The sequence below is a fragment of the Streptomyces wuyuanensis genome (genome assembly GCF_900103455.1).
Lineage (GTDB): Bacteria > Actinomycetota > Actinomycetes > Streptomycetales > Streptomycetaceae > Streptomyces > Streptomyces wuyuanensis.
Genome location: NZ_FNHI01000001.1, coordinates 403,700 through 519,042 on the forward strand (window position 1 = coordinate 403,700; position 115,343 = coordinate 519,042).

Here is a 115,343-nt window from a genome sequence, read left to right on the forward strand (position 1 = left end):
GTGAGGCCCAGCCGGTCGGTCCAGCGGATGTCCCCGCCGACCGCCGTGTAGAGGAAGCGGCTGAACTCCGGCGAGGGGACCTCGGCGCGCACGATCCGTACGTCTCCCGCGGGCTCGGCGGCGGGGCGCAGATCGGCGGGCGAGGTCTGCTCCAGGGACCACGTGGTCACAGTGATGCTCATGGCCGCCAGGGAACCACGGGTGGCCCGTCCGGGACAAAGCGGACCCGGTCCCGGTCCGGTGCGGGGCGCGCGGCCGGGGCCCAGACCCGGCGCGCGGCGCCCTCCTGGCGGGCGGCGCCGGCTGCCGGACGGCCCTCAGGCGGGCGGGATGTTCTGGTTGGCGTGGAGGAAGTTGTCCGGGTCGTAGCGGTGCTTGATCTCCCGGAGCCGGTCGTAGTGGTCCCGGTACGTGGCCCGGATCCGCTCCGGGCCCTCGTCGGCCCCCACGAAGTTCACATAGGCGCCGCCCATCGAGAAGGGGTGCAGCGCGTTCCAGTAGTCGACCGCCCAGTCCCTGATGAGCCCGGCGTTCGCCGGGTCCGGGTCGATGCCGGCGATGACACCCGACCAGACAGCGTCGCGGTAGGCCCACGCGGTGTCGCCGGGGGCCACGTCGTGGGCCGCGCCGTCGACGGGGTACAGGTGCATCGTCGACAGGGGGGTCGGCAGGTTCTCCCCGTACTTCAGGTGCACGTCGATCGCACCGTCCGCGATCCGGTCGAAGAAGTCACCCCGCCAGTACCACTGGAGCCCCGTCGGGATCAGCCCGTCGAACATGGTCTGCAGTGCGGGATAGGGCATCGGCGTCGTGAAGTGGAACAGCGGCGGGGCCGGGTCGCGTACCGCGGAAAGGGTCTCGTCCAGACCCTGCCGCGCCGGATCGCCGGTCACGCACCAGACCACTCCGCACACCTTCCGCCCGTGGATCTCCTCGGGGAACGGCGGCCCCGGCGGCACGCACAGCAGGGCGAAGAAGCCGTAGACGTCCCGCGGAGCCGCCGGCAGGAAGGCGCGGTACCACTCCAGCACCTCGCGGGTGCTCTCCACCGGCCAGACGGTGATCGCCACCCCGACCGTGTTCACCGGGTGGAGCCGGTACGTGAAGGACGTGACGACGCCGAAGTTCCCGCCCCCTCCGCGCAGGGCCCAGAACAGGTCGGGCCGCTCGTCCTCGGAGACCGTCACGAAGGTGCCGTCGGCGAGCACGACGTCCGCGCCGATCAGGTTGTCGGCCGTCAGCCCGTACCGGCGGGTCAGATAGCCGTGGCCGCCGCCGAGCGTCAGGCCGCCGGCGCCCGTCGTCGACATGATGCCCGCGGGGGTCGCCAGCCCGAAGCCGTGACCGGCGTGGTCCAGGTCGCCGAGGACGGAGCCGCCCCCGACCTGCGCGGTCCGGGTCACGGGATCGACGCGCACCCAGCGCATCAGGGACAGGTCGAGGGTGAGGCCGCCGTCCACCAGGCAGAGCCCGGGACCGCTGTGGCCTCCACCGCGTACGGCCAGCTCCAGGTCCTTCTCACGGGCGAACGTGACGGTCCGCATCACGTCGGCCGCGTCCACGCACCGTGCGAAGGCGGCCGGACGCCGGTCGATCATCGCGTTGTAGATCGCCCGGGTCTCGTCGTACCCGGGGTCGCGCGGACCCACCACCGGCCCGCGCAGGGCCTCACGCAGCGCATCGAGAGTGGCGCTGTCCATGTGAACTCCTTGAGGGGCGCGCGCCCGGCTCCCACCCCTGCCCTCCGTCCCCACCGGTCGCACTCTGGATCGGGTGGGCGCACCCCGCACCAGTGGGGCGGGGGCGTCGGCAGAGCCCGTCGGCGACCGGCACGGCGCCTCAGGGCCGACAACTTCAGCCTTGCATCGGGCCCCTGCACCCGCAACAGCCGGACCCGCCCGCGGTCGCAGGGCGTCAGCCGGCTCCGGCCCGCGCCTGAGCCACGGCCGGGGCCGAGGAGTGCGGCAGCAGGTCCGCTGGGTGCGCAGGGCGCACGACCTCCACGTCGACCTCGTCGCTGAAGCGGTACGGGCGGTGCGCGAGCACACCGGACAGGTAGCGCCTGACACGTGACATTTCAGCGCGCACCGTCACCGTGCGCGTCGGGTCGCCGAACACATCGCCCGCGAGCTCCGCCGCCGTACGCCCCTGCCGGCGCACCGCCAGCACGTACAGCAGCTCGGCGTGCCGGGGGCTCAGTTCCTGGGTCCAGCCGCCGGCGGGCCCGCAGACCGCGACGGTCCAGCGGCGGGCGCGGCTCAGGTCCAGCACGACCCGGCTCGCGGATTCGGCCGGCCGTGACTCGTCCGGGCGCACGAGCCAGCCCCCGGGCAGCGGTTCCACGGTGCACATCCCCAGCGAGGGCAGCCACACCCGGCCCGCCCGGAACGACTTGGGCAGCCGCAGCCGGTCCACCGGCGCCATACCGGTGACGGCCGCCGTCCAGCCGTGCACGTCCACGGCGAGCGCCCGGCCGCCGACGCGGCACAGGATCGGCGCCGCGACCGAGCGGAGCCGTTCGATCTGCCGCAGATGACGCTCGCGCAGCTCCGCCCCGGCGAGCTGCGCCACCGACCTGACCAGCGCGAGCGTCGCCGGATGGAAACCGGACGCCGGTCCGCTGACGTCGACGATGCCCAGGAGCCGTCCGTCGCGCGGGTCCTGCACCGGCGCGGCCGCGCAGGTCCAGTTGTGCAGGGTGCGGACGAAGTGCTCCGCCGAGTGCACCTGGACCGGCCGCCTGGCCGCGAGGGCGGTGCCGATGGCGTTGGTGCCGGTGCTGTCCTCGCTCCAGGCCGCGCCCTCCTCCAGGCAGATGGTGTCGGCCTGCCGGAGCACGCCGGCGTTGCCCTCCCGCCACAGCACCCGGCCCTGACAGTCCGTCACCACCATGATCTGGACGGAGGCGTCGGCGATCGCGGTGAGCCCACCGCTCAGCGTGTGCATCACCTCGGCGAGCGCGGTCGACCGGCGCCGGTGCTCCAGTTCGTCCCGCTGGAGCAGCACACTGCTCGTGGAACGGTCGGGGTCCAGCCCGAGCCGCAGCATCCGCTGCCACGACGCGTCGATGACCGGCCGGGGCGGGATCGGCGGGCGTCGCCCCGCCAGCGTCGCCGCGCGCACCTGGTGCAGCACATGGGCCGCGTGCGCGGCGTCCACGGTGCTCAGCCGTGACATGTCCAGAGCCGTGTTCCTCATCGGAAGTCCCCCGCCGTGGTCGGCGCCGATTGGTGCAGGTGGTCGTGCGCATGGTGCGGGCCGGCCGTCCGCACGGTGCTGCGGGCCGGTCGTGCCGTATCGGTTCTGCTCGGTGCGCGAGCCACCGCGGACCGTCCGGAACCATCGTGCCGCCCGTGTCCGGACCCCGAAGCGGAGTTCGGCCATCTTCTGCAACGGTCTGCAACTCTGGCCAACGACCGACGGGTGGGTGAAGGTGACAAGAGCGGAGGGTGGTGCCGTGTCGGCGCAGCACCACCCCCCGCTTTTGCGCAGGTCAGCCCGTTCGGCAACGCCGAAGGCGCATAGGTGCGGCCACCGGCGCACGGCACTGCCGTTCACGCCTCCATATGCGCCCGTTCACGCCTCCACCCGTGCCATTTCACACTTCGACCCGCGCCCGTTCCACCACCGCTGCCTGGTTCAGCCCGTACGGCAGTGTTCCGAACGCCGACCCCCAGTCACCGCCCAGCCGCGAGGCGCAGAACGCGTCCGCGACCTCCGGCGGCGCCCAGCGCACCAGCAGCGACCCCTGCAGCACCAGCGCCATCCGCTCGGCCAGCCGCCGCGCCCGCACTTCCGCGGACTCCAGATCCGCCAGCTCCGTCAGCATCCCCTTGATCGCGCCGTCCAGCCGGTGGTCGGCGCCCCTGGCCAGGCCCACCTCCCGGAGGAAGGCGTCCATGGGAAGCGTCTCCCGCCCCCCGCGGCCGGCAGCCCGGGGCGCACCCCGCAGCGCCCGCAGCACGTCCAGCGCCTGGATGTTGCCCGAACCCTCCCAGACGGAGTTGAGCGGCGACTCCCGCAGCAGCCGCGGCATCCCCGACTCCTCCACATAGCCGTTCCCGCCCAGGCACTCCAGCGCCTCCGCCGCGACCGGCGTACACCGCTTGGTGACCCAGTACTTGGCCGCCGGCACCGCGAGCCGCAGCAGGGCGCGCTCCGACTCCGAGCCCTGCTCCGCGGCGTCGTACGCCGCGGCCAGCCGCATCGCCAGCACCGTCGCCGCCTCCGACTCCAGCGCCAGATCGGCCAGAACGTTGCGCATCAGGGGCTTGTCGACGAGCGGGCCGCCGAACGCGCTCCGGGACGCGGCGTGGTGGACGGCCTGCGCCACCGCCTGCCGCATCAGGGCCGCCGAACCGAGCACGCAGTCGAGCCTGGTGGCAGCCACCATCCCGATGATGGTGCGCACCCCGCGCCCCTCCTCGCCGACCCGGCGCGCCCAGGTGCCGGCGAACTCCACCTCGGCCGACGCGTTCGAGCGGTTGCCCAGCTTGTCCTTCAGCCGCTGGATCGCGAACGCGTTCCGCGTCCCGTCGTCCAGCACCCGGGGCACCAGGAAGCACGCCAGCCCGCCGGGCGCCTGGGCCAGCACCAGGAACCCGTCGCTCATCGGCGCCGAGCAGAACCACTTGTGCCCGGTCAGCACGTACTCCCCGGCGGCGGCCAGCGGCACGGCCCGGGTCGTGATCGCGCGGACGTCGCTGCCGCCCTGCTTCTCCGTCATGCCCATCCCGAACAGCACGCCCGGCTTCCGCGCGGCGGGCCGCAGCCCCTGCGCGTACACCGCCGACGTCAGCCGCGGCTCCCACTCGGCCGCGAGTTCCGGATCGGCGCGCAGCGCGGGCACCGCCGCGTGCGTCATCGAGACCGGGCAGCCGTGCCCGGCGTCCGTCTGCGACCAGACGAGGAACCCGGCAGCGCGCCGCACATGCCCGCCGGGCCGTCCCCAGGCGTTCGTCAGACCCGAGGTGACCGCCTTGCCCAGCAGCCGGTGCCACGCCGGATGGAAGTCGACCTCGTCGATCCGGTTGCCGTACCGGTCGTGCGTGCGCAGCACCGGCGGGTTGGTGTCGGCCTGGACGGCCCACCGCTGCGCCTGGGCCGATCCCGCGGCCCGGCCGAGCTCCGCGAGCTCCCGCCGCGCCGTGCCGTGGACCCCGGGGTCGAGGTGCCGCTCGACCGCCTCGGCGAGCGCACGGTCCGCGGAGAACACGTCGTACGCCACCAGGGGCGGAGGCTGGTTGGTCACGGTGTGGGTGCTGGTCGCCATGCCGATACGGTAAGGAGGTGCAGGCAGCAAACGAAACACCCGACCGGCCCGCCGGCCGGCTCCACCGGGCCCGAGCCCTCTACCGCAACGTCTCCAAGCGGAAGCTCGCCTGGCTGCTGCTGAAGGACACGGTCAACTCGTGCATCGAGTACCGGATCCTGGGGCTCGCGGCCGAGGCCGCGTTCTTCACCCTGCTGTCCCTGCCGCCGCTGATGCTCGGGCTGCTCGGGCTGCTCGGCTACGTCGACGACTGGACCAGCACCACCACCGTCGCGTCCATCCAGGAGAACATCCTCCGCGCCGCCGGCACCGTCATGTCCGACCGCGGCGTCAACGACATCGCCAAACCCCTGCTGGAGGACGTCACCCGCGGCGGCCGCCCCGACGTCATCTCCCTCGGATTCGCCATCGCGCTGTGGTCAGGCTCCCGCGCGGTGAACGTCTTCATCGACACCATCACCGTGATGTACGGGCTCGACGGCCAGCGCGGCATCGTCGCCACCCGGCTGCTGGCCTTCCTGCTCTATCTGATCGCGCTGCTGATCGGCGCCGTCGTGCTGCCGCTCGCCGTGGTCGGCCCGGACCGGGTCGTCGAGTTCGTGCCGTTCGGCGCGGACCTCGTCACCCTCCTGTACTGGCCGGTGGTGATCCTGCTGTCCGTCGCCTTCCTCACCACGCTCTACCACGTGTCCGTGCCGGTCCGCTCGCCGTGGGTGGAGGACGTCCCGGGCGCGCTCGTGGCCCTCGGCATGTGGTTCCTCGGCAGCTTCCTGCTGCGCATCTATCTGACCAGCACCGTCGAGGGCCCCACCATCTACGGCTCCCTCGCCGCGCCCATCGCCGTGCTGCTGTGGATCGGCATCTCGGCGTTCGCGGTCCTCGTCGGCGCCGCCGTCAACGCCGCCATCGACCGGGTCTGGCCGTCGGTCACCACGGCCGCCGCGCGCGCCGCGAACCAGCGTGCCCGGGCCGCTCACGCCGCCGAGCTGGTCGCCCGCGCGCGGGCGGCGGAGGGGGACAGCGAGGACTGGGAGGAGGGCGGCGGGGACATGCCCTCGGAGTTCCCCGAGCGCTGGTCGAAGTTCCTGCCCCCGGACGATGTGCGGTCCCGGCTCCAGGGCAGCCGGGAGCACCGCGACCGGGACACCCGGGACGCTCGCGACCGGAAGGAGCCCCGTGGCCGGGACCCCCGTGACGAGGACACCCGTGGCCGGGACCCCCGTGACGAGGACACCCGTGGCCGGGACCCTCGTGACGAGGACACCCGTGGCCGGGACACCCGTGGCAAGGACGGAGACGGCGACCGGGACAGGGACGGCGACAAGGGCGAGCAGAAGCTCTGACGGGGGAGCCTGCGGGCCGTGGCGCAGCTCTGAACGGGAACCGGCGCTCCGGCGAGGGCAGTGGAGATCCGGAGATCGGAGACCGGAGCCGCCGGAGACCGGAGAGGCGCAGAACCTCCGGGCCATGTCCTAGCCTCGACAGCATGTACGCGGAACGGGCTTCCCTGCTGGACGGCGCCGTCGTCTGGCACAACGAGCCCGGCCCCGGCCCTGCGGTGCCCGTTCTGCCCGACGGCTGCATGGACCTGCTGTGGACCGAGGGCCGGCTGCTGGTCGCCGGGCCCGACACCCACGCGCAGCCGCCCGACGGCGCCCGAGCCGCCTGGGCCGGCGTGCGTTTCCCGCCCGGAGCGGCGCCCGCCTTCTTCGGAGTCCCCGCCCACGAACTGCGTGATCTGCGCGTGGACCTCTCCGACGTCTGGCCCGCCCGACGGGTGCGGTCGCTGGCGGACCGGATCACCGACTCGCCGGACCGGGTCGCCGCGCTGGAGGCCGTGGCATTGCGGCACGCGGCGGACGCACCCCCGCCCGACCCGTTGCTGCGGGCCGTCGTGGAGGGACTGGACGCGGGCGGGACGGTGGCTTCGACCGCCGCCGCCGTCGGGCTGGGCGCCCGTCAGCTGCACCGCCGCTCCCTGGACGCCTTCGGCTACGGGCCGAAGACACTCGCCCGAGTGCTGCGGCTGCAACGCGCCCTGGCCCTCCTACGGGACGGCGTGCCGTATGCCGGGGCCGCCCTGGCCGCGGGCTGCTCCGACCAGGCGCACCTCGCGCGCGAGATGCGGGACCTGACCGGGCTCACCCTCGGCCGCTACGCGGAGCTGACCTCCGGGTCCTGGCCTGCGAACAGTGACACCCCGGCGCCGTCCGGGTCGAGGACGACCGCGTAGCGCTGTCCCCAGACCGCGTCCCAGGGCGCGAGGTGGCCGCGATGGCCCGCTCCGACGAGCTCTTCGTACAACTTGTCCACCTCGGCGGGGCTGTCGCAGAGGAAGGCGAGACCCACCCGGTCCCCGCCCTCGGGGCGCTTCCAGCCGGGGTCGAAGGAGCGGATGGTGTCCTCGGTGTCGAACAGCACGCGCGGCCCACCGGGCAGTACGGCCTCGACGTGCGGCGCGGACTCGGCCCCCTCGGGGATGTCCAGGCCGAGCCGGCGGTAGAAGGCGAGCGAGGCGGCCATGTCGGAGACGACCAGGCCGACGGCATCGAGTCGTGGAGTCATGCGGCCACCGTAGAGGCGGTGACCGGGCGTGGTCTTGAAGGAATCGGACGTGGCTGCCGAAGGCGGCGGGGAGGGATGCGGGCATCGGTGCCGCCTGCCGCGCCCAGGCCGGCGGCGAGACCGCACCGATGCCGACGGGCGCGGGCGGCTCTTCCCCTCCTGGCGCCGGAACGGGAGGTGGTGTCACCGATTCGTAAGGGGGTGCGGCGCGCGCCCGGGGGGGCCGGGCGGAGAAGAATGGGTCCATGCACAACATCCTGGTCGTCGACGACGATCCGACCGTCGCCGAAGTGGTCACCGGCTATCTGGAACGGGCCGGGTTCACGGTGGCCCGCGCCTCGGACGGGCCCGGAGCCCTGGAGGCCGCGGGCGGGCAATGGCCGGATCTGGTGGTCCTCGATCTGATGCTGCCGGGCATGGACGGCCTCGAGGTCTGCCGAAGGCTCCGCGGCCGGGGGCCCGTTCCGGTGATCATGCTGACCGCGCGCGGGGACGAGGACGACCGGATCCTGGGACTCGAGACCGGCGCCGACGACTACGTCACCAAGCCGTTCAGCCCGCGCGAACTGGTCCTGCGGGTCGAGTCCGTGCTGCGCCGCGGCCGGGCGGCCGCCGAAGCCGCCCCCGGCGGGCCCGTGCTCGGCTGCGCCGGAATCACCGTGGACCCGGCTGCCCGCAGGGTCACCAAGAACGGTACGGAAATCGGCCTCACCCTGCGGGAGTTCGACCTGCTCCTGCACCTCATGCGTCACCGCGGGCAGGCCATCGGGCGCGAGACCCTGATGCAGGACGTGTGGGGCTGGGACTTCGGTGACCTGTCGACGGTCACCGTCCACGTGCGGCGGCTGCGCGGCAAGATCGAGGACGATCCGGCCCGGCCGCGCCTGATCCACACGGTCTGGGGCGTCGGCTACCGCTTCGACGCACCCGCGGAGCCGGAACGGCCGTCGGCATCGGCGGGGCCGGCCGGCCCCGCCTGGACCCCGAGGCCGGAGGGGGCGGCCCACCACGACGGCGGAGCCAGGACCTCGCCGCAGGGTTCCGGCCGGATGGCGGGCGACCGGACGCCCGGCGGGGGCGCGCCTGACGGCCGGACGCGGGATGGACGACCGGACGACCGGACGCCGGAGGGGCAACCGGACGGCCGGACCGCCGGCGAGGGCGCTGCCGGCGAGGGCGCCGCCGGTGCGGACGGGGCGTGAGTGGCGTGCGCGACGTCCTCCTCATCGCCCTCTTCGCCTTCCTCGGTGCTGCCGCGGCCGGCCTGGCCGGCGCCGTGGTGCTGCGGATGCTGCGCCGGCGGTCCGTCACCGTGTCGCTGACCGTGGTCGCCGGCGTGGCCGTCGTGGCGATGCTCGCCGGAACCCTGGCGGTCGCCCGTGCGATGTTCCTGTCCCCGCACGATCTGACCGTCGTCACCACGGTCGTCGCGATGGCCGCGGTCGTGTCCCTCGCAACGGCCCTGCTGCTCGGCCGGTGGGTCGTCGCCCGCAGCCGTGAACTCGCCCGCGCCGCCCGCACCTTCGGGGAGGACGGCAGCTTCGCCGCGCCCGGCGGCGATGCCACGGCCGAGCTCGCCGAGCTGGGCAGGGAACTCGCCGCCACCAGCGCCAGGCTCGCCGAGTCCCGCGAGCGGGAACGTGCGCTGGAGACCTCCCGGAGGGAACTCGTCGCCTGGATCTCGCACGATCTGCGCACCCCGCTCGCCGGGCTGCGGGCCATGTCGGAGGCGCTGGAGGACGGGGTCGCCCCCGACCCGCAGCGGTACTTCCGGCAGATCCGCGCCGAGGTCGAGCGGATGAACCGGATGGTCGGCGATCTGTTCGAACTGTCCCGCATCCACGCCGGCGCGCTCGCGCTCACCCCCACCCGGATCTCCGCGCACGACCTGGTCGGCGACGCGCTGGCGGGCGCCGGCCCGCTGGCCCGGGAGCACGGCGTACGGCTCGTGGGGGACCGGGTGGAACCGGTGCCGATCGAGGTGGACGCCGAGGAGATGACGAGGGTTCTGGCCAACCTGCTGGTCAACGCGATCCGGCGGACACCGGCAGACGGGACGGTCGCGGTGGCCGCCGAACGCCGGGAGGACTCCGTCGTGCTGTCCGTGACCGACGGCTGCGGCGGTATCCCGGAGGAGGAACTGCCGAGGGTCTTCGACACGGGCTGGCGCGGTACCGAGGCCCGGACCCCTCCGGCGGGAGCCGGCCTCGGTCTCGCGATCGTGCGGGGCATCGTCGAGGCGCACGACGGCCGCGCCGGTGTGCACAACGTGTCGGGCGGCTGCCGCTTCGAGGTGACTCTGCCGGCAGCTCCGTGACGGTGGCGCCGATGCGCGGGCGCGGCGTCACAGCGACCGGTACACCGCCTCGACGAGCGCCATCTTGCGCGGGTCGTCGGCGATCCGTGAGCCCATGCGGTTCATGACGTACCCCATCGACAGCTCCGCCTCCGGGTCCGCGAGCCCGCAGGAGCCGCCGAAGCCGTCGTGGCCGACGGCCCGCGGGTTGGGGCCGTACGATCCGTGGGGGCCGCTCAGCCACAACCCGAGCGCGACCTCGGTGTCATGGGCCAAGCCCGCGCCGAGGACGAGGTCCCGGCAGGGGCCCTGGCCCTCGCGGACCCGCTCAGCGGCGGCGGCCGACAGCACCCGGCGGCCCCCGAGCAGACCGCCCGAGGCGACTGTCCCGTACAGCTCGGCGACGGCGCGGGCGGTGCCGTGGCCGTTGGCGGCCGGGATCTCGGCGGCCCGCCACTCCGGGCTGTTGGCCTCCCGGGCGCCCACGGCGGGGTTGGCCAGGGCGGCCAGTGCCACGGGCTCCAACTGGGCGAAGACCGCGGCCTGTTCGCCGGCCGACGCGGCGGGTGCGTGAACCAGCTCGGCGGTGCGGTGGTACTCCTTCCGCGGCAGTCCGACGGAGAAGTCGACGCCGCACGGCCCCGTCACCTCCTCGTGCAGGAACGCGCCGGGCAGCAGACCCGTGACGCGCCGCACCACCTCGCCGACCAGGAAGCCGTAGGTCATGGCGTGGTAGCCGGACCGGGTCCCCGGCTCCCACCACGGCTCGGTCGCGGCCAGCCGCGCCACCGTGAGCTCCCAGTCGCAGAGTTCGGCGAACGTGTGGGGCGCACGCAGGCCGGCGAGGCCCGAGCGGTGCGACAGCAGGTGGCGGACGAGGACGGTCTCCTTGCCGGCGGCGGCGAACTCCGGCCAGTACGAGGCCACCGGTGCGTCCAGGTCGAGCAGCCCCCGGTCGGCGAGGACGTGCGCGCACAGTGCGGTGGGTCCTTTCGTCGTCGACCAGACGTTGACGACGGTGTCCCGCTCCCAGGGCCGGGTGCGCGCCGCGTCCGCCCAGCCGCCCCACAGGTCGACCACCGTCCGCCCGCCGGCCCGGACCGCCACGGCGGCGCCCAGTTCCCCGCGTTCGCCGAAGTTCTCCTCGAAGGCGGTGCGGACCGCGGCGAACCGCGTGTCGCACCGGCCCTCGATCCGTGCCCCGATGTCGCCCATGGCCCCTCCCTGGTCCGTCGTGCGCCGTCGTGCACCGGCCGGTGGCAGGAACATACCGACTGGTCGGACAGTCGGGAAGGCCACACGAGCGGCCACCCCAACGGGAGCGGGCCGGGGAGGCGTTGTCAGTGCCGTAGGGCAGGGTGGCGGGTGCACCGTCACATATGACGCGAGACGACCCGAGAGGAACGGCCGACCGATGAGTGGCACCGCTGTGATGACGTCCCGTGAACGAGCCGCCGCCCAGGCGTACTTGCGCCTCCTCGGCGCCGTGCGCGCCGCGCTCGCCGAACCTCCCGGCGCCGACGCGCCGCCCCCTCCCGTGCTGCTCAGCGCTCCCATGGCGGAGGCCGACGAGGCCCTCGCCGCGGCGGGGCTCCTGGGCAACGAGGAGACGCTGTTCGGTCTGGTGACGGGGCTGCACCGCACGAACCCTCCGGGCCCGGCGGCGTGCCGCGTCCCGCGTCCCGCCCGCGTCACGCCTCGTGGCGCAGGGGCGTGAGCTGCTCGATGTCGTAACGGGCGCGGAGCCGGGCGATCGCGTCGTGGTCCGGCGGGCCGCCCGAATCGAGGATGCCGATCAGCTCCTCGAAGTACCGCTCGTGGTCGGGTGGCGGGGAGGCCTGGAAGAACATCCGCGCGGGTTTCCCCGTCCGGTTCGCGAACGCGTGCGGACAGCCGGGCGGCACGACGACGACCGTGCCCGGGCCGGCGCGCACCGGACGCCTCCCCGACGGGGACTCCCAGTCACGCCAGTCGCCGTCCGTCCGCACCCGCGGCTCGAAGGCGAGCATGTCCAGCTCGCCCTCGAGCACGTAGAAGAGCTCCTCGCTCCGGGCGTGCACATGCGCCCCGACGTCGAACCCCGGAGGGACGACCACCTCGAAACTGGACGACACACGGGAGTGCTCACCGGTGACCTTGAACGTCACCTCCTGGGCGGCCGCGCGCAGTGTGCGGCCGTGGCCCCCGGGCACCAGCAGCCCCTCCGCCGACGTGGTGTCCGCGCCCCGGGGCGCCTGGATGTGGGAGGTCACCAGACCACCGGCAATCCCTCGGGCCCCCGGATCAACGCCCCGGGCCGCCAGCGCAGTTCCTCCGCCGGCACGGCGAGGCGCATCCCCGGGAAGCGGTCCACCATGGCGGAGAACAGCAGTTCGGTCTCCAGCCGGGCGAGCAGGGCGCCGACGCAGTAGTGCGGGCCGTACCCGAACGCCACGTGCGGATTGGGGCTGCGGTCCAGCACGATCCCGTCCGGGTCGGCGAAGACGTCCGGATCCCGGTTGGCGGCGAGGTACGACACGTAGACGGCCTCGCCCCGGCGGATCTCCCGGCCGCCGACGGTCACGTCCTCCGTGGCGATGCGGCACAGCCCCACGCCGTTGCGGTGCGGTATCCACCGCAGCAGTTCGTCGACGGCCGTGGCGCGCACCCCGGGGTCCCGGCACAGCCGGTCCATCAGATCGGGCCGGGTCAGCAGGATGTACGCCATGTTCCCGGTGTTGTTGGTGACCGCCTCACCGCCGATCTGGATCAGCAGCGCCAGTCCTACAGCCTCCGCCTCGGTGATCTCCCCGCCCGCGACGGCCGCCGACAGCAGTGCGACGACGTCCTCGCCGCCGGTGCCGCGGCGCTCGGCCAGCTGCCCGGCGAAGTAGTCGCACATCGCGTTCCTGGCCCGCTCGCTGCGCTCGGCGCCCTCGGCGGAGGACAGGATGAGCGAGGTCCACTCGTGCATGGCCGGGCGGTCCGCGGCGGGCACACCCATCAGTTCGCAGACGACGGCCAGCGGGAACGGCGCGAGGACGCGTGCGACCAGATCGGCGGGCGGCCCGTCGCGCAGCACCCCGTCGACGAGTTCGTCGAGCATGGCCTGCGCCCGCCAGCGCAGCCGCTCCACGCCGCGGGTGGTGAACGCGGGGGCGACGGCTCGGCGCAGCCGGGTGTGGTCGGGCGGATCCTCGAAGCCGACGGCCCCGTCCACCGGGATGAAGTGCGGTGCGAGACGGGTGACGTCGCTGCCGACCACCGCCCTGCGGCTGAAGCGCGGATCGTTCGTCACCGTCCGTACGTCCTCGTGGCGCGACACCAGCCAGGCCCAGCCCTCGCCGTTGGGGAGCCGGATGCGCGTCACGGGTCCCTCCCGCATCAGTGCCGCGAGGTCCGGGTCGAACTCCACCCCGGTCAGGTCCCGCACCGGCCAGAAGCGGACCGGGGGAAGGGGGGCGGACGCGGCCGCCGCAGTGGTGGCTCCCGTCGCCGCCGTGGTCGTCGAGGCCTTGGCCGTCGTCGGGGTCGTGGTCGCGGGGGTGGTCGTGGTCGTGGTCGTGGAAGCTTCGTCCCGCACGTCAGTTCCTTCCCGCGGGGGCCGGCACCTCGGCCTCGGTCCAGCGCCCCAGGCTCATCTCGGCGGTGATGCCCGGGCCGAAGCCGGCGAGGATGCCGCGCGCCGCGTGCCGGGTCGAGCCCTCGTCGAACAGCCTGCGCAGGGCGTCGAGGACGACGGCGCTGGCTATGTTCCCGTACTGGGTGAGCGTGGCCCGGCTGAACCGGAACGCGTCGGGCGGCACCCCGAGATACTTCCCCAGGTCGTCGAGGATGCGCGGACCGCCCGCGTGGACGATGTAGAAGTCCAGCGAGGCGGCGTCCCAGCCGTGTTCGGCCGCAAGCGCCCTCAGTGCCGGTGCCAGCGGTTCCATGGTGCCCGGAACCCGCCGGTCCAGTTTGAAGTGGAAGCCCGTGGAACGGACGTCGTAGGCGATCCAGTCCTCGGTGTCGCGCACCAGGTAGGAGCCGTTGCGCTCCAGCGCGACGCCGTGACCGCCGCGGCCGCGCACCACAGCGGCGGCGAGGCCGTCGCCGAAGAGCCCGTTGGACAGCAGGTTCCCCACGTCCAGATCGGTGGGCTGGTAGCAGAGCGAACAGAACTCGCAGGCCACGATGAGGGCGTTGGCCTCCGGGTAGGCCGTGCAGAAGTCGTGGGCACGGTTGACCGCCGCGCCCCCGGCCGCACAGCCGAGCTGGGCGATCGGCACCTGACGGGCGTCCGTGCGGAAGCCCATGGAGTTGATCAGCCAGGCGGTGAGCGACGGCATCATGAAGCCGGTGCACGACACGTAGATGATCACGTCTATGTCGACGGGCCGGAGCTCCGCGTCGGCGAGCGCCCGCTCGATCACCGCGGGCACCCGGGCCTTCGCCTCGGACTCGTAGACGGCGTTGCGGTGTTCGAAGCCGGGATGCTTCAGCGTCTCCTCGATCGGCTGCAGCAGGTGCCGCTTCTCCACCCCCGTGTTCCGGATCAGGCGAAGTGCCAGGTCCAGTTGCGGGTGGTCCGCGTGAACGGTCCGCGCCAGGTCCAGGGTCTGCTCCATGGTGATCACGTGTTCGGGTACGGACACCGCCGGTCGGCACAGAGTGGCCATGATGGTGCGCCCTTCTCTCGTGTTCCCCTCCAAAAGGATCCGGGAGGTCACCCGTTCGTGCCCGCCGAGGAAAGCCCCTGTGGCTGGTCCGTCCGGGTGATGGCGTCCCGGCGGCGGGCCGGCCGGGAAACGCTGGCCCGTCCGGGTGATGGCGGGGCGGCGGCCGTCCCGATCGCGCGTCGGCCGGGAAGGGATGTCGGAACCGTTGAACGCCGCCCGCTCCGCTCACCCGGCGAGACCGGGGGGCCGCGGCGGCATCGGGCGTCGGACGTTGGGAGTTGAACGTGGAGACGTCAGAACCCGGGACGCCGGCCGTCTCCGGACCCGGTCCACGGGGGGACGAGGACGTTCGCCACTGGAGCCTCGAGGACCTGAGGGCCCTGGACTTCGACCCGTTCCTGACCACAGTCCTCCGCGACGAGCCGGTGGTACGCATCCGGCTGCCGTACGGCGAGGGCACCGCCTGGCTCGTGACGCGCCACGACGACGTCAAGTCGGTCACGTCGGACCCCCGGTTCAGCCGCCGGGCCCTCGCGGACCGGGACGTCACCAGCGGTTCTCCGCATGCCATCGCCTCGCGGCACGCCGCCCTCAACTACACGGACCCGCCGCACCTCACGACCATGCGCCGGGTCGTCGCCCGCGCCTTCACCGGCGGCAGCATGGAGCGGCTGAGACCCCTGGCCCAGCGGACCGCCGACGCCCTGCTGGACGAGATGGAGCGGCACGGCTCCCCGGCCGATCTGGTGCGGCATCTGCACGGGCCGTTCCCGCTGTCCGTCGTCGGCGACCTGCTGGGTCTGCCGGAGGAGGACCGTGCCGGGATGATCTCCTGGACGGATGTGATCATGACGCCGGGCCCGGCACCGGCCCGAAGCCAGGAGGGCAGGAAGTCGGTCCGCGAGGTCGTCGAAGCACTCCTCGCCCGCAGGCGCGCGGAGCCGGCTGACGACCTGGCCGGGGTGCTCGCCGCCGCCGCCGCCGACGGGGAGATCAGCGAGGACGAGGCGCTGTCGATGGCGACGGCGATCCTGGTGAGCGGAGCGCACGCGGTCCGCAACAACAGCGCAAACATGGTGTACGCGCTTCTCACCCGTCCGGAGCAACTGGCGCGGCTGCGTGCCGAGCCCGGACTGCTGCCGCGGGCGGTCGAGGAACTGCTGCGGTACATCCCGCACCGCAACGGCGTGGGCCTGCCGAGGATCGCCACCGAGGACGTGGAGGTCGGCGGCGTACGCATCGCGGCCGGCGAGGCGGTCTACTGCTCCTACCTGGCCGCGAACCGGGACCCCGAGGTCTTCCCCGACCCGCACGCCCTCGACTTCGACCGCCCGGCCGCCGCCCATCTGTCGTTCGGGTTCGGCCCGCACCACTGCGTGGGCCCGATGCTGGCGCGGATGGAGTCCGAGGTGATGCTCGCGACGCTGCTGCGCCGCTACCCGCGGCTGGCCCTCGCGGTGCCTCCGGAGGAGATCGCCTGGCAGGAGGGCGCGCTGATCCGCGGGCCCAAGTCGCTCCCGGTGAGCTGGTGAGGCCGCAATGGACGTGGACCTGCGCATCGTGCACGGCGCTCCGGACGCCGAGGAACTGGCCGCCGTCATGGCCGTGCTGACCGTTGTCGCCCACCGCCGCTCCACCCCCCGCGCCACCGCCGGCGGCGGCGCACCGGACGGCGGATCGCGGCGCGCCCACTGGGACCGGGCCTGGGGAGGCGGCTTCCAGCCCAGCGGCTCTTGGCGGGAACGGGACCGGACGGTGACGGCGTTCGACCCGGGCAGCCGCTGACCCCGGCCGGGCGGCGCCCCTCGGGCGGCCGTCCCCGCGCGCGACCGATGGGAAGCACCGCGCATGAACCCGCACGCCCCGGGTATCCGGAGTCAGCGATTGCCCCCACGAAGGGGGCGGCACCCCCCCATGCCGCCCCGCGAACGGCCCCGCCCGCCGCCCCCTCCGGCCGGCGGGGCCGACGCATCCCCGCCGGAGTCCGCCCCGGGACGGCGACGTCGGGACGGCGGGCCCGTGGCGGTGCCGTCGTGGCAGCGCCCTCGAAGGCGACCGGACGCGTCCCCCGGAAGCGGTCAGACGAGGAGCCGCAGCGATGTGTCCGACACCCCCACGCGGACCGACTGGCCCCAGGTCAGCTCCAGCGCGTCGGACTCCATGCCGTCGCCGAAGGCCACCAGCCGGTCGGACTCGACGGTCAGCCGCAGTCGGCGCCCGGCCGTGAGGTCCCCTTCCACCAGCGACGTCCCGGTGGCGGGGGAGGGCCACGCCTCGCGGACGAACCACAGCAGCCGGGCCTCGGCGGGTGCCGGCAGCGGCCGGCTGCCGCCGCGTTCCCGCCACAGCGACCGCAGCCAGCCGGTCGCGCCCGTCCCGGTGCCGACGAGGACCCCGGAGGACGCCTGGACCTCACCTCCCCCGCCCACGACGCTTCCGCCACCTCCGTCGCTGCCGCCTCGCGCCGCGACCCCCGCAGGGCCGGTGTTCCCAGCCGTCTCGGGGTGCCCCGCCGGGGGACCCGGGCCGTCGAGGTCCAGCCGGTAGCGGGACGTCTGGTGGTCCGGCCGCCCCAGGTAGATCTCGTTGAGCGCCACGAGCCGCTGGGTGTCGTCGGCCACGGCCTCCACCATGGTGAGCTCGTCCACCGCGGCACCGCGCGACACGGCGGCCCGCAGCAGCGGGCCCGCTTCGTCGGGCCGGTGCCGCACCAGTACGCCGGCGTTGCGCCCGGGGTCGGTGTCGATGCCCACTACCGGCTGACCGGCCAGGTACTTCGCCGTGTTGGCGACGAGCCCGTCCTGTCCGGCCACGACCACCACGTCCTCGGGGGCGAACAGGAAGCGGTCGAGGTCCGCCCGCTCCACCCGGGCCCGGCGCCACTGGGGCGGCACCGCCGCCGAGACGGTGGCCAGCGCCCGACCGGTGCGCCGGTGCCGATCGGCGACCTCACGGATGCCGCGGCCGCGTGAGGACAGGAAGAACTCGGCCTGCCCGTGTGTGCCGTGACGGGCGAGCAGTTCCTCGTACTCGGTCGTGCGGTGCACGATCACCGCGCGCGGGGCGAGGCTCACGCGCCCTCCGTTCCCGTTCCCGTGCCGGTTCCCGTGCCGCCCAGCCGTGCGAGCAGTCCGGTGAGGACGTCGGGGGAGAGGGTGATGCTGTCGACGCGAGGCAGGTTCTCCGCGAGCCGGGTGACGGCGAGGGCGTGCAGGGTGGCCGGGTCGGCCTCGGAGTGCACCCGCAGCCAGGCGGCCTGGGCCCCGGCGCGGGCCTCGCCCACCTCCCTCGCCGCCGTCGCCTCGGCCTTGGCGAGCCGCACCCTCCGGGCGGCCTCCGCCTCGGCGCGCACGGCGTCCGCCGCGGCGCCCTCCTCGGCCTCGCGCCGGGCGTTGGTGCCCTTCTGGTCGACCAACCGCTCCTCCCGCCGGGCGAGTTCGATCCTGCTGGCCAGCTCGTTCTCCGCGATGGCCCGCTCCCGCTCCACGGCCACCGCCCGCCGCTCGTACGTCGCGCGGTCGGCCTCCTGCTGGATCTGCTCGCGCGCCGGTGTGCGCAAGGCCCGTTCGACCTCGGGTTCCGGCCGCAGGGCGATGACGCGGACCGCCACCACCTCGATGCCCGTGTCGGAGAGCCGCGGCTCCGCGCCCAGCCCGCCGCCGATCCGCTCGCGCACGGCCGCGACGCCGTCGACCAGCGCGGCCGACAGAGGGGTGCGGGCCAGCACGTCCAGCGCGTGCTGCTGGGCGGTCTCGGTCAGCAGCGTCGAGATCTGCTCCAGCGGTGCGCCCCGCCAGGCGCCGGTGTCCGGGTCGACGGAGAAGTCCAGCCGGGCGGCCGCCGTGGCCGGGTCGCTGATCCGGTACGTCACCGTCGCCTGCACCGACACGTCCTGGAAGTCGGACGTCCTGGCGTGGAAGGTCATGGCCAGTTCCCGGTCGTCGACGGGGACTTCGGACAGTGCGGCGGTGAGCGCGCGGAACCAGAAGCTGAGGCCGGGACCGTCGTGGACCAGCCTGCCGCGGCGGTGGTGGCGGACGTGGACGGTGGGCGCGGAACGCAGATGGCGCCAGCCGAGGCGCCTGGTGATGTCGGACATGCGACAACCCCCTCTTCTCGTCATTGCGACGATATCGAGTAGAGCGTTTATCGTCAATCCGACGAAATTTGCCTCGCTGCGCTTGCGCGGCGCGGTGCCGCACAGCAGGCTGGCGGGATGGCGACCATCAACGTCCGCAGGGTCTACGACGACCCCGAACCGGACGACGGCACCCGCGTACTCGTCGACAGACTCTGGCCGCGCGGCGTCTCCAAGGAACGGGCCGCCGTCGACGCCTGGCTCAAGGACGTCGCCCCGTCGGGCGAGTTGCGCGGCTGGTACCACCACGACCGCTCCCGGTACCACGAGTTCGAGGCCCGCTACCGCAGCGAACTGGAGGACGGCCCGGCCGCGCAGGCCCTGGAGCAGTTGCGCGAACTCGTCCGCGGCGGACCGGTAACCCTCGTCACCTCGGTGAAGAGCGTCGGGGACAGCCATGTCCCCACGCTCGTCGACGTGCTGGAGAAGTCCGCTCCGCCGCCCGCGAGCCGGTAGGAACGGATCCGCCGCCCGGCGGGCAGCCCGCCCGCCCGCTCGTCCGCGGCCGGGCCGTGCCACCCGCCCCGGCCGGGAGGAGGCGCGGGGGTCAGCGGGCGGGAGCGAAGGCGTCGACTCCCGTGAGTTCCGCCGACAGCGCCCACAGCCGCGCCGCGTCTCCGGGGTCGGTCGCATAGGGCCGTACCCCGCTGGTCAGTTCGTCCGTCGCGTCCTCGCCGAGCGCCTCGGCCACGTCGCAGTCCTCGAGGTAGAGACCGCCCATGTCCGCCAGGCGGGGCGACGTGGCCGCCCACACCTGCGTCGCCGCGCCCTGCTCCGGCGTCTTGAAGCTCGGGTCGAGCGGTGTGCCCTGCTCGTCGATCCATCCCCGCCCTACCATCTCCTCCTCGGGCAGATGGCGCACGAGTTCGGTGATGATCTCGCCGGGATGGACGGCGAACGCCCGGACCCCGGCCTTCCGGCCGAGCGCGTCGAGCTGTACGGCGAACAGCACGTTGGCCGTCTTCGCCTGCCCGTACGCCTGTCACTTGTCGTAGCCGTCCGCGAAGTCGGGGTCGTCCCAGCGGATGCCGGAGAGCTGGTGCCCGCGGGAGGAGACCGAGACGACCCGCGCCCCGCCGCCGCTCGCGATCGCGGGCCAGAGCCTGTTGACGAGGGCGTAGTGACCCAGGTGGTTCGTGGCGAACTGGGCCTCCCAGCCCGGCCCCACCCGTGTCTCCGGGCTGGCCATGATCCCGGCGTTGCCGATCAGGATGTCGATGTCGCGGCCCGAGTCGAGGAACCGAGCGGCAAAGCCGCGGACGCTCTCGAGGTCGGCGAGGTCGAGCTCGTCGACCTCCACGCCGCCGACGCCGGCGAGGGCCTCCTCGGCGGCGGCCGGACGGCGGGCCGGTACGACGACCGAGGCGCCGGCACCGGCCAGGGCCCGGGTGGTCGCCAGTCCGAGGCCCGAGTAGCCGCCCGTGACGACGGCCAGCCTTCCGGTGAGGTCGATGCCCTGCAGAACGTCCGGCGTGGTGCTCCGGGCCCCGAAACCCGAACCGATCTTGTGCTGTCGAGTGCTCATGCTTCGATGCTGGGCCTTGGAGCGCACTCGAACGCAAACGCAAACGCAAACGCACAGCCAGACGCAGACGCACACGCGCGCACCGCGGGTGTCCGGAAGGTCCAAGTCGCAGGCCGGAGCGTGCGTCAGGAAGGGTCGTCCTCGATGGACGACAGGTGGAAGAGCCCGCCCTCGGGGTCGCGGATCGTCGCCGTCCGGCCGAGCGGTGTGTTCTGCGGGGGCGCCACGACCGTGCCGTGCGCGGCGCCCGCGCGGGCCGCCGCCTCGTCCACGTCGTCCCGGCAGAAGTGGACGTGCCACTGGGGGCGGATCGCCGCCTCCGCCGACTCCGGTACGCCGCCGTACAACCCCGCCACCGTCCGGCCGCCGGCCCGCAGCATCACCCGGTCGTGCTCGTAGCGCACGTCGATGACGTCCGGATGGGCGTCCCATTCGAACACCCCGCCGTAGAACAGCGCGGACGCGAACGGGTCCCTCGTGTGCAGCTCCAGCCATGCCACGGCACCCGTGCCCCGTCCTGCCAGCCACCCAGGGGCGGCCGGTCCCTCCCAGATGCAGAACGCCGCGTCCAGCGGATCGGCGGCCCAGGCCATCCGCCCCCGGCCGAAGGCGAGCGGCCCCACGGCGACGGTCCCGCCACGCTCCCGCACGCGCCCCGCCGCCGCGTCGGCGCTGTCGGCCCCGAAGTACGCCGTCCAGGCGACCGGGAGCCGAACCCCCATGGTCTGCGTGGACTCCACGAGACCGGCCACCGGTTCGCCGTCCGCGTGCGCGACGACGTACCCCTCGGCCTGGACATCGGGCTCGAACTCCCAGCCGAACACGGCACCGTAGAAGTCCTGGGCGGCCCGCATGTCCTGCGTCGTCAGGCTCACCCAGCACGGCGTGCCCGGCACCCCGGGTGAAGTGCTCGCCAAGACCGCTCACCTCATTCGTGTTCGTCCCGGGGCAGGGGCGTGGGCAGGGACAGATGGACACTCCCTGACACCCTTCAACAGAATCGGGGCGGTCGCCACCGCAGCGGGAGCCCGGGGAGACCTGCCGGCGGCATCCCGAAAATGCGTTGGCACGGTCCGGGGGACGGGCTTAGTGTGGCGTCGCCGCCGTGTGCGAGACACGGCCGTGAGCATCGAGAAGGACGCGGAGGTGAGGACGTTGACGACGGTCACCGTGCCGGGCGCTGCCCGAAACCCGAAGTTCATCACTCCCATTTCCGTGGTCACCGGCTGACCTCCTCCTTCTTCCTTGTCGCACGCCCTCGCGTGTGCGTCGCCGGGGCCACCCGTGTGAAGGGTCTCCCTTGTCCTCCTCCTCTGCTCACTCTTCTTCTTCCTCCGCTCGCACCTCCTCGCTCGGTCTTCCGGGCGCCTCCGCCGCCGACGGCGCGGCGCCGCACCCGCTCGCCCCGTACGGCTGGGACGAGGACCTCGCGGCCGCGTTCGCCCCGTACGCGGGGAGCGGTCTGGTGCCCGGGCGGGTCGTACGGGTCGACCGGGGACAGTGCGACGTCGTCACCGCGACCGGGACCGTCCGCGCCGACACGGCGTTCGTCACCCCGCACGACCCGCTTCGCGTGATCTGCACCGGCGACTGGGCGGCCGTCGACCCGGAGGGCGGCAACCCCCGGTACGTACGGGACTGTCTGCCGCGCCGCACCGCGTTCGTGCGCTCCACGTCGTCCCAGCGGTCCGAGGGGCAGATCCTCGCCGCCAACGTCGACCACGCGATCATTGCCGTCTCCCTCGCCGTCGAGCTCGATCTGGGACGGATCGAACGGTTCCTGGCACTGGCCTGGGAGAGCGGGGCGCAGCCGCTCGTCGTCCTCACCAAGGCCGACCTGGTGCCGGACGCCACCGCCCTGTCGTACCTGGTGCAGGACGTGGAGACCACGGCACCCGGCGTCCAGGTGCTGCCGGTCAGCTCGCTGACCGGGGAGGGCACGGACGTCCTCGCGGCGGTGGTGTCCGGCGGTACGAGCGTGCTGCTCGGCGTCTCCGGCGCGGGGAAGTCCACGCTGGCGAACACACTGCTCGGCGAGGACGCGATGGCGGTGCGGGCCACGCGTGACGTGGACGGGAAGGGCCGGCACACGACGACGACCCGGAACCTCCTCGTCCTCCCCGGCGGCGGCGTGCTCATCGACACCCCGGGCCTGCGGGGCGTCGGGCTCTTCGACGCCGGTGCGGGCGTGGGCCAGGTCTTCTCGGAGATCGAGGCCCTGGCTGCGGACTGCCGCTTCCACGACTGCGCCCACGAGTCGGAGCCGGGCTGTGCCGTGCTCGCCGCGCTCGCCGACGGCTCATTGCCGGAACGCAGGCTGGACAGCTACCGCAAGCTCGTCCGCGAGAACCAGCGCATCGTCGCGAAGACCGACGCCAGGCTGCGCGCCGAGATCCGCCGCGACTGGAAGCGCAAGCACGCGGAGGGACGCGCCGCGAGCGAGGCGAAGCGGGGCGGTCGCGTGCGCTGACCCTTCGCCGGGGTGTTGGCCCGGGCCGTCCGGGGCGGCCCCGGGGTCTTCCCCGGGGCCACCCCAGGACCCCAGGACCCCAGGACCCCAGGACCCCAGGACCCCGGTCACGTGGAGTCCGCGGTCCGGAGGCCGCGGGGTCCGGTCAGGGCCATGCGTCGCGGGTCACCGGGCGTTGGGGTTCCGGGGGCTGCTCCGCACCGGGGCCGCTTCTCGCCACCGGCACCGGGGGTCCGCCCCCGGCCCGAAGGCCGCGGGCTGCCGGGACTCCGCGGCCTGCCGCGGACCGCGGCGGGAGCATCCGCAGGGCCCCCGCCGCGGTCCGCGCACGGGCAGGGCAGGCTGCTGCCCCCGCGCTCGCGGGCCCGGCTCGCTCCCGTCCGCCATGTCCGAAATCCGCCGGACCGGTGGTGCCCGGAGACGGACACTGGACGGTGTGATGGACGACGACAGCAGATACGAGGCCGTCAGCAGCCGGGACGCTCGGTTCGACGGGGAATTCTTCTTCGCCGTGGAGACGACCGGAATCTACTGCCGGCCCAGCTGCCCGGCGGTGACGCCCAAGCGCGCCAACGTCCGCTTCTTCCCGACCGCCGCTGCCGCGCAGGGCCATGGCTACCGGGCGTGCCGGCGGTGCCGGCCCGACGCGGTTCCGGGGTCGGCCGAGTGGAACGTGAGGGCCGATGTCGTCGGGCGGGCGGTGCGGATGATCGGGGACGGTGTCGTCGACCGGGAAGGCGTGCCGGGCCTGGCCCGGCGGCTCGGCTACAGCGCGCGGCAGGTGCAGCGGCAGCTGAACGCGGAGCTGGGCGCCGGGCCCGTCGCACTCGCCCGGGCGCAGCGGTCGCACACCGCGCGGGTGCTGCTCCAGACGACCGGGCTGCCGGTCACGGAGATCGCGTTCGCGTCGGGATTCGCGAGCGTGCGCCAGTTCAACGACACCATCCGCCGGATCTACGCCCGCACACCCACCGAACTCCGTGCCGAGACGGGCACGAGGCGGGCCGCCGGCCGGGCCGGGATCCCGCTGCGGCTGGCCCATCGCGGTCCGTACGCGACGAGCGAGGTGTTCGACCTGCTCGCCCGGGAGGCGATGGACCGGATCGAGGAGGTCGTCGGGGCGGTGGGTGCACGGACGTACCGCCGCACCCTGCGGCTGCCTTACGGTTCCGGGGTCGTCGCCGTGGACGAGCGCTCCGCCGGCCCGTGGCTCGACGCCCGGCTCCATCTGACCGATCTGCGCGATCTGACCACGGCCGTGCAACGGCTGCGCCGCCTCTTCGACCTGGACGCCGACCCGTACGCCGTGGCGGAGAGGCTCTCCGCGGACCCGGTGCTCGCGCCGCTCGTCGCCGCCCGCCCGGGGCTCCGCTCACCGGGCACGGCGGACCCCGAGGAGTTCGCTCTCCGGGCGTTCGCCGGGCCGGAGGAGTCCGCCCGGCTGGTCGAGGCGCACGGAAAGCTCCTCGACCAGCCCTGCGGCGGGCTCACCCACCTCTTCCCGGAAGCGGCGGCGCTCGCCGACCACCCGGTCGTGGGCCCTCTGGCGGCCGCGCTGGCCGACGGCGACGTACGGCTGGACCCGGGCGCCGACCGCGATGACGCCGAACGCGTCCTGCGTTCCGTGCCGGGCCTGGCGCCCCGGACCGCCGCGCTGATCCGCATGCGCGCGCTGGGCGACCCCGACGTGGCCCCGGAGCCGGACCTCGGGAAGGAGACGGCCCCGGGCCTCGACGGCGATGCGTGGCGGCCCTGGCGTTCCTACGCCGTTCGCCATCTCGAGGCGGCCCGTGACGCACGCCGACCATGACCGGCCGCCGGGTGATCGCGGGGCCGCCGGCTTGCGGCGCCGGGTTCGGCAGCCGGGTTGGGGGTGCCGGTTCGGGCCCGCCGGAACCTGTTGCTGCCCCGGCCTCCGCCGCAGTTCCCGCCTCGACGGCCGTTGCTTTCAGGACGCACTCCGCCGGGGCCTGTTGCTGCCCCGGCCCTCAGCCCGCATCCGCCGCCGGGCCGGGCACCGGCGGTCCGTCGGCCGATGCCGTCGCCGCCGTCGCGAACCCCGCACCGCCGCCTTCCGGGGCGGGCCCGGCAGCCGGTCCGGTGCGTTCCGGAGCAGGCCCGGCAACCGGTGCCGTCCCGGGGGCAGTGGCGGGGGCCGTCGCCGGGCCGCCCGCGCGGCGCTCGTCGGCGGACCGTGCCACCCACCCCTTCTCGTAAGCGTGCCAGCCGAGTTGGAGCCTGGTCGTCACACCCGCCAGTTCCATGAGGCCCTTCACTCGGCGCTGGACCGTGCGGAGGCCGAGGTCGAGCTGTTTGGCGACGCTCGCGTCCGTCATGCCGGCGAGCAGCAGGGACAGGATCTCCAGGTCGGCGGCGTCCGGGCCCGCCGGACCGTCCTCGGCCACCTCGCCGCGCCCGCCGAGGCGCAGCGGCAGCGCCTCCCGCCACACGGCCTCGAACAGCCCGGTCAGCGACTCCAGCAGTCCGCTCGCGTGAACCACCAGCGCCGCAGGCTCCGAGCCGCGTCCGGTCAGCGGGACCATCGCCAGCGTCCGGTCGGCCACGACGAGTTTGGTCGGCACCCGGTCCACGACCCGGACCTGTTCGTCGCGGCCGAGCGAGGCCGACACCTCGACGAGCCCGGTCGGCAGCGTGAGCACCTCGCGTTCGATGACCACGCGGTACGCCACGCCGCGCTGCGCCGCCCGCTCCTCGGCGTCGTTCTCGATTCCCGAGACGACCATCGGCTTCCCGGTGACGAGCGCGCACACCTCCTCGGACGCGCCCAGCTGGAGCTGGAGGAAACGATGCGCCACCGCGCTGGCGCCGGTGACCACCTCGACCAGGTCGTGCACGGGCAGTTCCGTGGCCTCCGCCCGGTATTCCCGGGCCAGCAGGGCCGCCGCGAGTTCGGCCTGCTCCAGATCGTGCCTGTGCTGGGTGAGCAGGGCGCCCAGCGCGACTCCGGGCGGCGCCGCCACCCAGCGGTCGGCTCGCGCGGACGACTGGGCGGCCAGCCCCTGGTGTTCCAGCAGCCGCAGGGCCCGTTCGGTGTCCGCCTCCGGGAGCGCGAGGCGGTGCGCCAGATCGGTCACCTCCGCGGCGCCAAGCGCCACCAGCGCGCGGTACGCCGACTCCTGCCTCGCGTCGAGACCTATTGCTCCCAGCACCCCTGAGCCCTCCCCGGACTTCACCATTCCGCTTACTGCGGACACGATCGTGGCGGAAACCGGCCACGGCGTGAACCCGCCGCCCTCATCATCCCCGCAGGGCTTCCGCCTCTGCCAATGTGGCGCCACCCGAGCACACGGGCACCACGGCAGCACACGCACCACCGTCTGCGCGGACCACGAGCAGTGCACACACCACAAGTGCCGCACGCACCGCACGTGACACCGGCCGCCGGGCCAACCGCCCCTGGCTCTGCGGCCTTTGGGCCGTACCGCCCCGACGCGGAACCACGGTTCGCGATCGAGCCGGGGCGATGCGTACGGGCCCGAGCCGCGTGCGGATGCGGGCGTCCGACGCGAGCGGATTCCGTCCCCGTCGGCGGAGTGCGCGCAGGGCGTGCGCCGCCCACCTGAACGTCCGCCGGGCGTCCTTCCCGTGGGGGGTTGGGACGCCCGGCGGACCCGCCCTGGGGCCAGGTTTTGATGAATACGCCGTTTTCGTACGGCCCTTGCGGTGGACAATAGGGGCATGAGTCAGCAGGGGGAGAGGCCCACCGCAGGCGACGACTGGTGGAACCGGCTGTACGACGAGTCCGCCCCGGACACCGGCCCCGCCGCTGGGGCGGGCGACACGCTCGACGACCGCTTCGACTCCGCGGTGGACACGGTGGGCCCCGAAGGGCCCCCGGGCACCTGGTGGAAACCGTCCCGCCGCGGCAGCGCCCCATGGGAGTCTCCCGCCACCCCGCAGGCCGCGGCCGGTTCCGGCGAGCGCCTGCCCGAGCCCCGTGCCGAGTCCGGGTGGTCTCCACCCGCCGCACCCGCCGGGCCTCCCGCACCCGCCGGGCCTCCCGTACCCGCCGGGCCTCCGCCCCCCGGACCGGGCGCCGGGCCCGTTGGGCCCGTTGGGCCCGGACCTTCCGTACCGTCACAGCCCGTGCCGGAACCGCCGCCGCTGCCCGCCGTGCCCCTGGCCGAAACGGCCGTCACGCCCCCCGATCGCGGGACCCGGAGCGCGGGCCGGCGCGGGGCAGTGCCGTGGGGACGGCGCAAGGAGGGTACGGGCCGCGGCGGGGACGGCCACGTGGGGGACCGGCCGCCCACGTATGACGCCGAGCCCACCGCACTGCCCGCGGCGGATCCGCAGGAACTCGACGGGCTCGCCGCGGACACCGTGCTCGACGGTGCGCGCTACGGCACGTTCACCCTGCGGGCCGCCTCCGCGCGGGGGGACTCCGCCCGGTACCGCGGTGAGCACCGCCGCGACGCACTGCTCACGGCACGCTTCGGCGCCGGCGAGGGGGCCCTCGTGCTCGTCGCCGTGGCCACCGGCGCGCGTGCCGCGGACGGCGCGCACCTCGCCGCCGCCGACGCCTGCCGCTGGATCGGCGGCGCCGTCGGCCGCAGCCACGCCCGGCTCGCCGAGGACATAAGAGCCGGCCGGCGCGGCGAGCTGAAATCGGGGCTCCACCGGCTCACCGACCGCTCCTTCGGCAAGCTCCGCGCCCGCGCCACCGAACTGGGCGTACCACCGGAGGAGTACACGGCGAGCCTGCGGTGCCTGCTGCTGCCCGCCGATCCCGCCTGCCGCACCCGGGTGTTCTTCGGGGTCGGCGAGGGCGGGCTGTTCCGTCTCCGCGACGGCGGCTGGCAGGACCTCGAGCCGTCCCTGCCGGACGCCCCGGCCGGCGAACCCGTCGTCGGCTACGGCTCCCCGCCCGCCGAGACCCGTGACGGCGATCGGCTCACCATGGACCTCGGCGTCACGACACCCCCGTCGCCGCACATCGACGCGCCCGTCCCGCCGCCCGCCGAGCCGTTCCGGTTCCGGGCGTCCGTGGCCCGCCCGGGGGACACGCTGCTGCTCTGCAGCAACGGCCTCGCCGACCCCCTGCGCGGCGAGGCCGCACTCGCCGAGGAACTGGCGGAACGCTGGGCCGGGACGGAACCGCCCGGTCTCGCCGCCTACCTGGCCGACACCCAGCTGAGGGTGAAGGGATACGCCGACGACCGTACGGCGTGCGCCGTCTGGGAGGCGTAACCGCCGGGGCCGTGGATAGATGGACCCATGGCCAAGCAGAACGTCGCAGAACAGTTCGTCGACATCCTCGTCCGCGCCGGCGTGCAGAGGTTGTACGGAGTCGTCGGTGACAGCCTCAACCCCGTCGTCGACGCCATCCGCCGCAACTCCGCCATCGACTGGGTCCAGGTCCGCCACGAGGAGACCGCCGCGTTCGCGGCCGGCGCCGAGGCGCAGATCTCGGGCCGGCTCGCCGCCTGCGCCGGCTCCTGCGGCCCCGGCAATCTGCATCTGATCAACGGCCTCTACGACGCCCACCGCTCCATGGCTCCGGTCCTCGCCCTGGCCTCGCACATCCCGTCGTCCGAGATCGGTCTGGGCTTCTTCCAGGAGACCCATCCGGACCAGTTGTTCAAGGAGTGCAGCCACTACTGCGAGCTGATCTCCAACCCGCAGCAGATGCCGCGCCTGCTGCAGACCGCGGTCCAGCAGGCCATCGGCCGCAGCGGCGTGAGCGTCGTCGCCCTCCCGGGCGACATCGCCTCCCGTCCCGCCCCGGACAAGTCGATCGAGCACGCCCTCGTCACCTCGCGCCCCACCGTCCGGCCCGGCGACTCGGAGATCGACGCGCTGGCGAGGATGATCGACGAGGCGGACCGTGTGACGCTCTTCTGCGGCAGCGGGACCGCCGGCGCGCACCACGAGGTCATGCAGTTCGCCGAGCGCGTGAAGTCGCCCGTCGGCCACGCGCTCCGCGGCAAGGAGTGGATCCAGTACGACAACCCGTACGACGTCGGCATGAGCGGGCTGCTCGGCTACGGCGCCGCCTACGAGGCCACGCACGAGTGCGACCTGCTGATCCTGCTCGGGACGGACTTCCCGTACAACGCCTTCCTCCCGGACGACGTGAAGATCGCCCAGGTCGACATCCGCCCCGAGAACCTGGGACGCCGCTCCAAGCTGGACCTCGCCGTCTGGGGCGACGTGCGCGAGACGCTCCGCTGTCTCACCCCGCGGGTGCGGCTGAAGAACGACCGGCGTTTCCTCGACAAGATGCTCAAGAAGCACGCGGAGGCGCTGGAGGGCGTGATCAAGGCGTACACCCGCAAGGTCGACAGGCACGTCCCGATCCACCCCGAGTACGTGGCGTCGGTCCTCGACGAACTGGCCGACGAAGACGCCGTGTTCACCGTCGACACCGGCATGTGCAACGTCTGGGCGGCCCGTTACATCACTCCGAACGGCCGGCGCCGCATCATCGGCTCCTTCAGCCACGGCTCGATGGCGAACGCCCTGCCGCAGGCCATCGGAGCCCAGTTCACCGACCGTGGCCGCCAGGTCGTCTCGATGTCCGGCGACGGCGGGTTCACCATGCTGATGGGCGACTTCCTCACCCTGCGGCAGCACGACTTGCCGGTCAAGATCGTGCTCTTCAACAACTCCTCGCTCGGCATGGTCGAACTGGAGATGCTGGTTGCGGGCCTGCCCTCGTACGGAACCGGCAACCTCAACCCGGACTTCGCCGAGATGGCCCGGGCCGTGGGGGTCCACGGAGTCCGGGTGGAGAAGCCGAAGCAGCTCGCGGGCGCCCTCAAGGACGCCTTCGCGCACGACGGTCCGGCCCTCGTCGACGTCGTCACCGACCCGAACGCCCTGTCCATCCCGCCGAAGATCAGCGCCGAGATGGTGACCGGTTTCGCGCTCTCCGCCAGCAAGATCGTGCTGGATGGCGGCGTGGGCCGGATGGTCCAGATGGCCCGCTCGAACCTGCGGAACGTGCCGCGTCCGTGACTGCGGGTGAAATCGGCATGCGTGGCGGCACGGCGGCGGGGCATGCATTCCGGGAGTGCCTGTTCGAGCCGGACGGGACGAGCGAAGGGGAAGGGACCGTACCGACGTGCGGTGGGGGAAAATGGCGGGGCGTCAGGAAGGGCCGGGCGCGGCGCAGTTGCGGCGCAGCGTGAGGCGCGCGGACCTCAGGGCGGTACCCGAGGTGAGGAGGGCCCTGCGGGCCCTGCTGGGCCACTGGGGCGAGCCCGGCTCGGCCGATGTGGCGGAGTTGCTGACCAGCGAGCTCGTGACCAACGCGCTGGTGCACACGGAGGAAGGAGCCGTCGTCACGGCGACGGTGGCACCGGCACGACTCCGGGTCGAGGTGCGGGACTTCACGACCGGGCTGGTGGAGCCGCCGGCCGAGCCCGTGCCCGACGAGAGCACGCACGGCCGGGGGCTGCTCCTGGTGCAGAGCCTCGCCGACGCGTGGGGCGTACGGGCCCACGGCCTGGGCAAGGCGGTGTGGTTCGAACTGCACGGCGGGCGGGCGTGACGGTCGCGTCGGACGAGGTCGCGCTGAATTCCTGAGGCCGCGCGGGCTCGCGGCCCTGAGGGCCCGCGCGGACATGGGTGTGACGGGAGGGGCACCGGAACGCGGACGGGCGGGAACCCGGTGGGTCCCGCCCGTGCCGGCACCGTGCGATGTCAGCCGAACTGCTGCTCGAGATGCTTGAGTTTCTGCTCCAGCGAGTCGAGACGCGGCAGGGCCTGGGTGTCGTCCTCGGCCGTGAGGTCGACCGTGACGGGGTCACTGCCCTTGACGGCCTGCAGGGAGGGCCGTGATTGCGACGGCAGTTGCCCGGACTCGGCCATGGCGGGCTCCGCGACGGATCCCACGGCGGCCGGGACGGAGCCCGCGAGCGTGCCGCTCACGGTGGTGGTGACCTCCACCTGCCGCCCGCCCCGCCGCCCCCACGCCCGGTGCTGCCGGCTGAGCGCCCGCAGCCGTGCCCGCTCCAGCTTCTCGTGATCGCGCCGGCGCACGCGCTCCTGCTCCTTCTGCCGTCGGTCCTCGCGCACCTCGTCGACCGCTTCGTCCAGGGTGCGCACACCTTCGAGCAGCATCAGCGACCAGGCGCCGAACGTCTCACGGGGGGCGCGCAGCCACCGTACGACCCGGATCTGCGGCAGCGGCCGGGGCACCAGGCCCTGCTCCCGCAGCGCCGCCCGGCGGGTCTGCTTCAGCGCCCGGTCGAAGAGCACGGCCGCGGACAGCGACATGCCCGCGAAGAAGTGCGGGGCGCCGTCGTGGCCGAGCCCGCGCGGCGCGTGGACCCAGTTGAACCAGGCCGCCGCACCGGCGAACAGCCAGACCAGGATGCGCGAGCCCAGTGCGGCGTCGCCGTGGCTGGCCTCGCGCACCGCGAGCACCGAGCAGAACATCGCGGCACCGTCGAGGCCGAACGGGACCAGGTACTCCCAGCCGCCGGACAGGTTCAGGTTCTGCCGGCCGAAGCCGACCAGGCCGTGGAAAGAGAGTGCCGCGGCGACCGCGGCGCAGCAGAAGAGCAGGAGGTAGGAGGCGGTGCCGTAGACGGCCTCCTTGCGCCTGCGGCGCTCCTCACTGCGTTCCCAGGAGTCCTCGGCCGCGGCCCCGCCTCCGTCGCGTCTGCCGCGCGCGAGCACCGCCACCGCCGCGACGACCCCTGCGAGCATCACGCCGCCCGGAAGCAGCCAGTCGAGCGATATGTCGGTCAGTCTCATGCGGTGTCCCTTGCATCTGCATCGCGTTGGGCGTTTCGCGCGCCATACTGGCCGAATTGCCGTCGCGGACAGGGGGTTTCCCGGCAAGAGTGCGCCAAGAGGGTCCGGGGGCCCGCGAATAGGCGCCATTCGCTCGAACACCTCTGCAGGCAAAGGGAATTGAGTTCGATTACGGCAGCTCGGATGCCGCCGGGACGCCGGGCACCCGAGCCACGGGAGCGCCGGGCGCCGAACCAGCCGGATACCGCCGGGTCAGCCCTGAGCGGCGAGGCGCCGCACACGGTCGTCGTCGCAGGTGCGAGGGCAGGTGACGCAGGTGTCCTCGGGGCGCAGCGTGTAGAACAGGCAGCAGCTCGCCCGGTCCCTGGTGGGCAGCGGCTCCCCGGACGGCCCGGTGAGCTCGCGGAACCCGGCCGTGCCGACGTACGGCTTGGCCGTGCCCGGCAGCAGCGCCTCGAGCTCCGCCATCGCGCGCCGCTCCTCGCCGAGGAGGTGCGCCACGTACCAGAGCCCCTCGACGACCTCGTCCGTCGCCATGCCCCACAGAGCGCGCCGCCCGCGCCGCATCCGCGGCCCGAAACCGTCGAGGATCGACCCCATGTGCTCGGCGACGGCGTCCCGCACCTCCGCGCGCAGCGCGTCCTCGTCGGGCACCACCCGTGCGCCCGGGAGCGCTGCCGCCGGGTCGCCTGGCAGACAGGAGAAGGCCCGGACGCGGACCGCCATCCGGCCCCGGGCCCGCTGGTAGGAGACGTCCGCCACGGGGAGCCGCGGCACGCGCCGCTCCACGAACCACGGCACGGTGATCAGCAGGCAGGCCGGCCAGGCGTAGCGGTGGAGCCCGAAGCTTGCGACGACGTCGGGGCGGGCCCGCTGTCCGTAGTCCTGCAGCACCTGCGCGTTGTCCCACGCCAGGAACGCGTCGAGGGCGGCGCCGCCGGCCGCGAGTTCCGCCGCCGCGACCCAGCCGGCTCCGCTCGGTGCCGGCTCGTCGTCCGCGAGCTGCCGCACCCGCAAACCGGGGAACACCGCGGACATCCGTGCGTACGCGCCGGTCACGGGCGCCGTGGCGGCGGACGGGGCGGAAGGCCGCGAGCCGTGAAGAACAGCGGGGACCGTCATGCGGGGACCACCGAATCGCGATCGTTAGCAGGTTAGCCTTACCTTACCCGGCCCGATCCGTGTTTGAACTGTGACCCCGTCCGCTTATCGTGCACGCAGGACCCGTGCCGTGCGAGCCGGGCCCGGAAGGCCCCGGAGGAGGACCCGAGTGGAGCAGGGCAGAGCGCGCGGCCATGCCGCGGCACCGCCGTCGGCGTCCGTCCGCGTTCCCGGGCAGAACCGGGCGGAGCACGCTCCCGGCCCCGGCCCGGACCCCGGACACATCCCGGACCCGTCGCGCGGGCCCGCTGCTTCGCACGGGGGGCCTGTCGCCTCCCAGGGTCCGGTCGCGTCCCAGGGCCCGGTTCCGCCCCCGTGGGGATACGTGCCGTCGCAGGGCCCGGTTCCTTCTCCGGACCGGGCGGAGGCGTCCGCCCAGGAGCACCGTCCCGCACAAGGACCCGGTCCGGTACCGGGGCCCCGCCCCGCGCCCGGTTCCGTGGAGTGGCCGGCCCCGCCTTCCGGGCAGACCGCCGAGGAGCGCGCCATCGGCGCCCGCCCGTCCGCCGGCGAGCGGGGAGACGGCGCACGCGGGGGATCGGGCCGCGAGCCGTCCGGCACCGGTGCTCCCGCCCCGCGCCGGCACGACGAGGGGGCCGAACGGCCGTCCGGCACGCACGTCCGCGGCGAGCACACCCACAGCGAACCCCCGGCGCCCGGCACGGTCGTCCGTCGCCACTCCGTGCGCGGCCAGATCCTGGACGCACTCCGAGCGGCCCTCGTCAGCGGCGAACTGCGCCCCGGCGAGGTCTACTCGGCTCCCGCGCTCGGCGAACGCTTCGGCGTCTCCGCCACCCCCGTACGCGAGGCGATGCAGCAGCTCGGCCTCGAAGGCGCCGTGGAGACGGTCCCGAACCGCGGCTTCCGCGTCGTCGTGCGCACGGCCCGGGAACTGGCCGAGCTCGCCGAGGTCCGCGCCCTCATCGAAGTACCGGTGATGCTGCGGCTCGCCCGGACCGTCCCGGCCGCCCGCTGGGCCGAACTCGTCCCGCTCGCCGAGGCGTCGGCGGTCGCCGCCGCGACCGGCGACCGGGCCGGATACGCGGAGTCCGACCGGGCCTTCCACCGTGCCGTCCTCTCGCTCGCCGGCAACGACCAGCTCGTCGCCGTCGCGGACGACCTCCACCGGCGCTCGCAGTGGCCCCTCGTGAGCGCCCCCGCCCCCCGCCGGGCCGACCTCGTGGCCGACGCGGCCGAGCACGCGGCCCTGCTGGAGGCGCTGATCGCGCAGGATCTGGCCGTGGTGACCTCCCTCGTACGGGAGCACTTCAACGGCGCGGACCGCTAGGCGGTGCCCGTGCCCGACCCGGTCGTTCCCCTCGCGGCCCAGAGCGTGCACGGCACGGTGTGGACCCTCGCCAACCGGTTCGGCGTCGTGGCGAGGAGCCCCGGCGAGCTGGTCGGCGCGCTGACGGGCCTCGGACTCACGGGCGCCGCCGTCGTCGCCTCCCCGCCCGCCGCCGGGGAGCCGGCCGAGGTCGCCGAACTCGTCCGTGCCCTCAGGGACCTGGGCCACATCCGGCTCGTCCCCCCGCCCGGGCGGGAACCGGGGAACGGCGACCACGGAGCCCCGGTACCGGAGCCGGAAGCCGCTCCCCGTCCGCCCGGTACGGCCCCCGGCGCGGTCGTGGACGGCCTCGGACGGGAGGCCTCTGCCGGGCCGTCGGACCTCGGCGACCCCGCCGTGGTCTGTGCCGCCGACCCCGTGGGCGTGACCGCCGCGTACGAGCACGGCGCCGATGCCCCGGGCGGACGGCCGGGTGGAGGCGGCCCGGGTGAGCACGGTGGGTCGCACGGGCGCCCGGACGCACCCGGTGGCCGGGACGAGCACGGCGGACTGCGTGCCGCCTGGTTCCGGGCCGGCCAGTCGCTGATCCGCGAGCAGCCGCCTGCCGAGCGGGCACTCGTCCTGCTCACCGTGCTCGGCGACGATGCCGATCCGCGTCTTCGCCCCGCCCTGAACGCCCTCGCAGCCACCGCCCCGTGGCGCTCCGACTGGACCCGGGTACGCGGCGATGTCGCGCCGCCCTGGCCCGGTCCGGTGGCCGCGCTCGCCCAGGGCACGGGCCGCTGGGCGGAGCATCTGCTCGTCGCCGATCAGCGCGGGGCGATACGTTCGGTGCGCCCCGCCGACGCCACACCCGCGCCGGGGACGGCCACCATGCCCGTACGGATCACGGCTCTCGCCCCGCTGCCCGACGGGACTCTGCTGATGCTGGACGAGCGGGGCCGCCTCCGCGCCCATGGCGACACCCCGCTGACGGATGCGGTGGCCGCCACGCTGGACGCGCATCCGGGCACGGCGCTGGCCGCGACGGGCAGGCTCGTCCTGGTCGGCGACCGTCACGGATCGCTGCACGCGTTCGGCTACGACGGCATGCACCAGACCGCGGCGCACCGCGGCCGCGTCACCGCCGTGGCCGTGGCAGACGGTCCTGCGCCGCTGGTCTGCAGCGGGGGCGCAGACGGCACGGTCCGAACCTGGACGCCCGGCCGCAGCCCGGAGAACACCCCGTTCGCGGAACGGGACTTCCCGGTGACCGCCCTCGCGGCCCACGGCCGTACGCTGGCCGTCGCCTGGGCGGACGGACTCGTCGAACTCCGCCGTCTGGGCACGGCCGAGGCACTGCCGCTGCGGCCCGGCCCGCCGGTCCGGGCGGTTGCGGTGGCGGGGGAGGGGTCGGTCGTCATCGGAACGGACGACACGCTGTTCCGGGTCACGGCACGCGCTCCGTCCTGACCGCCGCCGGGGCATAACCAGGCCCGTTCCGCCTCCCGGGCCACGGTGGCGAGGCCGGCTGCCGAACGCCTCGGGCCGCCGGGCCCGACGGGCAGTGCCCCACCGCAGGGCCGGGGCACGTGACATGTGACCGGGCCGGGACCAGGGCACGTGACATGTCACAGGGCCAGGATCGGGGCCGACCGGTCTGGGCGCGTGCGGTGTCGGCCCCGGTGGTCACCCCACCGGGGTAGGTGACCCGTGCGTCCCGTCGCCGGGGGAGCCAGGGATGTGAACCCGCCGGGGCAGAACCCGAGGTGTCACGGCGTCACGCCGCGGGGGCCGGTGGGGCGAGTTGGTCCGCGAGCCAGGTCGGGACGCCGCCGAGCAGACGGAACAGGCGGGCCGCCTCGGTGCGCAGGCGGGTCGCCTCCGGTTCAGGCTCGGTGTCGGCGAGCGCCGCCAGCGCCGGGGCCGTACCGATCAGATAGCCCAACTCCTCGCGAATGCGCAGGGATTCGGTGAATCCCTGTCGGGCCTCCGCGAGTTCGCCGTCGCGCAGGGCGAGCGCCGCGAGGTGGCGCCAGGTGAAGGACGTCAGCAGCGTGTCGCCGTGGGCGAGGGCGCCGGCGTGGGCGCGGTGGTAGGCCGCACGGGCGGCCTGCGCCGAGTCGGCGAGGTGCTCGGCGACCAGGCCCCGGCGGAAGTCGAGGAGCGGCCGTCCCGCTGCGTCCGGGGCGAGCAGCGCCGCCGCCCGGCCGAGGGCGGCGCGGGCCTCGTCGGCCCGGTCGCGCACACCCAGCACTGTGGAGGCGTAGGCGAGTTGACCGCGCTCGCAGGCGGCCGCACCGCGCTCGTCGTCGTCGCGCGCCGAGGCCTCCGCCGCGCGCAGGGCGTCCTCAGCGTCCGCCCAGCCGACGCCCGTGAACAGGCAGCGCTCCACGAGGAGGGAGGCACGTTGCAGGGCCGGCGCGGCGGACGCCGCGTGGGGAGCGAGGAGGGCTGCCGCGTCCGTCCAACAGCCGCGCGAGCGCAGCCGCCATACCGCGATCTGGAGTGGATCATCACTTGCCGTGGTTCCGGAACCAGACATGGCGGTATACGCCACATTGCCCTCCCCAAGCGCGCCATTGTGCTGTTGAGTCAGACGGAATCAGAGCACGGATCGGGCTACGTGGCCAAGGGGTCTGGTGAATCAATTCACAATCGCCGGGTGTGTGATCCGCGAAGGCCGTGCAATTCCGGTGCGATCCGGGCCCGGCGGAGCCTTCGTGGACATTCGGGTGAACGTACGTACGCCGCTTGACGGGTCCGCACCTGGTGCAGGCGCGTAGCGGTTCCGGTCGCGATTCCGCGGTCGTCTGCTGCGTCGCAGGTCGGCGGAGTGCCCGTGGGTGTCCGTCGGCGCGCCCGCCGCCCGCCGGCGTCGGGCCGCGCCCGTCGCGCGCTCGCCTCCGGCCGCCGCATCCGCCTCGGCGGCGGCTGAGGCGGCCGGTGCCGGCCGTGCCGAACCGGTTCGCGGGTCAGCTCATCCGCAGGGCCAGGAAGAAGTCGAGCTTGTCCTCCAGCCGCGACAGGTCCCGGCCCGTCAGCTGCTCGATCCGGCCCACCCGGTACCGCAGCGTGTTCACGTGCAGATGGAGCCGGGCGGCGCAGCGCGTCCACGAGCCGTCGCAGTCCAGGAACGCCTCGAGCGTCGGGATCAGTTCGGCGCGGTGGCGGCGGTCGTATTCGCGCAGCGGGTCGAGGAGCCGGGCCGTGAACGCCCTGCGGACGTCGTCGGGGACGAAAGGCAGCAGCAGGACGTGCGACGCCAGTTCGTGGTGGCCGGCCGCGCACACCCGGCCCGGGCGGGCGGCGGCGACCCGGCGCGCGTGCCGGGCCTCCTCCAGGGCGCCGCGGAGTCCTTCCGCGGAGTGGACGGCGGCGCTGACACCGAGGGTGAGCCGGCCGTCGTCGGCGAGCCCGGAGGAGAGCGGTTCGCGGACCGCCGCGAGCAGGGCTTCCGCGTGCAGCCCGGTGTCCTCCCGGGCGTGATCCGGCTCGTCGGCGTGCCCCTCGCCGGCCTGTTCCTCGTCGGGCTCGGCCGCCGAGGCCGGCACCGCGGGCAGCGGGACGAGTGCGACGGCCTCCTCGCCGGTGTGGGCGACGGCGATCCGGTCCGCGGTCTCGGCGCCCGGGGCCGCCGGGTCCACGAGAATCTCCTCCAGCAGCGACTGGGCGGCCGGCCCGGCCTCGACGGGGGAGCCGCCCTCCTCCTCCCAGTCGACCCGGGCCACGACGACCTGCCAGTGGGGCGCCGTGCCGAGGCCCGGCAGGAGGACGGGGGCGGCGACCCTCAGCCGGGCGGCGATCTCGGCGGGCGGGGCACCCGTCTGGACGAGCTCCAGGACCTCCTGGGCCAGCCGGCGCCGAACGGTGCGGGCCGCGTCCCGCCGGTCCCGTTCGACGGCGATCAGCTGGGTGACGCCCTGCAGCAGGTCGAGCCGGGCGGCCGGCCAGTCGGACGCGTCCGCCTCCACGGCCAGCAGCCAGTCCGACAGCACGGTCTCGCGCACGTCCCGGGACGCCGGTACCGCACCCCGACCGGTGTTCCGGATCGGGAACAGCGAATACGTGGTTCCGCCGACGGTGGCGCGATGGGGGCCGCGGCGCCCCGTGCGGGTCGCGGCCAGGTGCTCGGCGGCCAGTTCGGCACCGGCCCCGGGCGTCAGCGGCTCACCCGCCCCCGCGATCCGGCGTCCGGTAGGGGAGAGGACCCATGCGCGAAGGTCCAGGTCGGAGCCGAGGAGGTCCAGGACCACCTCGGGGCCGCCGCCCGCCGGACCCGAGGTCATCAGCCGGCGGTGACGGTCGACGACGGCGGCCAGGTCGCCGGCCCGCTCCCCTGACACCTGGCGCACCACATGCTCGGTGATCGTTGCGAATGCGACGTCCTCGTTGACGGCGAAGAGGGGCAGCCGGTGGCGTTCGCAGGCCAGGACGAGATCGTCCGGCACGTCGCCGAGTTCCGCCTCGCCCGCGGCCAGCCCGACGACCCCCGCGCTTGCGAGAATGCGTACAAAAGGCTCGGAGTCATCGGCGCTGCGCCGCCAGGCGAGCCCGGTGAGTACGAGTTCACCGCCCGAGAGGTAGCGGCTCGGGTCGCGAAGGTCGGTCGTCATCACGCCGCGGACGGTGCGGTCCAGCTCGTCGTCGCCGCCGAGCAGCCGCAGTCCCAGCGCGTCGGTCTCCAGCAGTGCGCGCAGCCGCATCTCGTCGCCGCCGATCTGTCGTGTCGTGCCGTTGGACTGTGCTGAGGGATGTGCCGATGGTGTCGGGAGGAAAACGGAGAGGTTACCGGCCTCCGCCTTTCGTTCGAATCTACAAGACGAGGGTGGCGACCAGCCAACTCCTTCATGGTTTCGGTGACTGCACCCGGCGGGGCGGTCCTTGTGTACTGGGCCACACCGCGTTAACAGGACATGAACATCCCGCCAGGGCCGGCCGTCCCCGGGCCCCAGTGAACGACCGAATCACGTAGAAGAGAGCCACTCATGGACTTCCTTCGCCCCGCCGGCTGGGAGGAGGCGCTCGCCGCGAAGGCCGAGCACCCCACCGCTGTGCCCATCGCGGGTGGCACCGACATCATGGTCGAGATCAACTTCGACCACCGTCGGCCCGAGTACCTCCTGGACCTGAACCGCATCACCGAGCTGAGCGAATGGGAAGTCGGCGAGGAGAGCGTCCGGCTGGGCGCCTCCGTTCCGTACACGCGGATCATGGAGAACCTCCGGACCGAGCTGCCCGGGCTGGCGCTCGCCTCCCACACCGTCGCCTCGCCGCAGATCCGCAACCGCGGCGGCGTCGGCGGCAACCTCGGCACCGCGTCCCCCGCCGGTGACGCCCACCCGGCCCTGCTGGCCGCCGGCGCCGAGGTCGAGGTGGAGTCGGTGCGGGGCACCCGCCTCATCCCGATCGACGAGTTCTACACCGGCGTGAAGCGCAACGCGCTCGCCCCGGACGAGCTCATCCGGGCCGTGCACATCAGGAAGGCCGACGGGCCCCAGCAGTACTCGAAGGTCGGCACCCGCAACGCGATGGTCATCGCCGTGTGCGCCTTCGGCATCGCGCTGCACCCCGAGACCCGCACCGTGCGGACGGGTATCGGCTCGGCCGCGCCGACCCCGGTGCGGGCCGAGGCCGCCGAGGAGTTCCTGAACGCCGCACTCGCGGAGGGCGGCTTCTGGGACAGCGGCAAGATCATCACTCCCTCGATCGCCAAGCAGTTCGCGGAGCTCGCCTCCGGCGCCTGCAACCCGATCGACGACGTCCGCGGCACCGCCAGGTACCGCCGGCACGCGGTCGGCATCATGGCCCGCCGCACGCTGGGCTGGACCTGGGAGCAGTACCGCGGAAGCGGCCGCACGCTTGAAGGAGCTGCATAACCATGCGCGTGAATTTCACGGTCAACGGCCGTAGGCAGGAAGCCGACGACGTGTGGGAGGGCGAGAGCCTCCTCTACGTGCTGCGTGAGCGCCTCGGGCTGCCCGGCTCCAAGAACGCCTGCGAGCAGGGCGAGTGCGGTTCCTGCACGGTCCGCCTCGACGGTGTGCCCGTCTGTTCGTGCCTGGTCGCGGCCGGGCAGGTCGAGGGCCGGGAGGTCGTCACCGTCGAGGGCCTGGCGGACTTCGCGAAGCAGCGCGCCGAGCACTCCGGGCACGGCGGCGCCTGCGCGACCGGCGCCTGCGGCGGCACCTCGCTGCAGGACGCCCGTTCGTGGACGGCCAAGGGGACCGACTCGCAGACCGGCGAGGGCACCGAACTGTCCCCGATCCAGCAGGCGTTCATCGACGCCGGAGCCGTGCAGTGCGGCTTCTGCACCCCGGGCCTGCTGGTCGCCGCCGACGAGCTGCTGGAGCACAACGCCTCCCCGACCGACGCGGACATCCGCGAGGCGCTGTCCGGCAACCTGTGCCGCTGCACCGGTTACGAGAAGATCCTCGACGCGGTCCGCCTCGCGGCCGCGCGCCAGGGAGAGGCGGTCTGAGCACCATGGCGCTGAATCCACGAGTCGCCGCCGTCCCGGCCGGCACCCCCACCAAGGTCACGCAGGGTTCGCAGACCAAGGGCGGCATCGGCGAGTCCACCCTCCGCCCCGACGGCACCCTCAAGGTCACCGGCGAGTTCGCGTACTCCTCGGACATGTGGCACGAGGACATGCTGTGGGGCCAGACGCTGCGCTCCACCGTCGCGCACGCCGAGATCCGGTCGATCGACGTCTCCGAGGCCGTCGCGATGCCCGGCGTGTACGCGGTGCTCACCTACGACGACCTGCCCGCCGAGATGAAGAACTACGGGCTGGAAATCCAGGACACGCCGGTTCTCGCCCACGGGAAGGTCCGCCACCACGGCGAGCCGGTGGCCCTCGTCGCCGCCGACCACCCGGAGACGGCCCGCCGCGCCGCGGCCAGGATCAGGATCGACTACGCCGAGCTGCCGCTGATCACCGACGAGGCGTCGGCGACGGCACCCGACGCGGTCCTCGTCCACGAGAACCGCGACGACCACCACATCGGCCACGTCCCGCACCCGAACATCGTGCACCGCCAGCCCATCGTCCGCGGCGACGTGGCGGAGGCCCGCAAGCGCGCCGACGTCATCGTCGAGGGCGAGTACGTCTTCGGCATGCAGGACCAGGCGTTCCTCGGCCCGGAGTCCGGCCTGGCCGTGCCCGCCGAGGACGGCGGCGTCGACCTGTACGTCGCCACCCAGTGGCTGCACTCCGACCTGCGCCAGATCGCCCCGGTCCTCGGCCTGCCCGCGGAGAAGGTGCGGATGACGCTCTCCGGCGTCGGCGGTGCCTTCGGCGGCCGCGAGGACCTGTCGATGCAGATCCACGCCTGCCTGCTGGCGCTGCGCACCGGCAAGCCGGTCAAGATCGTCTACAACCGTTTCGAGTCCTTCTTCGGCCATGTGCACCGCCATCCGGCGAAGCTGCACTACGAGCACGGCGCCACCCGGGACGGCAAGCTCACGCACCTGAAGTGCCGGATCGTCCTGGACGGCGGCGCGTACGCCTCGGCCTCCCCGGCGGTCGTCGGCAACGCCGCCTCGCTGTCGGTCGGCCCGTACGTCGTCGACGACGTCGACATCGAGGCCATCGCGCTCTACAGCAACAACCCGCCCTGCGGCGCGATGCGCGGCTTCGGCGCGGTCCAGGCGTGCTTCGCCTACGAGGCCCAGATGGACAAGCTGGCGGCCGCCCTCGGCATGGACCCGGTCGAGCTCCGGCAGCTGAACGCCATGGAGCAGGGCACGATCATGCCGACGGGCCAGCCGGTCGACTCCCCGGCCCCCGTCGCCGAGCTGCTGCGCCGCGTCAAGTCCCGCCCGCTCCCGCCGGAGCGCCAGTGGGAGGTCGCGGGCGGCGAGGCCGATGTGCGCGCCCTGCCCGGCGGACTGTCCAACACCACCCACGGCGAGGGCGTCGTCCGCGGTGTCGGCTACGCGGTCGGCATCAAGAACGTCGGCTTCTCCGAGGGCTTCGACGACTACTCGACGGCCAGGGTGCGCATGGAGGTCGTGGGCGGCGAGCCGGTCGCGACCGTGCACACCGCGATGGCGGAGGTCGGCCAGGGCGGTGTCACCGTCCACGCCCAGATCGCCCGTACGGAGCTGGGCGTCACCCAGGTGACCATCCACCCGGCCGACACGCAGGTCGGCTCCGCAGGCTCCACCTCCGCGTCCCGCCAGACGTACGTCACGGGCGGGGCGGTGAAGAACTCCTGCGAGCTGGTCCGCGAGAAGGTCCTGGAGATCGGCCGCCGCAAGTTCGGCTCCTACCACCCGGCCTGGGCCACCGCCGAGCTGCTGCTCGAAGGCGGCAAGGTCGTCACCGACGGCGGCGAGGTCCTCTCCGACCTGGTGGACGTGCTGGAGGACGAGGCCGTCGAGGTGGAGGCCGAGTGGCGGCACCGCCCGACCGAGGCCTTCGACCTGCGCACCGGCCAGGGCAACGGCCATGTCCAGTACTCGTTCGCGGCGCACCGCGCGGTTGTCGAGGTCGACACGGAGCTGGGCCTGGTGAAGGTGGTCGAGCTGGCCTGTGCGCAGGACGTCGGCAAGGCGCTGAACCCGCTGTCCGTGGTCGGTCAGATCCAGGGCGGCACGACCCAGGGTCTGGGAGTGGCCGTCATGGAGGAGATCATCGTCGACCCGAAGACCGCGAAGGTGCGCAACCCCTCCTTCACGGACTATCTGATCCCCACCATCCTCGACACCCCGACGATCCCGGTCGACGTGCTCGAACTCGCCGACGAGCACGCCCCGTACGGGCTCCGCGGCATCGGCGAGGCCCCGACCCTGTCCTCCACGCCGGCCGTCCTCGCGGCGATCCGCGACGCGACGGGTCTGGAGCTCAACAGGACGCCGGTACGCCCGGAGCACCTGACCGGCACCTGACCGGCACCTGAGCCGAGGCGGCACCTGAGCCGCGGGGGTTCCGGGGGACCACCGTCCCCCGGGACCCCGGGCCACCCCGCCCGGGACGCTCCCGGGCCACCCCCCTCCGGGGGGACCGGACTTCCGGGGATCCGTCCCCGGGACGCCGGACACCGCTCGCGGTGCCCCGGCACCAGCAACACCCGAAGAACTGCGGAGCGGGCCCCCCGCCGGGTCCCCTCCCCGCAGACCGTTCGTCTCGGGCCGTCCCCCGGGTCGTGCAGCCAACGCAAGATCCCAAATCCCGCAGCTTGACCAGGTTTCAAGTGCGATGCGGGTGCCCCTGTGAACCTTGGGAGTAGGCAACCATGACCCAGTCGTCAGTGGAGCCGAGGACCACCGCGGAGGACGCCGGCCCCGGCTCGCGCGTCCCCGCCGGGCGGTCCTGGCTCGACCGGTACTTTCACATCTCCGAACGAGGATCGACGGTCGCGCGCGAGGTGCGCGGCGGCATCACCACCTTCATGGCGATGGCGTACATCCTCCTGCTCAACCCCCTGATCCTCAACGGCAAGGACGTCGCCGGCAACGTCCTCAGCCAACCGGGACTCATCACTGCGACTGCCTTCGCGGCCGCGGCGACCACCCTGCTGATGGGCTTCGTCGGCAAGGTCCCGCTCGCCCTCGCGGCCGGTCTGAGCGTCTCCGGCGTCCTCGCCTCGCAGGTCGTTCCCCAGATGACCTGGCCGCAGGCGATGGCCATGTGCGTGATGTACGGCGTGGTGATCTGCCTTCTGGTGGTGACCGGCCTGCGCGAGTTGATCATGAACTCGATCCCGCTCGCGCTCAAGCACGGCATCACGATGGGCATCGGCCTGTTCATCGCGCTGATCGGCCTGGTCAAGGCCGGGTTCGTCGGCAAGGGCTCGGAGTTCGGCCCGCCCGTCACGCTCGGCGCCGGCGGTGAACTCGCCGGCTGGCCGGTGCTGATCTTCTGCCTCACCCTGCTGCTGATCTTCATGCTGCAGGCACGTGCGATACCCGGCGCGATCCTCATCGGCATCGTCGTCGGCACCGTCGTCGCCGTCGCCGTCCACAGCATCGCCGGTCTCGACGCCAAGGCCTGGAACATGTCCCCGCCGGAGCTCTCCCGCGGCGCCGTCTCCATGCCCGACTTCTCGCTCTTCGGGCACGTCGAGTTCGGCGGCTGGGGCGAAGTCGGCGCGATCACCGTGGGATTCATCGTCTTCACACTGGTGCTCGCCGGCTTCTTCGACGCCATGGCCACCATCATCGGCGTCGGTACGGAGGCCAAGCTGGCCGACGAACGCGGCCGGATGCCGGGACTGTCGAAGGCGCTGTTCATCGACGGCGCCGGCGGTGCGATCGGCGGTGTCTCGGGCGGCTCCGGCCAGACCGTGTTCGTCGAGTCCGCCACCGGTGTCGGCGAGGGCGCCCGGACCGGTCTCGCCTCCGTCGTCACCGGACTGTTCTTCGCCGCCTGCCTCTTCTTCACCCCGCTCACCGCGATCGTGCCGCCCCAGGTCGCCTCCGCGGCCCTGGTCGTCATCGGAGCGATGATGATGCAGAACGCCAAGCACGTGGACTGGGGCGACCGCTCCGTCGCCATCCCGGTCTTCCTCACCGTCGTGCTGATGCCGTTCACGTACAGCATCACCCCGGGCGTGGCCGCGGGCGTCATCTCGTACGTCGCCATCAAGGCCGCCCAGGGCAAGGCCCGCGAGGTGGGCGGCTTCATGTGGGCCCTGACCGCGATCTTCATCGTGTTCTTCGCCCTGAACCCGATCGAAGGCTGGCTGGGCGTCCACTGACCCCCGTGCCCTCCACGCATCCACGATTCCGAGGAGACCGACATGCTGGACATCGCCGACGAGCTGAACCGGTGGGTCGGGCAGGGACGTGACTTCGCCGTCGCCACCGTCGTGGCCGTCGGCGGCAGCGCGCCCCGCCGGCCCGGCGCCGCGCTCGCCGTCGACAGCGACGGCACGGCCATCGGGTCGGTCTCCGGAGGATGCGTGGAGGGCGCCGTCTACGAGCTGTGCCGGCAGGCGCTCGAGGACGGCCGGACCGTCCTCGAGCGCTTCGGCTACAGCGACGACGACGCCTTCGCCGTGGGGCTGACCTGCGGCGGGATCATCGACATCCTCGTCACCCCCGTCCGCGCCGACTCTCCCGCCAGGGACGTCCTCGCGGCAGCGCTGGCCGCCGCCGCACAAGGGCGGCCGGCGGCGGTCGCGCGGATCACCGACGGGCCCGGCGAACTGATGGGCCGTGCACTCCTCGTCCGGGCCGACGGCTCGTACGAAGGCACTCTCGGCGGTCACCCCGAACTCGACCGCACCGCCGCGGGCGAGGCCCGAGCCCTGCTGGACGCCGGGCGCACCGGCACCGCCGCCATCGGCGAGGACGGCTCGTGCTGCGGCCGCCCGCTCACCCTGCTCGTCGAGTCCAGCGTCCCCGCCCCGCGCATGATCGTCTTCGGGGCCATCGACTTCGCCTCCGCCCTCGTCAGGGCCGGCAAGTTCCTCGGCTACCACGTGACCGTGTGCGACGCCCGCCCCGTCTTCGCCACGAAGCAGCGCTTCCCCGACGCGGACGAGATCGTCGTCGAATGGCCGCACCGCTACCTGGAGTCCACCGACGTGGACGGCCGCACGGTGCTGTGCGTCCTCACCCACGACGCCAAGTTCGACGTACCGCTGCTGGAGCGGGCCCTGCGGCTGCCCGTCGCCTACGTCGGCGCGATGGGTTCGCGCCGCACCCACGAGGACCGCAACGCCCGGCTGCGCGAGGCGGGTGTCGGCGAACTCGAACTGGCGCGTCTGCGCTCGCCGATCGGCCTCGACCTCGGGGCGCGTACGCCCGAGGAGACGGCGTTGTCCATCGCGGCGGAGATCGTCGCCGTTCGCCGCGGGGGGAGCGGCGTCCCGCTGGCGGGCTCCCGCGCGCCGATCCACCACGACGGCCCGCGCATTCCCGTCCAGGCCGTCCAGGCCGTCGGGTCCGTCGCCTGAGGCGGAGGCCGCCGGGCCGCCAGGTGATCCCTGCCGCGCCGCGTCCGTGCTCCTCCTGCCGGGCTGGTGCCTCTCCCGGTTGCGGCGCCCCTCCGCGGGCCTGTGCTTGCCGCGCCCGGGTCCTTGCCGGGCGCTGCCGCGTCCGGTACCTGCGGCGCTCTCCCGGGCAGTCGGGTCGCAAGTGCCCCCTGACGTGATGGGGCCGCGCTGCCTCTACGCCGGCCACCGGTCCCCGCTCGGGCTCGCGGCGCGTGGCGCCACGGCCGCAGTGCGTCCCGGTGTCAGCCCGGCCTCCCGACCGTGACCGGGCGGACATAGGGGGCGAAAGTTAAAATCGTCGCATGGCTGAGCGGCCCGCAGCGCCGACCGCGCCCGAGCTGGTCATCGAAACCGACGGGGGCTCGACGCTCATGAGCCCGGGCCGGGACTACCACGTCGGGCGGGATCCACTGAGCGACATCGTCCTCGAGGACGCCCGGGTGTCCTGGCACCACGCCGTCCTCAGGACCGTCGCGGACCACTGGACGGTCGAGGACGAGAACAGCACCAACGGCACGTACGCCGACGGCCGCCGCGTCCATGAGTGGGGCGTGGGACCGGGCAGTGTCATTCGCTTCGGCAATCCGCAGGACGGGCCGCGTGCCGTGCTGGTGGGCACGGCGGCAGAGCCCGAGGCGCCGCCGGCGCGGCCCTCGGCGGCTCCGCCCCCGGAGCGCTCCGCCCCCGCGGCGCCCGGCCCCGGAACCCCGGTGCGCAGAACCCCTTCGCCCGGCGCCCGCGAGCCCGGAGCCCCCGCGCGTCACGAGCCGGGAGCCCCCTCGCCCGAATCCCGGGCGCCCGGAACCCCCTCACCCGCCGCCCGCGCCGCGGCCGGGCGCGAACCCCGGCGCGAACCGGGTGCCCCGCCCGCGCCGCAACCGAGCCCGCCGAACGGCGCACCGCCCCCCGCCGCCACGGGGGCCGCTCCCACGAGCACGTTCCGGCAGCCCACGACCGTACGCCCGCTGCCCACCCGCACGGTCCGCATCGGCCGCGCCGCCGACAACGACATCGTCATCGACGACCTCATCGTCTCGCGCAGGCACGCCGAGCTCCGCGCCCACCTGGACGGCCGCTACGAGATCGTCGACCTCGGCAGCCACAACGGCACGTACCTCAACGGCCAGCCGGTGACCCAGGCGGGGATCTCGGCAGGTGACACCGTCGGCATCGGCCACTCCACGTTCCGCCTCGTCGGCGACGAACTGCAGGAGTTCGTGGACTCCGGGGAGATCTCGCTCGACGTGCAGGACCTGGCCGTCACGGTGGACGAGGGCCGCAAGGTCCTCCTCGACCACGTGTCGTTCCCGGTGGGGGAGAAGTGCCTGCTCGCCGTGGTCGGACCCAGCGGTGCCGGCAAGTCGACGCTCCTCAACGCGCTCACCGGGCTCCGCCCCGCCGAGCACGGCACCGTCGTCTACGACGGGCGCGACCTGTACCGCGACTACGCCGAACTGCGCCGGCGCATCGGGCTCGTACCGCAGGACGACATCCTGCACGTCCAGCTCACGGTGCGCCGCGCCCTCGGCTACGCCGCCGAACTGCGCTTCCCCGAGGACACGGCGCCCGCGGAGCGCGACGCGCGGGTCGAGGAGGTCATTCGCGAACTGGGCCTGGAGCAGCGCGCCGACCAGCCCATCCACTCGCTCTCCGGCGGCCAGCGCAAGCGCGTCAGCGTCGCGCTCGAACTGCTGACGAAGCCGTCCCTGCTGTTCCTCGACGAGCCCACCTCGGGGCTCGACCCGGGCATGGACCGCTCGGTGATGCACATGCTGCGCGGACTCGCCGACGACGGCCGCACGGTCATCGTGGTCACCCACAGCGTGCTCAACCTCGACGTGTGCGACCGGCTGCTGGTCCTGGCGCCGGGCGGCCGGATCGCCTACTTCGGCGCACCCGAGGACGCCCTGGAATACTTCGGCTTCGACCAGTGGCCGGAGGCGTTCGAGGCGTTCGAGAACGACCACGACCGCGACTGGGCGGGGGACTACCGGGCGTCGCCGCAGCACCGCCAGTACATCGCGCTCAGCCCCCAGCCGCGCGCCGGGCCGGACCGGACGCCGGTGGCGGCGGCGCCACCGCCCAAGTCGCAGAGCTGGCTGGGACAGCTGGGGACCCTGGTCCGCCGCTACGTGTCGGTGCTGAGCGCCGACCGCACCTTCATCGTGATCATGATCGCGCTGCCCTTCGGCATGGGCGTCATGGCCCGGGCCCTGGCCGGCAGCAAGTTCACCCTGGACACCACCATGGACGCCCTGCTCGTGCTCTGCGTCGGCGGGGTGCTGACGGGGGCGGCGAACGCGGTGCGCGAGCTGGTCAAGGAACGAGTGATCTACCGGCGGGAACGCGCGGTCGGCCTCTCCAGATCCGCCTATCTGACCTCCAAGGTGGTCGTGCTCGGCTCGATCACGGTCGTCCAGGCGATCGTCCTCACCCTCGTGGGCCTCGCCGGCGTGGACCTGAACGCGCCCGGCGGCATGGGCGTGCTCCTGCCTCCGCTGCTGGAGATCACCCTGGCAGTGGCGCTGCTGTCCTTCACCTCGATGATGCTCGGTCTCGTGATCTCCGCGCTGGTGCCCAAGGAGGAGGTCACCATGCCGCTCCTGGTGCTCCTCACCATGGTCCAGATCGTCTTCTGCGGTGCGCTGCTGAAGCTCGACGGCGTGGTGGGCATGGAGCAGCTGGGCTGGCTGGTGCCCGCGCGATGGGCCTTCGCCGCGATGGCGGGCACGGTCGACCTCGCCCGGATCGTGCCCGGAAAGGACACCGCCGATCCGCTCTTCGACCACTCCGCCGCGGTGTGGCTGACGAACATGGGCGTGATGGTGCTGCTCAGCGTGGCGCTCTGGTTCGTCGTCGCGATGCTGCTGCGGCGGCACGAGCCCGCGGTCATGCGGAAGTGACGGGGTGCCGATGACCGAACCCGCAGCCGTCCCCGGCTTCAGCCCGACGCACGTCGTACCGGGTGACGGCCTGCCCACCTGGCAGGCCCCGGACGTCAGCAGCCCCAGCGCGCCCCTCGACCCGTTCCTGCCGGTCGAACTCGTCGACCGGCGCGGCGACTGGGGGCGGGTCATGTGCGCCAACGGATGGTCGGCCTGGGTCGACGGGCGGCTGCTCGTCGCCGTGCCGCAGGCCCCGCCGTCGGCCGGGCAGCCGCTGGACCGCACGTCCGACCCGCAGCCGCTGCTGGCCAGGGCGGAGGAGGTGCTGTCCCAGTACCGCCGGGCCGCCGACGAACTCGCCACGGGCCGGGCCGACCGCGAGACGTTCCGCCGGCGCACGCGGGGGATGCGGCTGGGGATGGTCGTCGACGGGGAGACGCTCTGGCTGTACGACGCCGAGCACGAGCGGTGGGTGTACTGCGACGGCGCCCAGCTGGCCCCGTTCGCCGTCACCGCGCCCCCGCAGGCACCGCGCGAGTCCTCGTCGCAGCAGCCCCGGCGCACCACCGCACCCGGCCGGCCCGCGACTCCGGCGCCACCGACGCAGATCACCGAGACGGGCCGCGGCCGGGGCACCTCCGCCTGACGCCCGGCGCCCGGCGCCTGACCCCCTGGCCCCGGGCACTCCGTGCGCCCGGCCCTCTGCCCTGTCCACGGCGTGCGCCAATCGACGCCCGTACGGCAGCCTCCCCGCCAACCCGTACGCCCCGGTCGCGCGCACGCCCGCGGGCGCGCCCCGACCTGCCCCCCGCGAACCGGACGGCGGCTCAGTCCTCCACCTCGCCCCGGCGCCGCAGCGGTGCCGCCGGCAGGGAGCCGAGCAGGCCGGCGACGAGGCCCCAGGCGAGGCCGATGCCCACCGCCGCCCACAACCGGGGCTGGAGGGACACCTCCCCGCCGAGGTCCCCGAGGTCGCCGACACCGAGCAGTGAGAGGCCGAAGCGCGCGGCGATCCGGCCGGTGAGACACACCACGAGCACCGTGAGGGCCAGTGCCAACCCCATGCGCAGGGCGTGCTGCCAGGGCTTCGTCCGGGCCGGGGAGCGCACCGCCATGAGGAAGGCAGCCGCGGGCACCAGCACCGCGGCGACGACCACCAGCCACCACGCGCGCCCGTCCTGCTCGGCCAGCGTGGCCACGTTCAGCGTCGAGCGGTCCTCCCCGCGCAGTACGGCGTCCAGCACCTGCGGCATCGGCAGCCCGAAGGGCCCCTCGACCTTGCCCTCCCAGGTCGCGCCGAGACCGAGGGTGAGGGCCGGCCAGACGAGGTTGGGCAGTCCGAGCAGGATCACCGCGAAGGTACGGCCCGGGTGCCCCTGGGTCACCGCGACCACGACGCCGACGCACAGTCCCAGCACCACGTACGCGAGCAGCAGCCACACCACGGCGTGGGCGGCGGGACGCACCGCCTCCTGGAAGCCCACCAGCCGCGGGGGCAGCGGAGCCCTGCGCGACACGATGAGGGCCAGGGCGGTCACCCCGATCAGCCACAGCAGTCCGTACAGCAGCGTGGGCCCCGTCTCCGCACGGAAGCCGACCTGCGGGGCGGCGTCCAGGAACTCGCCGATGTCGGACAGCGGCGAGTCCTCCCCGAGCGAGATCCGGAACGTCTTCCGTGCCACGGCGGTGAGCCCGGCGAGGGCCGCCAGCCACAGGACCGCCAGCCGCGCGAACCGGCCCAGCAGTTCGCGGGTCCCCGCCACGGCGCGGTACCGCAACGGCCGCAGGAACGCCGCCGCCGTCACCAGGGCCCCCACGAGGCTCACCGACAGCGGCATCACCGTGAGCTCGGCCTGGGACTGCGCCACGAACCCCGCGTCCCCGGCGAGCGCCACCTCGCCGCCGGCCGCCAGGACCACGACCGCGGCCACGACCTGCGGGAACGCGCCGTCGGGAAGGTCCGCCGCACCCGCGGCCCACAGACCGGCCGCAGCCACGACGAGCATCGCGGCGAAGCCCGCCACGACCGCCACCAGCGCGTCGCGCCAGGCGCGCAGGCCGTGCGCGGCGCCGGTCCGGGGAGTGCGTGGCTGCTGGCTCACGGTGCCACCGTAAACAGCGGCAACCCCCGCCGCGCGCCCTGCTGGTCCGACCGGTTCGGCTTGCGTGCCCCGCCGCGGCCGGGCACACAATTGGGGGAAGAGCACCCTCGATCTCCGGCGCAGCCGGGTGAATCCGGGACCTCCGGGAACGGACGCCCCGGTCTGGGAAGTAGGGCCCGTGAGCGTGCCACCGCCGTCGGGGCGACCCGCAGGACCTCCCTCCGGCCCGCTCTCGGGCGGGGAGGAGACACCTCCGCCGCCTCCGCCCGCGCCGCCGGGCGCCGGGCGCGGTGGTCCCGGCGGCCCCACGGGCGGCGGTCCCGGCGGCACGGGCCCCTGGTGGCGTTCGGTTCCGAGGATCGCCGTGCTCACCGCGGTCGTCGTCGTGGCCGCCGCGCTCGTCGTCGTCCTCACCCGGCCCGGCGGCACGGGCGGAACCGGCACCGAGATCCAGCTCCAGGCCGCCTCCGCGACCGGCCCCGACCCCTTCACCCGGTCCACGGCGAAGGTCCCCGAGACTCCGCAGCCGCGCGCCAAACTCCCCGCCTCCCCGGCGAGCCCGACTCCGGCCGGCACCAACGTCACCCGGGGCGTCGACGGCGCGACACCCGGCCTCTACGGCGGCACGGAGAAGACCGCCAGCTGCGACACCGAGCAGCAGATCCGGTACCTCGCCGACGAGCCGGACCGGAACCGGGCCTTCGCCTCGGCCCTCGGGCTCGCCCCGGCCTCCGTCCCCGCGTACCTGCGCTCCCTGACGCCCGTCACCCTGCGCATGGACACCCGGGTCACCAACCACGGCTTCACGGACGGCGCCGCGCGCCCGTACCAGGCCGTCCTGCAGACCGGCACCGCCGTCCTCGTGGACGACCGCGGCGTGCCGCGCGTGCGCTGCGCCTGCGGCAACCCGCTGCTGCCGCCGGTCTTCGCCCGGGGCCCCGCCGAGCGCAAGGGCGACGCCTGGCCGGGCTACAACCCGGCCGAGACCGTCGCCGTCACCCCGGCGCCGCGGCCCGTCGAGGTCTTCGTCGTGTACGACCCGCGGGAGCAGGACTACTTCGCCCGCGAGAAGGGCGACGACGGGGAGAAGGACCGGCCGGCGCCGCCGCCGCGGGACCCGTCCACCCCGGTCCTCGTCCCGCCCGAGGAGGCGACAGCCCGCCCGTCCGACGAGGACACGTCCGGGAGCCCGGAGCGCGAGAGCCCCGGGTCCGGCACCACGACGCCGCCCGGCCCGGCCACCGACGGCACCGCCACGCCCGGGCAGCGGAGCCCGGGGGAGGAGACCTCGCCGGGCCGTCCCGCGGAGGACACCACCGGGAGCGTGCCCCCGGCCCAGCCGCCGACCGGCCCCGCGTCCGAGGAGCCGCCCGCCCCGCCACCGGCGACGGGTGGGACGGTCCCCGGCAACCCGCCCCCGACCTCGGAGGCGCCGCCCGGGCAGGAGGACCTCGTCCCGCCGTCGCTGCCGGACGTCGTCGTCCCGCCCGCCGGGACACCGTCGTCCCCGGCCCAGGCGCCCTGACGACGGGACGCGGAGGAGGTGAGCCGGCGGTGACGGACGTTCCCCCGGCCCCGCCCGCGCCCGGGCCGGGTCCCGCGGGCAGGGGCGCGCAGCCGGTGCTCTCCCTGGCGCTCGCCGGAATGATGGACGAGGTCGAGGCCCACGCCGGTGCGGTGTATCTGCTCTCGCCCGACGGCAGGGCCCTGGAGATGGCCGTCATGGCCGGGCTGCCGAGGGCCTTCGCCGCCCCCTGGGAGCGGGTCGGGATCTCCGCGCCGATCCCCGTGGCCGATGCCGCCCGCGACCGGCGGCTGGTCTGGGTCGGCGGCGAGGAGGAGATGGCCGCCCGCTACCCCCGGATCGCCGTGGTGCTGCCGTACCCCTTCTCGCTGGCGGCACTGCCCGTCGCCACCGACGACACCGTGTACGGGTCGGTGTTCGTGACCTGGCCCGGCGCGCACGCGCCCGACCTGTCCGACCGGGAGCGCGAACACCTCACCTCCGCCTGCGAACGTCTCGCCCTGCGGCTGCGGAGGATCGTTGAGACCGGCGGTTCGCTCCGCACCGAGCCCGACGTCCTCGGCGACCGCCAACGCCCCTCCGGCACCGCCGCGACCGAGGCGGTGCACCTGCTGGAGCGCATCCCCGAAGGGCTGTGCTCGCTCGACCTCGACGGCCGGATCACCTTCCTCAACCCCGCCGCCGCGGACCTGCTCGGCCTGGCTCCACGGCAGTTGCAGGGCCGTCAGCTGTGGGGGGCGCTGCCCTGGCTGAACGACCCCGTCTACGAGGACCGCTACCGCGCCGCCCTCATCAGCCAGCAGCCCACGTCGTTCGTGGCCCTGCGGCCGCCGCGGGACTGGCTGTCGTTCCGGCTGCACCCCAGCACCACGGGCATCAGCGTCCGTATCGCGCCCGCGCGTACGGACCGCCGCACGGAGCGGAGCGCGGCGAAGCCTTCGCCGCCCCGGCTGGTCGCCATCTCCCACGTCCTCAGTCTGGCCGGCGGGCTGACCGAGGCGGTCGGGGTCGACGACGTCATCCGGATGGTCGGCGCCGAGTTCATGCCCGCCGTCGGCTGCCAGTCCCTGGTGGTCCTCACCGCCGAGGCGGGCCGGCTCAGCGTCGTCGGGCACCGCGGGTACGACGACCCGCACATCGTGGAGCGCTTCCACGGGACGCCGCTGACCGCCCACACCCCGGGTACGCAGGCGCTGGTCACCGGAGTGCCGTCGTTCTTCGAGAGCCGCCGGGAGCTGGAGCAGGTCTATCCCGCGAGGGTCGGCACCCGCGACGGCATGGCCGCCTGGGCGTATCTGCCCCTCATCGCCTCCGGCCGCACGGTGGGGGCCTGCGTCCTCGGCTACGCCGAGCCCCACCACTTCTCGCCCGACGACCGCGCCGTACTCACGAGCCTCGTCAGCCTCATCGCCCAGGCCCTGGAGCGGGCCCGGCTCTACGACGCCAAGCACCGCCTCGCCCACGGCCTCCAGGCGGCACTCATGCAGCACTCCCTGCCGCGGGTGCCCGGACTCGAACACTGCGCCCGCTATCTGCCCGCCACCCGCGGACTGGAGATCGGCGGCGACTTCTACGACCTGATACGGGTGCCCGGGGCCGGGCCGGCCGCCGTGGTCGGGGACGTCCAGGGCCACAACGTGGCCGCGGCCGGGCTGATGGGGCAGGTCCGTACCGCCATCCGCGCCTTCACCGCGGTGGGCAGACCGCCCGGTGAGGTCATGGCCGGCACCAACCGGCTCCTGATGGACCTCGACGCCGATCTGTTCGTCAGCTGCGTGTACGTGCAACTCGACCCGGCGAACCGGCGCGCCCTCATCGCCCGGGCCGGCCACCCGCACCCGCTGCTGCGCGCACCGGACGGTTCCGTGAGCGTGCTCGACGTGCCCGGCGGCACGCTGCTCGGCGTCGACGCCCGCGCCTCGTACCCGGCCACCGAGGTGCCCCTGCCCGACGGCTCCGTCCTCGCCCTCTACACCGACGGCCTGATCGAACTCCCGGACGCCGACTTCGACGAGGAACTCGCCGGTCTCGGGGCCCATTTCGCGCACGTGGGCGGCGGAGTCCTGGAGGAGGTCGCCGACAGCCTCGTGGCGCACACCGCCCAGACGCACGAGCGCGCCGACGACGTGGCACTGCTGCTGCTGAGGCTCACGGCCACGATGCCGCCCGGCGTGGCCGGGGGTGACCGGGGCCGCGTACGGCGGCGGGGCGGGGCGGGGTGACCGGGCCGCGTACGGCGGTGGGGGCGGCGGGCCGGCATCGGGAGCGGCGTGCGTTCGCGTTCGGGTGGGGCGGTGCACGTCTCACGCCCACGGTGTGCGCCGTGCGCGCGCCCCGGGCCGGAACGACGCTGTCCGCACGCGGCGCGCCCGAGGGCCGCCGGGCCACCGCTCGGGATCAGCGGCGTCCGCCCGGGAAGGGCTGCTCCTTCGCCGTGTGCGGACGGCGCCGCCGGATACGGGCCGCGAGCAGCGCCACGTCGTCCTCCGCTTCCTCGGCGTCCAGCTCCCGGACCACCGCGTCCGCCATCTCGTCCACGGTGGCCGTGCACGGCAGCCGCACCCGGACCAGCCTCCGCAGCGAGTCGTCGATGTCCTCCCCGCGCCGCTCGACCAGGCCGTCGGTGTACAGCAGCAGCGTGTCCTGAGGCGTCAGGGACCGGGTGACGAGCTCGTAGCCGCCCACGCCGGTGCCGAGCGGGGGCCCGGCCGGTACGTCCACGAGTTCGGCGTGCCCGTCGGCGGTGAACACCACCGGCGGCAGGTGCCCGGCACTCGCGAACGAGCCGAGCCCGCGCGCCGGGTCGACCCGGACGAGCAGACACGTCGCCGGCCGGGCCATCGTCTCGGAGACGGCGATGTCCAGCTGCCGCAGCACCCGGTGCGGCGGCAGATCGGCGGCGGCGACATCGCGCAGCATCGACCGGTACGTGTTCATCTCGACGGCCGCCTCCGCGCCGTGCCCCATCACGTCGCCCATGACGAGCAGCGTGCGGCCGTAGTGGAGCCGCACCGTCTCGAACCAGTCGCCGCCGACGATGTCGCTGCTGCCGGCCGGCAGATAACGGGTCGCGAGGCGCAGGTTGGGGTGCGGCTTGCCGGGCTCGGTCAGCAGTGCGCGCTGGAGCTCCACCGACCTGCCCCGCTCGGCGGCGAACTCCCTGGCGTGCGCGACGCCGACGCCCGCGCGCCGCGCCGCGTGCCGGGCGACGGTGATGTCGTGCCCGGTGAACGCCGCTCCGGCACGGGCCAGCAGCGCCAACCCCGTGATCGGCCCGCCCGGTCCGCCGCCGTCCGGCGGCGCGGTCAGCGGGACGGCGAGCAGGGCGGTCCGCGCGCGGGCGTCGTACTCGGCCGCCGGCAGACCGGACCCGACGGCCCGCTCGGCGGCGGACCGGGCCCGCGGCCGGAGCCGTTCACCGTCGGCGAGCAGTTCCACGGCCCCGGTCCCGGCGGCGCGGCGCAGCATCGCCGCAGAGGGCCGTCGCGGCGGCGGCGCTCCGCTCTTCGCCGGCGGCGGGAGCAGCTCGACCACGGCGGCGTCCGCGATCCACGAGCCCAGGAACTCCGCCAGTTCGCCGCAGGTGCCGGCCTCGTCGAGGGAGGTGCCGATCCGCTCGACGGCCTCGTCCGCCGCGGCGAGCCGTGCGTCGGCCACGGCGAGTTCCTCCTCGGGCCGGGCCGCCGGGTTCTCGACCACGACGCACATCACTCCGGTGACGGCGCCCTCGTGCTCCAGCCGGATGCAGGTCGTGTGGAAGCGCCCGCCGGGACCGGACACCCGGGTGCGGGGTACGCCGTCGGCGAGCACCTCGGCAGGCAGACCGGTGAGGGCGCCGAAGTACTGCTCCGCGGTGGGACAGGGGCGCCGGCCGGCCAGACCGGCCTCGGACTCGCCGGTGATCCGGCAGAAGGCGGGGTTGGCGAAGCGGTAGCGCAGGTCCGTGTCCAGCACCCCGACCCCGGCCGCGCTGCCCCACAGCTCGTCACCCGCGGGCCGGCCGCCCGGTTCGCCGGCGCCGGCCGTGGGGAGTCCGTGACGGCCCTGGAGCCAGTCCCGAGGGCCGGTAGCCACACGCTCACCTCCTGCGGGGCGGTGACCCCAGCTTCCTCCACCGCCTCCGCGCTCGCATCAGCTGGCGGGGACCCCGGCGCGGGCCCGTGGGCGCCGGACCGTGCGGCGGGCCTACCCGCCCGGCCCCGGGCGGGCGGAGGCGCCGTCCGCGCCCCGGCACGACGGCTCCCCGCCGTCCAGGGACAGCGCGAGGACGGCCCGGTCGTCGTTGTCGGACCGGGCCGACCAGCGCTCGGCGTCGGTCCGCACGAACGACACCACCGCCTCGGGGTCCGGCGCACGCACACCGGCGAAGTGCTCGGTGAGCCGCTCCAGGACCGGGTAGAACACGCCGCTCGCGTCCCGTGCCTCGCTCACCCCGTCCGTGATCACGACGAGCACCTCTCCGCGGCCCAGCTGATGCACCGTCGTGTCGTCACCGTCCGCCGTCAGCCCGCCCAGACCCAGCGGCAGCCCGGGGGCGGTGACCAGACGCCGTGCCCCCTGCGGCCCCACGACCAGCGGTGACGGATGCCCCCGGTCGACGATCCGCACCTCGCCGCCGCCCGGCGGGAACTCCAGCACCAGCGCCGTCACGAACAGTTCCGGGTCGCCCTCGTCGCCGGCCGGGCTGTTGCGGGCGATGCTGAGCTCCAGCCGCTCCGCCAGGCTGCTCAGGCTCTGCCACTCGTGGGCCGACACCCGGAAACTGCCCAGCACGGCCGCGACCGTCTGGACCGCGTCCAGTCCCTTGCCCCGGACGTCGCCGATGATCGCCCGCACGCCGAAGGGCGTCTCGCACACGTCGTACAGGTCCCCGCCGACGAGCGTGCCGCCCTCCCCGGCCTCGTAGAACCCGGCGGCGTGCACCGGGCCGAGCCGGGGCGGAACGGGCCTCAGCAGCGTCCGCTGCATGGCCTCCGCGACCGAATGGGCCCGGATCAGGTGCTGCCGGGTCCGCTCCCGCTGCCAGGCCAGCGCGACGCTGGCGATGCCGATGAGCAGCGTGGCGGCGTAGACGGCCACATGGTGCTGCTCGTCGAAGTGGCCGGGCCGGCGGGCGGCCATCCACATCTGCAGGCCGAGGCAGACCACGGCCGACAGCGCCGTGCCCCGCGGTCCGCGCGTCGCCGCTGCCAGCGGAGGTACGGCGATGAGCATGAAGCTCACCGGTTCCCGGCCCCTGACGATCACCTCGGCGAGCACGTCGACGGCCACCGCGGCCAGCGGCAGCCACCACACCCACGCGCGGCGTGGGGACGGGGGCCGCAGCGCGGCGCGGAGGTCCCGGCGGGACACGGGCACGCGCCCTACCTTCCGCGCTCGCCGGGACCGGCCGCGGCGCCCGCCGCACCGGCCGCCGCCGTGCCGCGCGCCGCCCGGCGGACCTCACCGGGCAGCTCGGCCTCGATCCGGGCGAGCTGGGCGCCGAGGCTGCGCAACCACACGTCGAGGTCGACCAGCGCGGGCAGCGGCGGCCCGGGCGGCCCGGGGGGTGCGGCCGGCGCGCCGTCGGGCGGGGGCCGCTCGCCGGTGCAGAGCGCCGCAAGCCGGTCGGTGGTCCGCGCCAGCGCCCGGGCGCCGGCCTGTGCCCGGTCGGCGGCGTCCGGTGGCAGGGGGTTCGCGGGCAGGTCGAAACGGGGCAGCCACTGTGCGCCGAGCAGGATCTGGTTCGCCGCGATCAGCACACCGTGCCAGTCGGCGTGGACGGGCGCGCTGCCCGCCGGTTCGCTGCGGAACTGGTCGTACGCGGACTCGGCGAGCCGCAGCCGGTGCAGAGCGGGGAGTGTCGGCGGGGGAGGGGCCGAGCCCGGCGGCGCGGCCGTCAGGACCGCGACGGTACCCCTGATCAGCGGCCCGCACTCCTGCAGCAGCCCCGCCATGGTCCTGCGCACCTCCCTGCGCGCGCCGGCGGGCCAGGCGAGCATCGCGCACAGCAGACCGATCGCGCTCCCGGTCACCACGTCCACGATCCGCGCCTCCGCCAGCCGCCAGGACACCGGTGCGATCTGGGCGAACGCGGTGGCCACCACCAGCGTGAACAGCCCCTGCGCCCAGGCGATGCCGAGCAGCGGCCCCAGCGCGAAGGCGATCAGCATGCCCGGCGCGAGGATCGCGGCGTACGCCTCGGTGTGCTGACCGAGTCCGATGAGGAGGGCGCCCGCCGCGACGGCGCCGACGAGGTTGCCGGCGACCGCCTTGCGGATGGCCTCCCAGGTCTGTCCGAAGGTGGTCCGGCTCAGCGTCAGGACGGCCAGCAGCACCCAGAAGCCGTGGGTCAGGTCCAGCGAACCCGCGACGAACCGGGCTGCCGCGAGGGCCAGCGCGATACGCACGGCGTTCTGGAACTGCACCGAGCGGAGCGTCATGTTGCCGGTGACCCGGCGCAGCCACAGCTGCGGGGTGGAGGCCTCGGTGTACCAGAACAGCTCGCGCGGCTCGATCGGCGGGGTGCGCCGCCCGTCGAGGCCGACCCGTACGGAGATCTCCAGGATCCGCACCGACTCGGCGACGGCCAGCAGCGCGGCCTGCCGGCGCAGCACCGGTACCGGGGGCACCTCGGCCGCGGGCCCGGTCACCTGCCGCACGCGCATCTGCTGGAAGGCGTCGATGGCCTCGTCCATCCGCTGCGGGGCGGGGGCGGGGCGGCCCGCCCGCAGGGCGGCGGCGGTCTCGTCGCACAGGGAGGCCACCTGCGGCAGCAGCGAACCGGACGCCGTGTCGGCAGGGTTTCCGCCGAGCGGACCGGCTCCCGTGCCGACACCGCCGACACGGTCGCCGGGGGGTGCGCAGGCCCCGGCGCCGTCCCGGACGAGCCGGCGCAGTTCGCCCGTCTCGGTCTGGTGGGCGAGCTGTTCCAGCAGCCGGCGGGCGGCGGACCCCGCCTGGGAGAGTCCGCGCGCCGCACGGCCCGGGCCCGCCGGACGCTCCGCGGGCGGGATCCTGGACAGCCGCAGTCGCGAGCCGGCGGCCCGCAGGGCCTCGGGGGAGAGGCTGGTGCGCCCGGCGATGGTGTCGCCGGCCGTGGCCACGGCCTCCGCGAGGGTCGCCCGGTAGGTGGGGCCGGGCGGCTGCGGCAGCAGGAACAGCTCGCACAGCGCCAGCACCACCACCCCGAAGGTGAGCCCGGCCAGCCGCAGCCACAGGGTCTCGGGCTCGTACGGAGGGAAACAGGCCAGGATGTAGAAGAGCTGGAGTCCCGGTGCCGCCCCGGCCGGCCGCGGCCCGCCGATCGCCCCGAAGGCGAGCAGGAAGCCCACGACGAGCATGCCGAGCACGGCCGTCCAGGTCTCCACCGCCAGCACGGTCCCCAGCGCCACCAGCACCAGACCCACCGGCAGGGCCTTCATCATCACCTCGGCCCGCTGCCGCCCGGACCCGGGGATCGAGGACAGCAGCCCGAGGGCGATCGGCGCGAACAGCGCGTACAGCGCCAGCACCGGGTCGTGGAGCCCGTAGAGGAAGGGGTAGAAGCCGGCGGACGCGGCGAGGGACACCCGCAGCGACCGGCGCAGGATCTCCGTCCGCTCCGCCCCGCTCTTCACGGCGTCCCTCCGCCGCGCTTCGCGCCCGAGGCGGGCGGGGGAACCGTCCCGGGGGCCCCGGGCCGGTGGTGTACGGCGATGACGGCCACGGACGCCGCCGGGACCGCAGCAGCCGCGTTCGGCGCGGAGAAGCCGGGCCGGACGCGGAACCGGGCGACCGCGACCGAGACGAAGGCCCCCGTCCGCGCGGCCGGCGAAGACTCAGCGCGCATGAGCACGTTCCTCTCGGGCCGACGCCGCCGCGGCGTCGTGGGCGGGCCGGACTGCGACCCGCTGCCCATTGTCGGCCGACCCCCAACGGACCGCAGCCCGGCCGAGCTGTTCGGACCGCAGCCCGACAGCCCCGTTCGGACCGCCGTCCGGCCGTCCCCGATCGCGGCGGGCCCCGCGCCGGGGTCAGGATGGCAGGAACCACACGGGGGCGGAGGCGGGAGGATCGTACGGTGCAGTCACTGCTGCTGCCGGTGGGCTTCGCCCTCGCCTCGGCGCTCAGCAACGCCATCGCCACCGTGCTGCAGCGCCAGGAGGCCCTCAAGGTGCCGAGCTCCAGCGGCTTCCGCCCGGGGCTGATGCTCGATCTGCTGCGCCGCCCCCTCTGGCTGGCCGGAATCGCCGCCGTCCTCGTGGCGGGGGTGTGCCAGGCGCTGGCGCTGAACACCGGACCCCTGGCGATCGTCCAGCCGCTGTTCGTCCTCGAACTGCCGCTCGCCCTGATCGTCGCCTCGATCGTGATGCACCGGCACCTGCCCCCGGCCGGCTGGGGAGCCGTGGCCCTCGTCGTGGTGGGCCTCGGCATCGCGCTGGCGGCGGCGTCCCCCACCGGCAACCGCACCCAGGTGCCCCTCGACCGCTGGCTGCCCGCGCTCGCCCTCTGCGGAGGAGCGGTGGCCGCCCTCGCGGTCGTGGCCCTGCGGCGGCCCACGGGGCGGACCCGCGCAGCCCTGCTGGGCACGGCGACCGCCATCAGCTACGCCCTCACCGCGGCGCTCATGAAGTCGGCGACCCACATCCTCGAGGACGAGGGAGCCGCGGCCTTCTTCACCTCCTGGGAGGTGTACGCCTTCGCGGTCACCGGCGGAACCGCGCTGTTCCTGCTGGAGAACGCCCTCCAGGCGGGCCCGCTGGTCGCCTCCCAGCCCGCACTGACCCTGGGCGACGCGACCCTGAGCCTGCTCCTCGGCGTCACCCTCTACGAGGAGCACGTGCGCACCGGCTGGTGGCTGATTCCGGAGCTGCTGGGGCTCGGGCTGATCACCGCCGGCGTCTTCGCCCTCGCCCGGATCCCCCTCGCGGAGACGCTCGTGGCCGCGGAGGAGACCTCCGGGGCGGCCCCGCCCCAGGCCGGACAGACCCTGCCCTGAACCGGCCGCCGGGGGAGCACCGGCCGGTCGGCCGAGGAAACGCGAGCCGACCCGCCCGGGAATCGCCGCCCGGCCGCCGGGCAATCGCGAATGGGTCCGCCAGGGGATTGAGGGAATCGGCCAAAAAGCGTTTCATTGCAGGTGAAAGGGGCCGAATTGACGCTTCCGAAGGAGGCGGCCCGCATGACCACACACCAACCGAGCATCGAGCAGCACCCCGACCTCGCCGAGATGCGCGCGCGGTTCGAACGCGCCACCGCATCGCCTCGGGGCCAGGTGACAGAAACGCTGGCCCTCCTCACGGGCCTCTATCTCGCGGCTTCGCCGTGGATCGTCGGCTTCAACGGTCTCACCACCCTGGCCGTGACCAACCTGATCTGCGGCGTCGCCTTCGCCCTGTGCCTGGGCGGTTTCGGCTCGGCCTACGAGCGGACCCACGCCATGGCCTGGTGCGCCATCGTGATCGGCGCATTCACGATCTTCTCCCCGTGGATCGTCGCCGGGAACGTCGCCGTCACCGGCAGTGTCGTCAGCAACGTCATCGTCGGCATCGTGGCGCTCTGCCTCGGTGTCGCCATGGCCGCCATGAGCGACCGCCCCACCGCGCTGCGCTCCGCAGGGGCGTCCGGAGGCCGGAGCCGCGACCTCGGTCCCCTGAGCTGACGCACCCGTCACCCCGCAGGCCCCGGCCGCCCGGAACAGGGCGCCGGGGCCTTCCGGTCGTCCGAGCCGGGGGCCTTCCGGTTGTACGAAGAGTCTCGCGGGCGACCACGCATCGTGAGCTATGTTGAGCGGGAGCGGGACGAGAGGGAGGCACACGGTGCCATCAGGGCAGCGGGCGCGCGCACAGGCGTCTGCGATCACGCCGGGAAGACAGACTCCGGACGCGGAGCCGGCTCCTGTGGAGAGGGTCCGTGCGCTGTTCGGCGGACACCGGCTCTCGCCCGGGCAGCGGCGTATCGCGCAGTACATCACGGACAACCTCACCGAGGCGGCTTTTCTGTCGATCACCGATCTCGCGGACCGCGTGGGCGTCAGCCAGCCGTCGGTGACGCGTTTCGCGTCCTCGGTGGGCTTCAGCGGCTACCCGGCGCTGCGTGAGGCGCTGCAGCCCATCGCGCTCAGCGCGGTCGCCGGTTCCCCGGAGACGGGCGAGAGCGGGCGCAACGAGCTGCAGACCGCGGTCGACGCGGAGATCGCGAATCTGGAGAGCCTGCGCCGCAGGTTCGCCGACACCGGCCAGGTGCTCGAGGTCGGTCGTGAGCTGGCCCGGTCGGTGCCGCTGACGATCCTCGGGCTGCGCATCTCCACCTCGCTCGCCGAGTACTTCGCCTACGCCGCCCGGCGGATCCACCCGGACGTCCGGCTGGTATCGCGCGGCGGAAGCGTGGCGTACGACGCGCTGCTGCAGTCGCGCGAGGCCGGCGGGACCTGGGTGCTGGCCTTCGCGATGCCCCGGCACGCCAAGGAGACCCTGGCGGCGGTGCGCGCCGCCCGCCGCACGGGCCTGCGGACCGCGCTGATCACGGATCTCACCCTGGGCCCGCTCGTGGACGAGGTCGACGTCGCCCTCACCGCGGGAACCGGCTCGCGACTGGTCTTCGACTCCTACTCCGCGCCCGGTGTGCTGTCGGCGGCGATCCTCCAGGCGATGGCGGACGCGGACCCCGAACGCACACAGCGGCGGCTGGAGCAGTACGAGCACGCCGCCGAACAGCACGACTTCTTCCTCGAGGACTGACCGCGACGCCCCCCACCCCTCCCCCCGGCGGGAGAAAAGGGGGACTTTCATGCCCAGAAGCGCATGAATTTTTTCATGCTCTTGCTTACTTGGCGGTAAATATATTTACTTCGTGTGGCACTGCGGACGACACTCCTCCTCGTCGGCCCCACGGTGTTCTGTTCGGGCAATCCGCTCCCCTCGGATGCCCCCGGCGGCTCCGGTCAACCCCTGGGCCGGAGCCGCCGGTCAACAGCCTCACGAAACCGGCGGTCGCACGGTCCGGCGGTACTCCGGCGGACGGCCCCGCCGCACGCGGGCGGTGCGTCCGCCGTACATCGGCAGGCGGCCCCGCCGTACACGCGAAGGGCCCGCGCACACCGGACGGCTCGCAACGGTCTCGCCGTCGCCGGCCGGCTCCGGGAGCCGAGCGTCAACGGCCCCACGGGACAGACTGATCCGGCAGCCGGTTCGCCCTGACCTCCGGGCGGGCACGGGTGCGGCACCAACTGCCGTTACGCCGTCACGGAGCCGGGTCCGTGCGAAGGGCCCGTGCGGACACCTCTCCGGTGTCCGCACGGCCCCGCCCTCCCCTGATCGCGCCCGGCGGCTCAGCCGTTCCTGACCGAGTCGAGATGGGCGAACACCACGACGTTGTCCTTGTAGTCCTTGGTCTTCTTGTCGTACAGGCCGCCGCATGTGATCAGGCGGAGCTGTGCGGTCGGAGCGTCGTTGTAGACCCGGGCACTGGGGAAGGCGGCCTTGCTGAAGGTCTCCACGGAGTCGACCTTGAACGTGGCCACCTTGCGGTCCTGGCGGGTGACGTCGATCTTGTTGCCGGGCTTGAGCGCATTGAGGGACTCGAACACCGCGGGTCCCGTCATGGTGTCCAGATGGCCCGCGAGGATGGACGTGCCCTTCTCACCCGGGGTGGCACCCTTGCCGTACCAGCCCACCAGGTTCTTGTCGTTGGGCGGCGGCGCGTTCAGCTGCCCGGCCTTGTTGAGCGTCAGCACCGTGAAGGGGGCGTTGACCGAGATGGCCGGGATGGCGATCCGCGTCGGGACGGAACGCGGCAGCGGCGGATGGACGGGAACGGCCTTCGGCGGGCTCACCGGAGCGGGGGCGGGCGACACGGGGCGGGCCTGCGGGGTGTTGGCCGCCTGGCCGCCGAGAGAGTTGTAGCAGAGCAGTCCGCCCAGCGCGGCCGCCACGACCGGCCACAAAAGGGTCTGGCCGAGGGAGCGGGACGGCGCGGGCTCAGGGGGCGTCGGTGAGCCGAGCGGTTGCCTGGCGTTCATGCGAGAGGCCTTTCGTGTACCGGGAGGCGGCGAGGGAAGATCGGGTCGGGGCTGTGAAACGCCTCGTCGCGACCGCCGTCCGGAGAGGACGGCGGCCGCGACAGCGCAGCGAACTGCGGGTGATGGGACCTCGATCAGGCCGAGGTACCGGTCACGCCCCGACGGCGCAGCTTCCAGGCACCGGCGCCGATGCCACCGAGCATGAGCAGCGAACCGGCGGCCAGGCTGCCGTTGTTCATGGCGAGACCGCCGCCGCCGGCGTCGACGCCACCATTCGGGTCGTCGTCGTCGTCATCGTCATCGTCGTCGTCATCGTCGTCGTCATCGTCGTCGTGGTCGTAGTCGTCCTTGTCGTGGTCCTTGTGCTTCCACTTCTTGTCGTGGTCGCCCTTGTCGTGGTCGTCCTTCTTCTCGTCGTCCTTCTTCTCGTAGCCCTTCTCTTCGTCCTTCTTGCTGTAGTCGTCCTTCTTCGAGTCCTCTTCCTGCTTGGACCCGTTCTCCTCCTGCTTGGACCCGTTCTCGTCCTTCTTCGAGCCCTCTTCCTGCTTCTTCGAGCCCTCTTCCTGCTTGGACCCGTTCTCTTCCCTGCCGGAGCCCTCCTCCTGCTTCGAGCCCTGGCCCCACTCGTCGTTCATGACCGACGCGAGGAAGCCGCCGCCGGCGTCGACGCCGCCCTTGGGCTCGTCGTCGTCATCGTCGTCATCGTCATCGTCGTCGTGGTCGTCATCGTCGTCGTCGTGGTCGTCCTTGTCCCACTTCTTGTGGTGGTCCTTCTTGTCCCACTTCTTGTCGTCGTCGCCCTTGTCGTGGTCGCCCTTGTCGTGGTCGTCCTTCTTCTCGTCGTCCTCGGCAACGGCACGGCTCAGGAAGCCGCCGCCGGCGTCGACGCCGCCCTTGGGCTCGTCGTCGTCGTCATCGTCGTCGTCATCGTCGTCGTCGTGGTCGTCGTCGTCGTGGTCGTCATCGTCGTCGTCGTGGTCGTCCTTGTCCCACTTCTTGTGGTGGTCCTTCTTGTCCCACTTCTTGTCGTCGTCGTCCTTGCCGTGGTCGTCCTTCTTCTCGTCGTCCTTCTTGCCCTCGTGGCTGCTGGACGAAGAGCCGTTGTCGTGGCCCCAGTCCTCGGCCAGGGTCATCGCGTAAGCGGTAGGTGCGGCAATCGTCAGAACCGCGGTAATGGCGGCTGAGGCGCACAGGGTGCGGGCAGAGCGCATGAGATCCCATTCCTTTCGCCGTCACTGCGAGGGCTGACACATCGTCGGCTCATCGGATCGCAGCAGCGACGAATTCACCGTCAGACGGATCGCGGCTTCGCACCAGCCGAGAACGTCGCATTCGAGGGACACCGTCCGCTCTTCGGGTGGCGACACGCCGACTATTCACTCTTTGGACGGCAGCCAGTCGATACGCGCCTTCGCGGCGCTCTCCGAACCCTTCGCGGCCGGCTTCCCGGCAGAACGGCCGGACCGGTCGCCCGTGGCCGCGATTTCCGCGTTCCTCGCGTCGCGCGCCTATCCGGAGAGGGGTCGGCTTCGAACTACTCGTGTCACATGCGCACGGCAGCGACGCCGTGCCGGTGCCGTGTCCGGCGGTCCGGAAGGTCCCCGGCGAGGAGATCCGGAAGGCCCCGGGAGAAAGGTGGGTCAGATGGCCGTTTCCCTCCGGGTGCGCCGTCTCGTGGCCGGCGCGGCCGCCGTCGGTGTACTCCTCGGCGGGGTCTCCTTCGCGTCCTCGGGCAGTGCGGCGGCCTCGTCCGTGCCGGCGCCCCCGGCGAGGGCCGCCCAGTCCGTGGGCGACTCCGGCGGCCCGGACTGGGACCGCTGCGAGTGGCGCAAGGGCCACTGGAAGCAGAAGTGGGTCAAGGACCGCTGGGAGGACGAGTGGGTCCGCGGCCGCTGGGACTGCCGTGACGGCGACGAGCGCGACTGAACGGCCTCGACCCCGGGCCGCAGGGAGCGGCGACGCGTGATTGCCGAAGGAGGACCTGTGACTGCTGGACAGAGAACTGGGCAGGTGACGGGATGAGAGGCGGCCGGCGGACGTGACATGTCAACGGACACCCCTGTTCCCTCTCGCGGCTCCAGGCGTGCGGCCCCTTCCGATCGGTGGTGGCATGGTGACGAACGAGCCTGCACGGCACCCCTGGTGCCCACGAGGAGCGAGGGGGCGCGAGTGTCGCCACCTGATGCGGATCCCGACGCCGCCGAGCAACTGGCCAAGCTCGGACTGGACGAGCTCATGGTCCTGGTGGGGCGCGGCGACCAGGACGCGTTCGTACCCGTCTACGAAGCGGTCAGCGGCCCGGTGCTGGGCCTCGTCCGCAGGGTCCTGCGGGATCCGGCGCAGTCCGAGGAGGTGACCCAGGACGTGCTCGTGGAGGTGTGGCGGACGGCCGGCCGGTTCCGGCCCGAGCAGGGCAGCGCCCTGACCTGGGTCCTGACGCTCGCCCACCGGCGCGCGGTGGACCGGGTCCGGTCGTCACAGGCCAGGACCGAACGGGAGCGCAGGGTGGCGCTGCTGGAGTCGGCGCCGCCGTTCGACGACGTGGTCGAGCAGGTCGAGACCGGCCTGGAGCAGCAGCAGGTCCGGCGCTGTCTCCAGTCGCTGACCGAGCTCCAGCGGGAGTCGGTGGTACTGGCGTACTACCACGGCCTCACCTACCGGGAGGTGGCCGAGTTCCTGTCGCAGCCCCTGGGCACGGTGAAGGCCCGGATGCGTGACGGACTGATGCGATTGCGTGACTGTCTGTACGAAGGCGAGGTGCGGCCATGAGCGAGGTCCGGGACTGGAACGGCGACGAGCTGCACGCCGACGCCGGAGCCTATGTCCTCCACGCGCTTCCCGAGGACGAACGCAGGGCCTTCGAGGAGCACCTCGCGTCCTGTGCGTCCTGTGCGCGTGAGGTCGCGGCTCTGTCGGACTCGGCGGCACGCCTCGCCCAGCCGGTCACGGCCGAACCTCCGGATCACCTGCGGCGCCGAGTGCTGGAGCGGATCGCCGTCACTCCCCAGGCCCCGTACGCGCCGCGCGTCCCGCGCGAACGCCCCGGGGCGGAGGTGCCGCACGCCCGGCCTGCGGCGGGGGAGCCCGTCCCCGTCCCGACCCGGCGCACTCCGGTCCCCCGGATCCTTCAGCTGGCGCTCGCCGCCTGCACCGCTCTGGCGGTGGCCTTCGGCGGCGTCGCCGTATGGCAGTACCAGGCCGCCGAACAGGCGCGCTCCCAGCTCCACTGGGCCGAGGACCGGTACGCGGGTGTGGCCGACGTGCTCGCCGCGCCGGACGTCGAACTCCACACCCAGCAGCTCGCGGACGGCGGCACGGGCACCATCGCCGTCTCCCGGAGCCAGGACGCCGCGGTGTTCTTCGCGACGGGAGTGCCGCCGCTGCCGGTCGGCCAGACCTACGCCCTGTGGTTCACCGAGGACGGCTCCTACCGGCCCGCAGGGCTGGTCAGCGGGGCCGAGGCGCAGGACATGCAGATGCTCAACGGCCCGGTCTCGGGAGCGACCGCCGTCGGTATCACGATCGAACCCGTGGGCGGCTCGTCCCAGCCCACCGGGCAGCCGCTGGGCCTGATCGACATCCCGGCCTGATCGACCTCCCGACCCGTGACGTCCCCTCCCGGCGCGTCTCCGGCGCGCCGGTAAGGCGGGCCATGGGGCTCCATCCTGCCCTGGGCCGGGCCGGGCGCGTTCGCCACGAGCGTGTCGATGCCGCCCGGCCCGGCCCGCGGGTGCCGTGGGCTCGTCAGCCCGTGCCGAACGGTGCGACCTCGCCGGGTGCGGATCCGGTGACGTCCCGCGCCGGGGTGAATCCGGGGCGGTGCCCGTCCGCGGCCGTGAACGTCACCGGCAGCCGCGCCGGACCGCGCAGCCCGCCCGGCCGCCAGTCCAGTTCCTCCGGCCGCACGGCCAGCGCGAGGTCCGGCAGGCGCCGCAGCACGGTGCCGATGGCGATCTGGCCCTCCAGCCTGGCCAGCGGTGCCCCCAGGCAGTAGTGGATCCCGTGGCCGAAGGCCAGGTGGGCGTTGTCGCGGCGGGTGACGTCCAGCCGGTCCGGGTCGGCGAACCGCGACGGGTCGCGGTCGGCGATGGCGGAGGCGATCAGTACGGTCGCGCCCCGCGGAACGGTCACCCCGGCGATCTCGACGTCCTCGCGCGCGAACCGCGCGATTCCTGGGTTGACGGGTCCGTCGTAGCGCAGGAACTCCTCGATCGCCCCGGGCAGCAGCTCCGGGTCGTCCCGCAGCAGCGCCAGCTGGTCGGGGTGGGCGAGCAGGGCCGCGACCCCGCTGCCGATCAGATTGACCGTGGTGATGTACCCGGCGACGAGCAGCAGGAACGCCATGGCGATCAGCTCGTCCTCGTTCAGCCGGCGTTCCTCGTCCCGGGCGGTGATCAGCGCGCTGAGCAGGTCGTCCCCCGGCCGGGCGCGCTTCTCCGCGATCAGCCCGGTCAGATACGCGCGCATGTGCTGCCACGCCGCGTCCACCACGGCCGGGTCCGGCATCTCCGCCCGTCGCAGCAGCATGTCGTCGGTCCAGCGCTGGAATTCGTGCCGGTCGTCCAGGGGGACGCCCAGAAGTTCGCTGATGACGGTGACCGGGAGCGGCAGCGCGAAGTCCGCGACGAGTTCCGCCCGCCCGGTGGGCAGCAGTTCGTCGATCAGCCGGTCGGTGATCTCCTGGATCCTGGGCCGCATCTCCGCCACCCGCCGCGCGGTGAACGCCTTCGAGACGAGCCGGCGCAGGCGGGTGTGGTCGGGCGGGTCGGAGCGCAGCATGTTGCTCACCATCGACTCGCGCTCCGTCGACGGAAGCTGCTGCATCAGCCGCGGGTCCGACGCGTCGCGTACGTCGCTGCTCAGCCGGGCGTCCGACAGGGCCGCCAGGCCGTCCTCGTAACGGGTGACCAGCCAGGCCTCCAGGCCGCCTGCGATCACGGCCCGGCGGACCGGGCCCTCCTCGCGTAGCCGGCGGTAGAGCGGGAAAGGATCCGCGACGAAGGCCGGGTCCGTGTAGGGCAGAAGGACCGGCTGCTCGCTCATGTTGCCTCCCGGGAAGCGGCACGGCCGTCCATGCCGCGAGTGTCCAGCTTGAGGGTATATGTCCAATTGTTGCTGATTCTGGGATTCACCGAAGGGAGCGGTTCCCGTGGAGCGGACCACCTGCTGCGTGGTGGGCGGCGGACCCGCCGGGATGGTCCTCGGCCTGCTGCTGGCCCGGGCCGGGGTCGACGTCACCGTCCTGGAGAAGCACGGCGACTTCCTGCGCGACTTCCGTGGCGACACCGTCCACCCCTCCACCCTGGCGCTGCTGGACGATCTGGGCCTGGCCGAGCGGTTCGCCCGGCTGCCGCAGCGCCGGGTGACGACGGTGCAGCTGCCCATCGGACCGGACCGTTCCCTGATCACCGTCGGGAACATCGGTGCTCTCCGGGGCAAGTACAACTACATCGCGATGGTGCCCCAGTGGGACCTGCTCGACCTCCTCGCGGACGAAGGCGCCCGGGAACCGTCCTTCAACGTCCGGATGAACACCGAGGCGACCTCCTTCCTCATGGAGGGCGGACGGGTCAACGGCGTCGCCTACCGCACCTCCGACGGCCGCACCGGCGAACTGCGGGCCGCCCTCACCGTCGCGTGCGACGGCCGGGGCTCGATCGCGAGAGCACTGCCCGAACTCGGCCTGGAGAGCTTCAACTGCCCCATGGACGCCTGGTGGTTCAGGCTGCCCCGGCACGAGGACGACCCGAGCGGGCTGGTGGGCGGGGTCGGCGACAGATTCTTCAGCGCACTCATCGACCGCGGCGACTACTGGCAGATCGCCGCGCTGATCCCCAAGGGCACCGACGTGCAGCGGCGCGCCGAGGGCCTGGACCGGTTCATGGCGCGGTTCACCTCCGCCGTCCCCTGGCTCGCGGACCGGGCACACGCCGTCACCTCGTGGGACGAGGTGAAGCTGCTGGACGTACGGCTCGACCGGCTGCGGCGCTGGCACCGCCCGGGGCTGCTGTGCATCGGCGACGCCGCCCACGCCATGTCACCGGTCTTCGGCATCGGCATCAACCTCGCCGTCGAGGACGCGGTTGCCGCCGCCCGGTACCTCGTCGGTCCCCTGGGCGAGGGCCGGGTGGGCCTGAGGGACGTACGCCGCGTACAGCGCCGCCGATGGCCCACCACCGCGGGCACCCAGGCCCTCCAGCGCATCGCCCACGCCAGGGTCATCGAGCCGCTGCTGACCGGGCAACCCGCCTTCGGCAACCCCCGGCTGGCCAAGCGCCTGACCGAGGCCGTCACCACCTCCCGCCGGCTCAACCGGCTCCCGGCCTACTTCCTCGCCTACGGCGCCCTGCGCGAGCGTCCGCCGAAGGAGTCGGTGCGGTGACGCCGAGGCGGGGGCAGGCCGGGCGCGATCCGCACCTCAGCGCGCCCCGCCCGGGACCCGGGTGAGGATCGCGGACAGATCGGCGCCCGGGGGAAGGGTGCCGAAGGCGAAGCCCGAGTCGCCGGCCAGGCGGGAGGCGCAGAAGGCGTCGGCGACGGCGGGCGGAGCGTGGCGCACGAGGAGCGAGGCCTGCAGCACCAGGGCCAGGCGTTCGACCAGACGCCGGGCGCGGAGTTCGGCGTCGGCGGTGAGCACCAGCTCGCCGCGGAGCGTGCGCCACGCCTCGTCCAGTCGCGCGTCCGCGCCCGCGGCCTCCTCGACCTCCGCCCGGAACGCCTCCAGCGATTGCGGCTCGCGGGCGAGCGCACGGAGCACGTCGAGGGCGTTGACGTTGCCCGAACCCTCCCAGATGCCGTTGAGCGGAGCCTCACGGTAGAGCCGCGGCATGCCGGACGCCTCGTCATAGCCGTTGCCGCCCAGGCACTCCAGCGCCTCCGCGACCGCGGCGGGCTGCCGCTTGCAGACCCAGTACTTCCCGGCGGCCGTGGCCAGCCGCAGGAAGGCCCGCTCCTGCGCGTCACCCCGCTGCGCTCGATCGGCGGCGCCCGCGACCCGGAGCGCGAGCGTCGTCGCCGCCTCCGACTCCAGCCCCAGATCGGCGATCACGTTCCGCATCAGCGGCTGGTCGATCAGCTTGGTGCCGAACACGGCGCGGTGGCGCACGTGGTGCGCGGCCTGCGCAAGCGCCGCGCGGGTGCCCGACGCCGAGCCGAGGATGCAGTCGAGCCGGGTCATGGTCACCATGTCGATGATCGTCCGGACTCCCTGCCCCTCCCTGCCGACCAGCCAGGCGACGGTGTCGTCGAACTCGGGCTCGCTGCTGGCGTTGCTGCGATTGCCGAGCTTGTCCTTCAGCCGCTGGATACGGAAGGTGTTGCGCGCGCCGTCCGGCAGCACCCGGGGCACCAGGAAGCAGGACAGCCCGCCCGGCGCCTGCGCCAGCACCAGGAAGAGGTCGTTCATCGGGGCGCTCGTGAACCACTTGTGCCCGCGCAGCCGCCAGCTGCCGTCCGGCTGCGCGGTGGCCACGGTGGTGTTGGCGCGTACGTCGGTGCCGCCCTGCTTCTCGGTCATGCCCATACCGGCGAGCAGTCCCCGCTTGCTCCCGGGCGCCCGCAGCCCCGGGTCGTACACCCTGCTGGTGAGCAGGGGCTCGTAGACGGCCGAGAGTTCGGGCGCCGACCGGAGGGCGGGCACGACGGCGTAGGTCATGGACACGGGGCAGCCGTGCCCCTGTTCGGCCGAGCTCCACACCATGAAGCCCGCCGCACGGGCGACGTGCGCGCCCGGCCGGTCGTCGGCCCACGGCGCCCCGCCCAGGCCCTCGCCGATGGCCACGTCCATCAGCGAGTGGTAGGAGGGGTGGAAGTCGACCTCGTCGATCCGGTTCCCGTAGCGGTCGTGCGTGCGCAGCTCCGGCTCGTGGCGGTTGGCCTCCTCGGCCCAGCGCAGTACCTGCTCCGAGCCCGCGAGCCGGCCCAGGCGGTGCAGGTCGTCCTCGTACCAGCCGGCACCCTCGCGTCGCAGTCCCTCGATCAGCACGGGGTCGTCGGCGACGTCGTGACCGACGAGCGGCGGCGGCTGGTTGGTCACCTCGTGCGTACGGGCGGTGGGGTGGCTGTGCAGGGACGCGTCCGCTGTCGCGGTCATGGCAGTCCTCCGGATCGTTGGGTCATGCCGCGGGACGGGCGCCCGCGCAGCGCAGGGACATCGCCACCAGCTCGTCCACCAGCCGGCCGGCCTCGGGGCCCTCCGCCGGGGCGGCGAGCGGGTCCACCAGCACCTCGCCGATCGCGCCGGTCAGCGCGGCCGCGGTGATCTCCGGGTCCTGGCGGGGGAGCAGCCCGGCGTCGACGCCCTCACGGATGACCTCGGCGAACACGGCACGGTAGCGGCGCCGGAACTCCAGGCGCTCCTGGCCGACGGCCGGTTCGGCCGGGGCGGCGAGCAGGGCATGGGCGAGCCCGCGCCGCTCCATCGCGCGGCGTGCGAAGACGCCGACGCCGAGGGCCAGTCGCTCCACCGGGTCGCGGCTGCCCCGGCGGAGCACCTCGCCGAGCACGTCGACCTCGTGGCCCGAGGCCCGCCGGAACACCTCGACGGCCAGCGCCTGCTTGGACGGGAAGTGCTGGTAGACGGAGCCGACGGACATGCCGGCGGCGGCCGCGACCGCGGTGACGGACGCGTTCGCCCATCCGGCGTCGGCGACCACGGACGTGGCCTGCTCGACCAGGTGCTCCCTGGCGGCGGCCAGGCGGTCCTCGACGGCGGGCGTCTTGCGGTACGGCATGGAAGCAGTGAACCACCGTTCAGAGCTTCGGGCCAGCCCTCCGGACGGGCCCGCGGTGGTCGCGTGCCCCCGGCGGTCACGTCACCGCGGCGTCGCGTTCCCCGGTGGCCACGCCCCGCGCCGGCGGCGGCAGGCGCTCCGGGAGGGAGCGCCGGGCGCGTCGTACGGTCCCGCGGGGGGTCACGTTCCCCCGGCGGTCACGTCCCCGGGCCGCCGTTTCCGGCCGGGCGGGCGGCTGCCCGCCCGGAGGCCGGTACCCGTTGCGGGCCGGGACGGCGGCCCGGTCGAAACTGTTTCGGGCGCCCGTGGCGGCGGCCCCGCGGAGCGGCCGCGGCCCCGAGGAGCCGTCAGCCGTCCGACCGGCGGGCCCGCCCCGTGACGTCCCCCAGCACGTCCTCGATCCGCCGCCGGGCGCCCTCGTCCCTGGGGACGGCGGGCAGTTCACGGCCGCGTCCCGTTCCCCACGCCGTCGCGACGGCCACCGGGTCACGTCCGGACGCCGCGCCCGCGGCCAGGGCGGCGGCTCCCAGCGCGACCAGTTCCTCCGACTGCGGGACCAGCACGGGACGGCCCGAGAGGCGGCGCACGGTGTCGACCCAGAACCGCCCCCGCGCGCCGCCCCCGATCAGCGTCAGCGGCCGCGCCTGCGCGCCGGGACCCCGCGGTTCGCCGTCCCCGCCGCCGAGGGGGAGTTCGTCCAGGGCGCGCAGCACGGTGAACACGGCGCCCTCGTACGCGGCGCCCAGCAGTTGTCGCGGCGTGGTCGTGTGCCGCAGTCCGGTGAGCAGACCCGAGGCGTGCGGGAGGTCGGGGGTGCGCTCACCGTCGAGGTACGGCAGCAGCACCGCCTCGCCGCCCGGTTCGGCGTCCTCGCGGTCGAGCCCGAGCAGAGCGGCGACCTTGTCGACCGCGAGCGTGCAGTTGAGGGTGCAGGCCAGCGGCAGATGGCCGCCGTCCGTGGTGGCGAAACCGGCGAGCGCGGGCGACGAGGGACGCGTACGGGTGGCCGCGAAGACCGTGCCCGACGTGCCGAGACTGACCACCGGGTGGTCCAGCAGTCCCGCGCCGCCGAGACCCAGTCCGACGGCCGCCGCCATGTTGTCGCCCGTTCCCGCGGCGACGGCGATGCCCTCCGGCAGTCCGAGCGCCTCGGCCGCCGGGCGGGTCAGGGACCCGATCCGCTCGGCGCCGCTGGCCGCGACGGCGGGCAGCAGCGCCGGGTCGAGGCCGACGAGGGAGAGCAGTTCGGGGTCGTACGCTCCGGTCGCGGTCGAGTACCAGCAGGTGCCGGAGGCGTCGCCCGGGTCGGTGACGGCGGTACCCGCGAGCCGCTCGGTGAGGAAGTCGTGGGGGAGGCGTACGGCGGCCGCCGCGTCGGCGGTCTCCGGCTCGTTCTCGCGCAGCCACTGCCACTTGGTCGCCGTCATGGAGGCGACGGGTACCGAGCCGGTACGGGCGAGCCAGGCATCCGCGCCCCCGAGGGCGCGGACGAGAGCGGTGGCCTGCGGGGCGGAGCGGGTGTCGTTCCAGAGCAGGGCGGGGCGCAGCGGGCGCCCCGCGGCGTCCAGGGTGACGAGACCGTGCTGCTGCCCGGCGACGGCGATGGCCGCGACGGCGGAGGCCGGGACCCCGGACTCGTCCAGAGCCGAGGCGACGGCTTCGCACAGCGCCCCCCACCACACCTGGGGATCGGTCTCCCGTGCTCCGCCTTCCCCCGTGACGGTGTGGGGCGAGCGCCCCACGGCCAGCACACGGCCGGATTCGGCGTCGATGACGGCGGCCTTCGTGGACTGGGTGGAACTGTCCACACCGATGACGACGGGCGATGACGGCACTGCGCACCTCACTGGACAATTTTGGCTGCTGTGGAAACAAAATATGTCGAGGTCGGGAGGGGCCGTCAAGCCCTGCATAACAGGGCATGTCCGACATTCGCGCGAGGTGGGTCGAGTCTTGGCAGACGGCATGCTCTGAGGTATTGGTTAGAGGGCAAACAAATTCGGACCGTCGTCTCCCGAGGGGCAGCACCATGTCGGAGAAGTACACCCCCACCGCGCAGGACAAGTTCACCTTCGGTCTGTGGACCGTGGGCTGGCAGGGCCGGGACCCCTTCGGCGAGGCGACCCGGCCGGCCCTGGACCCGGTCGAGTCCGTCGAGCGCCTGGCCGCGCTGGGCGCGTACGGCGTGACCTTCCACGACGACGACCTGATCCCCTTCGGCGCCGGTGACGCCGAGCGCGAGGCCGCCGTCAAGCGCTTCCGCTCCGCCCTGGAGCGCACGGGCCTCACCGTGCCCATGGCGACCACGAACCTCTTCACGCACCCCGTGTTCAAGGACGGCGCCTTCACCGCCAACGACCGCGACGTCCGCCGCTTCGCGCTCCGCAAGACGATCCGCAACATCGACCTCGCCGTCGAACTGGGCGCCACCACCTACGTCGCCTGGGGCGGCCGCGAAGGCGCCGAGTCCGGCGCGGCCAAGGACGTGCGGGTGGCCCTGGACCGGATGAAGGAGGCGTTCGACCTCCTCGGCGAGTACGTCACCGAACAGGGCTACGACCTGCGCTTCGCCATCGAGCCGAAGCCCAACGAGCCGCGCGGCGACATCCTGCTGCCCACCATCGGCCACGCCCTCGCCTTCATCGAGCGCCTCGAGCGCCCCGAGCTGGTCGGAGTCAACCCCGAGACCGGCCACGAGCAGATGGCCGGACTCAACTTCCCGCACGGCATCGCCCAGGCGCTGTGGGCGGGCAAGCTCTTCCACATCGACCTCAACGGCCAGTCCGGCATCAAGTACGACCAGGACTTCCGCTTCGGCGCCGGCGATCTGCGCCAGGCGTTCTGGCTGGTCGACCTCCTGGAGACGGCCGGGTACGAGGGCCCCCGGCACTTCGACTTCAAGCCGGTGCGCACCGACGGTTTCGACGGGGTGTGGGAGTCGGCGAAGAACTGCATGCGCAACTACCTCATCCTCAAGGAGCGCGCCGCCGCTTTCCGCGCCGACCCCGAGGTCGGGCAGGCGCTCGCCGCGTCCCGGCTCGACGAACTCGCCCGGCCCACCGCCGCCGACGGCCTCCGCGGCCTGCTCGCCGACACGTCCGCCTACGAGGAGTTCGACGTGCAGGCGGCCGCCGAGCGGTCCATGGCCTTCGAGCGCCTCGACCAGCTGGCGATGGAGCATCTGCTCGCCGTGCGCTGACGGCGGGATATGTTTCCCTGTCGCCCTTTCGTGAGCTGCAGTCCCCGGCCGGAACCGCCGTGACCGGGGCAGGTGGGGAGTGTGAACGTGTCACAGAGCGCCGCGGGAGCGGCCGCCCGCGGCCCGGGCCGGGCGCCGGCCGACCAGGTGGCGGTGCGCCGCGCCAACCTCGTCCGCGTCCTCGGCGAGGTGCGCTCGGCCGGCCCGCTGTCCCGGGCCACCGTGGCCCGGCACACCGGGCTGACGCGGGCCACGGTGTCCAGCCTGGTGACGGAGCTGATCGAGCGCGGACTGCTCCGGGAGACCGACTTCCAGCAGGACGGGACCGTCGGGCGGCCCGGGCGCCGTCTCGAGATCGACGGGCGGGCCGTGGCCGCGCTGGGGCTGGAAATCAACTCCCGCTACCTCGCGGCCTGGTCGACGGATCTCGCGGGCCGCACGCTGAGCGAGCGGCGGGTCGTGCACGACGCCACCCGTGAGGGCGCCGAGCGCACGATCCGCGCGCTGGCGGCGATCGCCGCCGAACTGCTCGGCGAGGCGCGGGCCGCGGGGGTGCACACGGCGGGGATCGGCGTGGCCGTGCCCGGCCCCGTGGACGCCGCCGACGGTTCGGTGCGTGCCGCGCCGAACCTCGGCTGGCGGGACGTCCCGGTCGCCCGGCTGCTGCGCGAATTGCTCGGTCTTGCGGACGAGGTCGCCGTCGTCGTCGACAACGAAGCCAATCTGGCGGCCCTGGCCGAACGCGGCCACGCCGGCTCCCGGGCCGCCGATCTGGTCTACGTCACCGGCGAGACGGGAATCGGCGCGGGCATCGTCGCCGACGGCGGGCTGCTGCGCGGTGCGGGCGGCTTCAGCGGCGAGCTGGGCCATCTGCAGGTGGATCCGGCGGGTGAGAGGTGCGCCTGCGGGCGCATCGGGTGCCTGGAGACCAAGGTCGGGCTCACCGCCGCGATCCGCACCGCCGCGCCGGATCTGGCGGCGGACGGCGCGGCGGGCGCGGTCACCCGCGATCCCCAGGAGCTCGCGGGGGAGTTGCTGCGGCGGGCCGCCGAAGGGGACCCGCGGGCGCTGGGCGGACTGGACGAGATCGGTCGCTGGCTGGGCATCGGCCTGGCCATCCCGGTCAATCTGCTGAACCCCGAAGTCATCGTGCTGGGCGGCTACTTCGCGACGGTCGCCCCGTACCTGCTGCCCGCCGCGATGCGGGAACTGCGGGAACGGGCCGTGGCCGGCGACCCGGCGGTGTCCCGGGTCACCGGCTCGGCGCTGGGCTTCACCGCGGCGGTGCGCGGCGCGGCGGGCGTCATCGTGGAGGAGGTCTTCGCCGACCCCGCCCGGGCGTGAGCCTCACTGACGCCGCGGGCCGAGGACGCAGAACTCGTTGCCTTCGGGGTCCGCCAGCACGACCCACGGCTGATCGCCCTGGCCGATGTCGACACGCTGTGCGCCGTGGGCCACCAGACGGGCCACCTCGGCGTCCTGGTCGTCGGGCCTGAAGTCGAGATGCAGCCGGCTCTTGGCCTTCTTGCTCTCGTCGAGCCGGACGAAGTCCAATCCCGGCAGGCGATCCGGCGCTGGGCGGATCTCGAACTCCTCGTCGGAGGAGTGGACCACCACCCAGCCGAGAGCCTCGGCCCACCACTGCCCCAAGGCCACCGGATCTTCCGAGTGGACGATTACCTGTTCCCATTCCAAGGCCATCCGGCGAGCATACGGGCCGGGCTGCGGACAACGGGCGGTCCCTCGCGGCCGCCGACGCCGTCAGTCCGTGTTGCCGGCGCCGCCGTGCTGCCGACGCCGTCAGTCCCGAGTCGCCGGCGCCGCCGTGCTGTTGCGGACGACGAGGCTGGTCGCGAGCTCCAGCCTCGTCGCCGAGGCTTCCTCGGTGCGCAGCCTGAGCAGCATCTGCGCCGCCTCCTCGGCCATCTGCCGGAGCGGCTGGTGGACCGTGGTGAGGGCGGGGCTGGACCAGCGGGCGACCGGCACGTCGTCGTAGCCGACGACGGAGAGGTCGTGGGGTACCCGCAGCCCGCTGACGCGTGCCGCCTCCAGCACGCCCAGGGCCTGCAGATCGCTCCCGGCGAAGATCGCGGTGGGGGGCTCGGGCAGGCGGAGCATCTCCACGGCCCGGTCGAAGCCGCCCTCCACGTGGAAGTCGCCGTACCGGACGAGGCCGGGGCCGGTCTCCAGCCCGGCCATGCTCATGGCGGAGCGGTAGCCGTCGAGCCGGGCCAGGGAGCACAGCATGTCCTCCGGCCCGGTGATGATGCCGATCCGCCGGTGCCCGAGCTCGATCAGATGCCGGGTGGCGGCCAGGCCGCCGTTCCAGTTGGCCGAGCCGACGGACGGTACGTCGGGATCGGGGTCGCCGGCCGGATCGATGATCACGAAGGGGATGGACCGCGACCGGAGCTGCTGCTTGACCTCCTGCGGGAGGGCGGAGAAGACCAGCACCACACCGATGGGCCGCCGTTGGAGGACGCCCTCGACCCAGTCGGGGGCCGGCGAGTGGCGGGTGCCGCTCTCGGTGAGCACCACGCTGGCCTGGTTGGCCTTGGCGACGTTCTCCACGCCGCGGATCAGCTCCATCGCCCAGATGCTGTCGAGCTCGTGGAAGACGATCTCGATGAGCGGCGCCTCGCGGGACGACCTGGCCGTGCGCCGATAGGCGTGCGTCTCGAGGAGGCGTTCCACCTTGACCCGGGTCGGCGCCGCCACGTCCTGGCGCCCGTTGAGCACTTTCGAAACTGTCGAAATGGAGACGCCCGCCTTCTCGGCCACCTGGGCCAGGGTGATCCGGCCCATCTCCTCGTCATCGCGCATGACAGGAGCATAAGGCACGGCCAACCGGGCGACGGCAGTAACGCTTTGGTAACTGGCGGACCGAGGGTTGACCGTCCTGGTGAGCCCGCCTAGCGTCCCTTCCCGTGAACTTTCGGTAATGGTGCCGAAATAGTTTCGAAAGGCGACGCGATGAAGCAACGCGTACGGTTCCCCCGGGCCGCCGTCACCGGCGGTGTGGCGCTGGCCATGGTGCTCTCACTGTCCGCGTGCGGCGGCGGCTCCGACGACGCGGCGGGAAGGGCCGACGAGATCCACGTCCTCGTCTACGGCGACGCGACCAACAAGGTCGAGAAGCAGCTGGTCGAGACCTTCAACAAGACCTCGAAGGTGAAGGCCGTCCTCGACACCATCCCCGGCGCGGACTACCAGGCCAAGCTGCAGACGGTCATCAACAGCAAGCAGGCCCCCGACGTCTTCTTCAACTGGGGCGGCGGCAGCATCAAGCCGTTCGTCGACGCCGGACTGCTGATGCCGCTGGACGACTTCATCGCCAAGGACCCCGGGCTCAAGTCCAACTTCCTCCCCTCGGTGTTCAACACCGCCGAGGTCGACGGCAAGGCGTACGGCGTGCCGATGCGCGGCACCCAGCCCGTGATGCTCTTCCACAACAAGAAGGTCCTGCGGGAGGCGGGCGTCTCCGCGCCGAAGACCTGGGACGAGCTCCTCGCGGCCGTGAAGACCCTCAAGGCCAAGGGCGTCACCCCGATCGCCCTCGGCGGCGGCGACAAGTGGCCCACCCAGATGTGGTTCCAGTACGTCTACGACCGCGTCGCCGGACCCGAGCTGTTCCGCAAGGCCCTCTCCGGCGACAAGAGCGCCTGGGAGAGCGCCGACAGCAAGAAGGCGCTGGGCATGATCAAGGAGCTGGTCGACGCCGGCGCCTTCGGCACCAACTACGACTCGGTGAAGTTCACCGACGGCGGTTCGCCGGCGCTGCTGGCCACCGGAAAGGCCGCGTTCGAGCTGATGGGCTCGTGGGAGTACGCGACCCAGCAGGACGCCCACCCCGACTTCGCCGCGAGCGACCTGGGCTACGGCACGTTCCCGACCGTCGCGGGCGGCAAGGGCGACCCGGCCAACCTCGCCGGGAACACCAACAACTTCTACTCCGTGCTGAAGCGGACCAAGCACCCCGAGGCGGTCGCCGAGTTCCTGAAGCTCCAGTACTCGGACGAGTTCGTGAAGGCGCAGCTCGGCGTCGGCAACCTGCCCACCACCACGAACACCCCGGACTTCCTCGACACCTCCGCCAACCCGGCGTACTCGAAGTACCAGTACGACCTGGTCGCCAAGGCACCCGCCTTCCAGCTCTCCTGGGACCAGGCCTACCCGCCGGCCGCGACCACCACGATCCACACGGCCGTCCAGCAGTTCTTCAACGGCCAGATCGACGCGGACGGCTTCATCGCGTCGATGCAGTCCCTGCCCGCGGCATGACCTCCACCCCACTCACCGGAACACCTGACCCATGACCACTGCCACAGCGCCCGCCGTGGACAGCGAGCAGACCGAGCGGACCGCGCCGCCCCGCGGCCGGTCCGCCTCGGAAGTGGGCCGTCCGGGCTTCGCCTGGGCGGCACCCGCCGCCGTCTTCTTCGGGCTCTTCGCGATCGTCCCGCTCGCCCTGGTCGTCGTGCTGTCCTTCGCCGGCTGGGACGGCCTCGGCCCGCCGAGGTTCGTCGGCCTCGACAACTGGAAGAAGCTCCTCGACGACCCCGTGATGCTGGAGAGCCTCTGGCTGAGCGTGCTGCTCACCGGACTCGGCGTGCTCGTCCAGACCCCGATCGCCCTTCTGCTCGGCGTCTGGGCGGCGGGCCACCAGCGCAACCGGGCCGTGCTGTCCGCCGTCTACTTCGTCCCGCTGCTGCTGTCGGTCACCGCCGTGTCGGTGCTCTGGCGAGCCGTGCTCGACCCCAACTTCGGTGTGCCGTCGCAGGCGAGGTGGCTGTTCGGCGACGGCAACCTGCTCGGCACGCAGGCCGGCGCCATCGGGGTGCTGGCGTTCGTCGGCGCCTGGCAGTTCACGCCGCTGCACACGCTCATCTACCAGGGGGCCGCCCGCGCGATACCCAAGGTCCTCTACCAGGCCGCCGAGATCGACGGCGCCGGCCGGTACCGCCGGTTTTTCCACATCACCCTGCCGCAGCTGCGCAACAGCATCATCACCTCGACGATCCTGATGGTGGTGGGCGGACTGACGACCTTCGACACCGTGCTCATCCTCACCCAGGGCGGCCCCGGCACGGACACCACGATCAGCGCGTACTACATGTACCAAAAGGCCTTCAAGAGCTTCGACTTCGGGGCGGGCGCCGCGGTGGCGCTGCTGCTCGTCCTCGTCGCCACCGTCATCTCCCTCGTCCTGGTCCGGCTGTCCGGATACGACAGGATGCGCAGCACCATGGAGGGCCTGTGATGCGGACCCGCCCGAACGTCCTCGCCGGATTCGGCTCGCTGGTCTGGCTCTTCCTGGTCGGCCTCCCGCTGTACGTGATGCTGATCGCCACGTTCCAGAGCCGGGCCGACTACGCGGCGAACGGCCCGCTCGCCTTCCCCGAGCGCTTCACCCTCGACAACTACGTCAACGACCTCAATGAGGGCTTCGGGCAGTACTTCCTCAACACGGTGATCGTCACCGTGTCGGTGGTGGGCATCGTCCTGCTCCTCGTCCCGCCGCTGTCGTACGCGATCGTCAGGAGCCGGGGCCGGACCACCACCGCCGTCTTCCGGCTGTTCCTGCTCGGCCTCGCCATCCCTTCGCAGGCCGTCATCGTCCCCATGTTCTACGTCATCAGCCAGGCCGGGCTCTACGACAACCTCATCGGCGTCATCTTGCCGACCGCGGCCTTCGCGATGCCAGTCTGCGCGCTGATCCTCACCGGTGTCATGCGTGACATCACACCGGATCTGTACGAGGCGATGGCCATCGACGGCGCCTCGTCCCGGCGCATCTTCCTCCAGCTGGTGGTCCCGCTCTCCCGGAGCGGACTGTCGACGGTCGTCGTCTTCTCCGCGCTCCAGGCGTGGAACGGCTTCCTCTTCCCCCTCGTCCTGACCCAGTCCGCGGAGACCAAGGTCATCACCATGGGGCTCTACGACTTCCAGACCGAGCACGGGGTCGACATCCCCGGACTGCTCGCCGCCGTGGTCCTGTCCATGCTGCCCATCCTGCTCGTCTACCTGTTCGCCCGTCGCGCCCTGGTCCAGGGGCTGATGGGAGTCGGAGGAAAGTGACCGCCAACACCGACCACGCCCACGTCCGGACCGGCCACGGGACCCCGCGCTGGCGGGACACCTCCCTGGACGCCGGGACCCGCGCCGACGCCCTCATCGCGGAGATGACCCTGCGGGAGAAGATCGCACAGCTCTTCGGCGTCTGGGTCGGCGCGTCCGACGAAGGCGGCGAAGTCGCCCCCCACCAGCACGACATGGAAGAGGCGGTGGACCTGGAGGAGCTGCTGCCGTACGGCCTCGGCCAACTGACCCGGCCCTTCGGCACCGCCCCGGTCGACCCGGCGCTCGGGGCCCTCTCGCTGATGCGGACACAGCGGACGATCGCGGCGGCGAATCGTTTCGGCATTCCGGCCCTCGCCCACGAGGAATGCCTGGCGGGCTTCGCCGCCTGGGGCGCCACCGCCTACCCCGTACCCCTGTCGTGGGGTGCCACCTTCGACCCCGCGCTGATCCGGGAGATGGCCGCCGCCATCGGCCGCGACATGCGCGCGGTCGGCGTCCACCAGGGCCTCGCGCCGGTCCTCGACGTCGTGCGCGACGCGCGGTGGGGCCGGGTGGAGGAGACCATCGGCGAGGACCCGTATCTCGTCGGCACCGTCGCCACCGCCTACGTCCAGGGGCTGGAGTCCGCGGGCATCGTCGCGACCCTGAAGCATTTCGCCGGCTACTCCGCCTCCCGCGCGGGCCGGAACCTCGCCCCGGTCGGCATGGGCGCGCGCGAGCGAGCCGACGTCATCCTGCCGCCGTTCGAGATGGCGGTGCGGGAGAGCGGCGTCCGCTCGGTCATGCACGCCTACACCGACACCGACGGCATCCCCTCCGCGGCCGACGAACGGCTGTTGACGGGTCTGCTCAGGGACGCCTGGGGCTTCACCGGCACCGTCGTCGCCGACTACTTCGGCATCGCCTTCCTCAAGACGCTGCACGGGGTGGCCGGCACGTTCGGCGAGGCGGCGGGCGCGGCCCTCGCGGCCGGCGTGGACGTGGAGCTGCCGACGGTCAAGGCGTTCGGCGATCCGCTGCTGGACGCCGTGACCGGCGGGAGGGTGCCGGAGGCACTGGTGGACCGCGCGGTGCGGCGGGTCCTGGTCCAGAAGGCCGAGCTCGGACTGCTCGACCCCGACTGGAGCCCGCGGCCGCCCGCGCTGATCGGTCCGGGCCCGTACCGCCGCGAGGTACCCGGGGCGCACGGCACACCCGGCACGCCCGCCCCGGACGGCGGTGCGGTCCCGGGCCCGGACACGGCCCCCGACGACGGCGCGGAACGCGGCTCGGTGCACCTGGACCCCGACGCCAACCGTGCCCTGGCCCGGCGCGTCGCCGAACGGGCGGTCGTCCTCCTCCACAACGACGGCACGCTGCCCCTCTCCCCGGCCCACGCCCCCGGCCGGACCGCCGCGCCGGCCAGGATCGCGCTGATCGGCCCCAACGCCGAGTCCCCCACGGCCGTCCTGGGCTGCTACGCCTTCCCGGTCCATGTCGGGGGGAAGCATCCCGGGGTCCCGCTCGGCATCGAACTCCCCACCCTGCGCGAGGCGCTGGCCGCGGAGTTCCCGGACAGCGAGATCGTGGTCGCGGCGGGCGCGACCGTCGACGGCACCGGCACCGACGGCTTCGCGGAGGCCGCGGCGGCGGCCCGTGACGCGGACGTCGTGGTGGCCGCGCTCGGCGACCGCGCCGGGCTCTTCGGCCGCGGCACCAGCGGCGAGGGCTGCGACGCCGAGTCGCTGGCCCTGCCCGGTGTCCAGCAGCAGTTGCTCGACCTGCTCCTCGCCACCGGTACGCCCGTCGTGGTGACGCTGCTGGCCGGACGGCCCTACGCGCTCGGCCGGGCGGCCACCGGGTCCGCCGCCGTCGTCCAGTCCTTCTTCCCCGGTGAGGAGGGCACGACGGCCATCGCCTCGGTGCTCAGCGGCCGGGTGGCACCGTCCGGACGGCTCCCGGTGAGCGTTCCGCGCCACCCCGGGGCGCAGCCCTCCACCTATCTCGCGGCCCGCCTCGGGCACTCCAGCGAGGTGTCCAGCATCGACCCGACACCGGCGTTCGGCTTCGGGCACGGCCTGACGTACACCACATTCGAGTGGAGCGGCCTCGCCGCCGACGGCCACGAGGCCGCCACGGACGGCGAGTTCGGGCTGGAGTTCACCGTCCGCAACACCGGGCCCCGCGAGGGCACCGAGCTGGTCCAGCTGTATCTGCACGATCCGGTCGCCTCGGTGGTGCAGCCCGTCCAGCGGCTGATCGGCTACGCACGGCTGGAGCTCGAGCCCGGGCAGGCGGTACGGGTCCGCGCCACGGTACCCGCGGACCTGGCTTCGTTCACCGGCCGCGACGGCCGCCGCATCGTCGAACCGGGCGAGCTGGAGCTGCGGTTCTCCGCGTCCAGCACGGAGCCGCGGCTCGTCGCGCGGGTCACGCTCACCGGTCCCGTACGCGAGGTGGACCACCGGCGCGAACTGCACACCGCGTTCCGCACGGAGCCCGCACCGGCGCGGTGAACCGGGCCGTGCGCATCCGGCCCGGCGGTTCCGGCCGGGCGCGCACGGCGCCGGACCGTCCGGCAGGTCCGGTGGCGCCCGGCGAACGGGCGGCGCGGGGCCGCCCCGCGCAGCGGCGTCGGGTGCCGGCGCCGCGCGCACCGGCCCGCCCCACGGCGCGGGGCGGGCCTGCGGCGTCCGGCGACGCCGCGCCGTCAGGCGGGCTCAGGGGGCCGAGCGGCGCATTCCGGCCGGCGCGAGTGCCCGGTCCAGCGGCTCCGTGCGGGAGGCCGGAACCAGGTCCCACCACCAGGAGATCGACGGGATGTCGAGCGGATCGGTGCTGTCGTCCGTCGGCACGTCGGAGAAGGACGACGACAGGGCGGCCGGGTCGTCCGGGGTGGTGTAGCGCAGGGAGCTGACGCTCCAGTCCTGGGTCGCCCTGATGAAGGCGGACAGCGCGCCCACGTACTGCCGGACCTGGGGGCTGCCCTCGTCCTCCAGCTTCGCGCGCAGGCTCAGGAACAGGCACATCACCCGGTCGCGCTGGGCTATCGCCCGGGTCAGCGCCTGGTCCGGGCTCAGCCCGTACTCGTGCTCGAGGACCCGGATGACGTTGAGGTAGTAGTTCGTACCCCTGCTCTCCTTGTGGTGGGAGTAGATGTCGTTGTCCCACGTGGTGATGAACGAGGTCATCTCGGCGGCGGCGCGCACGGCCTTGCTGTCGCGCTCGTGCGGCTGGAGCTCGTAGCCGTACCCCATCTCCAGGAAAGGCTGCACCACGGACGTCGCGCCGTCGTACAGCCGCATCAGCGCGTAGTCGCTCAGGCCGGGAATCCGGCCCGCGGCCCGGTGCTCGGCCTCCCACACCACGGCGAAGAAGTACTCGCGCAGGGTGTCCACCCAGCGCCCGGCCTGCAGGGCGGTTCCCCAGCGGGAGACCCGCAGCGTCAGGTCCCGCAGGCTCTCGGCGATGGGGTCGTCGGTGAGCAGCGGAGCCTCCGGGTTCTGCGCGATGCGCAGCAGCCGGTGGAGGGCGGCGGCGAGTTCGCCCGGCCTGATGCCCAGGCTGCCCTCCTCGCAGTAGCCGTCGTCCACCCCGAAGAGCCAGATGACGAAGTCGGAGAGGAGGGAGACGACCTCCTCCCGGCCTTCGGGGAGGATGCGGGAGGCGAACACGCCGATGTCCTGTGTGACGAGGCGACTTCGCCACTCCGGCGATCCGATGTCGTACGTGTCCGCCCAGGCCGCGGTCCTGGCGTCGATGGCGGCGTGGTTGGGGTGCACGGCGGGCGGGATGGGAGCGTAGATGGGGGGAACTGCCAGGGCAGGCCTCACTCTTGAGTCCCTTTCAGTTGTCGGCGCGCGCGGTCACTCTGGGGGGATGTACAGTCCATGGCCGGAACTGCACACAGAGTGATCAACTACTAAGGCTCATAGTAGGGTGCGGATCTCGCCACTCCAAGAGGCCCTTGACGGCTGTGCGACGACGGGGGCCGTGGTCCGGGCCCGGCCTCCCCCGTCCCCATCGGGCGGCCGGCGCCCCCGGCGCTCCCCGCGGCTCCGTCCTGAGTCCCCGGCGCGCCGACCGGCCCGGGACGCCCCGAAGTGGAGACGCCCCGGGCCGGCAGCGCCGGCCTTCTGCCGGCCCGGGGCGTGTTCCTCCGGCCGGTGGCGCGTTCCCGGCCACCGGGACGGATCGGATTCCCTACGGCCGCGGCCCCTTGGGGCGGGATCCGGCCGGATCCCGGGCGGCCCGGCCCGCACCCCCGGCCGTCCCGGCGGCCCCCGGTCCGCCCAGGACGCCGGCCTCGGCGCCCGGCTGGGAGATGTGGGCGTTGCGCTCGTCGGCCCAGCCCTGCAGGGCGGTCATGCACGCGTGGTCCAGGTGGCGCACCCCGGAGATGTCGAGCTCCACATGACGCTGCGGCAGCGCCTCCAGGGTGTCCAGGATGCGGGGCAGCCGCAGGAACGTGGCGTTGCCGGTGAGCCGGACCCTTACCGGCCCGATGCCGCTGTCGGACACGGAGATGTGGACGTGGGACATGGCCCAGGCGGTCTTGACGACGGCCAGCAGCAGGCCGATGAGCACGCCTTCGAACATGTTCGTCGTCACGATCGCCGCGGCCGTGACCACCAGGATGACCGCCTCGCCGCGGTGGTCCCGCCACAGCGGCCCGATCTCCTTGACCGGGATCAGCTTCCACCCCGCGTGGATGAGGACACCGGCGAGCGCGGCGGTCGGGACGTAGGACAGCGCCTGCGGCACGAAGGCCGCGAAGAGCAGCAGCCATACGCCGTGCAGCACCCGCGAGAGCTTGGTGCGCGCCCCGGCCTGGACGTTCGCGGAGCTGCGCACGATCACGGCGGTCATCGGCAGGGAGCCGAGCAGACCGCAGACGGTGTTCCCGGCGCCCTGAGCCATCAGCTCCTTGTCGTAGTCGGTGCGGCGGCCCGAGTGCAGCCGGTCGACGGCATTCGCGCTGAACAGGCTCTCGGCCGAGGCGATCAGCGCGAACGCCACGACCGTCGCCGCGAGCCCGACGTCGGCGAGGCGTGCCGCGTCGGACAGCCCGGGCGGCTGGATCGCGTGCAGCAGACCCGTGACCTCGACCCGGGCGATGGGCAGGTCGAACAGGGCGGTCAGGGCGGTCGCGATGCCCACGGCGACGAGCGCCCCGGGCACCACCCGCGCCCGTCCCGAGACGCGCGGCCACACGGCGATGAGGCGTGCCGTGCCCACGCCCACCGCCAGGGCCAGCAGGGCGTTCTGCGAGGTGACGGTGGCGAGGACGAGCCGCGGCAGTCCCGCGAGGTCGGCCAGGCCGCCGCCCGGCGCCTTGGCGTCGGCCAGGGCGTAGAGCTGACCGGCGATCAGGACCAGGCCGATGCCGGCGAGCATGCCCTGCACGACGGCCAGGGAGATCGCGCGGAACCAGCGGCCGAGCCGCAGGGCGCCGAGCACGAGCTGGATCACCCCGGCACCGAGCACGATCACGCCGAGCGCGGGCAGCCCGTACTCGGACACGGCTGTGAAGACGAGGACGGTCAGCCCCGCCGCGGGGCCGCTGACCTGGAGGCTGCTGCCGGGCAGCAGCCCGGTGACCAGACCGCCGACGATGCCGGTGATGAGGCCGAGTTCGGCCGGGACGCCGGAGGCGACGGCCACGCCCACGCACAGCGGCAGGGCGACGAGGAAGACGACGAGGGAGGCGGTGACATCGGCGCGGAGGTTGCGCCGGAGCTTCGAAGTGATCAGGGGCATGGCGTTCTTTCGGGAGTTGAGGAAGGAACGTCGTGGGCATCCGGGCCGGAGCGGCCGGCAGCGCGGGGAGTGCGGCCGCCGGCGCCCGCGGCCGGGGTGCAGGCCCCGATCACAGGGGCTGGAAGGTGCGTCCGTCCGGTGCGCAGGCCAGGACCTCACCCGACTCGACCGTGTAGAACCAGGCGTGCAGCCGCAGCCGGCCCGAGTCCAGCCGCCGGGCGACACACGGGTAGGTCCGCAGATGGTCCAGCTGGGTGAGCACGTGCCGCATCACCGCGGGCGTCAGGTCCTCGTCGGCCGGCGCCGCCGGTGCGGGCGCGCCGGCGCCGGTGCGGTGCCCGGCCCGGGTGAGCCAGCGCCGTACCAGCGGCATGCTCCGGACGTCCTGCTCCCGCAGCAGGCCCTGGACGGCGCCGCAGTGCGAGTGTCCGCACACGACGACGTCGGGGACCTCCAGGGCCTCCAGCGCGAACTCCAGACTGCCCCCGACCGCGCAGGCCGCCTGCGGCTGCCAGGGGGGAACGATGTTCCCGGCGGTGCGCACCTCGAAGACGTCGCCGGGCCGGGCGCCGGTGATCAGGGAGGGGATCACCCGGGAGTCGGAACAGGTGATGAACAGCGCCTGGGGCCGCTGCCCCCGCGCGAGCGCCGCGTAGGCGTCCTGCTGGCCGGCGATCCGCGCGGGGAACTGCCGGGCGTGCTCGATGAGCGACTGCATGGTCGTACCTCGGTCTCTTCGATACGGAACGGGTCTGCTTCGTCGAAGAGGGGTGCGCCACGCCGGACCTGACGCCCGGTGAGGGGGCGTCGGCCGGCACCGGGACCCGTCCCGGGGCGCGCCGGGGCGTGCCCGGGCGGCTGGGGGAGGGTGTCCGGCGGCGCACCTGCCGGTCAGCAGCGGAACGACTGCAGGGTGCTCAGGGTCGGCGCCGGTGCGGCGCCCGGACTGCTGCTGTGTCTCGCGGTGCCGGCCGACGTGCCGGGCGGCGGGTCCGTCGTCTCGTCGGGGGCGCCGCCGCCGTGGCCGGTGTTGCCGTAGCCCGGGCCGGCGGGGGCCTGGGTGCCGAGCGGGGTGAGCCGCGAGGGATGGTTGCGCGGGTCGTACTCGTCGTGGTGGAGCCCGGCGCCGTCGGCGCGGACGACCACGACCGCGGTGTGGGGGTTGCGGTTCTCGGTGGAGACGACGGCCGCCTCGGCCCGGGGCGGGTCAGGGGTGGTGCACAGCGGAGTCACCACGTGCAGCAGCACCGCGCAGATCAGCAGAATGCCCGCTGACACACGTGAGATCACTGCCGGACTCCTTGGATGTCAGTGCCGCGCCGGGCCGAACATTACCGTTCCTTTGCCTCATTTTCCGGTTGATTCTTGCGGATTGTGCAGTATGTGGTGTTGTCAGCCTGGTTGGTCATGTGTTCGGCCGCCACCGGTGGGCGTCCGTTCGCGGTACGGCAAACGCCCTCCCGCCCTGGTCCTGAGGGGGCGTGACCGCCGCCCCGGGGGGCCTGACGCGGACCCGGCATGGACAAGGCGCGGGTTTCTGCGATGATGTCCGCCGTAACAGGCGACGGCGGAACGAGGAAGCCGGTGAGAATCCGGCGCGGTCCCGCCACTGTGATCGGCGAGCGGACCCCGAACGGACCACTGCCCGGATGCGGGTGGGAAGGCCGGGGCGAGCGGTGACCCGAGAGCCAGGAGACTCACGCGGTCGCCTCCTCGAGCTGACTGGGGCGGATTTCCCCAGAGGGGAGGGCTTGTCGTCGTGCCCAGGAGGCCATTGGACACCGGTCCGGTGCCGTGCCGGATCGTGGTGTGCCGGGACTGCTGCTGCGGCAGTCCCAAGGTGACCGGAGTCGATCACGCGCGGCAGACCGCGCGTCTCGCCGAGCAGGCGCCGGTGCGGATCTCCGACTGTCTGGACGTGTGCGACCAGGCGAACGTCATCGTCGTACAGCCCTCTGCCGAGGGGCGCGCCGCGGGCGGACGTCCGGCGTGGTTCGGTCTGGTGAACGACCAGGCCGCGACCGAGGACGTGGCCGCGTGGGTACGGGCCGGCGGCCCGGGCCTCGCCGAGATGCCGGAGATCCTCGGGCTGTACGCCTTCACCCCGCCGCGGCGCGTCCGTTCCGGGCCGCTCCGGGACGCCGGCTGAGCCGGCTGCCCCTGCGGCGCACGACCGCTCCTGACGGACGTACGGCCGCATCCGGCGCACGTACGCCCGCTTCCGACTGACGCTCCACCACTTCCGTCGACCGTACCGACCGTTCCTCCGGAGCGGCGCCCGGAATCCCGTCCCGGCTGTCCTGCCCGATGCGCGCACGGGCCGCCCGGACCCGGACGTCCTCCGGCTCCTTCGCGGTGAGAGGACCCACCTCATGAAGGGCATACGCCCGACGCTTCTGCTGTCCGCTCTGATCTCGGCCGTGCTGGTGTCCGGCTGCGGGGCCCCTGGTGTCCGGGAGGGGGCCGCCCCGGCGGGTGGTGCCGCCGAGGGTTTCCCGGTCACGGTGTCGAACTGCGGTGTGAAGACGACGTATCAGCGTCCGCCGCGGCGGGCCGTGTCGCTGAACCAGCATGCGACGGAGGTGATGCTGGCGCTGGGTCTGGAGAAGTCGATGGTCGGTACGGGCTATCTCGACGACCGGATCCTGCCGGAGTACCAGGCGTCCTACGGCCGGATCAATGTGCTGGCGGAGGAGTACCCGTCGTTCGAGGATCTGCTGGCGGCCGAACCGGACTTCGTCTACGGGGGGTTCGCGAGCACGTTCGACGAGAAGGAGGGGCGCAGCCGGGCCGCGTTGGCGAAGGCGGGGATCGACTCGTATCTGAACGTCGAGGAGTGTCCGGCCGGTCCGGTGACGATGGCCACGATGGACGAGGAGATCCGTACCGTGGCGAAGGTGTTCGGTGTGCGGGACCGTGCCGAGCGGGAGTTGGAGCGGCTGCACGGCACGCTGGACCGGGTCGGGGGCAGGGTTTCGGGTGTGAAGCCGGTCAGGGTCTTCGTGTACGACAGTGGCGACAAGACGGCTTTCACGGCGGGTGGGGCCGGGGTCGGCAATGAGATGATCAAGCGGGCGGGCGGGGTGAACCTCTTCGCGGATCTGGACAAGTCGTTCGGTGATGTGTCGTTCGAGCAGGTGGCGGAGCGTGCGCCCGAGGTGGTCGTGATCTACGACTACGGGGATCAGCCGGTCGAGGAGAAGAAGCGGTTCCTGCTGGCGAATCCGGCGCTGAAGGACGTTCCCGCGATCAGGAACAAGCGGTTCGCGGTGCTGCCGTTGTCGTCGACGGTCCTGGGGGTGCGGGTGCCGGCCGGCGTCGAGTCCCTGGCCCGCCAGCTGCACCCGGAACGCTTCAAGTGACCGGCACGACGGACACCGGCACCGGATCGAAGGGCGCGGGCGCGACGGGCTCCGGTGCCGCTTCCAAGGACGGGGGCACGGGCGCGGACGCCGCGGGCACGAGCGGACCGGGCGGCGGCTTGCCCGCCGGCGGCAGGGCGACGGCGGACGCCGGCCCCGCGAACGGCCCGGCGGCCGGGAGGCAGGGCCGGCGTGCGCCGATCCCCTATCCGGTCGTTTTCGCCGTACTGGGAGCGTTGGTCGTCGTCACGGCGACCTTCGGCATCGCCGTGGGCTCCATCCGCGTCCCGGCCGGGCAGGTGTGGGGCATCCTGCTGCACCGGGTGCATCCCGCGCTGGCGGACCCGGACTGGACGAGGGTCCGCGAGACGATCGTGATGGACGTACGGCTGCCCCGGGTGCTGCTCGCCGCGGTGGTCGGCGCGGGCCTGGCGGTCTGCGGGACGGCGCTGCAGGCACTCGTGCGCAATCCGCTGGCGGACCCGATGCTGCTCGGGGTCTCGTCGGGCGCTTCGGTGGGCGCGGTGGCGGTCGTCGTCCTCAACGTGAGCCTGTTCGGGGTGTTCTCGCTGCCCGTGGCGGCGTTCCTCGGCGCGCTGGCCGCACTCGTGGCCGTGTACTTCCTGGCGCGGTCCGGCGGGCGGATGACCACGGTACGGCTGGTACTGGCCGGGGTGGCCACGGCCGAAGTGCTGTCGGCGGTCGCCAGTTTCCTGGTCGTCACCTCGAACGACCCGCACAAGACGCAGTCGGCGCTGCGCTGGATGCTCGGGGGCCTGGCGGGCACCACCTGGGCGAGCGTGTGGATTCCCGTCGGGGCCGTCCTGCTCGGCACGGCGGTGCTGCTCGGCGTGTGCCGTTCGCTGAATCTGCTGCTCGCGGGGGAGGAGGCGGCCGTGGCGCTGGGCCTCGACGTGCACCGGTTCCGGGGCGCGCTGTTCACCCTGGTCGCCCTGATGATCGGCACGATCGTCGCGGTGAGCGGGCAGATCGGCTTCGTCGGCCTGATCATGCCGCACGTGGTGCGGCTCCTGGTGGGCGCCGACCACCGGCGCGCGCTGCCCGCCGCCGCCCTGCTCGGCGCGGCCTTCCTCATCGCCGCCGATCTGGCCGCCCGTACCCTCATGAGTCCCGAGGAGATACCCGTGGGCATCCTCACAGCCCTGGTCGGCGGCCCGTTCTTCCTCTGGCTGATGCGCCGGAGGACGGCATGACGGGCACCGGAGCCGTGGGCTCGCCCGGAAGTCTGACCGTGGCGGACGTCTCGGTGGTCGTGGACGGCAGGACCCTGGTGGAGGGGGTGTCGCTGACCGCGGCCCCCGGCGAGGTCGTGGGCCTCGCGGGGCCGAACGGGGCGGGGAAGTCGACCCTGTTGCGGACGGTCTACCGTGCGCTGCGCCCCACTTCGGGGCGGGTGCTGCTGGACGGTGAGGACGTCCGGCGGATGCCGGGCAAGCGGTTGGCGCGCCGCTTGGCGGCCGTTCTGCAGGAGGCTCCGGGGGACTTCGAGCTCTCGGTGTACGACGTGGTGGCCATGGGCCGTACTCCGCACAAGCGGGCGTTCGAGGGGGACTCGGCGGACGATCGCGCCGTCGTCATGGGCGCGCTGGCCGAACTCGGCGCGGGCGGGCTGGCCGGTGCGCCGTTCGGCCGGTTGTCGGGCGGGGAGAAGCAGCGGGTGCTGATCGCCCGGGCCCTGGCGCAGCGTGCCGGGACGATGGTGCTGGACGAGCCGACCAACCATCTGGACCTGAGGCACCAGCTGGACGCGCTCCGCCTGGTCCGGCGGCTGGGTGTGACCGCCGTCGTCGCCCTCCACGACCTCAACCTGGCCGCGGCGTTCTGCGACCGGATCTGCGTGATGGCCGGCGGCCGCCTCGTCGCACTGGGGACGCCGCGGGAGGTCCTGACCCCCGCGCTCCTCGCCGAGGTCTACCGCGTGGAGGCCGACGTCGCCGAACACCCCCGGACCGGCGTTCCCCACGTCACACTTCTCACCGGCTCCGAACGGCCGCACGGGCCGTGGGGGAGTCCGGCGTGAGGTGTACCGGGCCGGACGGTGCCGTGGCTGCGACCACCGCCCGGCCCGGAGTCCGGCGGTCCCGGTCAGCCCTCCGGGTGCAGCAGCCCGCGCTCGTAGGCCCTGACGAGGTGCTGCGGGACGCGGTGGGCGACGCCGTCCAGCGTGACGGTCACCAGCCGGGGCGCGGCGGCCTTCCACTGGGCGCGTCGATGGCGGGTGTTGCTGCGGGACGTCTTCCGCTTGGGAACGGCCATGGCGGTCCTCCTGGACAGGGGTGACGGAGGGGAGGGGAACGGCCGCTCGCGCTACATGAAAATGGATCCCATTACTAAATGGGCTCCGGGAGACTCCGGCCGTGCTCCGGGGCGGGCTCAGCCGTCCACCGGCAGTCCGCGCGGTTCCTTGATCCGCTTCATGATGATCTGGGAATTGACCTCGGTGACACCGGAAAGCGCCGTCAGCTTCTCGATCCACAGTCGTTCGTATGCGCGAAGATCGCTCACCGCGATGCGCAGCAGGCACCCCGGGCTGCCGAAGAGCCGGTACGCCTCGACGACGTCCGGGATGTCATGGAGGGCCGCCTCGAAGGACTCGACCACCTCGCGGTCGCGCGCCACCTCGATGGAGACCAGCACCTCGAAGCCGCGGTCGACCGCGTCCGGGTCGATCACCGCCCGGTAGCCCTGGATCACGCCGTCCTGCTCCAGCTGCCGGACGCGGCGCATGCAGGGGGACGGGGTGAGGCCGACGCGCTGCGCCAGCTCCTGGTTGCTCAGCCGGCCGTCGTCCTGAAGCTCACGCAAGATTGCCCTGTCGATATCGTCCACGACGCAATTATCCACCCTCGTGTCCGCGGTTGTGGGGCTGAAGTGGCGATCAAATTGCGCGCTACAACTTCTATGATTGCGGCGACTGCTCCGGCCACCCCCCGGAGTCAGCCATGGGGCGCTGCCCGGCCGGAGCCATGAGCGAGGCCGGGCCGCGTGCCCCGTCGGACCAGCCGCCTCACTGCGGCACGACACGGCACGAAGGAGGAGCGGGACCGTGGGACGCATCGTCGTCATCAGCACCGGAGGGACCATAGCCAGCCGCTGGCAGGGTTCCGGTTTCGCCGCCGACGCGAACGGCGGCGAGGTCATGGCCACCGCCCCGCTGCCGGAGGGGGTCAGTGTCGAGATCGTCGACCTCTTCAGCGTGAACAGCCCCCGGCTCACCACCCGCCACCAGCTGACCCTGCTCCGCACGGTCCACGAGGTGCTCGCGGACCCCGGCGTCGACGGCATCGTCGTCACCCACGGCACGGACACCCTCGAGGAGTCCGCCTTCCTCGTCGACCTCCACCACGACGACCCGCGCCCGGTGGTCTTCACCGGCGCGCAGCTCCCGCTCGGGGCGACGGACGGCGACGGGCCCGGCAACCTCCACGACGCGCTGCTGACCGCCGCGACGACCCGCGGACTGGGCGTCGTGATCGCCTTCGACGGGAAGGTCCATCCGGCCCGCGGCACGGTCAAGACACAGACCCTCGCGCCCGACGCATTCGCCGACCCTTCCGGCGCCCGCCTGGGGAACATCGGCTTCGGCCGGGTCTCCGTCCTGCGCCGGACGCTGCGCTCCGCCGCGCTTCCGCTGCCCGCCGCACCGGAGACGGCTCCCCGCGTCGACATGATCATGCATCACTGCGACGCCGACGCCCTGCTGTTCAACGCCGCGCTGGACGCCGGGGCGCAGGGCGTCGTCCTGGTGGCGACCGGTGCCGGGAACGCGACCCCGGAGATCGCCGAGGCGGTCGCCGCCGCCGCCTCCCGCGGTGTGCTCGTCGCCCTGACCACGCGGGTCCAGGCCGGCCCGGTCACCGAGATCTACACGCACGGCGGCGCCGTCGACCTCGTGGCAGCGGGCGCCGTGCCGACCGGAACGCTCCGCGCCGGGCAGGCCCGGATCGCGGTGCTGAGCGCGCTGCTCGCCACCACCGACCCGCGGGAGCGGGACAGGGTGCTGCGTCACGTACTCGGCGAAGCGGCGGCCGGCATCGAGGCCAGGCCGGCGGACCTGGCCCGGGTCTAGTGACGCGTCAGGCGACGTTCGCCGGGCAGACCCTGCCTGACGCGGCACCAGGCACCGTCCGAGGACCCCGCCCCGGCGCCCGCCGCCCATCACCTCCGCGCAGCCATCCGACACGAAAGTCCACAGCGCCATGACCACGCACGTCCAGGCCCACTCCGGCGAATCGCACGACGGGGATCCCGGCGCGTTCCGCCGCGAGCACGATCTGCTCGGCGACCGCGACGTCCCCGAGGACGCCTACTACGGCATCCACACCCTTCGGGCCGTCGAGAACTTCCCCATCACCGGCACCGCCGTCTCGGCCTACCCCGACCTCGTGACCGCCCTCGCCTCCGTGAAGCAGGCCGCGGCACTCGCCAACCGTGAACTCGGGCTCCTGGACGCCGTGAAGGCGGACGCGATCGTCGCCGCCTGCGAGGAGATACGGGCCGGGAAGCTCCACCGTGAGTTCGTCGTCGACGTGATCCAGGGCGGCGCCGGCACCTCCACCAACATGAACGCCAACGAGGTCGTCGCCAACCGGGCCCTGGAACTCCTCGGCCACCGCAAGGGCGAGTACACCCGGCTGCACCCGCTGGAGGACGTCAACGCGGGTCAGAGCACCAACGACGTCTACCCCACCGCCGTGAAGATCGCCCTCGACCTCGCGGCCCAGCGGCTGCTGGACGCCATGGAGGTGCTGCGCGCGGCCTTCGCGGCGAAGGCGGAGGAGTTCGCGGACGTCCTCAAGATGGGCCGTACGCAGCTCCAGGACGCGGTCCCCATGACCCTGGGCCAGGAGTTCGCGACGTACGCCGTCATGCTCGGCGAGGACCACAAGCGCCTCACCGAGGCCCGTGAGCTCATCCGGGAGATCAACCTCGGCGGTACGGCGATCGGCACCGGGCTCAACGCCCACCCCCGGTACGCGGCGCTCGCCACCCGGAACCTGCGGGCCGTCACCGGCCTGCCGCTGACCGTCGCCGAGGACCTCGTCGAGGCTACCCAGGACGCCGGCGCGTTCGTCCAGCTGTCCGGCGTCCTCAAGCGGATCGCCGTCAAACTCTCCAAGACCTGCAACGATCTGCGGCTGCTCTCCTGCGGGCCGCGTGCCGGCTTCGCCGAGATCAACCTGCCGCCGGTACAGGCCGGTTCGAGCATCATGCCCGGCAAGGTGAACCCCGTCGTCCCCGAGGTCGTCAACCAGATCGCCTTCGAGGTCATCGGCAACGACATGGCCGTCACCATGGCCGCCGAGGCGGGACAGCTCCAGCTGAACGCCTTCGAACCGGTGATCGCCCACAGCCTGCTCAAGAGCCTGACCCATCTGCGCGCCGGGTGTCTCACACTCGCCGAGCGCTGTGTCACCGGCATCACCGCCAACCGCGACCACCTCGCGGCCCTCGTCACCCGCTCCATCGGCCTGGCGACCGCGCTCAACCCGCACATCGGCTACGAACATGCCACCGCCGTCGCCCGGGAGGCGCTGAGCACCGGGGCCGGCGTGCACGAACTCGTCCTCGCCAAGGGACTGCTGACGGAAGAACAGCTCCGGCGCATCCTGCTCCCGGACAACCTGGCGCGGCCGCACGGCCGTCAGCCGGTCCGGGACGCCAGCTCCTGAAGCCGCTCCAGGCGGGCCCGTGACTCCTCGTCGGCGGGACGTACGTGACCATCCGGGGACCGGTGTCCGGGCCCAGCCACAGATCCGTGTGGTCGAGCGTCAGCAGGCCGACTCGGGCGTCGCGGATCTGCTTGCGTTTGCTGCGCGCGGACACCACCTCGTGGCGGTCCCACGCTTCGCGGAACTCGGGGGACGCCGACGGCAGCCGCGTCAGCACCACCTTCCACGCCGGCTCGGCCAGGTGCCCGGCCATGGAGGCGCGGAACTTCGCGGCCATGGTCCGGGCGGTCTCCTCCAGGTCCACGGCGGAGGCGCGCCACTGCTCGTTCGTGTAGATGAGCGGCATGCAGTTGCGGTCCTCCCGCGGCACGTCGTCCAGATCGCACAGCAGCCGGCCGTAGGTGCGGTTGAACGCGCAGATGTCGTACCGGCTGTTCCGGATGCAGGCCGGGTACGGCTCCAGCTGCTCCGGCGTTCCGCGCAGCGCGGGCGTGAGGGACGGGCGCGGTGTGCGCGGCGACGGATCGACCGCGCCGGCGGGGTTGAGCAGGTGCGTCCGCTCGCTCGTGTCGAGCAGCAGTGTGCGGGCGAGGGCGTCGAGCACCTGTACCGAGACCTGGATGTCCCGGGCCTGCTCCGGCAAGGAGTACCCGGTGACGCCCACGGCCGAGAGCTGGGCGACCTCCTCGCGGCGCAGCCCGGGCGTCCTCCTGCGGCGGCCCCGCTCCAGAGCGACCCGCTCCGGGCTGATGCGCTCGCGCCGGCTGCGCACGAACGCGGCCAGTTCGTGCCGCCGGAGCTCGGACTCACCCGCGGCGGCGGCCCGCTCGGCCGCTGCGGCCGTACGCCCACCGGCGCCACCCGCAGGGGCCGTGCCCTCACCGGTGGCACGCGCTGCGGCCGTACGCTCACCGGCCGGTGATGCCGTCCCGCGCACGGCCCCGGCCGGGGCGCGGCTGGCTCCCCGGGACCCGGTGCCGGGGGTACGGGGACGCTGCGGGGGACGGGCCGGTCCCGCTGCGGCACGCGCGTCGTGACCGCGGGGTCGTCCAGGGGCGGGCTTCGCCCTCATCGCGCTGACCGTACTGCTCAGCCTCCGGCTGCCCAAGGCGGTCGGACAGACCGGGGCACCGGCGGGCGGAGGAGCCTGTCACGGCCGGGGCTTGGGCCAGGGGCCGCGGGGGCGGTGCCGGGACCCGAGGCCCCGGGCCCGGGTCAGTCGCCTCGCCAGATGTTGTCGAAAGCGGCCTGCTCGACGGCCCGCCGCTGCCGGATGGCCTCCAGCTGTGTCAGGGCGTCGAGTACGGCCGCGAGCACGGTGTCCACGTCGTCGGACACGCCCGGGGAGTCGGCGCCGGGACCATCCCGGACGTCCCCGTTCCCGCCCTCGCCCGCGGCTTCCTGGCCCGTACCGTCCTGCTCGTCGGCAGCGTCGGCAGCGCCGGCGGCGTCGCCGCGGATCCCGAGGGCCGACGCGAGGGCGGCCAGGACCGGCTCGTCCGAGGCGAGGCGTTCCGCCGCCGCGCGACGGACCGGCGAATCGGCCGGTGCGTCGCGGCCGGTGCGGAAGGACAGCCCGCGGCGGCGTTTCCGGCCGAACAGGCCCTCCGACTCGAGCTCGGCCAGATACGCCGCCGAAAGGCCGCGGCCCCTGCGCCAGAGCCAGTCGCCGACGAGCTCGTACGGCGTCTCGCGGACGAGCGACGACACGGCCTGGTCCAGCAGCGGGTCGCCGGTGGCAGGGCCGGGACGGGGCACGATGCGGTCGCCGTCGAGGGCCAGGGCCTCCGCGGCGAGCAGGTCGACGGCCTCCGCTCCCGCGAGCGCCAGCGACAGATCGCCCTGCTCGACGGGGCGGCTCGGCGCCGCGTCGAGCGCGATGATCATCAGGTCCCGTGCAGTGGTCATGGATCACGTCCGCCTCGAGAGGATGCCGGGTGGCCGGCCGGGCCGGTGCCGTCGCCACCGGTGGGCGACGGGCGGTCGGCCGATCCCCGGGGGTGGCTGGGTCGGCGCATCTCCGAGCTGCGGCCGGTCAGCCGGTGGTCAGCACCATGCGGAAGCGGGCGCTGCCGGACAGCATCTTCTCGTACGCCTCGTCCGCCCGGTCCAGCGGCAGCGTCTCGATCGTCGGGCGGATCCCGTGCAGGGCGCTGAACTCCATCGTGTCCTGCACGTCCTGGGCCGTGCCGGACGGGTGGCCGCGGACGACCCGGCCGCTCATCAGCAGCTGGACCGGATTGATCCCCAGAGGTTCGGGATCGGCACCGATGACCACCAGTTCGCCGCGCGGCGCCAGTCCGTCGACGGTGGCAGTGATGGCCGCGGAGTTGGAGGCAGTGGCGAGGACGGCCTTGGCGCCTCCGAGGGACTGCAGGGCCTCGGCCACGGTCGTGCCCGCCGTGCTGTCGATGTAGTGGTGGGCGCCGAGCTGCTTGGAGAGGTCGGCCTTGTCGGCGCCGCGGGCGATGGCCACCGTCTCGAAGCCCATCGCGACCGCGTACCTCACCGCGAGGTGGCCGAGACCGCCGATGCCGAGCACGGCGACCAGGTCTCCCGACCGGGCGGAACTGCGCCGCAGCCCGTTGTACGTGGTCACTCCCGCGCAGGCCATCGGCCCCGCGTCGGCCGCCGTCAGCGAGTCCGGGATCCGGGCCAGGGCGTCGACCGGTGCGATCACGTACTCCGCGAACCCTCCGTCGTATGCCCAGCCGGGCACCTTGAGGTTCTCGCACACGATGAAGTCGCCCTGCCGGCAAGGGGTGCAGTGGCCGCAGCTGCCGCCGAACCAGCCGACGGCAACCCGGTCGCCGGCCTGCCAGCCCCACTCCTCGATGCCCTCTCCCAGCGCGTCGACGCGGCCGGCGATCTCATGGCCGGGCACTTCCGGGAACGTGACGCCGGGCAACGCGGCCGACACGAAGAAGGCGTCACTGTGGCAGACGCCGCAGGCTTCCACGGCGATCCGCACATGACGAGGGGCCGGCTGCGGCACCTCACGCTCGACGATTTCGAACGGACCGCCGGCGGCGGCGACCTGCGCGACTCGATACGTACTCATCCGGATCTCTCCCAGGACAGGCTCGGACGGCCCCCGCAATCCAGCACACCAGTTCTGGCCCGATCCCGCGCGCCGAGCCGGGGCGGGGACCGGGGGCCGGGCCTCCGCGGGCACTCGGGTCGCTCCGGTCGCCCGGCTTGCCTCCCGCCCGGCACCCACGAGGCCGCCCGGTCGCCCGTGGTCTCTCCGGTCACCCGGGCCGCTCAGGGCTCTCCGGTCTCCGCGGCCGACCGCGCCCGCCGGTGCTCGCTCGCCGGCGGTGCCGTCAGATGGTCGAGGGTGCAGGTGAGGACGAGCAACCGCTCAAGGAAGGAGGGCCGGCGGTCGAGGTGGAGCCGGGTGCCGGTCTCGCCGGCGCGCCGGTGGATCATCAGCAGGGCGGACAGACCCATGGAGTCGCAGAGCGTCAGCCGGCCGAAGTCGAGGTGGAGATCGGTGGGCGCGGGCCGCCGGGCGAGAAGACGCTCCGCGCCGCTCGTCAGTTCACCGGCCGACTGGTGGTCCAGCGCACCCGACACGAGGAGCCGGAAGGTCCGCGGACCGGTCGCCCTGGCGGTGAGGGCGAAAGGGAGTTGGGGGAGGGAGGTCATGCGGTGGCTTTCCGGGGCCTTGGCGCGGTCAGGAGGACTTCTCGAAGGTGTCGGCGTCGTCGGGGCCGCACCGGGCGGTCGGTGCGGCCATGGGGCGAGTACCCGCGCGGACATGCTTCTCGGCTCAGCGTTCCGTAGCGGGGCTTTCCCGTGCAACCGCCGTCATACGTCGTACATCAGGCTGAATACGGCTGGAGCCTGAATACGGCTGGAGCCTGAATGCGGCGGGCTTTGTTCACGCAGGAGCGTGCGGTGCGAGGGGCAGCAGTACCCGGATCGCCTTTCCCTCGCGCAGCGGGGCGATGTGGACGCGCGTGGCGAGGCGCTGGACGAGTGGCCAGCCGTAGCCGCCCACGGGGAACGCCTGCCCGTCCGGGCGGAGGCGCACGGTGGGTGCGGCGGGACTGCGGTCCCGCACCGTGATTACCAGCCCTTCGGCGGTCACCCGTGCCGTGAAGCCGGTGACGCCGCCACCGTGCCGGATCGCGTTGGTCACCAGCTCAGAGGTGACCAGGAGGGCGTCCGTCAGCATCACTGCCGGAGGCCGGTGTTGGGGCGCGCCCCGGAAATGGTCCTCCAGCAGCCGCTCGACCCGGTCGCGGGCGGCGGCCGCGCTCGTCGGCACCGACGGCGACGAAGGCTGGTGCTGCGCCCCGGTCATTTCGCCTGACAGCATGTTCACCCCCGCGCAATTCTCGTTCCGCGAACGCCGCTTACCCAGAAGGATGCCTTCTTCACCCACCCGCCGAAGGGTGATCGCGTGGTGTGGTCGGCCTCGGGCCGTTCCCCGAGGCCGGGTTGCCTGTCCGCCGGGCGCCGTGCCGCCCCGAACGGAACGGCGCGGCCCCTGGCCCGGGGACGCGCCGCTCCCGGCCGTCGGCCGTACGAACGGCCCGCGGGGAGGCGCCGACCCCGCGGTGTGCGGATCTCACGGGTGGAGCGTCGCCGAGCGCTGCGGCGGGACCCGCCTGCCGGGCACCGCTGCCTTCCGCTGCGAGACCGGAGCGACGTCGGGAACGCGCGGAGGGGCGGCCACCAGTTCCCGGAGCAGCGCACGGCCGGCCAGCATGGCCTGTCGCAGGCTCTCCACGTCGGCGTTGCCCGCGGCGGCCTGTTCGGCTGCCGCGTGCAGCCCCGGGGCCGCCTCGGCGTGGCCGGGGAAGAGCGCCTTCAGGGCGTGCGCCCGGACTTCGGGCGAGGCGGTCGGGAGTCCGCGCGCCGTGGCCACCGTGTCCAGCAGATCACGGGCCCCGGCGGTCGCCTCGCCGGGCGACTCCACGAACCGGCCGGAGATCACGGCCCATTGGGCGAGGTACTGCTCGGCCTCGCTCCGGCTCATGGGCTTCAGCCGCGGCCGGGCGAGCCGGCGACGGAAGCGCCCGGGGTGTGTGCGCCGCACGGGCCGTGCCATGACGAGTGCGAGGATCATGGCGGCGGCCACCCCGAGGATGGCAAGCGCACTGATCGACATGACTTCCTCCTCTACGGTGGACGTTCGTCCTTACGGTGGACCTTCGTCGATTTCGTCTCTCTCGGTGATTGTGTGCTACTGAGCGTTACCGTCGTCGCTTCGGGTAAACCTCCGCTCCACGAAGGGTGTTCGGAGCGGAGGATTCGACGAGCGCCCGGAAGGGCGGCGGAGCGGCCGGGGCCCGGACGGCTGCGCGCAAGGCCGTCGGGACGCGGCCGGGTGCGGCTCACGCCCGGCGGTACGGGTGCCTCAGGCCAGGGAGATCAGGACGCTGACGCGCTTTCCCCCGTCGGCCTCGCGGGTGATCGTGACGCTTCGCGCGAGTCTGCGGATCACCCGCCAGCCGTGGCCCCCGACGCGCAGCCTGCCGCTGCCGTCCCGGGGGGGAGGCGAGTTCGGGGAGGCGGTCGCTGCGATCGCCGACGCTCACCCGGCAGCCGTCGTCGGTCATCTCCACGTCGAAGCTCGTCATGCCCCCGCCGTGCCGCAGCGCGTTGGTCACGAGCTCGGACGTCACGAGTACGGCATCGCCGACCACCTTGGTGTCGGGGACGCCACGGGCCGGCATCAGCCACTCCCGCAGCAGCGCCTCCACCTTGGTCCGCGCCTGGGAAGGGGTGCGCGGCACCGCGGATTCCGGACGGGTCGTCCCGGTCATCTCGTCAGCAGACATCCTCCACCGCTCCTTGCGTACGCGACGACACGTACGTGTTGTTCGTCTGACCGCCGGCGCACACGGCAAACCTCCGCCGAGGCCCCTGCCCGGGCGGTCCCGGGCGGTCGCGGCCGCGCCCCGGGACATCCCCGCCCGCGTCCTCGGCCGGAGCCGCGAAGCCCGCGCCGGGAGGTGGGGAGAACGGCTGCGGAGCCGGTAGAGAGGGGTCACGGGCCGGTGGAGGGCCGTCACGGAGGACGGTGCGTGCCGGCGCGGCCCAGGATCGGAACCGGACGCGCATCCGCCGGGCCTCCCCGAGCGGAAGGATCCCGCAGGGGGCAAGGTGGCAGGGGGAACGGCGAGGAGACGTCCATCCCGCGGCAATCGGAGGTTTGCATGAGCGGACAGGGCAACGGCCGGGACACCGAGGGCCTGCGCTGTCTCGTGACCGGTGCGACCGGGTACATCGGCGGGCGGCTGGTGCCCGAACTGCTGGACGCCGGATTCCGGGTCCGCTGCATGGCCCGCTCGCCGGAGAAGCTGCGCGACCACCCCTGGGCGGGGCGGGCGGAGATCGTACGCGGCGACGTCACCGACCCGGACTCGCTCGACGACGCGCTGCGCGATGTCGACGTCGCCTACTACCTCGTGCACGGGCTGCGCTCCGGGGCGTCCTTCGAGGAGGCCGACCGCAAGGCGGCCCGGACGTTCGCCGCGCGGGCGGCCGAGGCGGGCGTGGGGCGCATCGTCTACCTGGGCGGGCTGACCCCGGCGGAGGTGCCCGGCCGTGAGCTCTCGCCGCATCTGCGCTCCCGCGCCGAGGTGGGCGAGATCTTCCTCCGGGCTCCCGTGCCGGCGACGGTGCTGCGCGCCGCGGTCGTGATCGGCTCCGGCTCCGCCTCGTTCGAGATGCTGCGGTACCTCACCGAGCGGCTGCCCGTCATGGTCACCCCGAGCTGGGTGAACACCCGCGTCCAGCCGATCGCCGTCCGCGACGTGCTGCGCTATCTGGTGGGCAGCGCCCGGATGCCCGAGGACGTGAACCGGTCCTTCGACATCGGCGGGCCGGACGTGATGACGTACGAGAGGATGATGCGGCGCTACGCCGAGGTGGCCGGTCTGCCGCGACGCCTCATCCTGGGCGTCCCGATGCTCACGCCCAGGCTGTCCAGCCTGTGGATCGGCCTGGTCACCCCGGTGCCGCCCGCCCTCGCCCGCCCGCTGGCCGAATCGCTGCGCCACGAGGTGGTCTGCCGCGAGCACGACATCGTCCGCCACGTGCCGGACCCGCCCGGCGCTCCGATCGGCTTCGACCGGGCCCTGGAGCTGGCACTCCAGCGAGTGCGCGACGCCCAGGTCACCACCCGCTGGTCATCGGCGGCGCCGTCCGGGGCGCCGAGCGATCCGCTGCCGACGGATCCCGACTGGGCGGGAGGCAGCCTCTACACCGACCGGCGCGCGCTCGACGTCGACGCCTCGCCGCAGGCACTGTGGCGGGTCATCGAGGGGATCGGCGGCGACAACGGCTGGTACTCCTTCCCGCTCGCCTGGGCGGTACGGGGCTGGCTCGACCGGCTCGTCGGCGGCGTGGGGCTCCGCCGCGGCCGCCGGGACGCCGCTCGGCTGCGGGTGGGCGACTCGCTGGACTTCTGGCGGGTCGAGGAGATCGAACCGGGCCGGATGCTGCGGCTGCGGGCCGAGATGCGGCTGCCGGGCCTCGCATGGCTGGAGATGCACGCCGAACCCGGCGAGCGGGGCCGCAGCCGCTACCGGCAGCGGGCCCTGTTCCATCCGCGCGGACTGCTCGGTCACGTCTACTGGTGGTCCGTCTCCCCCTTCCACGCCGTCGTGTTCGGCGGAATGGCCCGCAACATCGCCCGGGCCGCCGCGAAGGCCGGTACGACGGGGCCGGGCGACCCCGAGCCCGTGTCCGAGAGCACGCCGTCCGCCCGTGCCCGTTGACCGCCCGCCTGTGTGCCCGTGCCCGTTGACCGCCCGCCTCTGTGTCCGTGCCCGTCGACCGGCCGTGGGGCCGGTGGGGCGGTGCGGCGCGGAACGGCAGCCGGTGGCGCGCCGGATGCCGTGCATCCGGCAGCCGCACGCCGGCGGAAGAACCGGACGGGAGCGTCCCGCGGTCCGCGCCGCCCCGGCGAAGGTTCCCCGGCCGGCCGGACCGCACGACCTCCCGCGGTCCGCACCCGCCCCCACCGGCAGAGCCGGACGCCCCCCGGACGGCCGGTCCGCACGGACCGTCCCGCACCGGACCATCCGCCGGCCTGCCCTGGAGTCCCATGAACACCACAGTCGTCCTGTTCACCTCGGACCTGCGTCTGCACGACCATCCGCCGCTGCGCGCCGCGCTGGGGGCGGCGGACCGGGTGGTGCCCCTGTTCGTACGGGACGACGGCATCGACGCCGCGGGCTTCGCGTGTCCCAACCGCCGCGCGTTCCTCGCCGACTGCCTGACCGACCTCGACGAAGGACTGCGCGACCGGGGCGGCCGGCTCGTCGTCCGCTCCGGCGACGTCGTCGAGGGGGTCCGTGCGGTCGCACACGAGGCGGACGCCGAGGAGGTGCACATGGCGGCCGGTGTCAGCGGTTACGCCCACGCCCGCGAGGAACGGCTGCGCACCGCCCTGGAGAAGGACGGCCGCGCGCTGCGCGTCCACGACGCCGTCGTCACCGCGCTCGCCCCCGGTGCGGTCGTCCCGTCCGGCGGGGACCACTTCGCCGTGTTCACGCCGTACCACCGGCGCTGGTCGCAGCAGGAGATCCGGGGTGTGCTCGCGGCGCCGCGCACGGTCCTGGTGCCCGACGGCATCCGCTCCGAGCCGGTGCCCTCCCGGGCGGAAGCGGAGAAGGCCGGGGGAGTGTCGGAAGGGCTCGCCGCCGGTGGTGAACGGGAGGCACGCAGGCGGCTGACCGCCTGGACGCGCGGCGGACTCGCCCACTACGACGAGCGGCACGACGACCTCGCCGGGGACGCGACCTCCCGGCTCTCGCCCCATCTGCACTTCGGCACCCTCTCCCCGGCCGAGGCCGTCCACCGGGCCCGGGCGGTGGGTGGACCGGGCGCCGAGGCCTTCGTACGGCAGGTGTGCTGGCGCGACTTCCACCACCAGGTGCTCGCCGCCCGCCAGGATGCGGCCGCCGCCGACTACCGGCCCCGGCACGACCGCTGGCGCCCGGAGACGGAGGCCCTGGCCGACATCGAGGCGTGGAAGGCCGGCCGCACCGGCTATCCCGTCGTGGATGCCGCGATGCGGCAGCTCCGGCACGAGGGATGGATGCACAACCGCGGCCGGCTGCTCGCCGCGAGCTTCCTCACCAAGACGCTGTACGTCGACTGGCGCGTCGGCGCCCGGTACTTCCTGGAACTGCTGGTCGACGGCGACCTCGCGAACAACCAGCTCAACTGGCAGTGGGTGGCGGGCACCGGCACGGACACCCGGCCGAACCGGGTGCTCAACCCCGTACGCCAGGCCCACCGCTACGACCCCGACGGCACCTATGTGCGGCGCTGGGTGCCGGAACTGGAGGAGGTCGGCGGATCCGCCGTGCACGAGCCGTGGAAGCTCCCCGACGACGACCGGGCGAGGCTGGACTACCCCGGCCCCATCGTGGAGCTCGGCGAAGGACTGGCGCGGTTCAAGGAGGGACGCGGCACCGCCGGCTGACCGTGGGCTCGGGCGCCCTCGGGAGCCGGGGCAGGGACCGCGCCCGATCGGGGCCCCGCACCCGGCCCGGGACCGGCACCGCGCCGGGGACCCGCGCCGGATCGCTCCCGGGGCCCGCGCCGGAGCCCTTGTGCGGACCGTCGGCGAGACACCGAGGACACGCCGGAGGCCACGCCCTGGACACGACCGACGAACGGAGGAAGGAAGGTGACGGCGATGAGGACGCCCCGCGGAACGCGCTCCGACGCGATCGTCCCGGGCGCCGGGCCGGGCCGACCCACCGTCGGCACCCGGCGCCGTACCATGGGCGGGGTGAAGGCCGACAGCCGCCCGGAAGGCCCGGCAGAGGACGGCGTCACCGCCGCGCTCAGCACCGGCGCGGTCGCACGCCGGCTCGGTGTCGCGCCCACGACCCTCCGGTCCTGGGAACGGCGCTACGCGATCGGTCCCGCCACCCGCGAGGACGGCAGACACCGCCGCTGGACCCCCGAGGACATCTCCCGGCTCGAGGAGATGTGCCGGCTCACCGCCCAGGGCGTCCCGCCCGCCGAAGCCGCGCGAGCGGCGATGACCGCTCCCGCGGCGACGCCGGGCAGCGGGCCGGCCGGGCGGAACGGGCAGGAGGCGGCGTCCTCCTCCCGTGCGCCCGGCGGGCCCAACGCCCTGCCCCTCGGGGACGTACGGCAGGAATGCCGCGGGCTGGCGCGCGCCGCCGTCCGCCTCGACGCCCCCGCCGTCGACGCCCTGCTCGACGCCGTGCTGGCCGAGCACGGTCTCGTCACCGCCTGGGAAGAGGTCATCGCCCCGACCCTGCACGCCGTGGGGCGCAAATGGGCGACGTCCGGCGAGCGTTACGTCGAGGTCGAGCACCTGCTGTCCTGGCACGTCTCGTCGGCGCTGCGCCGGGTGCGGTACGCGGCGGAGCGGTCCGACGTGCCGCCGGTACTGCTCGCGTGCGTCCCGGGCGAGCAGCACAGCCTTCCCGTCGAGGCCCTCGCCGCCGCGCTCGGCGAACGCGGCCTGCCCGCGCGGATGTTCGGACCCGCGCTGCCCGCAGAGGCGCTCCACGATGCCGTACGGCGACTCGGCCCGGCCGCCGTGGTGCTCTGGGCCCAGTCCCGGTCGACCGCCGACCGTTCGCTGGTGCAGAAGGTCTCCGGCATCCACTGGGGAGTGAAGGGCGCGCGGAAGCGCACGTCGGTCCTCGTCGCCGGACCCGGCTGGGCGGGCGGTGCGTACCCGGGCGCCCTGAGACTGCACGGCCTGGGCTCCGCGGTGGACGTCGTCGAGGCCCTGTTCCCGCGCTGACCAGGAGGGCCCATGTCCCGCCGCAAGCCCCGTACGCATCTGATCTTCGGGGACCAGCTCGGCCCCCGCTTCACCGAGCCGGGCGCGGACGGACCCGACGAGGACGCGCCGATCGTCATGATCGAGTCCCGCGCCGTGTTCCGAAGGAGGAGCTTCCACCGCGCGAAGGCCCATCTCGTGCTCTCGGCGATGCGCCACCGCGCCGCCGAACTCGGCGACCGGGTCCGGTACGTGAAGGCGGACACGTACCGGGAAGGGCTGGCCCGCACCAAGGGCACGACCCGTACGACGGTCCGGCACCCGACCTCGCACGCGGCGGCCCGGTTCGTCGCCGGGCTGCCGGACGCCGACGTGCTGCCCGCGCGCGGCTTCCTCGTGCCCCGCGAGGACTTCGCCGCCTGGGCGGCGGAACGGCGGGGCGGGGCCCTGCGGCTGGAGGACTTCTACCGGTGGGTGCGCCGGAGCCACGACCTGCTGATGGACGGCGGCGAACCGGCGGGCGGCCGCTGGAACTTCGACCGCGACAACCGCGAACCGCCCCCGAAGGGCCGCCCGACGCTCGGCGCGCCGCCGCCGTGGACGGCACGGGAGGACGGGATCGACGAGGAGCTACGGCGCGATCTGGACGCCTGGGAACGCGCCGGCGACGTCTCCTTCACCGGCCGCGACGGCCCCCGGCTCTTCCCCGCCTCCCGTGCCGAGGCCCTGGCCGCCCTCGACCGTTTCGCCGAGCACCGGCTGGCCGGCTTCGGCCGGTACGAGGACGCCGTACTCGCCGGCGACCCCCCGATGAGCCACAGCATGCTGTCCGCGCCGCTCAACCTGGGGCTCCTCGATCCCGCGGAGTGTGTGGAACGCGCCGAACTGGCCTGGCGCGGGGGCGGGGTGCCGGTGGCCTCGGCCGAGGGGTTCGTACGCCAGATCGCCGGCTGGCGCGAGTACGTCTGGCACCTCTACTGGCACTTCGGCGAGGACTACCGGCGCCGCAACGTGCTGCGCCACCGGAGGTCGCTGCCGGACTGGTTCGCGGCCCTGGACGCGGACGCGGTCGCCGCCCGCTGCCTGTCCACGGTGCTCGCCCAGGTCAGGGACACCGGGTGGACCCACCACATCCCGCGGCTGATGATCCTCGGCAGCCGAGCCCTGCAGGACGGCTGGGACCCGGCGCAGGTCACCGACTGGTTCCACCGCAACTTCGTCGACGGCTACGACTGGGTGATGCTGCCCAACGTCGTCGGCATGTCCCAGTACGCCGACGGCGGGCTCATGACCACCAAGCCGTACACCTCGGGCGGCGCCTACATCAACCGGATGAGCGACCTCTGCGGCGGGTGCCCCTACCGGCCCGCCGAGCGCGTCGGCGACCGGGCCTGCCCGTACACCGCGGGCTACTGGGCCTTCCTCCACCGGCACCGGGAGCGGCTGTCGCACAACCACCGCATGGCGCGGCCCGTCGCCGGCCTCGACCGACTCACCGATCTCCCCGAACTGCTGGAGCAGGTGCGCCGACAGGGGCGGTCGGCGCCCTGAGCGGCCGTGGGCCGGTGCCCGGCGTCGCGCGGTGCGAGAGCGGCTTCGGGTGACGCGGGGTGGCGGCTCCCCGGGCGACCTACGTGCCGTGGTGGGCGTGGTGACGCGGCGGGGTGCGGGAGGGCGCTGCGTGAGCGGTTCTGCCGGGGCGGGCGGAGGGCCGGGCGAGGTGGACGCGCGGCGGGGCGGCCCCAGCCGGCGGTGAATGGGGCATTCGGGCGGAAGCGGGTGGCGGTCCGCCCGTGTGCTGCCGTCGATCGCCCCACGCGCGTGGTCGACTGATCGGCACCCGACGCCGCCGCCGCGCAAGTCCCCCGCCGCGCGCGGCGCACCGCAGGCGCATCCGAACGCCGCCCGTCCGCGGAAGGACGGGTGAGAGCAGCCGACCGACCGGAGGACCGCATGCACCAATCCGGGGCACCCGCATCGACCCCGACCGTGCCGAACTTCGGGACGGCCTCCGACACGGCTGTGCCCTTGTGCGAGCGGCCGGACGCCGGCCCGGCCGTTGTGGTGGGCGCCGGGGACCCCGTGGCGGTGGACGCCGAGGTCCCCGTCCTGGTCGACGCAGACGTTCCCGCTGCGGTGGGACGGGAGCTGGAGCGCCTGCTGGGGGAGCGGGTGGCGGGCGCCGCCGCGCTCGACGGCGTGTTCGCCGACGATGTGGCCGCGCCCGTCGCGCGGTTCACACTGGGCGGAGGGGGGCGGATGCGCTCCCAGTTCCTGTGGTGGGCGATGCGGGCCTGCGGGGGAGCGGGGCCGGAGACGCCCGCGGCGCTCCGCACGGCCGCGGCGCTTGAGCTGATCCAGACCTGCGCCCTCGTCCACGACGACGTGATGGACGGCTCGCCGCGCCGCAGGGGCGGGCCGTCGTTCCACGCCCGGCTGGTGGCCCGGTACCCCGGTACCGCGTCCCCGGGCACCGCGGCGGCCCCCTTCGCTTCCTCGGCCGCGATCCTGGCGGGCGACCTCGCCCTGGCCTGGGCCGACGACATCGTCGCCGCGACCGACTTCGGCCACGCCGCCGTGCGGTCCGGGGTGCTGGAGAACTGGCGGGCCATGCGCACCGAGATGGTGGCGGGGCAGTACCTGGACCTCCACGGCCAGGCGACCGGATCCCGTTCCGCCGCCCGGGCGATCCGCACCGCCTGCCTCAAGACCGCGCTGTACACGGTCGCGAGGCCCCTGGCCCTCGGTGCGGCGGCCGCGGGCGCCGACCCGCGGACGGTGCTCGACCTGTGCGAGGCGGGCCGGTACGCCGGTACCGCCTTCCAGCTCCGCGACGACATCGAGGGCGTGTTCGGCGACCCCCTCGTCACCGGCAAGCCGTCGGGCGACGACATACGCTCGGGGAAGCTCACGTATCTCGTCGCGATCGCCCGGGCCCGGGCCGAGTCCCACGGGAGCCGCGCCGCGCTGTCGGTCCTCGAGAGCTCCCTCGGGAACGCGGACCTGACGGAGGCCCGGCTGCAGCGGGTGCGCGAGGTCCTCAGGGAGACCGGTGCCCTGGCGGCCGCGGAGGAACGGATCGAACGGCTCCGCGCCGCCGGTGAACGCAGGCTGGACGCGGTCGCCCTGGAACCGGCGCCGGCACTCCGGCTGCGGACGCTGCTCGCCGAGGCCGCCGCCCCCACGGGCCCCGCCCGTCCGGCGTCCGCCGCATCCGCGGCCGCCGTCCCCCACGCCGCGCCCGCCGCCTCCGCGCCGGGTGCGGCGAGCACGCAGCCCGCGCACGCGCCGGACCGGCAGGCTCGCCCGGCCGGCGGACCGGCGTCGCGGCGGCCGTCGGGCACGACCGCGGACAGGAGCAGCCGGTGAGGACCGTCAGGGGCCGCACGGACCATGTCGTGGTGGTCGGGGCCGGGCTCGCGGGCCTGTCCGCCGCCCTCTACCTCCTCGGCGCGGGGCGCAGCGTCACCGTCGTCGAGCGCGACGCCCTGCCCGGTGGCCGCGCGGGCCGGATCGACCGGGGCGGCTACCGCTTCGACACCGGCCCGACCGTCGTCACCATGCCCGAACTCCTCGCCGACGCCTTCGCGGCGGTCGGCGGCTCGCTGGAGGAGCGGCTGGAACTCGTCCCGCTGCATCCCGCCTACCGGGCCGGGTTCGCCGACGGCAGCGTCCTGGACGTGCACACCCGGCCCGAGGCCATGGAGGCGGAGATCGAGCGATTCGCAGGCGCGCGGGACGCGGTCGGCTACCGGCGCCTGCGCGGCTGGCTGGAGAAGCTGTACCGGGCCCAGATGGGGCGGTTCATCGACGCCAACTTCGACTCGCCGCTGCACGTGCTCACCCCCGACCTCGCCCGTCTCGCCGCACTCGGCGGCTTCGGCCGTCTCGACGCCGCGATCGGGCGCTTCATCCGTGACGAACGCCTGCGCCGGGTCTTCTCGTTCCAGTCCCTGTACGCCGGAGTCGCCCCGTCCCGCGCCCTCGCCGCCTACGCGGTGATCGCCTACATGGACACCGTCGCCGGGGTCCACTTCCCGAGGGGCGGAGTGCACGCGGTGCCCCGCGCCATGGCCGGCGCCGCGGCCGACGCGGGCGCGGCCTTCCTGTACGGAAGGACCGTCACACGGCTTGAGCGCACCGGCGAACGCGTCACCGCGGTCGTGACCGACCGGGAGCGGCTGCCCTGCGACGCCGTGGTCCTCACCCCCGACCTGCCCGTCACCTACCGGCTCCTCGGCCGAGAGCCCCGCCGGCCGCTCGCGCTGCGCCACTCGCCGTCCGCGGTCGTCCTGCACGCCGGCACCGACCGCACCTGGCCGCACCTGGCGCACCACACGATCTCGTTCGGCGCCGCCTGGAAGAGCACGTTCCGCGAACTGACCCGCACCGGGCGCCCGATGACGGACCCGTCGCTCCTCATCACCCGGCCCACCGCCACCGACCCCGACCTCGCGCCGCCCGGGCGGCACGTCCACTACATCCTGGCGCCCTGCCCCAACACGGACATCGGCCCCGACGCGGCACACTGGCAGGATCTCGCCCCCCGCTACCGGGCCGGCCTGCTCGCCGAGCTCGACCGCCGCGGCCTCACCGGCATCGAGGCGGCCATCGAGGAGGAGTGCCTGGTCACACCCGCCGACTGGACCCGTCGGGGCCATGCGGCGGGCACCCCGTTCTCCGTCGCGCACACCTTCGCCCAGACCGGGCCGTTCCGGCCGCGCAACCTCGTGAACGGCACGGAGAACGCCGTCATCGCGGGCTGCGGCACCACACCCGGCGTCGGCGTGCCCACCGTCCTGATCTCCGGGAAGCTCGCTGCCGCCCGTATCACCGGGGCGCACCGGCCCGCCGGGAGAGCGCCCGGGCACGCCACGGGGGCGCACCGTCCGCACACCGCGGCGAACGACCGCCGGAGCTCCGGCGCGAACCGGGCGGTGGCCCCGCCCGGCACCGCCACGGCCGGCGACCGCCGCACTCCGGAGAACAACCGCACCGCGGAAGGCGGAACCGCATGACGCGCCGTGAACTCGACGCAGCCGGGATCACCGACCCCGCCCTGCGCGCCGCGTACACCGACTGCCGCCGGCTCAACGCCCGTCACGGCAGGACGTACTTCCTCGCGACCCGGCTGCTCCCGGTCGAACGGCGCCCCGCCGTCCACGCGCTGTACGGCTTCGCCCGCTGGGCCGACGACATCGTGGACGACCTCGACAGCGACGCGACCACCGCCGAGCGCGCGGACGCGCTGCGGCGGCTGACGGAACGCCTCGACTCCGGGCTGCGCCTCGGCAGCAGCCCGGAGCCCGTCGTCCACGCACTCGCGCACACCGCCCGCCGCTACGGCATCGACCACCGCCACTTCACCGACTTCCTCGCGTCGATGCGGAGCGACCTGGAGGTGACGGACTACGCCGACTACGGCGAACTGCGCCGCTACATGCACGGTTCCGCCGCCGTGATCGGGCTGCAGATGCTGCCCGTCCTCGGCACGGTCGTCCCGCGCGAGGAGGCCGCTCCGCACGCCGCGGCCCTCGGAGTCGCCTTCCAGCTGACCAACTTCCTGCGCGACGTCGGCGAGGACCTGGACCGCGGACGCGTCTACCTCCCCGCCGACCTGCTCGCCGCGCACGGCGTGGACCGGGGCCTGCTGCTCTGGAGCCGCACCACGGGGCGCCGCGATCCCCGCATCACCGCGGCCCTCAGGGCCGCCGCCGGGCTCACCCGGAGCGTGTACCGGGAGGCGGCGCCCGGACTGCCCATGCTGGACCCGGTGTCCAGGCCGTGCATCCGGACCGCGTTCGTCCTGTACGGCGGCATCCTGGCGGCCATTGCCGACGACGGCTACGCCTGTGTGCACCGCCGCGCCGTCGTCCCGCCGGTCCGCCGGGCGGCGGTCGCGCTCGACGGACTGGCCCGGGTGGCCGCCGCCCGGCTCACGGCACCGCGCCGTCCGGCGAGGCCGGCCGGGCCCGAACGGGCCGGGCGGCGCGAGGCGTTCGCACCGACCGTGGAGGAGACGACCGTATGACGCGCCGCCCGACGCCCGGCACCGGCCCGCGCCGCGGAGGCCTTCCCCTGCGGCTGCGCCGCTCCGCCACCGCCTGGGAGCGCCAGCGTCCCACCTGGCGGGACGCCCGCCCGGCTCTGATCGACAGCGCTCTCAAGCGCGCTCTCGCCCGCCCGTCGGGCAACTGGTACGTCCTCGGCGACGCCCGCGCCGTCCGGCCGGGCGCCCCTTTCGGCCGGACCGTCGCCGGCGTCGAAGTGGTCGCCTGGCGGGACGCGGAGGGACGGCTCGTCGCCGGGCCGGGCGCCTGCCCCCACCTCGGCGCGCCGCTGCGCGACAGCCGTGTGCGCTGCGGAACGCTCGTCTGCCACTGGCACGGACTGGCCCTGGACGGCGGGCCGTTCGCGGGCTGGGAGCCGTTCCCGGCGTACGACGACGGCGTGCTGGCCTGGGTACGGCTGGACGCGGCCGGCGGCGAGGGGCCGCTGGACCGGCCGGTGCTGCCGGTACGGCCGCGGGCGGCGGCGTCGGTGGCGGCCGTGTACAGCGGCACGGGGGTCTGCGAGCCGGAGGACGTGGTGGCGAACCGGCTCGACCCCTGGCACGGTGCGTGGTTCCACCCGTACTCGTTCGTCGATCTCACGGTGGTCGACGCCCCCGGCGCCGGCCCGGGAGCCGGACCGGCAGCGGACGTGGACTCCGGCCCGGCGGGTGGGGGCGACGGGTTCACGGTGGAGGTGTCGTTCAAGGTCGCCGGACGGGTCGTCGTCCCGGTCACCGCGGTCTTCACGGCACCCGAACCCCGCACGGTGGTCATGCACATCACGGGCGGCGAGGGAGCGGGTTCCGTCGTCGAGACCCATGCGACACCGCTGGGGCCCGACCCTCTCGGCAGGCCGCGCACCGCGGTCGTGGAGGCGGTGGTCGCGGTCTCGGACCGCCCCGGCTTCGCCGCCGCCCGCGCCGCGGCGCCCGCCCTGCGTCCCCTGATGCGTGCCGCGGCGGCCCGCCTCTGGCGCGACGACCTGGCCTACGCGGAACGCCGCTGGCACCTGCGCAGCACGGGCCGTCACCCGGGCTGAGCGGCGGGGCGGCATCACCGCGTCCCCAGGCCGACCAGTGCTCGCAGCAGCGCCGAGCGGCCCCGGGCGGGGACCGTGCGCAGGGGATGGCCGCGGACGCCCCAGCGGGCGAGCAGGGCGTTGGCCGCCAGGAAGCCGCTCGTGGCGGCGCGTTCCATGAGGGCGACCGGCAGGTTCGTGCGGACCAGGTCCCCGGCCACCAT

General features: G+C 73.8%; 93 protein-coding genes, 3 pseudogenes and 1 riboswitch (2 of these 97 running past the window's edge). Of the genes and pseudogenes, 51 read left to right on the plus strand and 45 right to left on the minus strand.

Annotated features, from left to right (window positions below; genetic code table 11):
- The 4 genes from BLT82_RS01660 to BLT82_RS01675 all read right to left on the minus strand — a co-directional run.
- A protein-coding gene (locus BLT82_RS01660) for a GNAT family N-acetyltransferase (protein WP_093651948.1) crosses the window boundary here: on the minus strand, positions 1 to 182 show its beginning. 385 nt of this gene lie to the left of the window's left edge; 182 of the gene's 567 nt are visible here — the first part of the coding sequence; it begins with the start codon at positions 180 to 182; its stop codon lies beyond the left edge, outside the window.
- A 135-nt stretch (positions 183 to 317) separates the two neighbouring features.
- Entirely contained in the window at positions 318 to 1,700 is a 1,383-nt protein-coding gene (locus tag BLT82_RS01665; RefSeq protein WP_093651949.1) for an FAD-binding oxidoreductase, read from the minus strand.
- Between the two features lie 214 nt (positions 1,701 to 1,914).
- Positions 1,915 to 3,198 carry a GAF domain-containing protein gene (locus tag BLT82_RS01670; protein WP_208867639.1) on the minus strand — a complete coding sequence of 428 codons (1,284 nt, stop codon included), beginning with the start codon at positions 3,196 to 3,198 and terminating at the stop codon, positions 1,915 to 1,917.
- Between the two features lie 400 nt (positions 3,199 to 3,598).
- Positions 3,599 to 5,272: an acyl-CoA dehydrogenase family protein gene (locus BLT82_RS01675; RefSeq protein ID WP_093651951.1), complete on the minus strand. Its 1,674-nt coding sequence runs from the start codon at positions 5,270 to 5,272 to the stop codon at positions 3,599 to 3,601.
- A 17-nt stretch (positions 5,273 to 5,289) separates the two neighbouring features.
- On the opposite strand from BLT82_RS01675, the gene BLT82_RS01680 reads away from it, so the two are divergent.
- On the plus strand, positions 5,290 to 6,615 hold the full coding sequence (locus BLT82_RS01680) for a YihY/virulence factor BrkB family protein (protein WP_093651952.1): 1,326 nt from the start codon (positions 5,290 to 5,292) through the stop codon (positions 6,613 to 6,615).
- A gap of 143 nt (positions 6,616 to 6,758) precedes the next feature.
- A complete protein-coding gene (locus BLT82_RS01685) occupies positions 6,759 to 7,505 on the plus strand; it encodes a helix-turn-helix domain-containing protein (protein WP_093651953.1) in 747 nt (248 codons plus the stop codon).
- Here BLT82_RS01685 and BLT82_RS01690 read toward each other — a convergent pair.
- Positions 7,427 to 7,837 (minus strand): VOC family protein, encoded by a 411-nt coding sequence (locus BLT82_RS01690; RefSeq protein ID WP_093651954.1) that lies wholly within the window; start codon positions 7,835 to 7,837, stop codon positions 7,427 to 7,429. The genes BLT82_RS01685 and BLT82_RS01690 overlap by 79 nt on opposite strands.
- Positions 7,838 to 8,082: 245 nt before the next feature.
- Between BLT82_RS01690 and BLT82_RS01695 the strand changes: the two genes are divergently transcribed.
- Positions 8,083 to 9,039: a response regulator transcription factor gene (locus BLT82_RS01695; protein WP_093651955.1), complete on the plus strand. Its 957-nt coding sequence runs from the start codon at positions 8,083 to 8,085 to the stop codon at positions 9,037 to 9,039.
- Positions 9,040 to 9,044: 5 nt separating this feature from the next.
- Positions 9,045 to 10,154, plus strand: a complete 1,110-nt coding sequence (locus tag BLT82_RS01700; RefSeq protein ID WP_093651956.1) for a sensor histidine kinase — start codon at positions 9,045 to 9,047, stop codon at positions 10,152 to 10,154.
- 27 nt (positions 10,155 to 10,181) lie between these two features.
- Here the strand turns inward: BLT82_RS01700 and BLT82_RS01705 are convergent, their stop codons facing one another.
- Positions 10,182 to 11,348, minus strand: coding sequence for a serine hydrolase domain-containing protein (locus BLT82_RS01705; RefSeq protein ID WP_093651957.1), 1,167 nt, complete (start codon positions 11,346 to 11,348; stop codon positions 10,182 to 10,184).
- A gap of 199 nt (positions 11,349 to 11,547) precedes the next feature.
- Between BLT82_RS01705 and BLT82_RS01710 the strand changes: the two genes are divergently transcribed.
- Positions 11,548 to 11,850, plus strand: a complete 303-nt coding sequence (locus tag BLT82_RS01710; RefSeq protein WP_093651958.1) for a hypothetical protein — start codon at positions 11,548 to 11,550, stop codon at positions 11,848 to 11,850.
- On the opposite strand, the gene BLT82_RS01715 is transcribed toward BLT82_RS01710, so the two are convergent.
- The 3 genes from BLT82_RS01715 to BLT82_RS01725 all read right to left on the minus strand — a co-directional run bounded on the left by BLT82_RS01715 (position 11,825) and on the right by BLT82_RS01725 (position 14,773).
- The gene (locus BLT82_RS01715; RefSeq protein WP_093651959.1) at positions 11,825 to 12,385 is read right to left on the minus strand and encodes a cupin domain-containing protein; all 561 of its coding nucleotides are present in this window, start codon (positions 12,383 to 12,385) and stop codon (positions 11,825 to 11,827) included. The two genes, BLT82_RS01710 and BLT82_RS01715, sit on opposite strands and share 26 nt — an antisense overlap.
- A complete protein-coding gene (locus BLT82_RS01720; RefSeq protein ID WP_093652214.1) occupies positions 12,382 to 13,545 on the minus strand; it encodes a cytochrome P450 in 1,164 nt (387 codons plus the stop codon). Before BLT82_RS01720 ends, BLT82_RS01715 begins: the two co-directional genes overlap by 4 nt.
- A gap of 151 nt (positions 13,546 to 13,696) precedes the next feature.
- Complete coding sequence (locus BLT82_RS01725) at positions 13,697 to 14,773, minus strand: type III polyketide synthase (RefSeq protein WP_093651960.1); 1,077 nt, start codon at positions 14,771 to 14,773, stop codon at positions 13,697 to 13,699.
- Between the two features lie 284 nt (positions 14,774 to 15,057).
- Between BLT82_RS01725 and BLT82_RS01730 the strand changes: the two genes are divergently transcribed.
- Entirely contained in the window at positions 15,058 to 16,305 is a 1,248-nt protein-coding gene (locus BLT82_RS01730; RefSeq protein WP_093651961.1) for a cytochrome P450, read from the plus strand.
- 7 nt (positions 16,306 to 16,312) lie between these two features.
- On the plus strand, positions 16,313 to 16,558 hold the full coding sequence (locus BLT82_RS01735) for an acyl-CoA carboxylase subunit epsilon (protein WP_093651962.1): 246 nt from the start codon (positions 16,313 to 16,315) through the stop codon (positions 16,556 to 16,558).
- A 293-nt stretch (positions 16,559 to 16,851) separates the two neighbouring features.
- Here BLT82_RS01735 and BLT82_RS01740 read toward each other — a convergent pair whose 3' ends face one another.
- Both BLT82_RS01740 and BLT82_RS01745 read right to left on the minus strand, forming a co-directional pair.
- Positions 16,852 to 17,847 (minus strand): NAD(+)/NADH kinase, encoded by a 996-nt coding sequence (locus BLT82_RS01740; RefSeq protein ID WP_093651963.1) that lies wholly within the window; start codon positions 17,845 to 17,847, stop codon positions 16,852 to 16,854.
- Positions 17,844 to 18,872, minus strand: a complete 1,029-nt coding sequence (locus BLT82_RS01745; protein ID WP_093651964.1) for an SPFH domain-containing protein — start codon at positions 18,870 to 18,872, stop codon at positions 17,844 to 17,846. The genes BLT82_RS01740 and BLT82_RS01745 overlap by 4 nt, the downstream gene beginning before the upstream one ends.
- A 117-nt stretch (positions 18,873 to 18,989) precedes the next feature.
- On the opposite strand from BLT82_RS01745, the gene BLT82_RS01750 reads away from it, so the two are divergent.
- Entirely contained in the window at positions 18,990 to 19,367 is a 378-nt protein-coding gene (locus BLT82_RS01750) for a DUF488 domain-containing protein (RefSeq protein WP_093651965.1), read from the plus strand.
- Positions 19,368 to 19,458: 91 nt separating this feature from the next.
- Here BLT82_RS01750 and BLT82_RS01755 read toward each other — a convergent pair.
- Positions 19,459 to 20,436: pseudogene (locus BLT82_RS01755) on the minus strand (SDR family NAD(P)-dependent oxidoreductase).
- Positions 20,437 to 20,561: 125 nt separating this feature from the next.
- Complete coding sequence (locus BLT82_RS01760) at positions 20,562 to 21,332, minus strand: VOC family protein (RefSeq protein ID WP_093651966.1); 771 nt, start codon at positions 21,330 to 21,332, stop codon at positions 20,562 to 20,564.
- Between the two features lie 404 nt (positions 21,333 to 21,736).
- Here BLT82_RS01760 and rsgA point away from each other — a divergent pair, with 404 nt between their 5' ends.
- Both rsgA and BLT82_RS01770 read left to right on the plus strand, forming a co-directional pair.
- Entirely contained in the window at positions 21,737 to 22,906 is a 1,170-nt protein-coding gene (gene rsgA, locus BLT82_RS01765; protein WP_208867641.1) for a ribosome small subunit-dependent GTPase A, read from the plus strand.
- Positions 22,907 to 23,345: 439 nt separating this feature from the next.
- Positions 23,346 to 24,716, plus strand: coding sequence for a DNA-3-methyladenine glycosylase 2 family protein (locus tag BLT82_RS01770; protein ID WP_093651968.1), 1,371 nt, complete (start codon positions 23,346 to 23,348; stop codon positions 24,714 to 24,716).
- Between the two features lie 370 nt (positions 24,717 to 25,086).
- Here BLT82_RS01770 and BLT82_RS01775 read toward each other — a convergent pair.
- A pseudogene (locus BLT82_RS01775) lies at positions 25,087 to 26,076 on the minus strand (helix-turn-helix domain-containing protein); the annotation flags it as partial.
- A 529-nt stretch (positions 26,077 to 26,605) separates the two neighbouring features.
- On the opposite strand from BLT82_RS01775, the gene BLT82_RS01780 reads away from it, so the two are divergent.
- From BLT82_RS01780 to BLT82_RS01790, 3 genes are all read left to right on the plus strand, one after another.
- Positions 26,606 to 28,117, plus strand: a complete 1,512-nt coding sequence (locus BLT82_RS01780; protein ID WP_093651969.1) for a protein phosphatase 2C domain-containing protein — start codon at positions 26,606 to 26,608, stop codon at positions 28,115 to 28,117.
- A 27-nt stretch (positions 28,118 to 28,144) separates the two neighbouring features.
- Complete coding sequence (locus BLT82_RS01785; RefSeq protein WP_093651970.1) at positions 28,145 to 29,887, plus strand: pyruvate dehydrogenase; 1,743 nt, start codon at positions 28,145 to 28,147, stop codon at positions 29,885 to 29,887.
- 121 nt (positions 29,888 to 30,008) lie between these two features.
- On the plus strand, positions 30,009 to 30,422 hold the full coding sequence (locus BLT82_RS01790) for an ATP-binding protein (protein ID WP_208867642.1): 414 nt from the start codon (positions 30,009 to 30,011) through the stop codon (positions 30,420 to 30,422).
- Between the two features lie 152 nt (positions 30,423 to 30,574).
- On the opposite strand, the gene BLT82_RS01795 is transcribed toward BLT82_RS01790, so the two are convergent.
- The gene (locus tag BLT82_RS01795) at positions 30,575 to 31,633 is read right to left on the minus strand and encodes a DUF2637 domain-containing protein (protein ID WP_093651972.1); all 1,059 of its coding nucleotides are present in this window, start codon (positions 31,631 to 31,633) and stop codon (positions 30,575 to 30,577) included.
- 252 nt (positions 31,634 to 31,885) lie between these two features.
- Entirely contained in the window at positions 31,886 to 32,755 is an 870-nt protein-coding gene (locus tag BLT82_RS01800; protein ID WP_093651973.1) for a (2Fe-2S)-binding protein, read from the minus strand.
- Positions 32,756 to 33,233: 478 nt separating this feature from the next.
- Here BLT82_RS01800 and BLT82_RS01805 point away from each other — a divergent pair, with 478 nt between their 5' ends.
- Positions 33,234 to 34,082: a GntR family transcriptional regulator gene (locus tag BLT82_RS01805; RefSeq protein WP_244291776.1), complete on the plus strand. Its 849-nt coding sequence runs from the start codon at positions 33,234 to 33,236 to the stop codon at positions 34,080 to 34,082.
- A 9-nt stretch (positions 34,083 to 34,091) separates the two neighbouring features.
- Positions 34,092 to 35,534 (plus strand): WD40 repeat domain-containing protein, encoded by a 1,443-nt coding sequence (locus BLT82_RS01810; protein ID WP_143041466.1) that lies wholly within the window; start codon positions 34,092 to 34,094, stop codon positions 35,532 to 35,534.
- Positions 35,535 to 35,841: 307 nt separating this feature from the next.
- Here the strand turns inward: BLT82_RS01810 and BLT82_RS01815 are convergent, their stop codons facing one another.
- Together BLT82_RS01815 and BLT82_RS01820 are read right to left on the minus strand one after the other, a co-directional pair.
- Positions 35,842 to 36,606, minus strand: a complete 765-nt coding sequence (locus BLT82_RS01815) for a hypothetical protein (protein WP_208867643.1) — start codon at positions 36,604 to 36,606, stop codon at positions 35,842 to 35,844.
- A gap of 430 nt (positions 36,607 to 37,036) precedes the next feature.
- A complete protein-coding gene (locus BLT82_RS01820) occupies positions 37,037 to 38,767 on the minus strand; it encodes a PucR family transcriptional regulator (RefSeq protein WP_093651977.1) in 1,731 nt (576 codons plus the stop codon).
- A 282-nt stretch (positions 38,768 to 39,049) separates the two neighbouring features.
- Here BLT82_RS01820 and BLT82_RS01825 point away from each other — a divergent pair, with 282 nt between their 5' ends.
- The 7 genes from BLT82_RS01825 (at position 39,050) to BLT82_RS01855 (ending at position 49,540) form a co-directional block, all read left to right on the plus strand.
- Complete coding sequence (locus BLT82_RS01825) at positions 39,050 to 39,940, plus strand: FAD binding domain-containing protein (protein WP_093651978.1); 891 nt, start codon at positions 39,050 to 39,052, stop codon at positions 39,938 to 39,940.
- Between the two features lie 2 nt (positions 39,941 to 39,942).
- Positions 39,943 to 40,542, plus strand: coding sequence for a (2Fe-2S)-binding protein (locus BLT82_RS01830; protein ID WP_093651979.1), 600 nt, complete (start codon positions 39,943 to 39,945; stop codon positions 40,540 to 40,542).
- 5 nt (positions 40,543 to 40,547) lie between these two features.
- The gene (gene pucD, locus BLT82_RS01835) at positions 40,548 to 42,956 is read left to right on the plus strand and encodes a xanthine dehydrogenase subunit D (protein ID WP_093651980.1); all 2,409 of its coding nucleotides are present in this window, start codon (positions 40,548 to 40,550) and stop codon (positions 42,954 to 42,956) included.
- Between the two features lie 347 nt (positions 42,957 to 43,303).
- On the plus strand, positions 43,304 to 44,767 hold the full coding sequence (locus BLT82_RS01840; RefSeq protein ID WP_093651981.1) for an NCS2 family permease: 1,464 nt from the start codon (positions 43,304 to 43,306) through the stop codon (positions 44,765 to 44,767).
- 42 nt (positions 44,768 to 44,809) lie between these two features.
- Positions 44,810 to 45,970, plus strand: a complete 1,161-nt coding sequence (locus BLT82_RS01845) for an XdhC family protein (protein ID WP_093651982.1) — start codon at positions 44,810 to 44,812, stop codon at positions 45,968 to 45,970.
- A 341-nt stretch (positions 45,971 to 46,311) separates the two neighbouring features.
- Positions 46,312 to 48,912 carry an FHA domain-containing protein gene (locus tag BLT82_RS01850; protein WP_093651983.1) on the plus strand — a complete coding sequence of 867 codons (2,601 nt, stop codon included), beginning with the start codon at positions 46,312 to 46,314 and terminating at the stop codon, positions 48,910 to 48,912.
- Positions 48,913 to 48,922: 10 nt separating this feature from the next.
- Positions 48,923 to 49,540 carry an SH3 domain-containing protein gene (locus tag BLT82_RS01855; protein ID WP_093651984.1) on the plus strand — a complete coding sequence of 206 codons (618 nt, stop codon included), beginning with the start codon at positions 48,923 to 48,925 and terminating at the stop codon, positions 49,538 to 49,540.
- A 181-nt stretch (positions 49,541 to 49,721) separates the two neighbouring features.
- Here BLT82_RS01855 and BLT82_RS01860 read toward each other — a convergent pair whose 3' ends face one another.
- Positions 49,722 to 50,996, minus strand: a complete 1,275-nt coding sequence (locus BLT82_RS01860) for a streptophobe family protein (protein ID WP_093651985.1) — start codon at positions 50,994 to 50,996, stop codon at positions 49,722 to 49,724.
- Positions 50,997 to 51,174: 178 nt separating this feature from the next.
- Between BLT82_RS01860 and BLT82_RS01865 the strand changes: the two genes are divergently transcribed.
- Positions 51,175 to 52,521, plus strand: a complete 1,347-nt coding sequence (locus BLT82_RS01865; protein WP_093651986.1) for a DUF6777 domain-containing protein — start codon at positions 51,175 to 51,177, stop codon at positions 52,519 to 52,521.
- Between the two features lie 29 nt (positions 52,522 to 52,550).
- A complete protein-coding gene (locus tag BLT82_RS01870; RefSeq protein ID WP_244291778.1) occupies positions 52,551 to 54,743 on the plus strand; it encodes a SpoIIE family protein phosphatase in 2,193 nt (730 codons plus the stop codon).
- Positions 54,744 to 54,918: 175 nt separating this feature from the next.
- Here BLT82_RS01870 and BLT82_RS01875 read toward each other — a convergent pair whose 3' ends face one another.
- The 4 genes from BLT82_RS01875 to BLT82_RS01890 all read right to left on the minus strand — a co-directional run bounded on the left by BLT82_RS01875 (position 54,919) and on the right by BLT82_RS01890 (position 60,331).
- Positions 54,919 to 56,595, minus strand: a complete 1,677-nt coding sequence (locus tag BLT82_RS01875; RefSeq protein ID WP_093651987.1) for a PP2C family protein-serine/threonine phosphatase — start codon at positions 56,593 to 56,595, stop codon at positions 54,919 to 54,921.
- Between the two features lie 111 nt (positions 56,596 to 56,706).
- Positions 56,707 to 57,879, minus strand: a complete 1,173-nt coding sequence (locus BLT82_RS01880) for a PP2C family protein-serine/threonine phosphatase (RefSeq protein ID WP_244291779.1) — start codon at positions 57,877 to 57,879, stop codon at positions 56,707 to 56,709.
- A 5-nt stretch (positions 57,880 to 57,884) separates the two neighbouring features.
- Positions 57,885 to 60,119: an FUSC family protein gene (locus tag BLT82_RS01885; protein WP_093651988.1), complete on the minus strand. Its 2,235-nt coding sequence runs from the start codon at positions 60,117 to 60,119 to the stop codon at positions 57,885 to 57,887.
- Positions 60,116 to 60,331: a hypothetical protein gene (locus BLT82_RS01890; protein WP_093651989.1), complete on the minus strand. Its 216-nt coding sequence runs from the start codon at positions 60,329 to 60,331 to the stop codon at positions 60,116 to 60,118. Before BLT82_RS01890 ends, BLT82_RS01885 begins: the two co-directional genes overlap by 4 nt.
- A 231-nt stretch (positions 60,332 to 60,562) precedes the next feature.
- Between BLT82_RS01890 and BLT82_RS01895 the strand changes: the two genes are divergently transcribed.
- From BLT82_RS01895 to BLT82_RS01905, 3 genes are all read left to right on the plus strand, one after another.
- Positions 60,563 to 61,480, plus strand: coding sequence for a DMT family transporter (locus BLT82_RS01895; RefSeq protein ID WP_093651990.1), 918 nt, complete (start codon positions 60,563 to 60,565; stop codon positions 61,478 to 61,480).
- 183 nt (positions 61,481 to 61,663) lie between these two features.
- A complete protein-coding gene (locus tag BLT82_RS01900) occupies positions 61,664 to 62,143 on the plus strand; it encodes an SPW repeat protein (RefSeq protein WP_093651991.1) in 480 nt (159 codons plus the stop codon).
- A gap of 157 nt (positions 62,144 to 62,300) precedes the next feature.
- Positions 62,301 to 63,221, plus strand: coding sequence for a MurR/RpiR family transcriptional regulator (locus BLT82_RS01905; RefSeq protein ID WP_093651992.1), 921 nt, complete (start codon positions 62,301 to 62,303; stop codon positions 63,219 to 63,221).
- A gap of 590 nt (positions 63,222 to 63,811) precedes the next feature.
- Here BLT82_RS01905 and BLT82_RS01910 read toward each other — a convergent pair.
- Together BLT82_RS01910 and BLT82_RS37015 are read right to left on the minus strand one after the other, a co-directional pair.
- Positions 63,812 to 64,501, minus strand: a complete 690-nt coding sequence (locus BLT82_RS01910; protein WP_093651993.1) for a class F sortase — start codon at positions 64,499 to 64,501, stop codon at positions 63,812 to 63,814.
- A 134-nt stretch (positions 64,502 to 64,635) separates the two neighbouring features.
- Positions 64,636 to 65,634 (minus strand): hypothetical protein, encoded by a 999-nt coding sequence (locus tag BLT82_RS37015; RefSeq protein WP_167745934.1) that lies wholly within the window; start codon positions 65,632 to 65,634, stop codon positions 64,636 to 64,638.
- A gap of 511 nt (positions 65,635 to 66,145) precedes the next feature.
- On the opposite strand from BLT82_RS37015, the gene BLT82_RS01925 reads away from it, so the two are divergent.
- The 3 genes from BLT82_RS01925 (at position 66,146) to BLT82_RS01935 (ending at position 68,091) form a co-directional block, all read left to right on the plus strand.
- Entirely contained in the window at positions 66,146 to 66,427 is a 282-nt protein-coding gene (locus tag BLT82_RS01925) for a hypothetical protein (protein ID WP_093651996.1), read from the plus strand.
- 243 nt (positions 66,428 to 66,670) lie between these two features.
- Positions 66,671 to 67,270 carry a sigma-70 family RNA polymerase sigma factor gene (locus tag BLT82_RS01930; RefSeq protein WP_093651997.1) on the plus strand — a complete coding sequence of 200 codons (600 nt, stop codon included), beginning with the start codon at positions 66,671 to 66,673 and terminating at the stop codon, positions 67,268 to 67,270.
- The gene (locus BLT82_RS01935; RefSeq protein WP_093651998.1) at positions 67,267 to 68,091 is read left to right on the plus strand and encodes an anti-sigma factor; all 825 of its coding nucleotides are present in this window, start codon (positions 67,267 to 67,269) and stop codon (positions 68,089 to 68,091) included. The genes BLT82_RS01930 and BLT82_RS01935 overlap by 4 nt, the downstream gene beginning before the upstream one ends.
- Before the next feature lie 154 nt (positions 68,092 to 68,245).
- Here the strand turns inward: BLT82_RS01935 and BLT82_RS01940 are convergent, their stop codons facing one another.
- Positions 68,246 to 69,544 carry a cytochrome P450 family protein gene (locus tag BLT82_RS01940; RefSeq protein WP_093651999.1) on the minus strand — a complete coding sequence of 433 codons (1,299 nt, stop codon included), beginning with the start codon at positions 69,542 to 69,544 and terminating at the stop codon, positions 68,246 to 68,248.
- 106 nt (positions 69,545 to 69,650) lie between these two features.
- Between BLT82_RS01940 and BLT82_RS01945 the strand changes: the two genes are divergently transcribed.
- Entirely contained in the window at positions 69,651 to 70,883 is a 1,233-nt protein-coding gene (locus tag BLT82_RS01945) for an FAD-dependent oxidoreductase (RefSeq protein ID WP_093652000.1), read from the plus strand.
- A gap of 36 nt (positions 70,884 to 70,919) precedes the next feature.
- Here the strand turns inward: BLT82_RS01945 and BLT82_RS01950 are convergent, their stop codons facing one another.
- From BLT82_RS01950 to xylB, 3 genes are all read right to left on the minus strand, one after another.
- Positions 70,920 to 72,593: an acyl-CoA dehydrogenase family protein gene (locus BLT82_RS01950; RefSeq protein ID WP_093652001.1), complete on the minus strand. Its 1,674-nt coding sequence runs from the start codon at positions 72,591 to 72,593 to the stop codon at positions 70,920 to 70,922.
- Positions 72,594 to 72,615: 22 nt separating this feature from the next.
- Entirely contained in the window at positions 72,616 to 73,233 is a 618-nt protein-coding gene (locus BLT82_RS01955; RefSeq protein WP_093652002.1) for a TetR/AcrR family transcriptional regulator, read from the minus strand.
- A gap of 347 nt (positions 73,234 to 73,580) precedes the next feature.
- Positions 73,581 to 75,068 carry a xylulokinase gene (gene xylB, locus BLT82_RS01960; RefSeq protein WP_093652003.1) on the minus strand — a complete coding sequence of 496 codons (1,488 nt, stop codon included), beginning with the start codon at positions 75,066 to 75,068 and terminating at the stop codon, positions 73,581 to 73,583.
- Positions 75,069 to 75,262: 194 nt separating this feature from the next.
- Here xylB and xylA point away from each other — a divergent pair, with 194 nt between their 5' ends.
- Both xylA and BLT82_RS01970 read left to right on the plus strand, forming a co-directional pair.
- Complete coding sequence (xylA, locus tag BLT82_RS01965; RefSeq protein WP_093652004.1) at positions 75,263 to 76,432, plus strand: xylose isomerase; 1,170 nt, start codon at positions 75,263 to 75,265, stop codon at positions 76,430 to 76,432.
- Positions 76,433 to 76,513: 81 nt separating this feature from the next.
- A complete protein-coding gene (locus tag BLT82_RS01970) occupies positions 76,514 to 77,776 on the plus strand; it encodes an ROK family transcriptional regulator (RefSeq protein WP_208867645.1) in 1,263 nt (420 codons plus the stop codon).
- A 3-nt stretch (positions 77,777 to 77,779) separates the two neighbouring features.
- Here BLT82_RS01970 and BLT82_RS01975 read toward each other — a convergent pair whose 3' ends face one another.
- Positions 77,780 to 78,133: a VOC family protein gene (locus BLT82_RS01975; protein WP_093652005.1), complete on the minus strand. Its 354-nt coding sequence runs from the start codon at positions 78,131 to 78,133 to the stop codon at positions 77,780 to 77,782.
- Positions 78,134 to 78,232: 99 nt separating this feature from the next.
- The gene (locus BLT82_RS01980; protein WP_093652006.1) at positions 78,233 to 79,255 is read right to left on the minus strand and encodes a LacI family DNA-binding transcriptional regulator; all 1,023 of its coding nucleotides are present in this window, start codon (positions 79,253 to 79,255) and stop codon (positions 78,233 to 78,235) included.
- 150 nt (positions 79,256 to 79,405) lie between these two features.
- On the opposite strand from BLT82_RS01980, the gene BLT82_RS01985 reads away from it, so the two are divergent.
- The 4 genes from BLT82_RS01985 to BLT82_RS02000 are packed head-to-tail and all read left to right on the plus strand — an operon-like array spanning position 79,406 to position 85,008.
- Positions 79,406 to 80,713, plus strand: a complete 1,308-nt coding sequence (locus BLT82_RS01985; protein WP_093652007.1) for an ABC transporter substrate-binding protein — start codon at positions 79,406 to 79,408, stop codon at positions 80,711 to 80,713.
- A gap of 31 nt (positions 80,714 to 80,744) precedes the next feature.
- Positions 80,745 to 81,692 carry a carbohydrate ABC transporter permease gene (locus tag BLT82_RS01990; RefSeq protein WP_093652008.1) on the plus strand — a complete coding sequence of 316 codons (948 nt, stop codon included), beginning with the start codon at positions 80,745 to 80,747 and terminating at the stop codon, positions 81,690 to 81,692.
- Complete coding sequence (locus BLT82_RS01995) at positions 81,692 to 82,510, plus strand: carbohydrate ABC transporter permease (RefSeq protein WP_093652009.1); 819 nt, start codon at positions 81,692 to 81,694, stop codon at positions 82,508 to 82,510. Before BLT82_RS01990 ends, BLT82_RS01995 begins: the two co-directional genes overlap by 1 nt.
- Entirely contained in the window at positions 82,507 to 85,008 is a 2,502-nt protein-coding gene (locus BLT82_RS02000; RefSeq protein ID WP_404202589.1) for a beta-xylosidase/alpha-l-arabinosidase, read from the plus strand. Before BLT82_RS01995 ends, BLT82_RS02000 begins: the two co-directional genes overlap by 4 nt.
- 204 nt (positions 85,009 to 85,212) lie before the next feature.
- Here the strand turns inward: BLT82_RS02000 and BLT82_RS02005 are convergent, their stop codons facing one another.
- The 4 genes from BLT82_RS02005 to BLT82_RS02020 all read right to left on the minus strand — a co-directional run bounded on the left by BLT82_RS02005 (position 85,213) and on the right by BLT82_RS02020 (position 89,542).
- The gene (locus BLT82_RS02005) at positions 85,213 to 86,325 is read right to left on the minus strand and encodes a selina-4(15),7(11)-diene synthase (RefSeq protein WP_167745935.1); all 1,113 of its coding nucleotides are present in this window, start codon (positions 86,323 to 86,325) and stop codon (positions 85,213 to 85,215) included.
- Positions 86,326 to 86,695: 370 nt separating this feature from the next.
- Complete coding sequence (locus BLT82_RS02010) at positions 86,696 to 88,252, minus strand: SulP family inorganic anion transporter (protein WP_093652010.1); 1,557 nt, start codon at positions 88,250 to 88,252, stop codon at positions 86,696 to 86,698.
- Between the two features lie 109 nt (positions 88,253 to 88,361).
- Complete coding sequence (locus tag BLT82_RS02015; RefSeq protein WP_093652011.1) at positions 88,362 to 88,970, minus strand: carbonic anhydrase; 609 nt, start codon at positions 88,968 to 88,970, stop codon at positions 88,362 to 88,364.
- Between the two features lie 173 nt (positions 88,971 to 89,143).
- Complete coding sequence (locus BLT82_RS02020) at positions 89,144 to 89,542, minus strand: hypothetical protein (protein WP_244291780.1); 399 nt, start codon at positions 89,540 to 89,542, stop codon at positions 89,144 to 89,146.
- A gap of 242 nt (positions 89,543 to 89,784) precedes the next feature.
- A riboswitch (cobalamin riboswitch) is annotated at positions 89,785 to 89,967 on the plus strand.
- A 44-nt stretch (positions 89,968 to 90,011) separates the two neighbouring features.
- Between BLT82_RS02020 and BLT82_RS02025 the strand changes: the two genes are divergently transcribed.
- From BLT82_RS02025 to BLT82_RS02040, 4 genes are all read left to right on the plus strand, one after another.
- Positions 90,012 to 90,401, plus strand: a complete 390-nt coding sequence (locus BLT82_RS02025) for a hypothetical protein (RefSeq protein WP_093652012.1) — start codon at positions 90,012 to 90,014, stop codon at positions 90,399 to 90,401.
- A 223-nt stretch (positions 90,402 to 90,624) separates the two neighbouring features.
- Positions 90,625 to 91,614 (plus strand): ABC transporter substrate-binding protein, encoded by a 990-nt coding sequence (locus BLT82_RS02030; RefSeq protein WP_093652013.1) that lies wholly within the window; start codon positions 90,625 to 90,627, stop codon positions 91,612 to 91,614.
- 200 nt (positions 91,615 to 91,814) lie between these two features.
- Entirely contained in the window at positions 91,815 to 92,828 is a 1,014-nt protein-coding gene (locus tag BLT82_RS02035) for a FecCD family ABC transporter permease (protein WP_093652221.1), read from the plus strand.
- Positions 92,825 to 93,655, plus strand: coding sequence for an ABC transporter ATP-binding protein (locus BLT82_RS02040; protein ID WP_093652014.1), 831 nt, complete (start codon positions 92,825 to 92,827; stop codon positions 93,653 to 93,655). Before BLT82_RS02035 ends, BLT82_RS02040 begins: the two co-directional genes overlap by 4 nt.
- A 65-nt stretch (positions 93,656 to 93,720) precedes the next feature.
- Here the strand turns inward: BLT82_RS02040 and rpmF are convergent, their stop codons facing one another.
- Both rpmF and BLT82_RS02050 read right to left on the minus strand, forming a co-directional pair.
- A complete protein-coding gene (gene rpmF / locus BLT82_RS02045; protein ID WP_093652015.1) occupies positions 93,721 to 93,891 on the minus strand; it encodes a 50S ribosomal protein L32 in 171 nt (56 codons plus the stop codon).
- Between the two features lie 117 nt (positions 93,892 to 94,008).
- Positions 94,009 to 94,464, minus strand: coding sequence for an Lrp/AsnC family transcriptional regulator (locus tag BLT82_RS02050; RefSeq protein WP_093652016.1), 456 nt, complete (start codon positions 94,462 to 94,464; stop codon positions 94,009 to 94,011).
- Positions 94,465 to 94,681: 217 nt separating this feature from the next.
- Here BLT82_RS02050 and BLT82_RS02055 point away from each other — a divergent pair, with 217 nt between their 5' ends.
- Together BLT82_RS02055 and aspA are read left to right on the plus strand one after the other, a co-directional pair.
- On the plus strand, positions 94,682 to 95,704 hold the full coding sequence (locus tag BLT82_RS02055; protein WP_093652017.1) for an asparaginase: 1,023 nt from the start codon (positions 94,682 to 94,684) through the stop codon (positions 95,702 to 95,704).
- A 130-nt stretch (positions 95,705 to 95,834) separates the two neighbouring features.
- Positions 95,835 to 97,307 carry an aspartate ammonia-lyase gene (gene aspA, locus BLT82_RS02060; protein WP_093652018.1) on the plus strand — a complete coding sequence of 491 codons (1,473 nt, stop codon included), beginning with the start codon at positions 95,835 to 95,837 and terminating at the stop codon, positions 97,305 to 97,307.
- Here aspA and BLT82_RS02065 read toward each other — a convergent pair.
- The 7 genes and pseudogenes from BLT82_RS02065 to BLT82_RS02095 all read right to left on the minus strand — a co-directional run bounded on the left by BLT82_RS02065 (position 97,280) and on the right by BLT82_RS02095 (position 103,102).
- Positions 97,280 to 98,244: pseudogene (locus tag BLT82_RS02065) on the minus strand (MmyB family transcriptional regulator). The gene aspA and the pseudogene BLT82_RS02065 sit on opposite strands and share 28 nt — an antisense overlap.
- 278 nt (positions 98,245 to 98,522) lie before the next feature.
- Positions 98,523 to 99,215, minus strand: coding sequence for a GOLPH3/VPS74 family protein (locus BLT82_RS02070; RefSeq protein ID WP_093652019.1), 693 nt, complete (start codon positions 99,213 to 99,215; stop codon positions 98,523 to 98,525).
- 127 nt (positions 99,216 to 99,342) lie between these two features.
- Entirely contained in the window at positions 99,343 to 100,368 is a 1,026-nt protein-coding gene (locus tag BLT82_RS02075; RefSeq protein ID WP_093652020.1) for an alcohol dehydrogenase, read from the minus strand.
- Between the two features lie 203 nt (positions 100,369 to 100,571).
- A complete protein-coding gene (locus BLT82_RS02080) occupies positions 100,572 to 100,958 on the minus strand; it encodes an STAS domain-containing protein (RefSeq protein ID WP_093652021.1) in 387 nt (128 codons plus the stop codon).
- Positions 100,959 to 101,193: 235 nt separating this feature from the next.
- The gene (locus BLT82_RS02085) at positions 101,194 to 101,634 is read right to left on the minus strand and encodes an ATP-binding protein (RefSeq protein ID WP_244291781.1); all 441 of its coding nucleotides are present in this window, start codon (positions 101,632 to 101,634) and stop codon (positions 101,194 to 101,196) included.
- Between the two features lie 252 nt (positions 101,635 to 101,886).
- Entirely contained in the window at positions 101,887 to 102,429 is a 543-nt protein-coding gene (locus tag BLT82_RS02090) for a hypothetical protein (RefSeq protein ID WP_093652023.1), read from the minus strand.
- A 226-nt stretch (positions 102,430 to 102,655) separates the two neighbouring features.
- Complete coding sequence (locus BLT82_RS02095) at positions 102,656 to 103,102, minus strand: ATP-binding protein (RefSeq protein WP_244291782.1); 447 nt, start codon at positions 103,100 to 103,102, stop codon at positions 102,656 to 102,658.
- 378 nt (positions 103,103 to 103,480) lie between these two features.
- Here BLT82_RS02095 and BLT82_RS02100 point away from each other — a divergent pair, with 378 nt between their 5' ends.
- The 8 genes from BLT82_RS02100 (at position 103,481) to BLT82_RS02135 (ending at position 115,140) form a co-directional block, all read left to right on the plus strand.
- Positions 103,481 to 105,046, plus strand: a complete 1,566-nt coding sequence (locus BLT82_RS02100) for an SDR family oxidoreductase (RefSeq protein WP_093652024.1) — start codon at positions 103,481 to 103,483, stop codon at positions 105,044 to 105,046.
- Between the two features lie 329 nt (positions 105,047 to 105,375).
- The gene (locus BLT82_RS02105; RefSeq protein WP_093652025.1) at positions 105,376 to 106,761 is read left to right on the plus strand and encodes a cryptochrome/photolyase family protein; all 1,386 of its coding nucleotides are present in this window, start codon (positions 105,376 to 105,378) and stop codon (positions 106,759 to 106,761) included.
- A 303-nt stretch (positions 106,762 to 107,064) separates the two neighbouring features.
- Positions 107,065 to 108,069 carry a MerR family transcriptional regulator gene (locus BLT82_RS02110; RefSeq protein WP_093652222.1) on the plus strand — a complete coding sequence of 335 codons (1,005 nt, stop codon included), beginning with the start codon at positions 107,065 to 107,067 and terminating at the stop codon, positions 108,067 to 108,069.
- A 12-nt stretch (positions 108,070 to 108,081) separates the two neighbouring features.
- Positions 108,082 to 109,599: a cryptochrome/photolyase family protein gene (locus BLT82_RS02115; protein WP_093652026.1), complete on the plus strand. Its 1,518-nt coding sequence runs from the start codon at positions 108,082 to 108,084 to the stop codon at positions 109,597 to 109,599.
- Between the two features lie 402 nt (positions 109,600 to 110,001).
- Complete coding sequence (locus BLT82_RS02120; RefSeq protein WP_093652027.1) at positions 110,002 to 111,417, plus strand: polyprenyl synthetase family protein; 1,416 nt, start codon at positions 110,002 to 110,004, stop codon at positions 111,415 to 111,417.
- A complete protein-coding gene (gene crtI / locus BLT82_RS02125) occupies positions 111,414 to 113,066 on the plus strand; it encodes a phytoene desaturase family protein (protein ID WP_093652028.1) in 1,653 nt (550 codons plus the stop codon). The genes BLT82_RS02120 and crtI overlap by 4 nt, the downstream gene beginning before the upstream one ends.
- Positions 113,063 to 114,079, plus strand: a complete 1,017-nt coding sequence (locus BLT82_RS02130) for a phytoene/squalene synthase family protein (RefSeq protein ID WP_244291783.1) — start codon at positions 113,063 to 113,065, stop codon at positions 114,077 to 114,079. Before crtI ends, BLT82_RS02130 begins: the two co-directional genes overlap by 4 nt.
- The gene (locus BLT82_RS02135) at positions 114,076 to 115,140 is read left to right on the plus strand and encodes a Rieske (2Fe-2S) protein (RefSeq protein WP_093652029.1); all 1,065 of its coding nucleotides are present in this window, start codon (positions 114,076 to 114,078) and stop codon (positions 115,138 to 115,140) included. Before BLT82_RS02130 ends, BLT82_RS02135 begins: the two co-directional genes overlap by 4 nt.
- 14 nt (positions 115,141 to 115,154) lie before the next feature.
- Here the strand turns inward: BLT82_RS02135 and BLT82_RS02140 are convergent, their stop codons facing one another.
- On the minus strand, positions 115,155 to 115,343 hold the final stretch of the coding sequence (locus BLT82_RS02140; RefSeq protein ID WP_244291784.1) for an FAD-dependent oxidoreductase. The gene runs 1,407 nt beyond the window's last position; only the last 189 of its 1,596 coding nucleotides appear in the window; its start codon lies beyond the right edge, outside the window; its stop codon occupies positions 115,155 to 115,157.

Excerpts from the sequence above, each read along its gene's own strand:
- BLT82_RS01735 (WP_093651962.1), top strand. The coding sequence starts at position 16,313 with ATGGACGTGGACCTGCGCATCGTGCACGGCGCTCCGGACGCCGAGGAA.
- BLT82_RS01850 (WP_093651983.1), top strand. The coding sequence starts at position 46,312 with ATGGCTGAGCGGCCCGCAGCGCCGACCGCGCCCGAGCTGGTCATCGAA.
- aspA (WP_093652018.1), top strand. The coding sequence starts at position 95,835 with ATGACCACGCACGTCCAGGCCCACTCCGGCGAATCGCACGACGGGGAT.
- BLT82_RS02130 (WP_244291783.1), top strand. The coding sequence starts at position 113,063 with ATGACGCGCCGTGAACTCGACGCAGCCGGGATCACCGACCCCGCCCTG.
- BLT82_RS01935 (WP_093651998.1), top strand. The coding sequence starts at position 67,267 with ATGAGCGAGGTCCGGGACTGGAACGGCGACGAGCTGCACGCCGACGCC.
- BLT82_RS01685 (WP_093651953.1), top strand. The coding sequence starts at position 6,759 with ATGTACGCGGAACGGGCTTCCCTGCTGGACGGCGCCGTCGTCTGGCAC.
- xylA (WP_093652004.1), top strand. The coding sequence starts at position 75,263 with ATGTCGGAGAAGTACACCCCCACCGCGCAGGACAAGTTCACCTTCGGT.
- BLT82_RS01855 (WP_093651984.1), top strand. The coding sequence starts at position 48,923 with ATGACCGAACCCGCAGCCGTCCCCGGCTTCAGCCCGACGCACGTCGTA.
- BLT82_RS01975 (WP_093652005.1), bottom strand. The coding sequence starts at position 78,133 with ATGGCCTTGGAATGGGAACAGGTAATCGTCCACTCGGAAGATCCGGTG.
- BLT82_RS37015 (WP_167745934.1), bottom strand. The coding sequence starts at position 65,634 with ATGACCCTGGCCGAGGACTGGGGCCACGACAACGGCTCTTCGTCCAGC.
- BLT82_RS01695 (WP_093651955.1), top strand. The coding sequence starts at position 8,083 with ATGCACAACATCCTGGTCGTCGACGACGATCCGACCGTCGCCGAAGTG.
- rpmF (WP_093652015.1), bottom strand. The coding sequence starts at position 93,891 with ATGGCCGTTCCCAAGCGGAAGACGTCCCGCAGCAACACCCGCCATCGA.
- BLT82_RS01795 (WP_093651972.1), bottom strand. The coding sequence starts at position 31,633 with ATGAGACTGACCGACATATCGCTCGACTGGCTGCTTCCGGGCGGCGTG.
- BLT82_RS01890 (WP_093651989.1), bottom strand. The coding sequence starts at position 60,331 with ATGCGCGCTGAGTCTTCGCCGGCCGCGCGGACGGGGGCCTTCGTCTCG.
- BLT82_RS01675 (WP_093651951.1), bottom strand. The coding sequence starts at position 5,272 with ATGGCGACCAGCACCCACACCGTGACCAACCAGCCTCCGCCCCTGGTG.
- BLT82_RS01745 (WP_093651964.1), bottom strand. The coding sequence starts at position 18,872 with ATGTCCGACATCACCAGGCGCCTCGGCTGGCGCCATCTGCGTTCCGCG.
- pucD (WP_093651980.1), top strand. The coding sequence starts at position 40,548 with ATGGCGCTGAATCCACGAGTCGCCGCCGTCCCGGCCGGCACCCCCACC.
- BLT82_RS01780 (WP_093651969.1), top strand. The coding sequence starts at position 26,606 with ATGAGTCAGCAGGGGGAGAGGCCCACCGCAGGCGACGACTGGTGGAAC.
- BLT82_RS01940 (WP_093651999.1), bottom strand. The coding sequence starts at position 69,544 with ATGAGCGAGCAGCCGGTCCTTCTGCCCTACACGGACCCGGCCTTCGTC.
- BLT82_RS02010 (WP_093652010.1), bottom strand. The coding sequence starts at position 88,252 with ATGCCCCTGATCACTTCGAAGCTCCGGCGCAACCTCCGCGCCGATGTC.
- BLT82_RS01995 (WP_093652009.1), top strand. The coding sequence starts at position 81,692 with ATGCGGACCCGCCCGAACGTCCTCGCCGGATTCGGCTCGCTGGTCTGG.
- BLT82_RS01985 (WP_093652007.1), top strand. The coding sequence starts at position 79,406 with ATGAAGCAACGCGTACGGTTCCCCCGGGCCGCCGTCACCGGCGGTGTG.
- BLT82_RS01830 (WP_093651979.1), top strand. The coding sequence starts at position 39,943 with ATGCGCGTGAATTTCACGGTCAACGGCCGTAGGCAGGAAGCCGACGAC.
- BLT82_RS01845 (WP_093651982.1), top strand. The coding sequence starts at position 44,810 with ATGCTGGACATCGCCGACGAGCTGAACCGGTGGGTCGGGCAGGGACGT.
- BLT82_RS02030 (WP_093652013.1), top strand. The coding sequence starts at position 90,625 with ATGAAGGGCATACGCCCGACGCTTCTGCTGTCCGCTCTGATCTCGGCC.
- BLT82_RS01750 (WP_093651965.1), top strand. The coding sequence starts at position 18,990 with ATGGCGACCATCAACGTCCGCAGGGTCTACGACGACCCCGAACCGGAC.
- BLT82_RS01725 (WP_093651960.1), bottom strand. The coding sequence starts at position 14,773 with ATGGCCACTCTGTGCCGACCGGCGGTGTCCGTACCCGAACACGTGATC.
- BLT82_RS02070 (WP_093652019.1), bottom strand. The coding sequence starts at position 99,215 with ATGACCACTGCACGGGACCTGATGATCATCGCGCTCGACGCGGCGCCG.
- BLT82_RS01980 (WP_093652006.1), bottom strand. The coding sequence starts at position 79,255 with ATGCGCGATGACGAGGAGATGGGCCGGATCACCCTGGCCCAGGTGGCC.
- BLT82_RS01710 (WP_093651958.1), top strand. The coding sequence starts at position 11,548 with ATGAGTGGCACCGCTGTGATGACGTCCCGTGAACGAGCCGCCGCCCAG.
- BLT82_RS01825 (WP_093651978.1), top strand. The coding sequence starts at position 39,050 with ATGGACTTCCTTCGCCCCGCCGGCTGGGAGGAGGCGCTCGCCGCGAAG.
- BLT82_RS02085 (WP_244291781.1), bottom strand. The coding sequence starts at position 101,634 with ATGCTGTCAGGCGAAATGACCGGGGCGCAGCACCAGCCTTCGTCGCCG.
- BLT82_RS01900 (WP_093651991.1), top strand. The coding sequence starts at position 61,664 with ATGACCACACACCAACCGAGCATCGAGCAGCACCCCGACCTCGCCGAG.
- BLT82_RS02015 (WP_093652011.1), bottom strand. The coding sequence starts at position 88,970 with ATGCAGTCGCTCATCGAGCACGCCCGGCAGTTCCCCGCGCGGATCGCC.
- BLT82_RS01800 (WP_093651973.1), bottom strand. The coding sequence starts at position 32,755 with ATGACGGTCCCCGCTGTTCTTCACGGCTCGCGGCCTTCCGCCCCGTCC.
- BLT82_RS02100 (WP_093652024.1), top strand. The coding sequence starts at position 103,481 with ATGAGCGGACAGGGCAACGGCCGGGACACCGAGGGCCTGCGCTGTCTC.
- BLT82_RS01670 (WP_208867639.1), bottom strand. The coding sequence starts at position 3,198 with ATGAGGAACACGGCTCTGGACATGTCACGGCTGAGCACCGTGGACGCC.
- BLT82_RS01950 (WP_093652001.1), bottom strand. The coding sequence starts at position 72,593 with ATGACCGCGACAGCGGACGCGTCCCTGCACAGCCACCCCACCGCCCGT.
- BLT82_RS02090 (WP_093652023.1), bottom strand. The coding sequence starts at position 102,429 with ATGTCGATCAGTGCGCTTGCCATCCTCGGGGTGGCCGCCGCCATGATC.
- BLT82_RS02095 (WP_244291782.1), bottom strand. The coding sequence starts at position 103,102 with ATGTCTGCTGACGAGATGACCGGGACGACCCGTCCGGAATCCGCGGTG.
- BLT82_RS01840 (WP_093651981.1), top strand. The coding sequence starts at position 43,304 with ATGACCCAGTCGTCAGTGGAGCCGAGGACCACCGCGGAGGACGCCGGC.
- BLT82_RS01690 (WP_093651954.1), bottom strand. The coding sequence starts at position 7,837 with ATGACTCCACGACTCGATGCCGTCGGCCTGGTCGTCTCCGACATGGCC.
- BLT82_RS02105 (WP_093652025.1), top strand. The coding sequence starts at position 105,376 with ATGAACACCACAGTCGTCCTGTTCACCTCGGACCTGCGTCTGCACGAC.
- BLT82_RS01990 (WP_093652008.1), top strand. The coding sequence starts at position 80,745 with ATGACCACTGCCACAGCGCCCGCCGTGGACAGCGAGCAGACCGAGCGG.
- BLT82_RS01820 (WP_093651977.1), bottom strand. The coding sequence starts at position 38,767 with ATGCGGCTGCGCGCACTGCTGGAGACCGACGCGCTGGGACTGCGGCTG.
- BLT82_RS01770 (WP_093651968.1), top strand. The coding sequence starts at position 23,346 with ATGGACGACGACAGCAGATACGAGGCCGTCAGCAGCCGGGACGCTCGG.
- BLT82_RS01785 (WP_093651970.1), top strand. The coding sequence starts at position 28,145 with ATGGCCAAGCAGAACGTCGCAGAACAGTTCGTCGACATCCTCGTCCGC.
- BLT82_RS01925 (WP_093651996.1), top strand. The coding sequence starts at position 66,146 with ATGGCCGTTTCCCTCCGGGTGCGCCGTCTCGTGGCCGGCGCGGCCGCC.
- BLT82_RS01910 (WP_093651993.1), bottom strand. The coding sequence starts at position 64,501 with ATGAACGCCAGGCAACCGCTCGGCTCACCGACGCCCCCTGAGCCCGCG.
- BLT82_RS01815 (WP_208867643.1), bottom strand. The coding sequence starts at position 36,606 with ATGTCTGGTTCCGGAACCACGGCAAGTGATGATCCACTCCAGATCGCG.
- BLT82_RS02110 (WP_093652222.1), top strand. The coding sequence starts at position 107,065 with ATGGGCGGGGTGAAGGCCGACAGCCGCCCGGAAGGCCCGGCAGAGGAC.
- BLT82_RS02040 (WP_093652014.1), top strand. The coding sequence starts at position 92,825 with ATGACGGGCACCGGAGCCGTGGGCTCGCCCGGAAGTCTGACCGTGGCG.
- BLT82_RS02080 (WP_093652021.1), bottom strand. The coding sequence starts at position 100,958 with ATGACCTCCCTCCCCCAACTCCCTTTCGCCCTCACCGCCAGGGCGACC.
- BLT82_RS02115 (WP_093652026.1), top strand. The coding sequence starts at position 108,082 with ATGTCCCGCCGCAAGCCCCGTACGCATCTGATCTTCGGGGACCAGCTC.
- BLT82_RS01955 (WP_093652002.1), bottom strand. The coding sequence starts at position 73,233 with ATGCCGTACCGCAAGACGCCCGCCGTCGAGGACCGCCTGGCCGCCGCC.
- BLT82_RS01790 (WP_208867642.1), top strand. The coding sequence starts at position 30,009 with ATGGCGGGGCGTCAGGAAGGGCCGGGCGCGGCGCAGTTGCGGCGCAGC.
- BLT82_RS01705 (WP_093651957.1), bottom strand. The coding sequence starts at position 11,348 with ATGGGCGACATCGGGGCACGGATCGAGGGCCGGTGCGACACGCGGTTC.
- BLT82_RS02075 (WP_093652020.1), bottom strand. The coding sequence starts at position 100,368 with ATGAGTACGTATCGAGTCGCGCAGGTCGCCGCCGCCGGCGGTCCGTTC.
- BLT82_RS02120 (WP_093652027.1), top strand. The coding sequence starts at position 110,002 with ATGCACCAATCCGGGGCACCCGCATCGACCCCGACCGTGCCGAACTTC.
- BLT82_RS01665 (WP_093651949.1), bottom strand. The coding sequence starts at position 1,700 with ATGGACAGCGCCACTCTCGATGCGCTGCGTGAGGCCCTGCGCGGGCCG.
- BLT82_RS02135 (WP_093652029.1), top strand. The coding sequence starts at position 114,076 with ATGACGCGCCGCCCGACGCCCGGCACCGGCCCGCGCCGCGGAGGCCTT.